The sequence below is a fragment of the Porphyromonas gingivicanis JCM 15907 genome (assembly GCF_000614585.1).
GTDB classification, from domain to species: domain Bacteria; phylum Bacteroidota; class Bacteroidia; order Bacteroidales; family Porphyromonadaceae; genus Porphyromonas; species Porphyromonas gingivicanis.
Map to the genome: position 1 here is coordinate 1 of NZ_BAKX01000003.1, position 115,343 is coordinate 115,343.

Sequence of the window (115,343 nt, forward strand, 5' to 3'; positions counted from 1 at the left end):
TTCTTCATGGGGCACCCTCAAAAGGGTGTCTCAACGTCTTAATAGTCTTACTGACTGTCTTTGTATAGATGCGCATCAATACTTTCTCTTTCTGTGCTATTTTGCAAAGTCTTAATAGTCTTACTGACTGTTTGGGCGAAGTTTTTAAGAGACATTCAGGGCTCTGGTTCTAACGTCTTAATAGTCTTACTGACTGTCTTTGTATAGATGCTAAAGATAAATATCTCGGAAGGTAAAACTTTTATCAGAGTCTTAATAGTCTTACTGACTGTCTTTGTATAGATGCTCTACAAAGACTCAATAAAATTGAATACCTTAACATTGGTCTTAATAGTCTTACTGACTGTCTTTGTATAGATGCAGTGTTTCGGCTTTGGCAGGTTTTGGAGGTGCTATCAAGTCTTAATAGTCTTACTGACTGTCTTTGTATAGATGCAGGACTGGAAAGACTGCGAAGGATCTTCCATTCCAGAAGTCTTAATAGTCTTACTGACTGTCTTTGTATAGATGCGTATAGAGTGCAACACAACGAGTATCAAACTCTAATTGTCTTAATAGTCTTACTGACTGTCTTTGTATAGATGCCCTTAAAGAAGGGAACAAAACGTATGACTACATTTCGTCTTAATAGTCTTACTGACTGTCTTTGTATAGATGCAATCTGATTACCAGTAACTTACGAATTTTCATTTTCGTAAGGGCTTTATAACAAGCCTCTTGCATATCTTCGAAAATGCCCCTCTAAAACTGTTCTTATATGTACATTATCCTCGCTTGGATAGGATGTATCTCTCTGGAAGACAAAGGTATATAATTGTTTTGAATTTTCGAAAATCTCTGTTGTAAAAAACAATAAATCGACATTTTCGAAAAACAGATAAAATGGCACTTGATAATCAGATAGTTATATTTCGAGAAAAGGCTGTTTTTTCGAAAATCGAACCATTGAAACTCTGATTAGTAACATTTTCGAAATTTGGGAAAATTAGGGTTTTTCGTAAGGACCTCATATATAAAGGAATAGAGATTTTTGATGAAATTATTTTTTTCGAAAATGCTTTTGCTCTTGAAGAGCGTTTAATCCTCTTTTTATTACGGGTTGATGGTTGGTGAAAGCTATAATGCTAACTCGCCTAACCATTAACCCTTTTGATGCAAACCATCTGTGCTTTCTTACAAAAGGTATAATGCAAAGAGAGAGACACCCTTTTCCATTGTCTCGTATCTTTTGGAGGGTGGGAAGATAAATAGTGTTGTTGAAGAAAAAGAGGGTATTGGTGATGCTTTGGGGCGTTGCACCCTCTAAGCCCAAATTGCTAAAAGTAGGGCAGAGGGCTATCGTCGATGTTTTTTGCTTTGTCCTTTCTGCTCTCTTGAATTTTGAGTACGAGGGGTGTGTTGCTCCTCTCTCTTTTTGAATTCTTGCGTAGGGCGTTTGAAGTCTCTGGTAGAGTGTTGGGACTCTTGTAGAGTTCGTTGGGCTTCTTTAGCAGATGGTTTTTTGCTCCCTCTCAAGGGGGAGGAGTGCGATGCACGAGTCGAAGAAGCAACTTTGTGTGTAGTGCCAAAAAGACTCTCAATAAGGTCGTAACGATTCATCTGCTTTAGAGAGCGGATTAGCTCGCCCCTTTCTTCGGGTTTGTACCAAAAGAAGTAGCGTTTTTGTCGTCTTTTTTCTTCGGGAGTAATGGCACAGTAAACTCGCTCCAAGGTGTAGGGGTGGTAGCCTGTATAGTAGATTTCAGTTGCCAGTGTCATCGGTGTGGGGGTAAAGTCTTGCACCTGTTCTAAATGAAAGTTTAGTCTCTTAGTGAGTACTGCCAGCTCCGCCATATCGGCTTCGTGGGAGTTAGGGTGCGAAGAGATAAAGTAGGGGATTAGTTGCTGCTTGAGTCCGTGCTTACGATTGATAGTTGTAAAGATATTGGTAAAGCGTTCGAAGAGAGCAAAAGGGGGTTTACGCATAATTTCGAGTACCCTGGGAGAGGTATGTTCGGGAGCTACTTTGAGACGTCCTGATGTGTGCGAAACAATGAGACTCTCCGTATAACGCTCTGCCTCTCTGCATAGTTGGGGATCTTTGTACTCCTCTAAAAGCAAATCGTAGCGTACACCACTGCTGATAAAGCTCTTTTTTATGCCTGCGATATTATCGATTTTTTCCAACAAATCGTTAATCGGCTTATGGTTGGCATTGAGGTTACGACAAACGTTGGGAAAGATGCAAGAGGGGCGTGTGCATCGGGCGCAGAGTTCTTTCTTGATGCCCTCCATACGATACATATTGGCAGAGGGGCCTCCGACGTCGCTTAGGTAACCTTTGAAATCTTCCATCGAGGCGATTTTTTTGACCTCTTGGAGTACCGAAGTTTCGCTACGCGAGGCGACAAATTTGCCTTGATGGGCAGAGATGGTACAGAAAGCACATCCACCGAAGCATCCTCGATGGAGATTGACGGAGTGCTTAATCATCTCGTAAGCGGTTATTACTTTGCCTTTATAACGAGGGTGAGGGAGGCGCGTATAAGGTAAGTCAAAAGAGGCATCAATCTCTCCTGTGGTCATCGGGGGAAAGGGGGGATTGACGATGATTACTCGGTTGCCACAGGGTTGCACTATACGCCGAGCGTGATACTTATTGCTCTCCTCTTCGATATGTCTAAAGTTCATCGCCTGCTTCTTCTTCTCCTTTAGGCATTCTTCATAGCTAAATAGCTGGAGGTCGCCCTCTTGAGGAACGTATTCTTCTTTAGGTATGGCATAGGTGGTCTGTGGTACATCTTTCATAGAGAGGAGCGATTCTCCTCTTTGTAGTGCTTGAATGATGTGGCGAAAAGGGAGTTCCCCCATACCATATATGACCAAATCTGCAGGACTAAGAATGGAAATACCCGGGAGTAGTTTGTCTTGCCAATAATCGTAGTGTACCAAACGTCGCAGGGAGGCTTCGATACCTCCAAGAAGGACAGGCACATCGGGGAAAAGCTCCTTGAGAATGCGACTATACACGATAGAAGGATATTCGGGACGCATATCGATGCGTTTGTCGGGAGTATAGGCATCTTCGCTTCTTAGTCGTCGTGCAGCGGTATATTTATTGACCATTGAGTCCATAGCCCCAGGCGATACGCCAAAGAACAGGCGAGGCTTCCCTAACTTCTTAAAGTCTCTCAGATCATCGCGCCAGTTGGGTTGAGGTACAATGGCTACTCGAAGCCCAAAAGACTCTAAATATCTGCCCACTACGGCAGCACCGAAAGAGGGGTGATCAACATAGGCATCTCCGCTAAAGAGAATAACATCTGCCTCTTCCCACCCTTTGGCTTCCATTTCCTTGCGAGAAGTGGGGAGAAAGTCGGTTATTGCCACGTCCCTTGCCATACGAAACAATCGGAGAAAAGAGCCGTGTCCAAAGAGGGAATAGATTGCGTGAAGATGCCGTAGAGCGTAGAGCCAGAACCAGACATGGAGGCATAGTCCGCACCCAGAGCATAGAGGTGTTCTTTTATTTCTTTCAGGCGTGGATGCTGGGCAAAAAGAGGCTCTTCAAAATCGTTTATGAAGAGTTTGCTCCATTCGGGAAGGGGCTTTTCGAGGAGGGTAGTTAGACTATTTCTTGCTTCGGGATGACACTTTATAGCACTATATGCCTCTTTGGTAGAGATGAAAATCGGTGGTTTTATAAGTAAAACAGTTGCCTTTTGGATAGACTTCGGGAGCGTAAGAGGAGTTAAACGCTCTCCGATGCCCTCGCCTAACATAGGCGTGTTGTAAATGAAAAAGGGACAGTCCGCTCCGATACGTTTGATGAGAGAGAGCATCGTCTCAGTAGATAAGCCCAGATGAAACATATCGTTCAAGGCTTTTAGCGTAAAGGAAGCATCAGAAGAGCCCCCACCCAGTCCAGCTCCAAAGGGAATCTTTTTGAGTAACTCTATCGAAACAGGAGGGAGGGCGTATCCTTCCTCACGAAGCAGTTGCAGGGTGCGTAGTACGGTATTTTCCTCTTTTTTGCCTTCAATAGGAATACCATTTTGTAACCACTCATCAGCCGTTTGTGATGGAGATAGGGGTATTATTTCGATTACATCGCACAGTCCAATGGGTAGAAAGATAGTCTCTAAGGCATGGTAACCGCTGGGAAGACGTTCAAGGATGCGCAACCCTAAATTGAGTTTAGCATTGGGGAAAATAACCATATTCTTATTCTATTGAGATGTTGGAGGGGGGTATAATGCTCTCTACGATGTGTTTTGCTGCTCTCTCTGAAGCGGGTTGCTCTCCTAATAAAGAGCGTAGTTGATGATAGCCTTCCATGATGGGATAGGGGGCGTCTAACACCTCTTGTAGTGCGAGGCGAAGGTTAAGAGGTGTAGCATCGGCAGCGAGTAACTCTTTGACTAAAGGTCGGTCTAAAATGAGATTGACCAAAGAAAAGTAACGTATCGGGAAGAGATGTTCAAAAGCCCAATTCATCCATCGAGCCCCACCAGCTCTGTAACAGACCACTTGAGGTGTGCCAATCAAGGCTGTCTCTAAGGTGGCTGTACCCGATGTTACCAAAGCGACCTTTGCACCTGCCAGAAGGGTATAGGTACTATTGAATAAAATTTCTATAGGATAATCGTTGGGGATAAAGGGGCGATAGTCTTCTGTAGTTAGTCCTGGTGCGCCTGCTATGATGGGATGTAGGTGAGGAAAAGAGGTGCGTAGCGTTTCGACCATTAGAGGTAGATTGCTCTTGAGTTCTTGACGTCGGCTTCCCGGTAAGATGGCTACCAAAGAGTCTTTTTTTTCGCTGGGTATAGAGGTGCATTGAGCTAAAAGCTGATTCTTAAAGACCTCTTCTCCATGCTTTGCATAATAGTTACCCACAGCATCTATACAGGGGTTGCCTATATAGAGCGAAGATATGTTGTGCTGTTTCAAAAAGTCTTCTTCAAAGGGAAGTATACAGAGAGTCTCGGCGCAAAACTTGCGCAATGTGCGCACTCGTCCCTTTTTCCAAGCCCATACTTTGGGGGGGATGTAGTAGACGAGGCGTGTTTGTGGTAAATGTCTATGTACGAAAGGGAGGATATAGCGAAAGTTAAAGCCTCCGAAGTCTACGGGGATAACTACATCGGGGGCAAAGTCAAGTAGTTTTTTTTGTACCAATTTTCCCTTTTGTTGTATAGAAAAGAAGTTTCGAACTACCTGCTCAAACCCCATGAAAGCAACATCTTTGTAATGTACTATGGGAGCGCATTGGGCAATCTCTGCCATCTTATCTCCTCCCATAAAAGCAAACGCAGCCTCTGTGTCTCGAAGCCTTATGGCTCTCATAAGATGGGCTGCGTGTAGGTCTCCCGAAGCCTCTCCAGCGATAAGAAAGTAACGCATAGGCTAAAGGATGAGGTTTATGCCTCGGTCGAAAGTAATTCGTCAAACGGATTCTTGCGTAGTTCTTCCAAAAAAGAACGGTCTGTCATGTCGATGCGAATGGGCGTTAGAGTGGCATATCCTGCCTCCAACAAATCCCAGTCTGTATTCGGTTCGTTGTTCGTTTTAACCTGCTTGCCAGAGAGCCAATATACTTTTTGACCTTTAGCATTTTCACTCTCCACAAATTCATTAACGAAACGCCCCACGGCTTGAGGACAAATCTCTATTCTTTTAGGTTGAGATTTGGGAAGATTAAGGCTTAGTAATGTATGTTGAGGAATAGGATTTTTGAGCATCCAGCGTGCTACTTTGGGGGTATATTCGGCTGCATAGCTCATTTCGGCATTTTCTCCATGGTCGTTTACCGATACGGCAAGGGCAGGAATACCTGCTATACAGCCCTCCATTGCAGCACCAATGGTACCCGAATAGATTACGCAAATACCATCGTTACGTCCATGATTGATACCCGAAACGATTAGGTCGGGCTTTTGGTCGGTATAGAGAATGTTTAGTGCCAGCTTTACACAATCGGCTGGTGTGCCCGTAGAGCGATACCAAGTGCACCCCTCCTCTTCTCTCATCTTAGTAAGTCTTAAAGGAATTTGCGAGGTTATTTGTGCCGAAGCTCCTGAGCGAGTCCATCGGGTGCTACCACTACAATCTCACCTAAAGGCTTTAAGGCATTGGTTAGAGCTGTAATCCCTGGGGCATGTACTCCATCGTCATTGGAGACAAGAATCTTAATTCTTTTGTCCATTAGAGTTTGTCTCTTAGTTTTCTGTTTCGGGGATAATCTTGTCTAAACGAATAAGAAAGCGAAGGGAAGAATAGGGCTGTATGTTACCCTCCTGCTTGCTACCATAAGCTAAGTACCAAGGGATTATGACTTCGGTATAGTCTCCCTCCACCATGTTTTGTAGTGCAACTTGTACTCCCACTATCGAAGAGCCTTCTTTGCCACGGTTGAGCGTGAGCCTTTGACTCTTCTCTTGGTCGAAATTGCCCTCAATAAAGGCTTTACTCCCTGCCAAAAGATAGCATTCATAGTGTACTAAAACTCTCGAAGTTTCGATGGGATGTTCCTTGCCTTTTCCTTTCTCAATCCACTTCATATAGATGTAGGGAAGCAAACCATCTGTCGATTGCTTGGAGAAGTCTTTATTATTAGCGTAACTATTGAAAGCATTTTCATTTTCTCTTCGCCACTCTTCGACGGCATCTATCTTCTTTTGGCAAGAAGAGAAAGATATACTCAGCAACAATGCCACACCTAAAAAGGTTGTGAGTGATAGACCCCAACTTTGGAGGCGGTTAAACTTATTTGTCATCAGCTATTTTTCTAAGCAGTGTACTCATATCTACTTTTGCCATTATCTCCTTGCGCAAGTCGGCAATGGCTACGCGATGTTGTTCCATAGTATCTCTGTCTCGGATAGTTACCGTGTTGTCTTCCATTGTTTGGTTATCTATGGTGATGCAATAGGGAGTGCCGATAGCATCCTGACGACGGTAACGTTTGCCGATAGAGTCCTTTTCATCGTATTGGCAAGTGAAGTCGAAACGGAGGTCTTGTACCACCTCTTTGGCTTTTTCGTCCAAGCCATCCTTGCGTACTAAAGGTAGTACTGCCAATTTTATCGGAGCCAGTGCCGCGGGCAGGCGGAGTACAGTTCGTGTCTCTCCATTGTCGGTTGGCTCTTCGCAGTAAGCCCCACACATAATAGAGAGAAAGAGACGGTCTACACCGATAGATGTCTCCACTACGTAGGGTACGTAACTTTCTTCTGTGGTAGCATCGAAGTAGCGAAGTTTCTTACCACTATATTCTTCGTGACGCTTGAGGTCGTAGTCGGTGCGGCTATGTATCCCCTCTACTTCCTTAAATCCGAAAGGCATTTCAAACTCTATGTCGGTAGCGGCATTGGCGTAGTGAGCCAATTTTTCGTGGTCATGGAAGCGGTATTTTGTATCGCCCATACCCAACGCTTTGTGGAATGCCATACGAGATTGTTTCCAGTATTCAAACCACTTCATCTCCTCGCCCGGAGCCACAAAGAACTGCATTTCCATCTGTTCGAACTCTCGCATGCGGAAGATGAACTGACGGGCAACGATTTCGTTGCGGAAGCTTTGCCGATTTGTGCAATACCGAAGGGGAGCTTCATGCGACCTGTTTTCTGCACATTGAGGTAGTTTACAAAAATACCCTGTGCTGTCTCTGGGCGTAGGTATATTTTAGAAGCCCCTTCTGCCGTAGACCCCATTTCTGTGGCAAACATGAGGTTGAACTGGCGAACTTCTGTCCAATTGGCTGTTCCGCTTATGGGGCAGACGATTTTCTTATCTATAATAATCTGACGTACTCCTTCCAAATCGCCTTCTGTTAAGGCTTTTGTGAATGCTTTTAGGGTAGATTGGTACTCTTCTTTATACCCCAACACTCGAGGGTTGGTCTCCTTATAAAGCTCTGCGTTGAAGGAGTCGCCAAAACGCTTAGCAGCTTTTGCTACCTCTTTCTCTATCTTATCTTCAATTTTTGCCAAGTAGTCTTCAATAAGCACATCGGCACGGTAACGTTTTTTTGAGTCCTTATTGTCGATAAGAGGGTCGTTAAAGGCGTCAACGTGTCCAGAAGCTTGCCAGATACGAGGGTGCATAAAGATGGCAGAGTCTATACCTACCACGTTGTCGTGTAGGAGGGTCATACTCTTCCACCATAGAGTCTTGATGTTGTTTTTGAGTTCTACGCCATACTGTCCGTAGTCGTAAACTGCCCCTAAACCATCGTATATCTCTGAAGAAGGAAATACAAAACCATACTCTTTACAGTGAGAGATGATTTTCTTAAACAAGTCTTCTTGTTGCGCCATATCGTAATAATACCAATCTTTTATCTCAATTAAATATATGTCTACACGAAACAAAGGTAAGCATTTCCTTTGTTAGAATTGAATAGAAAGGAGGTTATATTGGAGGGTTAAAGCATCGAAAAGGAGCAATTTCCCAGTCAAAGTGTCGGGTAAATCTAAGAGGGTTTTGATAACTTCAGTGGCCATAATGGAACTAATGATGCCTACTGCGGCCCCAACTACAGGTATCTCTCGCTTCTCTTGATGGAGGTCTTTTTGAGGGAAGAGTTGCCGATAACTGCCCGACCCTTTATAATGAAAGAGGGCAATCTGCCCACGCCACGAGTCCACCGCTCCGTAGAGATAGGGGAGCGAGAGTTGCTCTGCTACTTGATCCATTATATAACGGGTAGAAAGATTGTCGCAACCGTCCACAATAATATCATACCCTTGGGCAATTTGCACCGCATTCTCTTCCGTAAAGCGTTCGTCAAAAGAGCGGATAATGCAGTGGCTATTGAGCTTTTGCAACCGCTTTTGCGCCGTTAGGGATTTGCTTTGCCCCAAATCCTCCTCAGTGTAGAGTATCTGCCTTTGTAAGTTAGAGAGAGAGACTTTATCGAAATCGACAATCCCAATCTCGCCAATCCCCGAGGCTACCAAATAGTAAAGTAATGAAGAACCCAAGCCTCCAGCACCCACTACGAGCACTTTCTTGGAGCGAAGCCGTGCCTGCCCCGCCTCTCCTATCTCGGGGAGAAGTATTTGCCGAGCAAAACGCTCTTTTTCGCTTTCGTTCAAAGGGGTTGGCGTGTTCATCGTTTCTACTTATTCGTCTATCGGGGTGCGAAGTTGAGAGGGTATCTCTTTGGTCGAAACTACTCCCATCTCTTTCAGTTTCTCCAATCCTCCTATTAAATTACCTCTACCTGTCATTAGCTGTCCTTTGGCTTTGGCTATGCTTTCACTGGCGGAGTGGATTTTGCGCTCGGCGTCGAGGAGCGTTTCGCTATAAGAGCAAAACTTGTCGTAAAGGGAGGAGGCTTTGCGGATGATCTCTTCTACATTTTTTACTTGCCTATCTCTCTGCCACATATCTTGCGCCATCCTAAGCGCAGCGATGAGGTTAGAGCCATTGATGAGTATAACTCCCTTTTTGTAAGCATACTCCCATAGCGTTGGAGACTCTTGTAGGGCAAGGGTATAGGCAGGGTCGTTGGGGATGAAAAGCATAACGAAGTCGGGCGCCTCGGGTAGGAAGTGGTGATACTTTTTCTCCGATAGCTCCTCGATATGCTTACGCACACTCGCCAAGTGAGATTTGGCATACATAGCCCTCTCTTCGTCGGTCGTGGCTACAATGTAATTGCTGTATGCACTAAGGCTTACCTTGCTATCTATAATCATTACGCCCCCATTGGGATAGCGTACTAATACATCGGGGCGCAGTCCCCCTCGGTTGCCCTCGGCAGTTATGACATCGCCCTTTTCATCTCGGAGGGTTTCTTGTACAAAGTACTCACGATCTTTGGTCAAGCCACTATGTTTGAGGATATTTTCTAATATCATTTCGCCCCAATCTCCCTGCACTTTAGAGTCTCCTTTAAGAGCTTTGATCAATTCTGACGTCTCTTTGCTCATAGCCCCACTGCGCTCCATAAGGTCTTTAATAACGTTTTGGAGCGAAAAGCGTTCTCGGGCCTCTGCTTCGTATGTAGTCTGTACTTGCTCTCCAAAGCGTTTCAAATCTTCTCTCAGGGGCTTTAGGCTCTCTTCGTTTTTGCGGGAGAGCATTTCTCCTCGCTCTTCGAAGATTTTAGTTGCCAACTCTTTGAACTGACTTTGCAACTGTTCGGAGATAGAGATAGACTCTTGCTGTGCCGAACGTACCTGTTCCGAGAGGTGTTCGGCTCTTATTTGAAGTTCAGAGTAGGCTATTTGTGCCTTTTGATACTCCTGTTGCGCTTGGCTAAGTTCTGCCTCTTTTTGGGCTAATCGACTCTCGCGCTCCGCTAAGGTTTGGAGAAGATGCGTATGATTAGCTTCAAGAGAGAGTTTTTCCTTCTGCTTCTGATAGAGTTTGTACAGAAGGAAAGCTACGGCAACGATAAGAAGAAGTATGAGAGCAAGGGAGGCGTAGTACATGGGGCTTATCTCCTACAAGAGGCTAATATCTTTTCTACCACTTCAAAGTTCATATCCTGACGCTCGCCCAGTATAGTGCCTCTCTCCTCGAAGCGCTGTACTAACGTGCGTTCTATATCTTCTCCGATGCCCGCTTCAGAGAGTCGAGTGGTAAAACCTAACGAACGGAAAAACTCTTCGGTACAAACAATCGCCTTTTCGATGCGGCTCTCTTCGTCGCCCTCTGTTATGTTCCAGACCCGTTCTGCATATTGTAGCATCTTCTCTCTTTTGCCCAAAGTACCCATAATGCGGAGCGTACCGGGTAAAACGATGACCAAAGAGTGCGCATGGGCTATGCCTGTGAGAGCAGTAAGTTCGTGTCCAATCATGTGGGTAGACCAGTCTTCCACCACGCCCCTTCGGATAAAACCGTTCAAAGCATTCGTGGCGCACATCATAAACTCGGCACGAGAGTCGTAGTCGATGTTGTCAGTATCGAGCACCTTGGGAGCTATCTCTTTAATAGTAAGGAGCAAACCCTCTGCCCAGCGGTCCATAAGTAGACTTTGATTGGGCCATGTTAGATACTGCTCTATAACATGTACGAAGCTGTCTGCCAGTCCGCAAGCCAATTGATACTTAGGAAGCGTGTAGGTAACCTTGGGGTCTAAGATGGAGAATTTGGGAAATTGACCATGAAAGGGGAACTTCTCCTGCGTTGCCTGTGAAGAGATAACACTACCCGCATTCATCTCGGAGGCGGTAGCGGGCAGGGTTAAGATACACCCCAAGGGTACAAATGGTCCCTTAGCCACGCCCGAGAGAACGATGTCCCATGGGTCTTTATCGACCAAGATACCTGCCGATATGAGTTTACAAGCATCGATTACAGAACCTCCACCGATGGCTAAGACCCAATCGTTTTTGTCTCTGCGAGCTTGCTCTATAACGATTCGGATGGTTTCTACCGTAGGGTTCGACTCAATGCCCCAAAACTCACTATACTCATAGTCTTGGAGAGCGGCTACAACTTGGTCGTATACTCCATTTTTGCGTACGCTACCTCCACCGAAAACGAGTAACGGTTTGCTGTTTTGGGGTAATACTTTGGAGAGTTGAGCTATGCTGTTTTGTCCAAAAATAATCTGTGTGGGATTGACAAACTTGAAATTCTTCATAATGAATGACTATAATTAAATCGGATTTGATGTCCGTACAAAGTTACGTTTTTGCTCCTATTTCTAAAATATTTGGCGAGCCACTCTGAGCTCTTTATAGAAAGACAAGAGAAGAAGCCTTTTTGTTTAGAGGCGCAAGAACTTTCCTTCTCTTCCTGACACCTCGTACAACGCTCTTTTTTCTTTGACTGTCTGCTAAGAAACGTTTTTCATATTCATGTTGCGAGAGGATGCCTCTTCCTTTTTCCGAATGATGATTTACATAAAAAAGCACCCGAAACGATACTTTTCGTTTCAGGTGCAATACGCTATTTGTGTTGCAAACTCGCCTTTTAGTTGGCGGTGGATAACTCCTTATAGAACTATACCAAACACAAGTTGAGGAGTACCTATTGAATGACTAACAGCCCCTTTTTTGCTCTCTACTTTAATCATTCTGCCTTCTAAAGCATACCCCAAGCCAACATAGTACATCCCGATATAACGGCGTAGGTCTACGCTAAAATGAAGTCCCCAACCATGTTGAGCTTTATTGAAAGTGTCAAATGGTGCGGCAAGAGGGGTATCTTTTTTGTTCAAGTGACTATTGAAAAGGTAAGTATAACCTACAGAAAGAGTAGCATTGGCACCCCATTCTTTCCAAGAGTCAAGGCGTTTGTTTAGAGAAATAGAGGGACCCACAAATAATTGGTTAAATGCTCTTCCTCGGGGTGAAAGTAGGCTTTGCTCGCCCAAGTGCATCTCTTGGGTCGATACTTGCAATCCAACTTTCCAAAAGTCATTTAGCCATCCCTCTACTGTCATAGTGGCAATGGCAGTGTGGGGTGTGAATAAACTGTGTGGCATAGACATAGAGCCTACTCCTCCCCTTAGGTTTATGTCCAAACGAGGACTACTCTTTTTCTCTTGGGCTTGCATAGAAGAGGTTAGACCACAGAGGGCAATAAGAATTGCCAAGAATAAGACTTTCTTTTTCATCGTGATATGTATTTTATAAGTTTTTGTGCTTTTGTTGGAGTTCTTCTGGTTACAAAGGTAGTATATATGCAATATATAGTTGTGTTTATTCCTAAATTTTTATTTGGTTAATAAGAGTCTTGCAATGGTTTTTATGAGAGGGGGTAAGAAGAAGCCTTTTTGTTTAGAGGGGCAAGCATGGATCTTTTCTTAATTTACCGATAAAGCCACTTTCCAAAAGGTATAATGCTTACGACGGAAAGCAAGGAGGGTTTTGTGAGTTTACACGGATGGTTTTGAGAAAAAGGATTATAGCTAAGTGGCATAGCCTCCAAGAGCTTTTTGAATGACTACATAGCTTTTGACCAAAATTGTTGTCGCTTGATGGAGGGGAGATTGGCTTATTTGGGGGAGAATGTTGTTCTAAATGCATATTAGGCTCTATTTCTTTCTTGAATAGGGACTGATAAGAGCTTTTTTCTGAACGAAATTTATTGTCTGTATACCTATGGTTGGGTATTTAGCAGCCTGTTGATATGAAGTATCTTTGCATCTGATTTTAAGAAACTAAACTATTTAATCAAAATTCTATGAACAAGTTTATAATCACTTGTGCATTGCTCTTTGTCTCTATCTTTCAGATGGTAGCGGAGGGTAGCACTCCCCCTTACAAGAAGAAGCCTCTGCCTTCGGATGCCAACGTGGTAGGGCATGTTATTGATGCTCTTACAGGAGAGCATGTACCTGGTGTAACTATTCAAATCAAAGGCACTACTTTCGGCACCAGTACCGATGCTACGGGGCATTACTTTCTTCGTAACATAAAGCCTGGAGAGATCACCCTCGTAATGCGTGGAGTAGGCTACTTGAGCCAAGAACGTACCATAGTAATACAGCGCAACAAAGTTGTCGAAGTTAATTTTGAAGCGGAGCAAGATGTGGTAAGTATTGATGAAGTGGTGGTAAGTGCCAATCGACAAGCTACCTTGCGCCGTTTGGCTCCTACCATTGTAAATGTTGTTGACGAAGAGGTGTTTAGCCGTGTCAATGCTAATAACTTGGCTCAAGGTATCATCTTCCAGCCCGGTGTACGTGTAGAAAACGACTGCCAAAACTGTGGTTTTAACCAAGTGCGCATCAACGGACTTGATGGTCGTTATACGCAAATCCTTATCGACAGCCGTCCTATATTTAGCGCTTTGGCAGGTGTGTATGGTATAGAACAGATACCTACCAATATGATAGACCGTGTAGAGGTGGTACGTGGTGGTGGCTCTGCCCTCTTTGGTTCTTCTGCTATCGGAGGTGTGGTGAACATTATTACCAAAGAGCCTACGCGCAATAGTTTCAGCTTCGGAGAGTCTTTGACCTTTACAGGATTGACCGCTCCTGACAATAACTTGAACCTCAACGCTTCTATTGTAACAGACGACAATAGAGCAGGAGCGATGGTATTTGGTCAAGCTCGTTATCGCTCGGCATGGGATGCTAACGGCGATGGGTACAGTGAATTGGGAAAGTTGAACGGTCGTTCTATCGGTGCTCGTACCTTCTTGCGCACGTCGGACTACTCCAAATTGACCGCAGAGTTACATACTATTCAAGAGTATCGTCGTGGTGGAGACCATCTCGACTGGCCTGACCATGTAGCAGGCGTATCGGAGCGTGTAGACCATAGTATATATAGTGGTAATATGAAGTTTGACCTTTTCTCCTCGGATTACAAACATCATTTCTTGGCTTATGTTTCCGGTCAGCGTGTGAATCGTAATAGCTACTATGGCGGTATTGGTGAGCATCAAGATGATAAGGGCAATCGTTTGGGACAATTGGGGCATCCTATCCCTGGAGAACTATTTGGTATTAACTACGGCGTAACGAAGGGCTCTACCTATATGGGAGGTGTACAGTACTCTTACGATATGGATAAACTCTTCTTTATGCCTGCGCAATTGCTTTTGGGTACGGAGTATGTGTACGACCATCTCAATGATATTATGCCTATTCGTAACTGGTACACAGAAAAAGATGATAAGGGCAATCTCATACAGCTCTATCCCCCCGTTGATCAGCTCATTCATAACTTGAGTGTCTTGGGGCAGTTGGAGTGGAAGAACGATAGGTTTTCGCTCCTCTTAGGCGGTCGTTTGGATAGTAACAGTGCTGTTCGCAATAAGAATGGCAATGTAACACCTATCATAAGTCCTCGTGCTACTCTGCGCTACAATCCAACGAAAGATGTCAATTTCCGCTTCTCTTATGCCAAAGGTTTCCGTGCGCCTCAGGTGTTTGACGAAGACCTACACGTAGGTGTGGTTAATGGAGATGTACAACGTGTTACCAATGTGGCAGGGCTCAAACCTGAAACAAGCCACGCTTTCAACCTCAGTGCCGACCTTTATGGCAACTTCGGAGCGGTTAAAACGAACTTCCTTATTGAAGGTTTTTATAACCAACTGAAGGATGTATTTGTAACTGAAAAGGTAAATGTGGAGAACGGTATCACCAACTTTAATCGTATCAATGGTTCGGGAGCCAAAGTAATGGGGGTAAACCTTGAGGGTAAATTGGCATGGAATATATTCCAATTCCAAGCAGGTTTTACTCTTGCCAGCAATAAATACGATGCCGAAGAGGAGTGGGGAGAGATAGCTACGCTTGATGCTAATGGATTGCCTCAATTCGAGCTCGATGCAGAAGGAAAGGTAGAGACTGTTTCTACCAAAGGAAAGTCTACTCAAATCACTCGTACTCCATCGGCTTATGGATACTTTACTTTGGGCATCGAGCCTGTGAAAAACTTCAATATAGCTCTTACGGGAACTTATACAGGGTCTATGTATGCACCTCATGCGATTGTACTTGGCACAGAACAGAACGAATTTGCCAAGAGTCTCTCGGCAGAGCAAATAGAGGATGCTTTCAAGAAGGCAGGCTTTGACCCCACGACAACAGAGATTCCAGAGGTGCATGCAGATCGTTTGGTAAAAACGCCTTCGTTCTTCGACCTTGGATTTAAGTTCTCTTATGCTTTCAATATCTTCTCAACTGACTTGGAGGTATATGCAGGTATGAACAATGTATTCAATGCTATTCAGAAGGATTTCGATTTCGGTCCTGACCGAGATAGTGCCTACATATATGGTCCTACTCAGCCTCGCTCCGCTTACATGGGCTTGAAGTTCAATTTCTAAGATAATGTTCGATTAGGATAGTAGACTCCTAATAAAACATTGTGATACAATAAAAGGCGTGCTACCGAAGAGTTGCACGCCTTTTCTATTGAGAGGGCTTCGACTAATACTTTCTATTAGAGAATTTTTAGCGAGCAATTTGGAGGCGATGCACCTCGTTTGTGCCCGATACTTTAATAATATAATTGCCTACAGGAAGTGATGCCACCGATAGGGTAGCTACCTCTTCCGAGAGTATGCCTTGTGCTGCTACATCTCCCAAAAGAGTGTAGATGGTATAGCTCTTGCCCGAAGCTCCTGAGATGGTAAAAGACGTAGAAGCTACGGTCGGATAGATGTGTACGGCATTGACTGCAACATCAAGGATACTACTATCGTCAAAGCCTGCATAGGGAAGAGGTTTATCTCCTCTTGTATTGGCATCCAATACTTTCCAGCCCTTAGATTTCAGCTGATCTACCTGTGCTATGGTGCAGCGATTTTCTTCCTTACCAACAGAGAGGTCTACTACCATAAACTTTCCTGGAGTTGACTTGAGTAGAGATGCTACAATCTTACCCATTGCTTCTTTCTTGATGTTGTTGCTGTAGCAGAAGACTGTATGTAGTTGGGTTGAGTTGAAAATGATTTCTTTGAGTTGATTTTCTCCTCCTCTGAAATCTTCTAATTGTGTACAATGTTGTAAGTCAAGTTTTTTGAGCTTATTGTTGGCACAGTAAAGAACTTGGAGAGATGTGTTTTTAGAGAGGTCTAATTCTTCTATTTTGCACCTTGTTACGCCGAGTTTGAGAAGATTGGGATTCTTTGACAGGTCTAACTCCTTAATGGGAGTATCCGATATTGTCAATTCTTTGAGAGCTGGGTTATTAGAGACATCCAAAGTGCTTATACCCGTTTCATCCAATTGTAATGCAAAGAGGTTAGGGTGCTTGCTTACATCAATTTGGGTTAGAGCGGTGCTACCTACACAGTCCAACACTTGTAATTGGCTATTTTCGGTAGAGAGTTTCAGATTTTGAATGTCGTTTCTCTCCAAATACAGCTTTCTTAACTTAGGATTTTTAGATAGATCAATGCTTTTTATATTGTTGAACTTGAGCATTATTTGGTCTAATTCGGGGTTGTTGGATAGGTTGACATCCTCTAATATATTGTTGGGAGCCCAAAGAGTGGTTAAGTTCGGTAGAGCAGAGAGATCAAGTTTTGATAGGTTACATTCACCAGCTGCAAACTCATTGAGGGCAGGTACTCTGCTCAAGTCGAGGTCAAAATCTCTGTTCCCACTGATGTTTAGTGCCTCTAATTTGGATAGATCTCCCTCGGGAAGAGAGGAGAGGCTTGTTCCTCCAATGTCCAGTTTGGTTAGTCCTGTAATGCCTTTTAGGTCGAGTTTAGAGATTCTTCTATTCGAAGCAATGCGTAATTCCTTTAATTTATTCATGCCTAATAGATTGATCTCTTTGAGCTGATTCTCGTTCAAATTGATTGCCTCAAGAAGCATATTGCCCGATAAGTCTATAGCTCGTAGTTTGTTGTAGTGTAGCGCAAGTTTTATCAGACCTGGATTTCCTTTTAGGTCTGCCTTAACAATACCAGAGTTACCACAGAATAGAGTGTGTGCAGGTCCATAGATGGAGAGAGTATTGCCCATACGAGGCCCCGTGAAGCTACATAGTTCACTCTCGGGAATTGCGTTTTCATCACTCCAAGCTTCTTCGGGCTCTCTTGTTCCATTTCCATTTAGATCGACCCAAACTAATGGGCGGTCGGCCTCTTCTGCTCCAAGTGTTACCATCCAGAGAGGCATCTCCTCCTCTGATTCCAAAGTTATTTTTTGAGTGGTGGTTTGAGCTAAGGCTAAAGGGGTAGCTATCATACTTCCCCAAGCAATGGTTAGCCAAATACGTAGTGCTTTTTTCATAATCCTATTATTCTTGTTTATTAAAATATTAGCCTGTGTGGTTTTATAAAGTCTGTTCTTCTCTTTGATTATGGCAAATATATCAAAATAATTTATTTATAGAATCTCTTTTTATAGATATAATTATCCAAACAATGTTGTTTTGTTGGTTAAAAGAACTCAATAGGGCTCTTTTAGATTTGTTTTTGAAGCTTGGAAAATAGATTTAGAGATTGTTGTATAAGGTTCAAACCTAATATGACGAACTCCTAGCACGACTTTTCAGAATGATGTAATAAATGAGAAGAGTGTAAGGTGGATGCAAAGCAAATTTTCGGAATATGTCGAAGCGAGTAGTTTTTTCTTCCGAGATAGGTTTGTTCCCCAAAAGATGTATCTGTTTAGTCTTCCTCGACTTTGCTTAAAAAAGTATATTTGCTCTATCAAAATACCCTTTTAAGTAAACTTAATGAGTACAGAGATTCACACAAATGAGTTCCCTATAGAGGAAGAAAGTAACTCTCAAGAAACAGAACTTGGTTTCAACTCGCTACCGAATAGAGAAGGAGAAGAAGAGCTCACAGACACGCTCTCGAAAGAAATACAAGATGCCGATAGCCTCTCTACAAACGTAGAAGGGGGCGATAAAGATCGCATCCATTCTCTTACGAATATGTATCGCACATGGTTTCTTGACTATGCTTCGTATGTTATTCTTGAGCGAGCCGTACCTCATATAGACGATGGACTTAAACCTGTACAGCGACGCATACTGCACGCTATGCACCTCTTTGAGAATGGACATTTACATAAGGTCGCAAAGATTGTAGGGCAGACTATGGCGTTTCACCCTCATGGTGATGCTCCATTAATGATGCCTTGGTACAGTTAGGACAAAAGGGGTATATGGTAAACACTCAGGGAAACTGGGGTAATATATTGACAGGAGACGAAGCAGCTGCTGGTCGTTACATAGAAGCAAAGCTATCTCCTTTGGCTTTGGAGGTGCTTTTTGACTCCAAATTGACCGAATGGAAACGCTCGTATGATGGTACTGCTTTGGAGCCAGTTTCGCTCCCGTCTCGTTTTCCCCTTCTTTTGGCACAAGGAGCGGAAGGGATTGCAGTTGGGCTTTCTTCCAAAATTTATCCACACAATCCTAAAGAGCTGTTAGAGGCAGCCATATCCTACTTAAAAGGAGAAGACTTTGTTCTTTATCCAGATTTCCCAACGGGAGGGCTACTTGATGTAGAGCGTTACAATGATGGACACAGAGGGGGTAGTCTTAAAAGTCGAGCTAAAATTGAGCGCATAGGAGAACGTTTGTTGAGCATCTCTGAACTTCCCTATGGAAAAACTACCGCCACACTGATAGAATCTATCCTTAAAGCGAATGAAAAGGGTAAAATAAAGATTAAGCATATTGACGATATGACTGCGGCGACCGCTGATATACGCATCCAGCTGCCTGCAGGAGTATCGACCGATAAAACAATTGATGGATTATATGCTTTTACAGACTGTGAAGTATCTCTTTCGCCCAATGCTTGTGTAATCAAAGATGGTAAACCTCTTTTTTTGGGTGTGTCAGATATCCTTAAGCACAATGTAACTCGTACGCAACATCTTTTAGAAGAGCAACTCCGATATCGTTTAGGCGAACTTACCGATAGTCTTCTTTCAGCTTCGCTTGAGCGTATTTTTATTGAAAATCGCATTTATAAAGACCGAGAGTTCGAAGAAGCTGCCAATGAATCAGAAGCATTAACACACGTACAGCAACGCATTGAAAAGATCGAAGGTCTCTCTTTCGTTCGTCCTATTACTCAAGAAGACCTCAAACGACTGTTAGAAATTAAGATGGCACGCATACTACGATTTAACATCGCCAAGCATGAAGAGCTCATTGCAAAGCTCTCCAAAGAGGCGAATAAGGTGCGTAAAAATCTTGCAAACAGCACTCAATATACTATCGCCTATTACGAACATCTTCTGAAGGAGTATGGAGGCTCTTGGGAGCGTAAGACCACATTAAGTCGCTTTGGTACTATAGAGGCGGTAAAGGTTATAGAAACCACTGAGAAACTTTACATAGATAGAGAGGGTGGTTTTGTGGGAACAGGGCTTAAAAATGCAGAATACGTAGCTGAATGCTCTCCCATAGATGACATTCTTATAATCTATAAAAACGGGACCTACCTTATTACGAAAGTAGAAGACAAAAAGTTTATCGGAAAGGGAGAGGTGCTGTACATCAATCGCTTTCAACGTAATGATGTACGCACTATTTATAATCTCATCTACCGACAGGGGAAAAAGGGACCATATTTTATAAAACGATGTAGTATAACTGGCATTAATCGAGACAAAACCTACGATCTTACAGATGGCACGGACCACTCTAAAATTGTCTATTTCACAGCGAACTTTAATGGAGAGGCAGAGGTGGTACGCATTACCCTTAAACCTCAACCTCGTATGCGTGTATTGGTTTTTGAAAAAGATTTCAAAGAGGTCCCTATTAGAGGTAAAGGTACGCGTGGCAATCTGGTTACTCGTGCCGAGGTACAACGCATAGCCTTAAAGCAAAAGGGTGGATCTACTCTTGGAGGACGTAAGGTGTGGTTTGATCGAGATGTACTACGCCTTAACTACAATGAACAGGGCGATTATATTGGAGAGTTTGAGGCTAACGACCGTCTCTTAGTAATCCAAAAAGATGGCACTATCTACACCACAGACTTTAGCGAGAGCAACCACTTTGCAACTGACGTTGTACGTGTAGAGAAATACGATGCTCAAAAGATTTGGAGCGTGGTGTATAAGGATAAGCAACAAGGATTTTTCTATCTCAAAAGATTTTCGATGGAAGACTCAACGAAGCCTGTATTGATGCAGGGAGAGGAGAATGAGCTGGTTCTCTTCTCCGATACTTACTATGCTCGCTTTGGAGTGATTTTCGATGGACATGATGCCGATCGTCCCGAAGAAATAATCGAAGCTGCCGATTTTATAGGTCTAAAAAGTATTCGTGCCCGAGGCAAACGCCTTACAACACGCAAGGTAGCCTTTGTAGAAGAGCGAGAACCTCTTCGCTATCCTACACCTACTGTTGCGGTCGAGCCTATATATGAAGGTGAAAGTGAAGAAAATCGAGAAGATACGGATTTGCAAAAAGTGGAAACCTCAGAAACGCTGTTTGAAGATGACTTTCGTGCATAAACCTTAACTTGAACTAACTATGAAACTCCGTATCCTTCAATTCTATCTACTACTATTAGTGGGAGCTATTTGCACATCGTTATCTGCACAAAACACTCCTTCGAGTAGTTCGTACAGAGCTATATCTGTTGGTGTAGGAGGGGCCATTCTCTCCGACGAATACTTAACCCCTTTGCGATATGGAGGTAGTATATATGGGCTAAGGTGGGAGGAAGAAAAAGCATTAAAACTATCTCTCCCTATACTTTTACACTCAGATGCCTCTTTTGCTTATGCCACCGTTCTAAATCCTGCTTACACAGCAAAGATGGATTTTATCCGAGGAGAATTTCAAACAGAAGGTCTCTACTTATGGCAGCTTCCCTATGGTGTTAAATTCGCAACAGGTCCGGGAGTACGATTAACTATGGGGGGGAGACTTCACTCTCGCAATGGCAATAATCCTGCTACTCTTGATGCCAAGGCGGACTTGACGATAGGGACCACTATCGCCTATCGTCTTCCTTTCGAGACTTGGCCTATAGCTTTCCGTTGGAGAGTTACCTATGGGCTTATTGGACTATCCAATCATTTGGCTTATGGAGAGAGTTATTACGAACGGGAATTTATACGTAATGGAGTAGCCCGTTCTTTCCTTTTCACACACCCCTTCAATCAAAACTACTTTGCTACACGAATGACGATAGATATTCCTCTTTGGAATTTATGCACGCTACATGTGGGGTATCAGTGGTCGTATGATAAGAGTTCCCTCAAACGGCGCATTCGTTCTGCTGAGAGTCATATGGCATTCATTGGTTTCTCCTTGGAACAGTTAACTTTTAAGGGACGAAAAGCTATGCGCAACGAAACACACAGAACTCTACTTTTTGATACATTTCAGTAAAGAACCCATACTATGAAACATATTATATTCGGTCTACTGCTCCTGCTTGCTCTTATGAGTAGTTGTTCTACCCGAGGTGATTATGACCCTTCGCCACAAAGGAACTATGATGCCCTTTGGAAGATTTTAGATGAAGGGTATTGTTACTTTGATGAAAAACTCCCAAAAGACTCTACTTGGGCAGACATGTATCAGAAACATCTCCCGAAGATTTACGCTGGCATGACACAGGACTCGCTCTTTGATGTTATGTCGGAGCTTCTTGCTGAACTAAAAGATGGACATGTAAATCTCTTTGCCTCTTTTGATTTAAGTCGATATACCCAATGGCACAGTAATTACCCCAGCCACCTGAATACAAAAGTGAGAAGTCTCTATTTAGGAGATAAATATCGTATAGCTGGCGGATTGTATTACACGCCCCTACGATATCTTAATCATGAAAAAGATAGTATAGGTTATATCGTATATAATAGTTTCTCTTCGAGTATAACTCTCTCCAATGTTGCATCGGCATTCACTCGTCTTAAAGATTGCAAGGGATTGATAATAGACATTCGTAATAATGGAGGAGGACAGATTAATTACTCCTCGCTTTTAGCTGCCCACTTTGCTCCAAAGCGGATTCTAACGGGATACATGCGCCATAAAACAGGACCAGGACATCATGATTTCTCTACCCCATCGCCCGTCTATTTAGATACGTTAAAGCAGGGGGTAAAATGGTTTCGCCCTGTGGTGGTTTTGGTCAATCGAGGGGTTTATAGCGCTGCCAACGATTTCGCTGTGGTTACTAAAGAACTTCCCTACGTAACTCTTATGGGTGATAAAACAGGAGGAGGGGGAGGATTGCCCGCAAGCAGTGAGCTTCCGAATGGATGGGCAGTGCGTTACTCTTCTTCAATATTGACCGATGCCCGAGACCAAAGTATTGAGTTCGGGATTGAGCCACACTACTATATCTCTCTTAAAGAAGAAGATATAGCTCAAGGAAAAGATACCCTTATTGAAGAAGCTATTACCTACATTCACCGTAAAATTCAAAAAGCAAAGCGTACAGGATACTACGAGAAATGAAACTTTAATATGCTCTATTTTTCTCTCTACGGGCAGTAGCAAGGAGTGTTGTATGAGTTTCAAAAAGTTTGTTTTTAACGTACTTTTTATGAGATTGAGCAGAATGTTGCAGTTAATGCTGTAATCTGTCCCACAGATATTCTTCCTATTTTCAGAAAAAGTATTACCTTCGCAACCGAAATAACGCGGATGTGGTGTAATTGGTAGCCACGCTAGACTTAGGATCTAGTGCTGAGAGGCGTGAGGGTTCGAGTCCCTCCATCCGCACCACTGAGTGGTAGACACTCGGAACAGCCCTTTCTTTTCTAAAGAGAAGAGAGGGCTGTTTTTGTTAGCTCTATTTGAAAAGAGAGTTGTTCAAGGAGCCTGTTGAGAGCTATTTTAATACCACCAGACTTTTGGGCGTTATTACGCAATAGGTTTTATAAAAGGTAATTCCAAAGATAGTAGTCCTGAAAATCTGTAAACATATGAAAGAGTAGTCCAATAGCCATAGGACGCCACCACCAGCTCCACCCCCATTTTTTATAGGGCAATAACGTCATTATAAAGTAGATAGCAATAGCCCAATAGGAATGTAATGGGTGAAAATTGATACTACAACGATTGGGGTCAAACATAGGTACTGCAAAAAGGTGGTCTAAGTCTACCAACATCGTTGCCAACATTACTAAATAAACCCTCCAAACGTTCTTTTTAGAGTAAAGATAAGCTATTAGTAAAGGAGCTAAAAAATGTAAGCTATAATGTACTATTGTTTGGAGCGTCATCTGTTTTTACTATTTATTATTGCATTACAGTCGTCAAAGGTACTACTTCAAGGACTAAAAACTATTGTTCAAAACACCTGCCTTGCGCCTTAATAAACATTATGGAAGTGTTGCGAAAGCTCTTAGACACGAGTTCGCCACACACCATAAACTCTCCAAAACCATAAAAGTATAGGAGATCTACATTTACTAATCCTTAAAAGTACATCCATAGGGAAAATAGACTACCTTTGTCCCGCAGAGAATAAAGTCCTATCTAAACAAGGTAATCGAATTTATGAATAGTGGGCAATTAATCACTCCTCTGAAGAATTTCATCAGTCGCCGACTCGATTCTTCCGTGCTGCTTTTTATAGCGTCTTTAGCGGCCATCTTTATTGCTAATAGTCCTTTTAGTTCTTTATATCAATCCTTCATCGAATATCCTATATTCATCCAAATAGGGAATTTTGAGTTATTCAAACATGGGGAACATACGATGACGTTGCTAAGCTTTGCTAATGATGTCCTTATGGTACTCTTTTTCCTCCAAGTAGGTTTGGAGATTAAACAAGAAGGCTTGGTCGGAGAGTTGTCTTCGGCACGCAAGGCGATATTTCCCGTAGTAGGGGCAATGGGTGGAATGATTGTTCCCATCCTTGTTTTCTTTCTTTTTTGCTCTCATTCGCCCGAATCAAGAGGTATGGCTATTCCTATGGCAACAGATATAGCGTTTGCTCTGGCTGTCCTCTCTTCTTTAGGTTCTCGAGTGCCACCTGCTCTAAAAACTTTCTTAGCCACTTTGGCTGTAGCCGATGATATAGGTGGCATTATTGTAATTGCTCTGTTTTACAGCACGCATCTTAACTTAGTAATGCTCTTATGGGCTATCGGAGTCTTGGTAGTACTCTTTCTTTTGGGGCAACTCGGTATACGCAAATTATGGTTATACTATTTGAGTACTTTTGTGGTGTGGTATCTTTTCTTGCAGTCTGGTATTCATACAACTATTGCAGGCGTATTGGTCGCTTTTGTAGTTTCTGCTCGTCCTTCTATCCCTACTCAACGTATGGTACTTTTGATACGAGGGATGTTGGGGCTTTTTCCTGAAGAAGAGCAAAAAACGGCAGGACGAGCTATTCTTCTGCCTCATGAGCAAGTGGCTGTGGTCTACACTATGAGTCAAACAGTCCGCGGAGCCGTAAATCCCGTGCAACGTATGGAGTCTCAATTAGCCCCTATTGTAAACTTTATTGTCTTACCTCTATTTGCCTTTGTAAATGCTGGAGTTGCTTTCGGAAACATCTCTACTGAACAGCTACTGGATGTACCCTTAGCTATCTCAGCAGGGCTTTTCATCGGTAAACCTTTGGGTATCTTTACATTCTCCTACCTCTTTTTGAAGCTCACAAAAGGGATTATGCCGGTTGGAATGACTACAAAAAATCTTGCTGCACTCTCTGTATTAGGAGGGATTGGGTTTACTGTATCGCTTTTTGTAGCATCCCTTTCTTACGGGCAACCTCAGTATGCAACCCTCCTCAATGAGGCCAAGATTGGTATTTTCGTCGGGAGTATTGTATCGGGGCTTGTTGGCTTCTTTCTTCTTAAAAAGTTCTTACCTCAAAAGGGTAGAGCCTAATATTGCTACACACGTGCTTGTTTTGAAGCGTTAAATCGAAGCGAGGTTTTCTATATAGAGCTTATGCCTTCTTGTAAAGGTGTAGGCTCTTTTTGTATGCCACTTCTATATACTTATGCAGCTTAAATGTTTGAGTTTATAAGCATTGATACCAGCTAAACAAACCATCGTTGCAAACTGCCCCAACCATCTGTGCAAACTCTCGAAAGGATTAACCCTTTTTCTCATAAGTATCATAGGTAAAAAAGTTCTAACAGCTACAATTATTTTCCTTATATAGAAGTTCTGTATTCTTTGCATTACTATTGACTTTTGACTTAACTATGCTTCTATCTCTCTTCTTTTTCAATGTCTTATAGTTATAGAATCTGGAAATTCTTGCAAGAAGATTATTGTAATAGGCTTTTTTAGTTCACACAACAACACCTATTTGCCACTTATAAAGCATTCGCTGAAATCTTTTTCTTATATTTGTCCTGTAAATGTTTAGGATTTCTATGAAACAATATAATACGTCTTTCCATAAGCTCTTTTTCATAAGTACCTTGTTACTTACGCTCTCTATATCTCAAGCGCACTCTTCAGAGACAGATACAACTTTGCCCCTCTTATCAGCAATAGAGATGGAGTTTGCCTCGGGTACAGAATTTCTCCCCTCTAATGGAGTAGCTGTTACTCCCTCGGAGGTCATTATCTCTCTGCCGTTTGAAGAGCAGACTATTGTCATCTACGATATTACAGGTAGAGTTTGGTACAAAGGATTCTCTTCGGGAGAGAAGCAAATTTATATTAGTCGCTCTTCTTTACCCTCAGGACTTGTACTTATAGAGATAGTCAGTAAGGAGAAACAGAGACGCGTTATCAAAGTAAAATTATAGATATTCACTTACCACTCTAACATTGGGCAGTGCTCAGAGTAGAGTGTTTTTCTTTTTGTTTATATGGGAATCATAGCTCCGAACGTAAGCACTGAAACAGGAGTGCTGAAGGTCGTGGTGTTGGGCCTTCCTGATTCTTTAGGACCTCAACCTACCTTAGAAGAGACTTACGATGCAACAAGTTACCAATCTGTATTAAAGGGGATATACCCTTCTGACGAGAGCATAAAAAAAGAGATGGATGCCCTCCACTCTCTGCTTCTTAAGCATAATGTACGAGTGCTTCGTCCAGATCTTATACAAGATTACAATCAGATTTTTGCACGCGATGTTGCTTTTACCATAGAAGACAAGCTCTTCGTCTCGAATATGATTGAAGACCGTAAAAAGGAGACCGAAGCTTTTGCCCCTATATTTCATGCTGTACAATCGGATGCCATAGTTCATCTTCCAGAGGGGCTACACATCGAAGGAGGAGATGTTTTGCTCTATGGAGAGTATTTATTTATCGGCTCATGTCGAGAAGAAGACTTTGGGCGCTACAAAACTGCTCGAACCAACAAGGAGGCTATTGAATACTTTACTCGTCTCTTTCCAGACAAGAAAGTCATCCCTCTAAAGCTCAAGAAGCATGATCAAGACCCTACAAAATCTGTATTGCATCTCGATTGTGCTTTCCAGCCTATTTCTAAAGGCCGAGCGGTCGTTTATCCTAATGCCTTTGTAGACCCTCAAGAGTACCAAATTATAGAAGACATATTCGGCACGGAAAATCTCTTTAAGGTTACCGATCAAGAGGCTCGAGCTTTAACGACCAACTTTGTATCGTTAAACCCCGAAACGGTTATTACCGAAGAACGTTTCGAACGACTGAATTCTTTTCTTGCCAATGAATGGAAGATGCAAGTGGAACGGGTACCCTACCACGAGATTTCTAAAGAAGGAGGATTGCTTCGATGTTCGACCTGCCCTCTGTTGAGAGAATAAATGCCAAAAGAGAAGAAAGTATATACTTGTATTTCCTGTGGTGTTTCCTATGCTAAGTGGCAGGGGCAATGCTCTTCTTGTCACGAATGGAATACGCTACAAGAAGAAACTATTTATCCGACCTCTACACAACCCAAAAGTGCAGAGGTCGTTAGCCGCCTTATAGGAGAGACGGCACACCAACAGCCCAAACCTCTACGTACACTAACCGCAGAGGGAGAGGAAAGGTTAGATCTCTGTGATCATGAGTTCAATCGGGTCTTAGGCGGAGGTTTAGTGAAAGGCTCTTTTACCCTATTGGGAGGAGAGCCAGGCATTGGCAAATCGACCCTAATACTGCAAACAGTAATCCGTATCCCTAATATAAAAACGCTCTACGTTTCGGGAGAAGAAAGTGAGCATCAACTTAAAATGCGAGCAGATCGCCTCGGAGGGCGAGAGAGTGAGGTGCTTATTTATTGTGCGACTTCTTTAGAGGAGATTTTAGACAAAGCTAAGAGCCTTCAACCAGATCTTTTGGTCATAGACTCTATACAAACCACCTATACACAACTCTCGGATAGTTCGCCTGGAAGCCCTACTCAAATACGAGAGAGTGCCAACCTATTACTTCGCTATGCCAAGCTCAATCACACTGCTGTAATTGTCGTGGGGCATATCAATAAGGAGGGAAGTATTGCGGGTCCTAAGGTATTAGAACACACAGTTGATACCGTACTCCAGTTTGAGGGAGACAAGCACTTCCTATTTCGTATTCTTAGGAGTTCGAAAAATAGGTTTGGTAGCACTAACGAATTGGGTATTTATGAAATGAGAGGAGATGGACTCAAGATCATAGAAAATCCTTCGGAGCTTCTTATCTCTCCTAATATGGAAGGGCTTAGTGGTAGGTCGGTAGCGGTAGCTTTAGAGGGAGTTCGCCCCCTGCTCATAGAAACACAAGCCTTGGTAAGCACCGCTATATATGCCAATCCTCAACGGTCAGCGACAGGTTTTGACCTCCGACGGATGAATATGCTCTTGGCAGTTTTAGAAAAGCGAGCAGGTTTTAAACTTATCAAACAAGATGTTTTCTTAAATATCGCAGGAGGCATCCGCATTAACGACCCTGCCGTAGATCTATCTGTTTTGGTAGCTGTTCTCTCTTCTGTATTGGATAGAGCTATACCAAGTACCATGTGTTTTACGGGGGAGATAGGCTTATCGGGCGAGTTACGAGCTGTAAGTCGTATCGAACAACGTATAGCAGAGGCCGAGCGTATTGGCTTTACTGATATTGTTGTACCGGCAGGTAATGCTTCTGCTATAGAACTATCTCATTATCGCATTCGAGTACATTACTGTAACAATACGGAGGAGGCCCTCAGAGTAGTATTTCAACACTCTTGATGGAGTCGCTTTTCGCTCTTACTTAAGGGGTATTCGACATAAAAAGGAGTTTTTCTGTGGATAAAGTATGGAACTTATGGCACGGTTGTAACAAAAAGAGTGAGGGCTGTTTGCATTGCTATGTGTTTCGCCGAGATGCTGAGTTTGACATAGATTCCACCTTTATTCGCAAAACTCGATCTTTCGACCTCCCTATACGTCGTAATCGTAGAGGAGGCTACAAAATACCCTCAGGAACTTTGATGCTGACCTGTTTCTCTTCTGACTTTTTCATAGAAGAGGCAGATGCTTGGCGGATAGAAGCTTGGCAAATGATAAGGATGCGCCGAGATCTCCACTTCTTTATTATAACGAAACGTCCTGAACGCATCATTTCTTCACTTCCTTCCGATTGGGGTAGTGTAGGTTATGAAAATGTAACCATCTGTTGTACCATAGAAAATCAAATACGTAGCGATGAGCGATTACCTATTTTCCAGATACTTCCTCTTCCGCATAAAATGATCATCTGTGAACCCTTGCTTGAAAGTATAGACTTTCATGGGCAACTCTCTTCATGGTGCGAAAAAGTAATCGTTGGAGGAGAGTCGGGACCTCAAGCACGCCCCTGCCACTACGAATGGATACTTGCCATCCGAGAGCAGTGCCTACAAGCTCGTGTTCCCTTCTATTTTAAGCAAACGGGAGCGAACTTTCACAAGGAGGGTATTGCCTATCAGATAGCTCGCTCACTGCAGTTGCAACAAGCACAGAGAGCGGGCATTGACTATCTTCCATAGCATTCGAAGTAAAGAGCGTGAAGCCAACTCTCTCCAAAAGCCCAGTCTCAAGAGATTTCCTTGCCTTCTATTATGCGATAGAATTGCCATGTTCAGAAAAGATTAGTTCTCTTATTTAGACCTTTGGTTACATAGTATTTTTAACTACATTTGTAAGACAAAGTTCATCATTAATTGTATCAGACGTTATGAATGTTACTCTTATTTGGTTTATAGCGGGCTTAGTTCTTTTCCTGCTAGAACTCTTGACCCCAGGCTTTGTGCTTGCGTGCTTCGGGGTGGGCTGTGTATTGGCCTGCATACCCGCTTTCTTTGGAGGAGGCATTTTATTACAATCATTCTTTTTTGCTGGGGGGGCTATCCTCTCTCTCTTTTTATTGAGGCCTCTGCTGAATAAGTATAGTAAGAAAAAGCCTCAAGCTACAGGTGTCGAAGCCTTAACAGGACGTGTAGGACGTGTGGTGCGACCGATTGATGGTAACAAGAGACAAGGGCGAGTAGCGGTAGATGGGGATGAATGGTTAGCTCTCTCTTCAGATGCTAATACCTATATAGAGGAGGGGGCACGAGTTGAGATAGTGGGCCATGAAAGCATTGTCCTTATAGTGCGTCCTATGGTGGAATAACCGATTTTATCTGAATATTAAACGATTAAATAAAATATTTTTATGAGTCCAACATTGATTATCGTCGGGGTTATTGTGTTATTGGTAATCTTCTTTGTATCGCAAGGATTAACCATTGTACAGCAGTCGGAAACTATGATTATAGAGCGTTTAGGACGCTTTCATAAGATTCTAAACTCAGGCGTTAATATCATTATCCCATTTATTGACCGCCCCCGTGCTATGGTGTGGCGCTATACTTCTCAAAGTCCTAAGGGGACGCCAGTAGTGCGTTTTAGCTCTATCACCCACATTGATCTTCGTGAAACGGTGTATGACTTTGCTCGACAAAGCGTTATCACTAGAGACAATGTAGTTACAGAGATCAATGCCATTCTCTACTTTCAAATAGTAGACCCTATGCGTGCGATGTATGAAATTTCGAATCTTCCTGTAGCTATTGAGATGCTTACACAAACCAGTTTGCGTAATGTAATTGGAGAAATGGATTTGGATGAAACACTTACCAGCCGTGATACTATCAATAGTAAACTGCGTGACATCTTGGACGAGGCAACTAATAAGTGGGGGGTAAAGGTCAATCGAGTAGAACTCCAAGACATTAATCCACCACGAGATATTCGTGATGCTATGGAAAAGCAGATGCGTGCCGAACGTGATAAACGTGCTCAAATCCTTACTGCAGAAGGACAGAAAGAGGCCGTAATACGTGAGTCAGAAGGTATTATGCAGCAGTCTATTAACCATGCAGAAGGACAGAAAAAGGCGGAAATTCTTGCTGCCGAAGCAGAGTCTCAGGCTAAGATTCTTAGAGCAGAAGGAGAAGCAGAAGCTATTCGAAAGATTGCAGAGGCTGTGTCAGGTACAGGGGCAGAACCTACTCAATATCTCATTGCTATGCGTTATCTCGAAGTGATGACTCAAATGGGAGCGAACAAAAACGATAAAGTTATATTCCTTCCTTACGAAGCTACAGGTATACTATCGGCTTTGGGTGGTATTAAGGAAATTGCAGGAAAAGGAACTCTCAATACGATTCCTCCTTTCAAACCCAATCTGTAATCTCTGAATAGAGTTTTATGGAATATAATCAAGATAATTTGTTAGACGTTTCTATCGTTATACCTCTATACAACGAAGAGGAATCTCTTAAAGAATTGCATGACCGTCTTCGGACGGTTATGCTCCAAGAGGGGTTCTCCTACGAAATTATCTTTGTAGACGATGGGAGTACTGACCTCTCGTGGCAAGTAATTTGTTCTCTTAGAGAAAGCTATCCTGAGGTACGCGCGCTTCGTTTTGCGAGAAATTACGGCAAGTCCGCTGCCTTGCAGTGTGGTTTTAAGCGAACGAAAGGGAGATTAGTGTGTACGCTGGATGCAGATTTGCAGGATCAGCCTGAAGAGCTTCCCGAAATGTGTCGCATGATTAGAGAGGAGGGCTACCACTTGGTAAGTGGATGGAAACAGAAGCGTTTCGACCCCAAGTGGCGCAAGAATATCCCCTCTAAGTTGTTCAACGCAACGGCTCGCAAGGTCTCCGGTATCAAAAATCTACACGATTTTAACTGTGGGCTCAAAGTCTACCGACGTGAAGTTATCGATTCTATCGAACTCTACAACGATATGCATCGCTATATCCCATATTTAGCAAAAAATGCTGGATATGGGCGCATTGGAGAGAAAGTTGTGCAACATGCTCCTCGCAAGTATGGCTACACCAAGTTTGGTTGGAGCCGTTACTTCAATGGGTATTTAGATTTGCTAACCTTGTGGTTTTCGTCTCGTTTCGGACGTAAGCCTATGCACTTCTTCGGCTTTATTGGGAGTTTAGTTTTTCTTATAGGCTTTGTTGCGCTCGTGGTAGTATTGCTCTCCAAATTTATAGCTCTTACAAGAGGCATTCCTGCTTCTTTAGTAACAGACAGGGTCTACTTTTATATAGCCCTCACTGCTATGGTTATAGGTACTCAGCTTTTTTGTGCAGGTTTTATAGGAGAGCTTCTCTCACGCCAAGACAGTAATCGCAATGAGTACAATATCAGAGAAGAAATCTAAAACTCTTTATGAAACTTACTCGTTGGTTCTTTAGGACAGCTTGCTTTATCCTGTTAGTTGTTAGCAGTGTATCTTGCTCTTTTGAGAAACAGAATACTCAGAAGAGTTATTTTACTGAAATGGGAGAGATATTTCATACTCTATTTCATGTAAAATATGCCTCTAAAGAGGAGCAAAGTGATGCTATTAAACAAGCCTTGCTACAGCTGAATCACTCCGCTAATCCATTTGACTCTACTTCTCTTCTGTATGCGATAAATAATAATACATCGATGGAAGTCGATAGTATTTTTACTTATCTATTCAATGAGGCGAAGCGGTTGTCCGAACTGACCCACGGTACTTATGATGTTACTGTTGGTCCCTTGGTCAATATTTGGGGCTTTGGGTTTGAACCATCTCCCTATCCTCAAGGAGCAGTACCTAAGGAGGCTATTGATAGTGTTCTAAATTTTGTTGGTTTTCAGAAGATAGTCCTTCGAGACAATAAGATTTATAAGGAAGATCCCCGTCTCAAAATAGATTTCTCCTCTATAGCTAAAGGATTTGCTTCGGACTTGGTCGCTCAGGCTCTATACCAGCAGGGGGTAGAAGACTATTTAGTAGAGATTGGGGGCGAAATTGCTTTCTTCGGATCCAATCCACAAGGTAAGGAATGGACTGTAGCAATAAGGAAACCTGTCTTAGATAGTGTTGGTTTAGAGCATTACAACGATCTCGAAACCATCATCGCTTTGCCTTCTTCTAAAAAGAAAGGAGGCTTAGCCACTTCTGGTAACTATCACAATTACAAAACGCGTGAAGATGGTACCATCTACGCTCACACCATTGATCCCATCAGTGGCTATCCTGTACAGACAGATGTACTGAGTGCTACAATCATTGCCGAGAATTGTGCTTGGGCAGATGCCTTGGCTACAGCCTCAATGGCTATGGGGTCGAAGCGAGCCGTAGAACTTCTAAAAACACTTCCCAACGTAGACTATTTCTTCATCTTAGCTAACGATGCGAAAAAGGAAGAGGGAATTTATCACTTCATAGCAAGCCCAACTTTCAATTCTTATATTGTAGAGTAGGGTTTACCACTCTCGTGACAAAACCTTTCAAAGTAACTATCTGTTCTATTAGAAGAACTATTGATTTTATAATATTATAGAACTATGAAAATTGGAAAAGTAGTAAATCAAGCTATCAACAAACAGATTAACCTTGAGATGTGGTCTTCTAACCTGTATCTCTCCATGTCTATGTATCTACAGTACCAAGGGTATGCAGGTATGGCTAAGTGGCTGATGAGACAATCTAAGGAAGAAATGGACCACGCCTACGATATGATGGACTTCGTAAATCGTCGTGGTGGCTGTGTAACTATTCTCCCTTAGCAGAAGTGCCTACGGAGTTTGGATCTGTTGCAGATGTGTTTACTAAAGTATATGAGCATGAATGCTTAGTTACCTCTAAGATTGAAGAGATGGTAGGTATTGCTTCTCAAGAGCGAGATATGGCTTCTCAAGACTTCTTCTGGAAGTATATTCGCGAGCAAGTAGAGGAAGAAGATACCGCAAGTAGTATCATCGACCGCATCAAACTTTCAAGAGAGCAGAGCCTCATCTTCTTGGACGAAGAGTTGGCTAAAGTGTGAGATTCTTTAATTAGACTTAACCCATAAATCATAAGCGACACACTCTATGCGATTGTTTTTCACAGCATTTCATAGAGTGTGTTCTGTTTTTCGATGACCAACTCTCTCTCTGTATCTAATAAAACGCTTGCTCTAATTGTGGCAATGCCTAAAGAGGCTTCCCTCATAGAGTCTTTTCTTCAAGAGGTAGAAACTATTCAAGTAGCGGGACTAAAGGCTCTTGTCGGGCAACATAATGGTGTTAAGGTTGTTTTAGCTTTGTCGGGAATTGGTAAAGTAGCCGCCGCAGTAACGACAGCAGAGGTAATCCGTACCTATGCCCCTGACTACATCGTGAATATAGGAGTAAGCGGAGGTATTCACGAGTCTGTGGAACAGGGTGATATTATCATAGCCGAGCAAGTTTGTTATCATGATGTTTTTTGCGGAACAGAGGTTGCTTGGGGGCAAGTGCAGGGTTTCCCTCTGCATTTTCTCTCTGCCCAATCGTTACTTGAGGTATTTCAAAAGACCTCTCTTCTCTATCATCAAGGGTTGGTGGTTTGTGGCGATAGATTCTTAACTAATACAGAAGAATTTGAGTTTATCCGTACTACTTTTCCTCAAGCTTTATCCATAGATATGGAATCGGCAGCTATCGCGCAGACTTGTTACATATATCAAACTCCTTTTGCTATTATCCGTGCCATCAGCGATACCCCAGGGAGGGGCGATAGTTACCAACAATACTCCTGTTTTTGGGAAGATGAATCTTTGCAACGAAAGGTGTTTCAACCTATTTTACAATTACTAAACAGCATAACACAATAAACAGCTATACGTATGGACAAAATACCCAGCTTCGAATTAGATCATATTCGCCTCAAAAGAGGGATCTATGTTTCTCGTCAAGACCGTTGGGACGATGTAACAATCACTACTTTCGATATCCGCATGAAAGAGCCTAACAGAGAGCCTGTGTTAGGTGTTCCCGAGTTACACACCATAGAGCATTTGGCGGCAACCTATTTGCGTAATCATTCTGAGTGGAAAGATAAGGTGGTGTATTGGGGACCTATGGGATGTTTGACGGGCAACTATCTACTGCTTAAAGGAGACCTAACCTCCAAAGATATTCTTTCATTGATGCGAGAAACCTTCGAATTTGTTCGGGATTTCGAAGGAGTAATCCCAGGAACAGAGCCAAGAGACTGTGGAAATTGCCTACTGCACAACCTCCCTATGGCTCGCTACGAGGCAGAAAAGTATCTTCGAGAAGTACTCAATGTAGCCACGGAAGAGAATCTCGTTTATCCCAAGTAAGAAATTCTATAAGCTTCTAAAAGCCTGGTTTAATGGATTTTTTCCAAGGCATTTTTAGAATGCTCTATAATGCTTGTATAGGCGGTGGTATTAAGGTTACAATTTCAGCCGAAGAGAATAATTGTATTTTAGAAGGCCTTGAAACACCGTTCATAAGAGTAAAAATCCTTCAGTGGAACAATTCCACTGAAGGATTTTTACTTTAGTGCTTGAATGGTTTTCAACTGCAATTTCCCCTGCAAACAGTAAGGGTTGTTGCTATTCTTGATAGAGCTCGTTGAGGCGCTGTGCTACTGCTTGACCTAATTCGAACGCCTTCTTGAGGTCTGCCTCTTCGGGGGCGCCCATTTGTTCCAGAGGTTCACCTACAATCTCCCACTTCAACTCTTCCATGATAGGAACGATCTTGCGAACAGCTTGTCCTGCCCAAGTACAAGAGCCAAAAACGGCACAGATATGATCCTTAACTTCACGTAAACGAATCATATTGAGTATGTTCAGTATGGGCATATAAATTTCATTACTATAGGTAGGGCTACCCACAATAAAGGCACGATAGCGGAAGAGATCTCGAAGGATGTAAGAGGGGTTCGTGCGAGATACATCGTGGCATACCACGTTTTTGATGCCCGCAGCTCCCAAACCTCTTGCTATGGTATCTGCCATTACCGTTGTATTACCATACATGCTACCATAGAGTACCACAGCTCCCTTTTCAGTTGCATAGCGACTAAGTTGGTCGTAGATAGCATAGGCACGCTCGAAGCCGAAATTAGTCCAAATAGGACCATGAGTAGAGCACACTTTATCTATGGGGAGGTTGAGTTCTTGGAACTTCTGCAACGCCTTTTGTACAAAAGAGCCATACTTCCCGACAATGCAAGCGTAGTAGCGGTACATTTCTTCATAGAAGTGTTCAAGGTCAAGTTCGCTATCTATAATGTGACCATCCAATGTGCCAAAGGTTCCGAATGCATCGGCAGAGAATAGTACTTTGTCGGTCGAATCATAGGTAAACATAACCTCTGGCCAGTGTACCATAGGAGCCATCACGAAGGTAAGTTTGTGATGTCCTGTGTCTATGGTATCGCCCTCAGCTACGGTTACGAGATCAGTAGTAATATCGGGGTAGTAGCTTTTTAGCATAGAAAAAGTTTTCTTGTTACCCACTACTTGCATATTGGGGTAGCGACGTTTGAGCATACCGATAGAGCCACTATGGTCAGGCTCCATATGATTTACAATTAGGTAGTCGATAGGTTTGTCGCCTATGACGCGCTCTATTTGTCTGAAAAATTGCTCCGAATAGCAGATGACAACAGTATCAACTAATGTAATTTTTTCATCAACGATGAGGTAAGAGTTATAGCTCACTCCATAGGGAAGAGGCCATAAACTTTCGAAAAGATCTTTGGTACGGTCATTGACACCTACATAATAGATAGAGTCCGTAATACTTATTTGTGGAACCATTGTCTAAAGAATTACTATATTGTTTAATTACTTTTCTTGCGTGTTGTGGTGTATAAGTTGCTCCCTATACTTCTTGGGGTCGGCGTAGGGCACGTATTATTAGATAGAGTCCTGCTGCGATAAAGGGTATGCTTAGTAGCTGACCTTGGTTTAACCCTATGGCCTGTACCATATCTGTTTCCCAAGGTTCTTGAACTAATTTGACACTCTCAATGATGAGGCGTGCGATAAATGTGCCGAATAAAAAGAAGCCAACAATAAGACCTGGGCGATGGCGAGCAGCATCTTTTTTCCAATAGAGCCACATACAAACTCCAAATACAACGAGGTACGCTAACGCTTCATATATAGCTGTGGGATGGCATCCCAATGATGTATTCAGACTCAAATACTCGGGTGAACGCATAAATTGAAATCCCCAAGGGAGTGTAGTGGGTCTGCCAAATATTTCGCTATTCATAAGGTTACCAATACGTATCAGTGCCGCTACTAACCCAACGGTACTGCTAAACGGTCTAAAGTCCAAATCATGGGCTTATGGCTTACTTTGCGAGAGTAAATCCAAATAGCAATAATAATCCCCAAAGTGCCTCCATGGCTTGCCAAACCTCCTTCCCAAACTTTGAATATCTCTACAGGGTTGGCTAAATAGTAAAGAGGTTCATAGAAGAAACAATGTCCCAAGCGAGCACCGAGTACAGTACCGAGTACTACGTACCAAAATAACTTATCGTACCAGTTTTGCGGTAATTGCTCCTTTTTCCAAATACGAGCCACAATCCAAGGACCAAGGAAAAAGAGTCCGAGCCCAAATAAAAGCCCATACCAGCGCACCTCCCTACCGAGGAACGAGAATAGGGCAGGGTCTACATCCCATAGTATAGTATTTAGTATAGATGACATAATCTCTTATATTATACCTAACATAATTTCTTAATCCATTGTTCTCTCTCTCCAGGAAGCATGTCTATTGGCGCTATTTCGGGGAGTGTATAGGCACCAGAAGGCATTCGTAAAGCTGCTCTTGCGGCACATACCATAACTTGAGCAGTGAGAGCTGGATTGTTGATCTTCATATCGAACGAAAGAAGTTGATTGTGCGTAGCGCCCGAAACTCCCTTTCGGGTCATGTGTACGCCATGACCCATATCGATTAAGGTATCTACATCATCGACTATAAGCACATGCGTTTCATCATTTTTGAAGTAGTCGTCGCTCTTGATGCGTTGTATCACATCTGTGGCAGAGTAGCCTCTTGGAGTTCTACATATACCATACGGCGGTGGATACTGGTACCTATAGGTATGGTCATAGATAGAGCTTTTTTGACCCCATCAATAGCTTTTACAGCTACGGTATGCCCCATACTCATGCCAGGACCAAAGTCAGTATAGGTAATCCCTTTAGGTACAATAGCCTCCATCATAGTACGTACTATCGAATCAGTTCCTGGGTCCCATCCAGCAGCTATTATTGCAGTGGTATTATTTTGGCAGGCTACTTGACTTAGGGCGTTTCGTAAAGAGACAATATCGCCGTGTATGTCGAACGTATCCACTGTAGCAATACCACGAGACAAAGCTTCTTTTGCATATGACTCTACCGAGCGAGTTGGTACGGCGAGTAGTGCTACCTCTACATCTTCCAAGGCTTCGAGCTATCTACAACAGATATACCCGACAGCTCTTGAGGTTGTTTTTCATTGGGATAGCGACGCACAATGCCCACAAGTTCGAAGTCTTCGGCTTGGTTAATAGCTTCCAATGTATATTTACCGATGTTGCCGTATCCGACAATGGCTACTCTTATTTTTTTGTTCATAATGCAGTGCTTATATTTTTCTTTATGCGTATGGGCTTAAAAATTATGGATTAGTATCCAATTAGGTAAATGATACATTTTATTACTACTGAGCATTTTTCGTTAAAGCAATTGTTTGAGATGATTCTTTAGAAGTATGGTGCTTACGATAGGCAAGTGTAAAATGTCTTCTAAAACTCTCCTCTAACTGTTGTTTGACCAACTCCATAGATGTCGTGGACTTCATCTCTTGTTCCATAGATGTTACTCCCTTGTTGGTAAAGCCACAGGGGTTAATCCATGAAAAATAAGAGAGATCGGTAAATACGTTCAGAGCAAATCCATGCAGAGTGATGAAGCGAGAGGCGTGTACTCCAATTGCACAAATTTTTCTTGCTTTGGAAGTATTAGGTTCTATCCATACTCCTGTTGCTCCTTCCAAACGCTCGCCTACAATACCATTAAGGAGAAGCGTTTCGATAATGCATTGCTCCATAGTATAAATATATTGTTTGATGCCCATGCCAAATTGCTCAAGGTCAAAAATAGGGTAGCCTGTTATCTGTCCTGGACCATGGTAAGTGATGTCTCCCCCTCTATCTATACGATGTAGTTTTACTCCTCGTTGGGATAAGAGTGCTCCCGAAAGGAGCATGTTTTGCTCCTTGCCATGCTTGCCCAAAGTGAAAACAGGTTCATGCTCACAGAAGAGCAGATGATTGTCTGCAATAGTTTTGTTTTGTTTATGGAGGATAGCGGCTTCAAACAGGCTCTTTTGCAATTCATATGCCTTTGCATATTCGATATGTCCACAGTCTTTATAGGAGTAGGGCAGGTGTGAGTCTAAAGAATCAGAAGATTTTTTGCCTTGATATATATATTCCCCTTCTTTATTTGCTTTTAGATGCAACCCATCGAAAGAAGCCTTAATTCCTTCGGGTAAACGAAGGTTCATCTCTTCTGTGCAGGGAGCGTGGTGTGAAAGGTGAATGAGGTAGGTTTGTCGGACTCCCGATTGGATGGCCAATTCAACAGCCTCTTCGATGGTTTGATGTGTGGGGTGGGGTTTTGTATAGCGTAGCCCGTTGATGAAAAGAGTGTCTGCTCCCTTTATTTTTTCTGTCTCCTCGGGTGCGATGCTTTTGAGGTCTGTTATGAAAACAAAGTTCTCTACACGAAATCCCAATATGGGAAGTTTACCATGCCATAAACGTATGGGAGTAAAGGTAAGCCCCTCCACCTCAAAAGGAGCTTCGTCAATAGTGTGAAGAGTTAGCCGAGGAGTTCCTGGGTAAGGATGGGGACTGAAATAATAGTGTAGACGATGCCGAATAGAGGCTAACACTCTCTCCTCTCCATATATAGGTAAGTCCTTTAACCATGCTATGGTGCGTAAGTCATCCAATCCGCCTATGTGATCGTAATGCTCATGCGTTAAAATTATGGCATCCAAAGAGTCAATGCTTTCCCTAATAGCTTGCTCACGAAAATCAGGGCTACAATCAATGAGAATACGCTTGCCCTCTACAGTTTGTAGCAGAACAGAGGTTCTGCTCCTTTTGTCTTTTGGGTCTTTACTTAGGCAAGTAGAGCAATAGCAACCTACTTCTGGAACGCCAGTACTTGTACCCGACCCCAGTAAAGTAATAGAGTGCAGCTTATTCATAAATTGGCTATGAGGAAGATTGTTTTAAACAGATTGTGGAGGTAAATAAGGGTGTTTATCCGATATATCGTACTTCTGGGGTTAGGCGAATAGCAAATTTATCGTAAACTATATCTGATAACTCTTGAGCAAAATCAGCTATTTCTTTTCCATCGGCCTTCCCAAAATTGACGATGATGAGAGGTTGCTGGTTATAGGTCCCCACATTCCCTTTTTTGTATCCTTTTAGTCCAGCTTGGTCTAACAACCATGCTGCAGAAAGCTTTATCCCCTTCTCTGCTGGGTAATAAGGAATATTGGGATATTCTTTGGAAAGTCGCTGATATATCTCAAAAGGTACTACTGGATTCATAAAATAACTTCCCGCATTGGGGAGTTCATGAGGGTTGGGAAGTTTTGATTGTCTAATCTTGATAACAGCCTCTCGGACTTGTTGTGGAGTAGGCTCTCTGTTCGAAAAGTAGGCTTCCAGAGCTTGATAGGACAAGTTTACTTGATTACTTTTGGAGAGCGTAAAGAGTACATGAGTAATGACATGGTTTTTATACATTTCTTCCTTAAAGATACTGTATCGATAGCCATATTGACAATCTGCTTTGGCAATCAGAGTTTGTTCTCCTGTTTTGAGGTCGAATGTTTCGACGCAATCAATAAACTCCTCAATCTCTGCACCGTAGGCACCGATGTTTTGTACAGCCGCAGCTCCAACCGTACCAGGTATCCATGAAAGGTTTTCAATGCCATTGTAGCCGTGTGCCAAAGCCCATACCACAAAGTCGTCCCACACTATGCCAGAGCCTACTCTAAGAGAGACGCTCTCCGATGTTTCATTAAGAACCTCAATGCCATTTATCTGAGAGGAGAGAATAGCCCCTCGATAGTCTTCTAAAAAAAGTAGGTTACTACCCTGACCTATGGGGAGGAATGGCAGACTTTGGAAATACTCATCTTGGGACAAACGTTTTAAGTCCTCCAAAGAGGAATACTCGACCCACCAATCAGCCACAACACTTATTTGAAAAGTATTGTGGCTGACCAAGGATTCCTTTTCTCGGATGTTCATTTAGCGAGTCATCTCTAAGAGCCAAGCATCTTGGAATTGGGGCGCAAACTGCTGTTTGATTCTTTCTCTGCTTGTTACGGCTTCGTCACGAGTAGGGAAACTAGCCACAATAACGCGAATCATACCATGCTCATTTTCTGCCAAGACGGGTTTAAATCCAGCATTTTCCATGCGCTCTTTGAGGGATTGAGCATTGGTTTTGTTTTGGAAGCTACCGATTACAACGCTATATTTCTTCAAGCGATTGACATCTTCTCCATCGACAGCACTAAGTCGCTCTCTGCGAAGAGATACAGAAGATTGTATAGGTTTTGAAACGATAACGTTAGCATCTGTTGCTTCAGGTGCCTGATTTGAGTCCTGATTTTGAGCGATTTCTCTTTGTTTAGCCTGTTCGTAGACTTGACGATAAGTACTTTGTTTAGGTTTACAAGAACCCAATAGGGCGATAACTGCCAACGATGAAATTAAAAATACTGACTTTTTCATGTTTTGAGTACTTCTTTGGATGTTATTTATACTTTCATTCTATTTCTCGCAAAGGTAGTTAGTTTTTGTCAAGTATGTGACAGACCTTTGGAGTATTTTGAGGATTCAGAATATTGATAAAAGCTCTTTCAAATCTTTGATAATATGTAGAGGCTCAGCTTTGCTCTGTTGAGGAAGAGGATTTTCTTTTGGATTGAACCAAATGGAAGGAATAGAGGCATTGTGAGCACCTTCTATATCGGCTTCCCAGCTGTCTCCAATCATGATTGATTCGCTTCCACGAGAATTGGTAACTGAAAAGGCGTATTGAAAAATCCCTCTGTGAGGTTTGTTGCACCCTGCATCTTCACTCAATATAATACGGTCTATATATGGAGCAAGACCACTTCGATTGATTTTTGCTGATTGTACTTCTCTAAAACCATTGGAGAGAATGTAAATACGATAGTAACGGTGTAAATAGGAGAGTACCTCAATACCTCCAGGCACTAAAGCTGTCTTGGTAGTTGTACCTGTCAGAAAGTCGTTGTTGAATGAGAGTATGGCATTATCATCCCACTCTTTTATGCCTGAGAAAAGTTTTCGGAAACGCTCCGTTTTCAGCTGATGCTTGTTGATACGTCCTTGTCTATACTCCTCCCAAAGTCCTTCATTGATGCTCCAATAACGTTGCCAAAAGGTCTCGTAGTCGGAGATGTATTCAGACCAATTGTGTTTTTTATACACTTCGTACATACTCTCTTGGCTATTTTGGTAGGTAGCCCAGAGAGTGTCATCCAAATCTATAAAGAGGTTTTTTATCATAATCTACGGAAAAGACGAGAAAGGTGTACGAACAGCCTTCCTCGTCTTTGTGAATATTTGCTCAAAGAGCCAAGTTAAGCATGAAAGGTATTAGTAAATACGTACCACTAATACTTTAGAAAGGCTCCAGAACTCTTGTTGGTTAGTAATTTCAAGGGTTAGTTGCTTGTCCGCTCCTGGTACCAATTCGTAGCTACTGGAGGGGTGGTTGGTGAGCAACTCTGCCTTCTTGGCATAGAGAGGTAGACGACTGAGTCGACGAAGATCTATCTGAGTGAAATAGTCTTTGGTGTAAGACTCGGTGGCAATTTTACCATCTACTAAGATTTTCATCTCTTTTAAATCGTTCTTAGTACCTACACAATAGCGTACAGTATTAAGGGCTACCTCTTGAGAGCCAATCTTCTCTTCTTGTTGCTTCTTCGAGGCCTCTAAGTTGCTAACATTATCACTAAGCTCGCCTACCATAGCATCCAAATTTTCGATTACTACGTTCTTGTGTTGTAACTCTTCGGTCAAACGTTGTATCTCTTTGGTTTTTGACTCAAGTTGCTTTTGTAGAGCCGAGATTGTTTTCTGGAACACACTACCTTTCTGCCCTAAGTCCTTGATTTTTTTGTTTAGGAGGTCTATCTCTTCTCTGTTGGCTTTGAGTTTTTCGCTAATCATACGCATATTGTCTTCTATGCGTCTTTGATGACTCTCTCCAATTTCTCCACTAATAGGGCCTGTATTGATAATACCCTCCATAGCATTGATGTCTTGGAAGTTGCTGAGAATACCGCCAATAATTTGGTCCATCTCTTCGATTTGAGCTTGTAAGGAACTATTCACGGCGGCTATAGAATCTGCTCTCTGATCGGCCTGCTTGCCTCCTTTACAAGAAGTAAGATAGCCAGCGGATGCGATTGTACAAGTAAGTACCGTTGTCAATAAAATCTTTTTCATTCCTTCTCTGTTTTAAATGTTTTCTATTTTCAGTTTTACTCTTGAGAGTATTTTTTCTCCTCCTTGTGTACTTTCTTTTGGGGAGTTCTCCCAGCAAAAAGCAGTACGAACTCTCCACGAGGGGTAGTCTCGGTAAAGTGGTCGATAAGCTCTTTGAGGGTCCCCCTTACGTATTGTTGATGGAGTTTGGAAATCTCCCGACAGGCTACTGCTCTCCGTTCTTCACCCATAAACTCGACAAAGGCTTGTAATGTTTTGAGAACTCTGTAGGGCGATTCATATATAATGATAGTACGCTCCTCCTGTGCCAATAACTCCATTTTAGTTTTTCTCCCCTTTTTTTGAGGTAAAAAGCCCTCAAAAACGAAAGACTCAGTAGAAAGACCCGAGGCTACCAAGGCTGGAACAAAGGCCGTTGCTCCAGGCAAACACTCTATCTCTATATTGTGCTTTATGCAGGAGCTTATTAAGCAAAATCCAGGGTCGCTAATGCCTGGGGTACCGGCATCCGATATGAGAGCAACATTTAGTCCTTGTGCTATGCGCTCTACGAGTTTGTCGGATGCCTTGAACTCGTTGAACTTATGGTGGCTCTCCAAGGGTTTATGGATGTCATAGTGCTTGAGTAGTACGAGAGAGGTGCGTGTATCTTCTGCCAAAATAAGGTCGGCAGAGCGGAGTGTTTCGAGCCCTCTCAATGTTATGTCTCCCAAATTCCCTACGGGAGTAGGCACTATTGTTAGTTTTCCAGCACTCATAAAGCCTTGTAGTAGCGTAGTCATTCTTGTAAGAATATGCGTTCCAACAACTATCTGGCGCAAACTTACAAAAAAACATCGGGTGTATTATTCTTTCGGTGTGTGTAAATTTCTCTTTTAACGCCTTTTGGACCTGCGTTTTTTACCTTTTCTTTTGTTCTTTTTTGCTTTGTTCTTGGATGGAATGAGTAGCTTTTGACCTACTTTTAGTGTTTGATTTTGTTCCCTAATACCATTGGCTCTCATCAAACTCTTTACTGAAACTCCATTTCTCTGGGCTATTAAAGATAGGGTTTCGCCCTGTTGGACGGTGTGATAGCGAAGGGGAGAGATGTCGTTGCCTATTGTCTCTTTTTCTCCCATCTCTGCATTCCGTACGCTCAGAGAGTCGATGGTTTCTTTACCTCCAGAAGCCAATAGTAACGCTTTCTTTTGCGCCTCTTGGCTGAGGCTGTCTAAGCGACGGTCCAATCTTCCTATTGCAGGGAGAGGAAGATATACTGTACAAGGAGCGATATGCCCTGGAATAGAATTTTTCTTGAACTGAGGGTTGAGTAGCATGAATAGATCATGGCTCACTTCTGCTGCTTTAGCAATAGTATAGGTGCTGTATGAGTGATGCAGGTGTATGGTGTCTGTTGCCAAAGGAAGACTCTTTTCGGCTGGGCAAAGATGATGGTCTACGTGGTAGTGCATAGCATAAAAAGCCCCGATGAATAGCGGTACATAGCTCCGAGTTTCTTTGGGTAAATAAGGAAATACTGACCAAAAATCGGTGCGCCCTCCCGAGCGATAGACAGCGCGGTTAAGCGTTCCCATACCACAATTGTAGGCAGCTATCGCCATAAACCAATCGTTGTAGATGCGATGAAGATCGCGTAGATGACGAGCTGCGGCATCGGTGCTACTGATGAGGTCTAAGCGTTCATCAATCAAAGAGTTGATGGTTAGTCCGTATGCCTTGGCTGTGGGAAGCATAAACTGCCATAGTCCCGAAGCTCCAACGGGCGATACAGCCGTAGGATCCATAGCGGACTCTATAATAATAAGGTATTTTAGCTCAAGGGGTAAGCCATACTTATCCAAGATGGTTTCAATCTTCGGAAAATAGTAATCTCCCAAACTTAACATAGCAGGGATGAGTGCTCTACGACGGGTTAGGAATATATCTATACCCTCCGAACCAATGAGTTGTAGGGGATCTCCATTGTCGTGGGCAGGCGCATAAGGCGATCGCGGAAGACCATTTCTGAGGGGGTGGGGTCTTTGGAAGTTCCTTTACTGCAGGGCATTCCTTCCTCTTCGTTGGTGGCATAGCCTTTATGCCACTTGCGTAGGAGAGTGGTAGCATCGGCATCTAAGCTGTGGGGAGTAACAATCTCCGTAGTACGTATTTGGGTCTCCTTTTTTGTTTGAGTCCATCCTATATCTGCTCCGAGAGAAGAGAAAAGTAGCCACAGAGAGGCAAGTATGAGAAGACGAAAGCGCATAGAGCGGTAGTTAGAAGTTTAAGCGACAAGAAATAGCGGGAAGAAACTCCGCCTTTTCTGGAGAGAAAGATGTTGTAGAGGGGGCTACTACCAACGAAAGGTTGGGACTTACTTCAAAGTCGAAGAGTTCGGCATCTACATAAGCATCTATAAAGGAGAGAAGATATACTGCCGCCGAAACGATGATACTTAAATCTCTATTACGACGATAGAGTTCGCTTCCCTTCTTGAGTCGGTTTTGTATATTGCCATCTCCAACGTAGTCTTTCGGGTCTGCTCCTTGAGGGACAAATCCTTTCCAAGAATCCTTTTCTAAGGGATTAGGATTCATAAAGTCCACATAGGCAGTATGATACTCGTTGTAGAGACGGCCGTTCCAAGTAATGGCATAGAGGCACGCTGTGGCAGCTCCTAAAACGATAGGTATTTTCCAATATTTACGGTTGTAGAGCTGTCCGCCTCCTGGTATGATGGCACATATAAGGGCGGTGGTAGAGTTGGGTTTCCAAGCCTCAGATGTTCCTATCCAATTCTTCGCAGTGGGGTACTCGGGCAGTAGGTTCGAAGAGGGAGGCGTAAGCTCCGTAGTGAACCCTTCAGCTGTTGTTGCGAGAGAGTCTGAGTTTATCCTATTTTCTTGGGCATAACCCGCCCCACTACCAGCTATAAAAAGTAGTAAGAGTGTACAGACACAAAGTATATAGTGTGATGAAAAAGATCTACTCCTATTTTTTCTCATCTATTGCAATGGGGTAAAAAATTAATGACGCTCTTCAAGTAATTGAAGGATGCGAGCCAAATCTTCCTCTCCCTCAAAATGGATGGTAAGTTTACCCTTGCCCGATTGGTTGCTAACTAACTGTACTTTGGTGGAAAAGGCCTTGCTTAACTGGTCGCAAAGAAGCGAGAAGTCGGGTTGTTCTTGTCGATTGTTCTTGCTCTTATCTCTTTTCTCTTCAAGTCGAGCCAAGCGTTTTACCTGATGCTCTACTTCTCGTACACTCATCTTTTGAGTGATGATTTGGGCATAGAGGGCTAACTGTTTTTCGGGAGCCGAAAGCGAGAGCAGAGCTCTGGCATGCCCCATATCAATTTTCTTTTCGGTGAGTCCAAGCTGGATTTCCGCAGGTAGACGCAGTAGTCGTAGGTAGTTGCTTATGGTAGCTCTATTTTTTCCAACTCTTTCGGCAAGTTCTTCCTGTTTCATTTGTGTAGCCTCTAATAAACGATGGTAGGCAAGGGCTATTTCGATTGCATTGAGGTCTTCTCGCTGTATGTTTTCTATGAGAGCCATTTCCATCATAGACTCGTCGTCTGCCGTTTTTACATAGGCAGGTATAGTGCTTAGTCCAGCCATTTTGCATGCACGCCAGCGACGCTCCCCCGATATAATCATATAGTCATCGTGAGCTATTTGACGTACTGTAATGGGTTGTACCAAACCGATATTACGTATAGAGGTTGCCAGCTCTGACAGACTATCGTCGTCGAAAAGGCGTCGAGGCTGTTCTGGATTGGGACGAATACAATCAATTAGAATTTCATTTATCGAAGAGGAGCCTGCTGCATCATCGAGCATGGCACTAAGACCTCTTCCTAAAGGGCTATTTCCTTTTTTCATAGTAATAATTATTTCGTTTTCCCCATTTTTTCTTGCCTTGTGGCGATAGTCTTATTGAGGTTATGGCGGATGAGTTCTTTGGCTAACTCTAAGTGATTAATCGCTCCTTTACTCTCTATATCATATAAGATAACGGGCATACCATGGCTTGGGGCTTCGCTGAGCTTGACATTGCGTGTAATTACGGTTTCAAATACAAGTTCCCCAAAGTGTTGCTTCATCTCATTGTAAATCTGATTAGCAAGGCGCAAGCGACTATCGTACATCGTCATTAGAAATCCTTCTATTGCCAGTTGTGGGTTTAGCTTGCTTTTTATAATGCGTATCGTTGAGAGCAGTTTGCTAATCCCTTCGAGGGCAAAGTATTCACACTGTACGGGTATGATTACAGAGTCGGCAGCTACAAGGGAGTTTACTGTTATTAGTCCCAAAGAAGGAGAGCAATCAATTAATATATAGTCGTATTTGTCAGCAAGGGGACGTATTACACGGCGCATAACCGACTCTCGTTGGTCAAATTGCAACATCTCAACCTCTGCCCCTACAAGGTCTACGTGCGAAGGAAGTAAATCAAGCGTTTCTATCGACGTAGGTAGAATAATTTCTGAGGGGTTTTCTCCCATCACCAAGCACTCATAGATGGTCTTATGTGTTTCTTTCGACAGCGCTCCTAAACCAGAAGTTGCATTGGCTTGAGGGTCGGCATCTATGACTAATACCCTTTGTTCTAAGGTCGCCAAAGAGGCTGCCAAATTGATGGTAGTAGTAGTTTTTCCCACCCCTCCTTTTTGATTTGCTAAAGCTATGATTTTACCCATAATCCTGTAATCAATTCGTTGTCAAAGCTAATCATTTTAGAAGAGATATTCACTTAGATGTTGATAACTCGTGCTGGAGGTTAGAAGGAAAAGATAAGATTATATTGGATCTAAAAGTCCCTTTTTAGTTTCTGCAAGACTCTGATAATTGGACCTTTAATACAGAAATTACGAGAGAGTTCTTAACTAATTCCTTTCAAGGGGTACGTTGTTAAGTTTTCAAGTAACGAAGGGTAGTTGGAAAAAGGTATATGCCTTTCGATTAAAACCTATAATGCTTGGACTGAAAACCTATAATGCTTTTTTTGCAAACCATTATACCTCGTGAAGGCAAGGGTGTTGAGATTTTCTTTCTAAAACTCTTACCATAATTTGAAAAAGTGGCTTGCAACGAATTTTTGCAAGACTTGGCAGGATAGTATTGTTGTACAGTTTGGGGTAGGGAAGAAGAAGGGAGAAGCGCACAAGGATATGCCCCAACCTAAACTTCAATAATAACACAATCAGTGTGGAAGAATGTAATAGCTTTTTTGAAGAGTTATTGTAAATACCTCTTGCTGCGTTGTTAATTGCTATTTGAAACTCTGTTATGCGCTTCTATATGCTACTTGTTTTGAGGGGTGGAGATAGAAGAAAGGAGAAACTTTTTCGGTGCTAATATCCTTTGTATTTAGTTCATTTATACTATCTTTGCCTCTCGTGGAGGGACCCATAACTAAGACCTCTTTTATGTTGGGATTACTACTTTAATATCAAACAAATAACGATGAGAAAACTTTTTCTTAGTGTTTTCCTGCTCTTTTGGGGAACAATGATGCTCACGGCTGGTCCTGTGAGCCCTAAAGAGGCTCGTGCTATTGCCGAGCGCTTCTTTTCGAATAGTGCACTTAGAAGTGGTGGAACTATTGAACTCACTTATACTCACGCTCCTCAAGGTGCTTTGAGAAATGGCTCCGAGGTACAGCCCTACTATTATATTTTTAATAGAGGAACTGATGAAGGTTTTGCTATTGTGGCTGGCGATGATAGAATGCACGAGCTATTGGCCTATTCGGATAAAGGGCATTTCGATATGAGCAAGGCACCAGAGCATTTGCTTTGGTGGCTGGGGCAGTACGATATTCAAATCAATGCTTTGCTACAAGCACCTTGGAGTATAGAGACAAATGCTCGTTCTACGACTTCTACTACTACCTTTAGAAGTAGTAAGTCTCCTCTCTTAGAAGGAGAGCAAATTTTATGGGATCAGGATTATCCTTTCAATAGCAAGTGTCCAAAAGACCCTGTCACTGGTTCAAGAACTTACACAGGTTGCGTGGCTACAGCCATAGGGCAAGTGATGCGTTATCACAAATGGCCCGATGCAGGAGTGGGTAGTCATTCCTACATAGATGAAACTTACAAAGACCAAGGTAAGGCGGTAGAACGCTCTGCCACTTTTGGTAACCCTTATAATTGGGACAATATACCAGCTAATCCTTCTGCAGGTATTCCTTCTGCTCAAGTTCAAGAGTTAGGTCAGTTTTTGTCAGACGTAGGTATTGCTGTGAATATGCAGTACTCTTCTCAAGGAAGTGCTTCTTGGGAGGCTCACGTGGTACGTGCACTCAAGGAGAACTTTAAGTATAGGAAAGATCTAAAATTAGCTTTCAGAGTTCAGTATGAGTTGCCCAAATGGAAAGAACTTATCCAAAAAGAGTTAGACCAGAACAGACCTGTATTTTATTGTGGCGCAGGTACTGGCGGGGGTCATGCCTTTGTCTGTGATGGTTACAATGCCGATGGTAAGTTCCACTTTAACTGGGGGTGGAGCGGTAATGCTAATGGTTACTATGAGCTCACTGCTCTTAAACCCGGAGCAGCTGGCATTGGAGCTGGTTCTTTGGGTGATTACTCTTTGAGTCAATCTATTATTCTTAATGTAATGCCCGATAAGGGAAATGGCAATGTTACTGGAGAAGATTTTGGCCCTAACATTTCTCTTCGTGCCAAAGTAGATGCCAACAATAAGTTGAATATAAAGGCTACTCTTATGCACCAAGGAGTGGATGGAGCTAAAATATACTTCCGTCCTACGCTCTATAAGGGAACAGAAGTTGTTAAGACTGGAAATCTTTTCTTGATAGACAAAATGGTTCTTCAAGAACTCTACCAGATGAATTCAACCGTTGACCTAAATGGTCTTGCCGACGGAGAGTATGTACTCTACATAGAACATTCTTATGAAGAGAATGGAACCTATAGGAAAGTAGAAGAGGTACTGAATGAACCCAGTAGAGCAAGAATAAGTATAGCGCAAGGTAAAGCTACCGTAGAGGGCTATAATGTATGGTTTACTCCTCTCAGTGTAAAGGATGTAGAAATTAAGGGAGATGAGGTAAAAGCTTTTGCTCGCAACACCATAACTCTTACGCTTGAGAATAAGGGCGATTATGAGTTCTATGCCCCTATTCGTCTTTATGCTTATGATCGAGATCTTATGCCTTCTCCCGAGTTTTTGGTACACACGCCATTGTCTCAAGTAGGTAATGAAACTCTCATTATGATACCTAAGGGAGGAGAGTTGAAAGTCCAATTCTCTGGTGTGGTTGGAGTTAAAGAGGGTGGTAAAGTTGCTTTCTGCTTGCAAACACCTGATTTGGATCCAGAAGACCCCTCTACTGATTTTGGGTACTATCAAAGACGTTTGGGCAATTCTCGTGTGCGTCTCATTGAGAGAGACTTTATTGCGAAAGCTCCTACTACTCTTATGAGTCCTGGAATTACAGCTGTTGAGGTTGATAGCAAAGAAGTTGTAAATATTTACACCAAAACAGGCTTGAATGCGCAGGGTCCAAAGTTTAAGATTACGAACTTTGGTCGTAAGCATACTACCTCTACTCATGGAAATATTTGTGGCGTTGTTTATGCCAAGCATCCACCTACGGGGATATACTTTGTTGCCGAAATCTCCAGTAACTCTTTTAAGGGAGTGGTTGATCATGGGCAGACCATAGAATACTCTCCTACCTTTACGGGTAGCCCCATGATTGCTCCTTTCTTGGGTTATGAGGGGGTTATGGTAATTGCTTGTATGCAAAGATTTGGTAATGGTGGTTTGACGCTCGGACAGGCTACTTTTGGAAGCATAGAAGTACCCATTCGTTTTGTGAAAGATACTGCAAGCGATCGCATAGTACCAGTACTTATCAATAGTGTATTCCCTAATCCTGCATCTTCAGAGTGTACTGTTAGCAATGAGAGCGAGATAGCTTCTGTTGATTTGTTTACACTAACAGGAGTAAAAGTTCGTACTTTTGAGGGTAATGGTGCTAATACATTGCTTATCAATGTTTCGGATATTGAAAATGGAACTTATTTGATGGGGGTACGTTCTACAGATGGTACGCTTCAAAGTCATCGCCTTATCATACAGCATTAAAAGAGCTTGAAAAGAAAACTCTTGAAGAGTTTAATCTAAAGAGAAAGCCTGTATCTCATTTTGAGGTACAGGCTTTTTTGATATTGTTTTTGATTGTTGTTGGGGGGCGCAAATATCTATATCAACGAAGCTGTGGCGAAAGCTTGAACAATACTGCAATCGCTATGAGGCAAGTTCAGATTAAGAGGGGGCTTGCACAATCACAAGGAGAGTATAAACATTCGTATACAGTAGCGATAACCTTTTTGTATCACAACTACTCTGGAATATAATTATAATAGTAGAGGGGCTACCTCATTGCGCAGAATACTAAGAAGTTCCTCTAAGGTAGTGGCTTGAAGCATACGTATGCGGAGAGGGCGAAAGTTGGGGATACCTTTGAAAATAGGAGTAGCTGCTAAGTGTCGGCGCGAGTGGAGTATTCCTCTGCGCTCGTCTAATTTGTTTATGTTGTTCTGTATCATAGTGATAAGAGTTTCTAAATGGTCATGTGCTGCTTTAGGAGGGAGGGGCTCTTTATGATCCAAATAGTATCGCATCTCCTCAAATATCCAAGGTTTACCAATAGAGGCTCTTCCGACCATAACAGCATCTACACCATAACGATCGAAAGCCTGGTAGGCTTCTTCCGGAGTGGTTATGTCTCCATTACCTATAATAGGGATGGTAATGCGAGGATTATTTTTTACTTTGGCGATATACTCCCATTGGGCATGACCTGTGTACATATCACTACGGGTGCGTCCGTGGATAGTAAGACCTGCAATACCGCAATCTTGAAGAGCTTCAGCGAGTTCTTCTATCACAATGCTTTGATGGTCCCACCCCAAACGTGTTTTCACTGTGACGGGTATCGAAGAGGCTTTTACTACGGCGCGCGTTATTTCTAACATTAGAGGGATATCTTTTAGCATTCCACTGCCTGCACCTTTGCCAGCAACTCTTTTGACGGGACAGCCGAAATTTAAGTCTAAAAGTTCGGGACCCGTGGCTGAAACAATCTTTGCTGCCTCTGCCATACTCGCTACATCTCGACCATATATTTGTATCACACTGGGACGTTCTTCGGGGTGTATGAATAGTTTATTCAAAGCCCCCTTTACAGAGCGAATTAAAGCATCGGCACTAATAAATTCACTATATACCATAGAGGCTCCAAACCCTCTACAAAGAAGGCGAAAAGCACTATCACTCACATCTTCCATAGGAGCAAGCAGGAGAGGCTTCTCTCCTAAATCAACCCCAGCTATCTTCATATCTTTTTTTTCTACAATTCGATTAAAACTCAGTTGCAAAAGTAAGATAATAGGACCAAGAATATGCCATGTAAGTACTTCCTGACTGATGTAATATTTACGAAATCTGTTGTGTAGAGAATTTTTATTATAAGGGTCTGTAAAGCCTTTGTCTGAATAGTTGAAATATGCCTACTTTGGAAAGTTGGAAGAACTCCTATTTAGCATCTTAAAAGAAGAAGTAACCTATGTTGAAAAGCATAAGTATTTGAGCAATATTGCTTACTTTTGTGTGATATATAAAAATACTGTTATTAGAAGAAAAATGATGACTGCTAACGAGATACGTACTGCTTTTTTGGACTTTTTTGCCTCCAAGCAGCACCACATAGTTCCCTCTGCACCGATGGTGGTCAAGGGAGATCCCACTCTCATGTTTACCAATGCTGGTATGAACCAGTTTAAGGATATTATCTTGGGTAATGCGGAAGCTAAATATAAGAGAGTAGCCGATGCGCAAAAGTGTCTCCGTGTAAGCGGAAAGCATAATGACCTTGAAGAGGTGGGGCACGATACTTACCACCATACAATGTTTGAGATGCTAGGCAACTGGTCTTTTGGAGATTATTTTAAAGAAGAGGCTATTACTTGGGCATGGGAATTCTTACATGAAAAGTTAGGTATTCCTGCTGACCGACTCTATGCAACGGTTTTTGAAGGAGCTTCTGACGATGGCTTAGAAAGAGACCAGGAGGCAGCCTCCATTTGGGAGCGTTATTTACCTCAAGAACGCATCTTGAATGGTAATAAAAAGGATAACTTCTGGGAAATGGGAGACACTGGTCCTTGTGGTCCTTGTAGTGAAATACATATTGACCTTCGCTCAGATGAAGAGCGGGCTGAGGTGTCAGGGAGAGATTTGATCAATAGAGACCATCCTCAAGTGGTAGAGATTTGGAACTTGGTATTTATGCAGTACAATCGCTTAGCCAATGGCTCTCTCTCCTCTTTGCCCCATAAAGTGATTGACACAGGCATGGGGTTTGAGCGTCTCTGTATGGCTATGCAGGGCAAGCGTTCTAACTATGATACTGATGTCTTCCAGCCTATCATACAAGCTATAGCTAACCTCTCAGGCATCCCCTATGGTGCTAACGAGAAGAGCGATGTGGCAATGCGTGTTATTGCCGACCACGTGCGCACCATTGCCTTTGCTATAACTGATGGACAGCTCCCCTCTAATGCCAAGCTGGTATGTGATTCGCCGTATATTGCGCCGTGCTGTACGTTATGGATATACGTTCCTGGGGCGTAAAGAAGCCTTTATGTATGCTCTGCTCCCTGTACTTATTTCTTCTATGGGGAGTGCTTATCCCGAGCTTAAGGCACAACAGGAACTTATCGCCAAGGTAATGAAAGAGGAGGAAGATAGTTTCCTTCGCACTTTGGAATCTGGGATAAAACTTTTGGATAAAAAGATAGAAGAGTTAGGGAGCAAGGGTATCCTTTCAGGTCATGATGCTTTTGTTCTTTATGATACATTTGGCTTCCCACTCGATCTCACGGAACTCATCCTTCGAGAGCATGGGATGCAGTTAGACCAAGTAGGCTTCGATGAAGAGATGGCACAACAGAAAGCCCGTGCTCGCAATGCTGCCCAGCTCGAAACGGAAGACTGGATGGTACTTCACGAAGGGGAGTCAATCTTCGTTGGGTATGACCAGACCGATGTAGAGTGCCGTGTGTTGCGTTATCGCAAGGTAAAGCAGAAGAACAAAGACTTTTATCAAGTAGTACTTTCGCACTCTCCTTTCTATGCCGAAATGGGAGGACAAGTAGGCGATAGTGGCTATCTGATGGCAGAAGATGAAACTCGCTATCTCATCAGAGATACCAAACGAGAGAACAATCTGCCCGTACATTTGATGGATAAACTTCCAGAAGATTTGTCGCAAACATTTCATGCCTATATCGATACCGACCGTCGTCGTATGGCAGAGGCTAATCATACAGCTACACACTTATTACACAAAGCCTTGCGAGACGTGTTGGGCGAGCATGTAGAGCAGAAAGGGTCTTTTGTGAGTCCCGAGGTGCTTCGATTCGACTTTGCCCACTATAACAAACTTACTTCCGAAGAGATTCGTCGTGTAGAAGAGATTGTATCTTCCAAAATCCGTCAGAATATCACCCGTAAGGAGTACCGCAACGTACCCATCGAAGAGGCCAAGAAAATGGGAGCCATGGCTCTCTTTGGCGAAAAATATGGAGAGGAAGTACGTGTGCTCCAATATGATGATTCTATCGAATTATGTGGAGGAACCCATTTACCCGCCACGGGAATGATTGGTACTTTTCGTATCGTTTCGGAGTCTTCTATTGCAGCAGGTATCCGTCGTATAGAGGCTTTGACGGGTAGTAATGCAGACCGCTATCTGTACGAAAAGGAGGATACTTTGGCAGAGATAAAAGCTCTCTTTAATAATAACCCTAAGGTGGTGAATAGCATCCGTAAACTTATCGAAGAGGAGACCCAGCTGCGCTCTGAGATAGACTTGTTGGTACGCAAGCAGATGGCTCAGAAAAAGGCGGCTATCCTAACGCAACATGACTATATTGGTTCTATCCGCTTCCTTTATTTAGAGGGAGAGTATCGTGCCGATGCAGTGAAAGATATTGCCTTCCAATTGAGAGGCGAATTGGAAGAACCTTTCATCTTCCTTGCTGCTACCCAAGAGGGAGAGAAGTGTTTGCTCTCAATCGCTCTATCCGATGCGGCAGTTGCTTTGGGGGCAAATGCGTCTAATTTGGTACGTTCGGCTTCGTCCTTTATAAAAGGAGGAGGGGGAGGTCAGCCTCACTTTGCTACGGCAGGAGGAAAAGATATAAGCGGTCTTCCCAAAGCGGTAGAGTATATCAAACAAGAGATTCAATCTTTATAAAAGAACTATTATGAACTCCCAAATAGCTGTTCGCGAGGGAGCATTGAATCAAGAAGCCCTTATGACTTTACAGTCTGAGGGCTTCGATCGTATGTTACTCTTAGAAGATGCCGATATGGCTCTCGCGTCAGAACCATTATTGACTCCGCTTTACCAGATTATTTCTTCTGAAGATAGATTACGTATAAAAGCTGGAGAGGAACATAAGGCTTTTGCCTCTCTAACGCAAATACTGGACTGGTTGCTGGAGCGTAGAGCTACGCGCTACACCATACTTTTGATCGCAGGCGGAGGAGCATTGCTTGATATGGGAGGTTTTGCTGCTGCGATCTATAAAAGGGGTATTCCTACAGTTTATATCCCTACTACGCTTTTGGCAATGGTTGATGCCTCTATTGGAGGAAAAACGGCAATCGATTATAAGGGAGTGAAAAACCTAATCGGTGCTTTTTCCCTACCGCATAGGGTGATTGTAGATCCTCTTTTCTTGAGAACCCTTGATAGTAGAGAGCTAATAGCAGGATATTGGGAGCTGGTAAAGCATGCCCTTCTTTCTGGGAAGGAGGCTTGGTACGCAATCCTTTCCTTTGACCCCATCAATCGAACTGCACCATGGAGTGATATAATCCAAACGAGTATAGAGACTAAGCAGGTCTATGTCTCCACCGATTTATATGATCTTGGAGTGCGTCAATACCTAAATTTAGGCCACACAATAGGTCATGCTTTAGAGGCTTATTCTCATAAAGTCGCAACCCCGAACCGACCTCCCTTACGGCATGGAGAAGCGGTGCTTATTGGACTTATATGTGAGCTTTATATAGCGCATGCTCGTACCTCTTTTCCTATCGAACCTGTACGTCAACTTATTTCTTTAGCTAAAGAGTTACAATCGCCTTACCTTTTTTCATGTAAGGAGTATGGAACACTTATCGAATATATGTATGCCGATAAGAAGAATAAGGGTGGTAAAGTTACTATCATCGCTCTGGAAGAGCTGGGTAAACCGCTCAGAATAGAGATTAGTGAAGAAGAAATCAAAGAATCTTTCGATTTTTATCGAGAAATATTTGGTCAGTAAACTATTTACTACTAAATTTGCAGTCGCAATTCGGGATGTAGCTCAGTCCGGTTAGAGTACGCGTCTGGGGGGCGTGTGGTCGCTAGTTCGAATCTAGTCATCCCGACTTTTTAGAGTAGGTGTAGTGTGTTAAGATGCTATACCTACTTTTTTATTTTCTCGTTTCTGTTTATTTTGCAGGCTGTGCACCCTTGTAGACTCTCGTAAAAGAGTTACTTCTTTTTCAATCTCTATTATACTTCAAAGGAAAGATATTATTCGTAGACTCTTGAAAGGTGTTTTATTCTCTTTTTTTACTCTCTTTGAGGGTAAACTCTTTCTTTATGAACTATCGTACAAATCTTGAATACATGATGATAAAGTATAACTCTAAAAGAGTTAGTTTGATAGGCTTTTTGGGGAAAAAGGTCTTACAAAAGGCTTCTTGTTATGACCTTCTGTAAGACCTTACTGTCTGTGCTCGATACTAAAAAGAAACGTTAGAGGAGATTAGAGGCTACCTCGCTTAATTCACTACGTTCTCCTTTGATGAGGTTTACGTGAGCAAATAGTTTTTGCCCTTTCATCTTGTCTATCATGTAGCCAGTCCGTTGCTCTCCGCATCGAGGTAAGGAGAGTCAATCTGCTCTACGTCTCCCGTAAAGATAATTTTCGTACCCTCTCCTGCACGAGTAATAATGGTTTTTACCTCGTGAGGGGTAAGGTTTTGCGCCTCGTCAACAATTACCAAGACTTCCGAAAGACTTCTTCCACGGATATATGCTAAGGCTTCGATTACTAAGCGTTCGTCTCTCTGGAGCTCTTCCAATTTGCGCTCTTCACTTCCGCCTCGTCTTTGTAAACTTTTGATGAAACTAAGATTGTCGAAAAGAGGTTGCATATAGGGGGTAATCTTCTGCTTTTCATCGCCGGGTAAGAACCCTAAATCTTTGTTGGCAAGTGCAACGATAGGGCGTGCCATAAGGATTTGTCGATAGTTTTCGGACAAACTAAGAGAAGCGGCAAGAGCCAATAGTGTTTTTCCCGTACCTGCTTTTCCCGTAATACCGATTAGTTTAATGTCGGGGTCGGTAATAACATCGAAAGCAAATGCTTGTTCCGAGTTACGAGGGGTAATGCCCGAAAGTGTTTGTTTGTTTACTTTGACAATCTTTTCAGAGAAAGGATTGTAGCGCACCATAACACTATTGCGCTCACTCTTTAGAATGAAGCACTCATTGGGTTCTAATTCTTGGTGGAAAGATAGTTCTTCTACATCTATTCCATGAGGTTCGGAGTAAATTCGGTCTATTAAATCGCCATCGACACCCTCAAACTCTTCGTGTGCTTTGTCGAAAAGTTTAGAGGTAGAGACTTTATCGTTGATATAGTCTTCGGCACGCAGTCCGAGAGCTTTGGCTTTCATTCTGAGGTTTACATCTTTCGTAACCAAAATGACAGGCTCTGACGGTAGCTCATCTTTTAGCGAGAGAGCTACTGAAAGAATTTTATGATCGGCAATCCGTTCTGAGAAGGCTTGGCAAACTAAAGGATGTGATAAACCATCTATTTTGATGAAGAGTCGTCCCATATCATCTCCCAAAGAGATACCTTCGGTAAATATCTCTTGTTTACCGTATTCGTCCAATCGGCGAACAAAGGAGCGAGCATTGTAGTTGATTTGTTCACCACCTTTTTTGAATTGGTCAATTTCTTCGAGTACGGTTATGGGGATGTAGATGTCATTTTCTTCAAACTTGTCGATGCATTCATAGTCGTGCAATAAAACGTTAGTGTCCAAGACAAAGTTTTTCTTGACACTCCCTTTTTTCTTTTTGTCCATAGCTAATTGGATTTATTATTTGAGTTTTATTTTTTTTGGTGTAGATTCTTTGTTGAGATTTTATTGTTCCCGAAGAGGAATGCTCCCCTGTTCTAACTTGTGTAGCCACCAAGCAAAAGATAATCCGTTTATAGTGGTGGGTCGCCAAGAGGTACTCTTCTTTACTTCTTCGAGCAAGGTTCCGCCCATTAGATGACGAAAGCCCAAGTCATCGTGTCGGGGAAAGTATCTTTTGCGTTGGGAGAGTTGGTACAGTAGAAACGAACGTAATAGTTGTTTGAAACGGAAACGAGGCGAACGAGATAGAGCGTATTCTGACGCATCGTCTGGGAAAGCTATCGAATGCCTTCGGAAGTAGTCGTCCGAGAGTGATTCATAAATCCTTTTTCCTACCCGAAACTCGGGATTGAGGTAGGCGGTATAGTCTATAAGATCTCTATCTAAAAAAGGCATCCATACGGCGGAGCCATGATAAGACCATGCTCGAGCGGAGTTAATAATGTATTTAGAGGAAAGCTCCAAAGTACGAAAGGCTTCCAATCTCTCTTGGGCAGAGAGTTCTTTGGGGTAGTGAGCCAGTATTTCTTTATGTATTTCCACCATCTGAGATACTTCAGCTTTAGATAAAGCCCTGTTGCCCCCCTCATAAAAGGTAAGAAAATAGGCGTTGATATCATTGTACTGCTCACTTTCTATCCATCGTTGATGTATTTTTAAACCACATAGCGTATCGCCATTGTGTCCCGGAAGTACATAGGTTGAGTGCCTTCGAACCACTTGGAAGCCTCTCGTGAAGAGGTGTATTCGGCAAAGAAATAGCCCGAGGAGAGGCCACTCAGGTGTCTAAAGAAGCGAAGTACCTCTTCATCTTCTGTATAGCCTTTGCGCGTGTAGTGCGGTGGTAGTGTGGAGACGAACCTATGCTCAAAACCTAAACGTCGGGCTATCTCTTGAGCTTTCTTTATAGTGGCGGTACGAGGGGTATGCCCATAGGTGAGGGTAATAGGAGTGGGGAGGTTCCGCTCTTTCAAGGCTACGGCTATAAGACGTGAGTCTCTGCCGTCCGAGAGAGGTAGCACAATGGGTGCAGAGTCTATAACTCTTGCCATTCTGTCAAAGGCACATTCTAAACGCTCTTCGAACCCTTTTTTAGCCTCTTCGAAAGAGAGTTCCGCCACGGCATAGCGTTGGCGAGGTATTTGTGCGTAGGGGATTAGTGTTACCTCTTTAGTGTCATCTACATACAGGGCACATCCCGAGGGAATGCGTTTGATTTCGGAGTGTAACGTATGCTCTTCGGGAGTAAAGCCCCACTGAGAGAAGAAAAGTCGAGTGCTCTCCTCCACTTGTAGATGTTCTTCTCCCTCTCTTAAAAGGTCAAAGCCATTGTCGCTGATGTATAGTTCATCCCCATAAACCCGATAGTAAAGAGGAAGGGTAGAGCGGTGGTCTACTGCCATGTATATATAATGCTTCCCTTCGATGGTAGGCACTATCTGACAAGTACACCAGGAGCCATTGAGGGCATCTATTCGTTGAAGAAAATCTTCCAGACTCTTGATAGAGAGGAAGTACTTATTTAGTTCGGCTTCTTTTAGTAGACGATCTTGAGCATCAAAGGCAATTCCGAGAGAGAAAGATTTGTTACGCTCTTTATTTTTGAATATTACGTTCATAAAGTATTACCAATCGAAATAAATAAAGCAAATACCCTACCTGCGTCAGAGCGGTGCAGCCGAAGAAGAATAGGGTAAACTCTTCAAAGTCGAAGATTTGAAACCCAACGAGGATAATGGTCGTATAGAGTAGCAAGAGGATAATTTGACTCCACATATTGCTCCGTTGAAAACCTAAAATATCGGGTATTACATTCAAAATTGAGGAGAGGAAGTTGGGAAGTAACATAGGTAGCATACAGCGGATAATATGCGCCGAAGTAAGCCATTTATGCCCTACAAAAAAGAGGACAAGGTAATCCATACTCCAAGCCAGAAGTAGAGCTAAAGGAATACCTACTCCGAAAGTAAGTAACGTTAATCGTCGAACAAGTGGGGCAATGGGCACTTGCTGTTGCACCTTTTCACTCATTTGTTGAAAGTAAACACGCCCGATGTTTTCAGAGATAAGATTGAGAGGTCTACGTGCCAGCATAGTGGCCATAGTGAGAAACCCTACCTCTGCCACTCCAAACCGCCAAGGTAGAAAGAGTACCAGCACTACCCCCAAAAGAGTATTGACTAATGATTGGGGTAGAGAGTAGCAAGGGAAATTCCTATATTTAATACCCAAAGAGAGAGATTCCGACAGAGAAGAGAAGCCCTTATGGTAAATCTTTTTAATAAAGGGAGTATAGGGGGGCAGGGCAAGAAAGGTCGCTCCAATGGAAGAGAAAATAAGCCCCCCTACCGAAGGGTGAAAGCTACCCCAAATAACTTTCAAAAGATTGTTCCCAACACCATTTATAGACTGAGAGAGAGAGAGCCGATTGAAGCTCTTTTCTCGAAGAGCCACAGAGGCAACAAGAGCATAGAAAGAGGTTGTCAGTACAAAGAGCGGTAGCAGTAGCACATAGCTACCTAAGGCTTGATGAGGAAATAGAAGATAGATACCTCCTGCTACCGACAAAGTAAAAAGGGAGAATAGAATCGTAAGGCGTATGCCTAAGAGGTAGAGACCAAATGCCTCTTGATTTGATGGAGCGATGACTATTGCTTGTTCGTAGCGACCTGTGGCAATTATGGCAAGCACTCCTCCCCAGCTAAGAAACGTACCCAAAACACCCATCATTTCCTCATTATACTGTCTACCCACAATCATAAGTAGTAGCAAGGCTACTGCTTGCCCAAGTACACTTGAGGCTATCAGCTTTAAGGCATTGTAGGCTATGATGTTCCGAGGCTTCATACTTTGAGGTATAGAGTAGGGTAAAGAGATAATTATTTCTACTCTATCAAAGGTAATAAAAAGATTTTTGCTTTATTAAAGTTCGTTGTAATGTCTTGATAGAGTCTCTTGCAAGGGCTTCTTTTTTAGCTGTTTTGAGGAGCAAAGTGTGCCATCGTAGTTTGCTCTATATTGTAGCGTTCTATTGTTTGCTTGCTCGGCTTTTGATGGAGGGGCTTTACCCCTTTCTCCATTTTCTATTATAGGAGTCTGAGAAAAGGGTTATACCTTTTGCTCGAAACCATCCGAGCAAACTCTCAAAACCTACATACCTTTTGAACGTTTGTACGGATGCTTTTGATAGCCTTTTATAGTGCAGGTTTCATCAGGTCGTAGTCCCATTGCAGAAAAGGTAAAATGGTAGAGAGAGAAGCGAGTCAGGGCAGGATATTTAGTTTTTGGTATATATAGAAACTTGTACATATCGAAAATAATGCTACTTTTGCACCTTGTCGTAATAGAGTGTGGTATAAATTATTATAAATAAATACAATATAGCATTATGTATTGGACACTTGAATTAGCTTCTTCTTTGGACGATGCACCATGGCCAGCATCAAAAAATGAGCTTATAGACTATGCTCAACGTTCGGGAGCTCCGTTGGAAGTAATTGAGATACTCGAAGAGATGGAAGATGATGGCGAGGTTTATGAGTCTATCGAGGAGATTTGGTTGGACTACCCTCGTAATGAAGATTTCTTCTTTGACGAAGAGGAGTATTAAAAGGTCGCTTCCGATTTTATCTTTTTAAGAAAGAGCCTTGGGTTTTTCTTCCTATATAAATAGGAGTGGGCCTGAGGCTTTTCTGTTTAGAGGTGTCTGTTGTGCTCTTTACATAGGGTAGGTCGCCTCTTTTTGTGTACTTTTGATACTCAAAAGAGATAAAACCTTTCCTCCCCCTCGCCTCTATGCTTAGCGGTCGAGGGTAAAAAGCAAAGAGGAGAGTTGTAGAAGCTGGGGTAGGATGCTTAATTGTTATGGATATTATATTAGTAGGCTACGGACGAATGGGTAAGGCTATCGAAAGATTAGCTTTGCAGAGAGGGCATATTGTTGTGGAGCGATACGATGCTCCTACAAGCAATGTTTTTCGAGATACCCACCACTTTGAGCGAGGAGATGTTTGTATAGAGTTTTCGGTACCCCAAGCTGCCGAGATTAACTGTTCGCACTGTTTGGATATTGATATGCCCGTTGTTTCGGGTACTACAGGATGGTTAGAGGGTGTACGCACCTTGCAAGAGCGAGCCAATAGAGAGGGTAAGTCCTTCTTCTATGCCAGCAATTTTAGCTTGGGGGTGAATGTTCTGTTTGAACTCAATCGTCGTTTGGCTAAAATTATGGGAGAGCAAACGGATTATATACCCTTTATAAAAGAGACACATCACATACACAAACTCGATGCTCCAAGTGGTACAGCACTCACCTTAGCAGAGAGCATTGTGAGCAACTCTAATCGTTTTTACTACGAGGGGCTCTCCAACTCTTTGGAAGGAGAGCGTTTGGAAATAGAATCGGTCCGAGAGGGCGAAGTGCCAGGTATTCACGAAGTCGTTTGGCGTTCTTCGGTAGACAAGATAAGCCTCTGTCATGAAGCCTTTAGCCGTAATGGGTTTGCTTTAGGGGCTATATTGGCGGCAGAGTATGCCCTTACGCATAAGGGAGCCTTGACGATGGAACAAATGCTCGGATTTTAGTAATGAAAAGAAGTAATACAAATTTAGATATGGCTACAAAGGATAATAAAAACCAACAAGAAAACACGTCTTCTAAACCTTCCAAACTCAGGTATGGTATAGGAATTATAGTGGTTATTGTCTTTATCATCTTTGCTATTTGGGCAGGTTGGGGATGGTTTTTCTTCCTTCCTCTCATCGTTGATTACTATTTTACTCGTAAGATTAATTGGTCTTGGTTTAGATCTTTGAAGAATCCTTTCTTGCGAGAGATTTTTTCTTGGTTAGATGCCGTTCTTTTTGCCGTAATAGGGGTAACGATTTTGAATATCTATTTATTTCAAAACTTCGCGATCCCTTCCTCCTCTTTAGAGAAGACGCTTTATGTGGGGGATTATCTCTACGTTAATAAGCTAAGCTACGGGCCTCGTATGCCTATAACTCCTATTGCTATTCCCCTTACTCATAACACATTTTTAGGAGGAAAGAGTTATTTGGATAAACCATCGCAGAAGTATCGTCGTTTGAAAGGTTTAGGACAAGTAGAGCGTAATGACTTGGTCGTTTTCAACTTTCCCGCAGGAGATACAGTAACTGAAAAGGTTGTAAACCCCGATTATTACACGCTCAAGGCTCTGTATGGACGGGAGAGAGTTTGGCAGATAAGGCAACTTTTGAAGGTATTTTACAGACCTGTGGATAGAAGAGATCATTATGTAAAGCGTTGTGTTGGCTTGCCGGGAGAGACATTGGAGCTTAGAAACAATGATTTGTATATCAATGGAGCTAAACAAAAGGCTCCGAAGTTTGTACAGTTCAACTACTATGTACAGACCGCACCACAGGGATTGAGCGAGAGAGATTTTGAAGTGTTAGGTATTAGTAAAGATGACCAACAGCTATTAGGGCATCCTCAATCTATGGAAGAGGTCAATTTCCTAACTGCTAAGGGATTTGATGTACAGCTTAACGAGGGAAAAAGTCTCTTTTACTTGTTGCCTCTCACACAAGAGATGAAGCAGAAGTTAGAGTCTGACCCCAAGGTGTTGAATATCCTTATCGAGACTTCCGAGCCCGGATTAATGTATCCCGTTGAGTATGAAAACGGCTGGACACGTGACAATTATGGCCCTATTCTTATCCCTAAAAAAGGTTTGACTATAACCCTTACACCAGAAAATGTATATCTATACGAGCGTTGCATTACGGCTTTTGAGGGGCATACGCTTGTGGTAACTTCAGAGGGGACTTATACCATAGATGGCACACCTCAAACAGAATACACCTTTGCTATGGACTATTACTTTATGATGGGGGACAATAGACACAACTCTGCTGATAGTCGCTACTGGGGCTTTGTACCAGAAGATCATATTGTGGGTAAGCCAGCTTTCCTTTGGTTATCTTTGGACAAGGATAAGGGACTCTTCAACGGCAAGATTCGTTGGAAACGAATGATGCGAACGGTTCATGATTGGTAACAGTTCCTCTCGAAACACTAAGCTACGTCTTATAGCAGTACCATTACTTCTTTGTATAGTAGTGGTGCTGCTACGTCTTTTTGTGTTATTTGTCTACCAGATGCCTCAAAGAGAGTTGTCGGAGTCTTGGTGGCAAAGAGTATCTTTTATGCAAAAGGTGGGTACTCCACAGAGAGGAGCACGAGCCTTGGTTGATATTTCTTCGAGTACAGCCTCTTTTTCGATACCTTGCTATATAGTGGGTGTTCCGAAGGATACTATTAGAGTACATCAGGGTAGGCTCTATGTAAATCGAAGAGCCCTTCCCTTCTTTAGGGTAGATACTACTCTTTCTTTGTACTATACTCTACGAGATAAGGAGTATTGCTCCGTAACCTATCTTACTGAGCCTAACGACAATTTACATCTGATGTTTTCGATACAACGCAGGCAGATAATTGGTTTTTCAAATCCTCACTAAAGAGCTTTCTTTACCCTGCCCTCATCGCTTATGATTTTATCTACGGCTTACGCCCCTCCGATACAATATTTCTGTAAACTAATAGCTTCTCCCGTTTTCTTGGAAGCACACGACCATTTTATCAAGCAAACCTATCGCAATCGCTGTAGGGTACTTGCCAGCAATGGGGTTTCTGAATTGACTATTCCTGTGCAGCAGGGAGCTTCGGAGCGATGTCCTATTAAAGAGGTGCGTATATCCGATCATGATAATTGGCGTACTCGGCACTGGCAAACTTTGCAGAGTTGCTATGGACTCTCTCCCTACTTTGAGTACTATGCCGATGATATTCTTCCTTTTTACGAACGGCGGTATAATTTCCTTTTTGACTTTAATTACGAGCTTATGCACTGTATAGCTCGTCTGATGCATCTCTCCATAGAGGTTATCCTAACGTCGGAGTACGAAAAAGAGTACCCTAACGACTTTCGTAACGCTATACGTCCCAAACGAGAGATAAAGGACCCCGCTTTCTTTCCCGTAAACTATTATCAGACATTGGCTTCGGGCGGAGCATTTTTCCCAAATTTGAGCATTTTCGATTTGCTCTTTAACAAGGGACCTGAGTATATTTATTTTAAAAAGAAGCATAAGCACTTCTGATATTAGATTGGAAAATATTTAATTAGGATTTCGAGCAAACTTTTCTTCGTTTCACACTTAACCCTATAAAAATCGAAAGGTTAGAGTTTTTCTCTTACTTGTTAATTCTGTTTCTTTTCACGATTTTAGTTGTTTGTATATATTTGTTTTGTAGTTAGTTAGCTTGTTTTACTTACCTGTTCATAACTAAAAGACTCTAAGTGATTGAGTATAAAACGAATTATAACAATATGCTACCTCCTTTCTATTAATCCTATTTGGAAACACCATATTATTGCTTTAGTTTTGCAGGTGAAAGAAGAACGATTGGGGTACTCTATCTGCTCTTTCTGAGCCCCTTGTTTTCGTTCTAAAAAACTTAAAAATCGACAGCAACGGACGGATGGAACAGAATAACGTTATAGAAGTATGGGATGCTTGTCTAAAACGTTTTGAGGCTTTGATAGAACCAAAAGCATTTGGCACATGGTTCTTACCTATTAAACCTCTTCGTTTGGATGGTGCCTCTCTTACGGTACAGGTGCCGAGTGCTTTCTTCTGTGAGTACATAGAGGCTAAGTTCATGGCAGAGATACGCCTTGTCTTGCCAGAGGTTTTGGGCAAGGAGGCGAAGTTGCACTATCAGGCTGTGGTTGATAGTTCTTCTTCCAATACTTCATCTGGTTCTATTTCCTCAACTTCTTCCTTAAAAGGAGAGTTCTCTAAGAGTGAGGCTATTCTTGAGAAAGAGCAAAAGGTCGTGTCCAATACGTGGCAAACGCACCTCATTCCTCAGCTGTTTTTTGATAAATTTTGTCAAGGAGAATCGAATCAAGTGCCTGTTGCATTGGCTCAAACCATCTGTGAATCTCCAGGTAATCCTTCGATGAACCCTTTCTTTTTGTACGGTCCTCCGGGAGTGGGTAAAACGCACTTAATGAATGCTATTGGTTGGACTATTGCTCAAAAATATCCAGAAAAGCGTGTACTCTACATTAGTACATCTCAATTTTTAGATCAGTTTGCCGCTGCCAGTAGAAACCACAAAGTGGGAGATTTTATGCGCTATTATCAGCAGGTAGACGTGCTCTTAATAGATGATATACAGGGGCTTGCTGGCAAAGAAAAGACACAAGATGCCTTTTTTGATATATTCAATCACTTGTTTAATCTGCAAAAACAGATTGTGATGACATGTGACAAAGCTCCAAGTTTCCTTTCGGGTATGCACGAGAGATTAGTTTCTCGCATCAAAGGTTCTCTTTCTACCGAAATATCTCGTCCAGATCCACAATTGAGGCGTAAGATACTGGAGTACAAAATGGATATAGAGGGAGTCTCTCTCTCGAAAGAGGTGCTTGACTTTGTGGTAAAGCACGTAGATGGCAATGTGCGAGAGTTGCATGGAGTATTAACTTCTTTGGTCTTCAATGCTGCCGTAACAGGTAGAGAGATTTCTTTGCCCTATGCACAGGAGATAGTGCGCCAAACGGTACGTATAGAAGATAGAGAGGTCAATATAGAACGTATCCAAAAGATAGTTTGCGACCTACTACATGTCAATTTACAGGATTTGCAGAGCAAGAGTAGACGGCAAGATATAGTCCAAGCACGCCACCTTGTTATGTTTCTTTCTAAAAAGTACACAACGGATTCGCTATCGGCTATTGGAGAAACCTTAGGAGGGCGTAGTCATGCAACGGTATTGCACGGTTGCCAGACGGTAAGTAATACCATTTCTATCAACCCTCAGTTTGCAAGTACGGTAGCCAATATTGAGTCGCAGTTACGGGTGTAGTTGCTTGCTTTTTCTAATCATTGAGTAGAAATAGGTTATATAGAGAGGGGAATGACCATTATACCTTTTTGGAAAAACCATTAACCCTTTAGAGCAAAACCCTTATACCTTTTGGTTGTTACCCTTATACCTTTTGCCGTGTGGCAATATCCTCTTCTAAAGAAGCGAAGGAGTTCTTGTTTTTTGAATCATAGTTCCCATAACTATAAAGTATTATGACACCATTTGTACACTTACATGTTCACTCTCAGTATTCAATACTGGATGGTTTAGCTTCGGTCAAATCTTTGGTTAAAAAAGCCAAGAAAGATGGGATGAAAGGGCTTGCTCTAACCGACCATGGTGTTATGTTTGGGATTAAGTCCTTTTCGGATATTGTAAGAGATGAAAATGCCTCCGCCAATAAGAGCATTAAGGAAAACAGAAAACGACTCCAAGAGTTGAGTCAAAAAGATAGTTTGACCGATGAAGAAGTTGCGCTCAAAGAGGAGTGCGAAAAGAGCATAAAAGAGGCAGAGGCTACGCTGTTCAAACCTATTTACGGATGCGAAGTCTATTGTGCACGGCGTAGTCGGCACGATAAGGACAAGAATATGCCCGATCCTTATAACCCCAATCGCTCTATTGATAGAAGTGGTTGGCATTTAATTTTATTGGCAAAAAATAAGACGGGCTATCAGAATCTTATAAAGATGGTTTCTTTAGGGTTCTCGGAAGGTGAGTACTACAAACCTCGTATCGATAAAGAGCTACTTGAAAAGTATCACGAGGGGGTTATTGCCTTGAGTGCATGTTTAGGGGGAGAGATACCTCAGCATATTATGGCAGGTCGTTTGGATGTGGCAGAAGAAACAGCTCTTTGGTTCAAGAAGGTGTTTGGAGATGATTTCTACCTCGAGATACAATTACACCGCACAGACAATCCGCAGGCCAATAGGGAGACTTACCTCAGACAGCTTGAGGTTAATGAAAAGATATACGATTTGTCGGAGCGCTTAGGGATAAAGGTTGTGGCGACGAATGACGTTCATTTTACCAATGAAGAGGATGCCATAACGCACGACCGATTGCTCTGTGTCTCTACGGGGAGGAGTGTAAACGATACCTCTCGTATGCGTTACTCTCAACAAGAGTGGCTAAAGACACAAGAGGAAATGAACGAAATCTTTGCGGATCGCCCCGAGGTACTATCCAATTCTTTAGAGGTTTTGGACAAAGTGGAGTATTACTCCATCGAAAACGACCCATTGATGCCCGATTTCCCTATACCAGAGGGGTTTAAGGATAGCAATGAGTATCTAAGGTATTTAACTTATGAGGGGGCTAAAGAGCGATATGGAGATCCCGTTCCCGAGTCTATAAAGGAGCGTATAGACTTTGAACTAAAGACTATTGAGTGGATGCAATATCCCGGTTACTTCCTTATCGTGCAAGACTTCATTCGTGCTGCTCGCGAGCAAGGAGTGTGGGTAGGTCCCGGTCGAGGTTCGGCAGCGGGTTCTGCCGTAGCTTACTGTCTCAAGATAACTAACTTGGACCCTCTGAAATATGGATTGCTTTTTGAGCGCTTCCTTAACCCCGACCGACAGTCATTGCCCGATATTGATATTGACTTCGATGATGAGGGGAGAGCCAAAGTATTGCAATGGGTAACAGAAAAGTACGGAGAAAATAGTGTGGCGCACATTATCACTTTTGGAGAAATGGCTGCCAAAAGTGCTATCAAAGATAATGTCCGTATCGAAGAGCTATTGCCTAAAGACGGTGATTATATATCGAACTTCATTCCCACCCGTATCAATGCAGCTGACTTGGATCGTTTGAAAAAAGATCCAGCCTTGGAAGAAGATTTCCAGAAGAATAAAAAGAAAATTACCATAGCAAAAGCAATTGCCCTCTCTCCTCAGCTTAAAACAATCGCCCACGGACCTGACGAAAAGTTGAGGCGTGTGCTGAAGTATGCCCAGCAGATGGAGGGTACTATACGAAACTCAGGAGTACATGCGTGTGGTATTATTATCGGTAAGAGTGAGATTAGTGATGTCGTTCCCACCATTATAACCGAAGATAGTAAGACTAAAGAAAAGATACTTGTAACCCAATATGAAGGAGGACTGATTGAGTCTACGGGGCTTATTAAGATGGATTTCTTGGGGCTTAAAACGCTCTCCATAATGGCAGAGTGCTGTGCCCTTATAAAGAAACGCTACGGTATAGATATAGATGTAGACAAAATACCTCTTGATGACCCCGAGGTATACGAACTCTTTAGTGCGGGCAAAACGATAGGTCTCTTCCAATTCGAATCTCCTGGTATGCAGAAGTATCTTCGTGAACTTAAGCCCGACCGTTTCGAGTTTCTTATTGCCATGAATGCACTCTATCGACCTGGTCCGATGGATTATATTCCCACCTTTATTGCTCGCAGACATGGTAGAGAGGCTATTTCATACGACTTACCCGTAACGCAAGAGATCTTGCAGGAGACTTACGGCGTTACAGTATATCAAGAGCAGGTGATGCAACTATCACGATTATTGGCAGACTTTACTCGTGGAGAGAGTGATAACTTGCGCAAAGCAATGGGGAAAAAGAAGATTGAGCAGATGGAAGTGCTCAAAAGTAAATTCCTCGCAGGGGGTAAGAAAAATGGTTATGCAGAGGAAGTCTTGCTTAAAATATGGGCAGACTGGGAAAAGTTTGCCGAATATGCTTTTAATAAGAGTCACTCTGCGGCTTATAGTCTTATCGCCTATCAAACAGGGTACTTTAAGGCGCATTATGCTCCCGAGTTCTTAGCTGCTTGTTTGAGCTGTAACTTGAGTAATGCCACTGAACTTTCCAAGATATTGGAAGAGTGTAAGGCGATGAATATAGAGGTACTCTCGCCCGACATTAACGAGTCGGAACAGAAGTTTTCGGTAAATAGTAAGGGCAATATCCGCTTTGGTTTGAGTGCTATCAAAGGGATTTCGGAAAGCATAGTACTATCTATTATACGGGAACGGGAGGAACATGGTGCTTACAAGGATATATTTGACTTTGTAAAGAGGATGGCAGATAAGTCGCTTAACCGCAGTGCTATTACTACGTTTGCTCTTTCGGGAGGGTTGGATAGTATGAATCTTTCCAGAGAAACCTATTTTGCCCCCTCGGTAGAAAATCCACAAGAAGATTTCATAGCAGCCCTTTTGCGCTATGGAAACTATGAAAAGAGTGAGAGTGAGGCACGTACGGGTAACCTCTTTGGAGAGGTTGAAGAGATGCAAATTCCTCATCCGACTCCTCCTGAAACCGAGCCTTGGACCGATATAGAGCGTCTCTCAAAGGAGGCGGAATTGGTAGGTTTTTATTTGAGCGCTACTCCTTTAGACCCTTACACGCTGATCCTTGATAAGTATTGCAATACGAAGATGGCAGATTTTCAGGAACTCCCCGATTTACAGGGGCGTAACCTCGTCTTCGGAGGTATGCTTACTTCTTATTTTGAGGGGGTAAGTAAGAAGAATAGACCTTATGCCAAATTGACCTTAGAGGACTTCTCAGGCCAGTATTCCTTTTTTATATCCGATCAGATATATAGTGAGAACAAGGGATTGCTTTCGAAAGGAGCTATGCTACTCTGCAAAGGTTCGGTAGAGCCAAGACAGTACAGACCAGAGGAGTTGGAGCTATCTATAAAGAAAATCTCCCTTTTGGACAACATTAAGGATACGCTTATCAAGAGGATGATTGTAACCATAGAGGAGACACAGATAAGTGCCGATTTTGTTGAGCGACTGGTAGAGGTTGTTTTGGGAGGAGAGGAGAGTGCCGAAACTACCAAAGAAAAAAACTCAAAAGGTGGATGCGAACTTGTAATACGTGTAATAGGTCGTCAAGGACGTTATTCTGCTAATCTTATCCCTCAGTATCTCAAACTGCGCAATGGAGATGCCGTTGGCAAACTCTTAAACGAGTATTGCATCGAATATCGAGTAGAATAGGTATATTTGTAGGGCAAATTAGAAATCAATATAAACGAACAAATAGTATTTACAACTATGGCAATGGAAATTACAGACAGCAACTACGCTGCGTTATTGGCAGAAGGTAAGCCAATGATTCTTGACTTTTGGGCTACTTGGTGTGGTCCTTGTCAGCTTATCGGTCCTATGATTGAAGAGTTGGCAGAAGAGTTTAACGGACAAATCATCATCGGTAAGGTAGATGTAGATAGTAATACTGACCTCCCAGGACAGTTCGGCATCCGTAACATCCCTACTCTTATCTTCATCAAAAATGGTGAAATCCAGAAGAAACTCGTAGGTGCACAGCAAAAGTCAGTTCTCGTAGAAGAGGCCAAGAAATTGCTTGCCTAATCTCTCGGTAGAGATAGATAAAGAAGAAAAGGCTACGCAGGAGGAAAACTCTTGGCGTAGCCTTTTCTTTGCTGTCGGTATTGTATATCCTCCTGTGGGGGAGGATCAACTCCTTTTTATTGGATATTTAGCGGTTGCTTTCGAGCATCGTAACGAGCCTCTACAACATTCCAGTCGATTATATTCCACACTTTTTGGAGGTGCTCTCCTCTTTTGTTTTCATAGTCGAGATAGTAGGCATGCTCCCAGACATCAATCCCTAATAGTGGGATTAACCCTTGAGTAACGGGGTTTCCAGCATTGGGTTCTTTGACTATTTCGAGAGCACCTGCTTTATTGCAAGCCAGCCAAGCCCAGCCTGAACCGAAGAGGGAAAGAGCTTCTCTCTCAAACTCTTTTTGAAACCTTTCGAAACTGCCATAGGTGTGTTGAATGGCTTCTGCCAATTTCCCCTTAGGTTTGCCCCCTCCATTAGGACTAAATTGGAGGAAGTAGAGGATGTGATTGAGGTTTTGCCCTGCGTTGTTGAAGATATTTCCACTGGACTCTTTGACAATGCTTACAAGGTCTTTGTGAGCATAAGGAGTTCCCTTGATGAGTTTGTTCAGATTGTTTACATAGCCTTGTAGGTGCTTGCCGTGATGAAGCTCTACAGTTCGTTGGCTAATGACAGGTTCGAGAGCGTTGGTAGCATAGGGAAGTTGTATCAGTGTGAATTTTTCATCCGTTGTTTTTGTGCTGTTCCCCTGCATAGAGATAGAAGTGCTTTCGTTGCTTTGTAGGGTAGAGGTAGATTTTTGGGCATATACAGATTGTACCAAAAGAGTGCACAATGCCATTAGCACGATTAGTTTGTTCATTTTCTTTTAGGTATTTATTTATTACTCTTCTCTATAACAACTGCTTGCGCTAAAAGGTTTATCAGATAGGGAATATAGAAAGGTTCTCTTATTAGCGTCCGAACTTGTGAAAGAGATGTTGTCAGAAGATTATTAAAGGGAGGGTAAATGGTTTCAAAAGGGAATATAGCGTTTTTCGAAAATCCTATTAGGGTACTGTTTTTTCTTTAACTGTTAATAAAACTTGCACATGCCATATCATTTACTTACCTTTGTGGTAAGAAGAAGAGATCTTTCACACTTTGTGACTTAGTGACTAAAATAAGAGCCACATTTGTCTAATTGGGAAACTCATCAATTATATTGTGTTTACCGAAATGTTGCTATGACTAATGGCGGGCTACCTTAGAGTAGATTACAAAGGTTATGGTACGTTCAAATCCTGTTAGTAGGAGTTTTCACAATTCACAATGTGGCTTTTATTTGAGTTCTCTTCTCTTTCTTTTCCTTTATTCCTTGTATATTTTTCCCCTGCTGTGCGCTCTCACTTGTTTTTTAGTGTAGAGTTTTCTTTTATGTACACTCTTTACCATTCTACGAACGGGCACTCATCTCGCTTCGTAGGGCTGAGCTGGCATTTTCTTACGGTAGACTTTCGTTTATGCTATCTGTCAATAAAAAAGCATACCCTCGGAAGAGAGTATGCTTTCTATTATAGTGAAACATTTTTCTGCTTGATTTGATTAGCTCAGTCCATCAATTTGTCCATTAACAATATCCATATTAACGGCTTGAGGCACTTTAGGAAGCCCAGGCATACGCATAATATCACCCATAATGATAACGAGCATTTCAGCACCACGGTTGATTACGATGTCTGCCACCTTGAGTTCAAAACCCTCCACAGCTCCGTAAGCCTTGGCATCTGAAGAGAAGGAGTATTGCGTTTTAGCAATACATATTGGGAAGTGCTCTAAGCCCAATTCTTGTATTTTCTTTATTGCCTTAGTGGCTTTGCTACTGTAGGTTACATTGGAGGCTTTATAGATATTACGAGCTATTTGCTCTACTTTCTCTTCGAGAGATTGATTCAAATCGTATGCGAAGTGGAGTTCTTGGGAAGGTTTCTTCTCAATAGTGTCTACTATCAATTGAGCCAATTCGGTAGCCCCTTCTCCACCCACAGCAAAAGCATTGTTTACGGCAAAGCCAACAGATAGATTGTTGGCACAGTGTTGACGTACCAATTCGATTTCCTCGTCCGTGTCGGTTGCAAATTTGTTGAAGCATACGACTACTTCTTGTCCGAACTTTCGTAGGTTTTCCACATGGCGATTCAAGTTTTTCAGTCCCTCTAAAAGCCCCTCTTTGTTAGGCTCTTTTATTTCCTTTTCATTAACTCCTCCGTGCATTTTAAGTCCTGCAAGCGTGGCAACGAGTACGGTGAGTTTAGGGGCTACTCCTGCTTTTCGGCACTTGATGTCATAGAATTTTTCAGCACCCAAGTCGGCACCAAACCCAGCCTCCGTAATTACATATTCGCCGTAAGACATTGCCATTTTGGTTGCTAATATCGAGTTACATCCGTGGGCGATATTTGCAAAAGGTCCTCCATGTATAAAGGCAGGGGTATGTTCTGTGGTTTGCACCAAGTTGGGTTTGATGGCTTCTTTGAGCAAAATCATAATGGCGCCCGCCACTCCCAAATCTTTTACGGTAAACGGAGTGCCATCTTTTCTGTAACCCAAGAGGATATTTTCTAAACGATAGCGAAGATCTTCAAAGTCTGTTGCCAAACAAAGGATAGCCATAATCTCCGAAGCAGGTGTGATGTCGAAGCCCGTTTGGCGAGGGATACCATCTGCGGAAGTACCCAGTCCCGTAATAACGTTGCGCAAAGAGCGGTCGTTCACATCCAAAACACGCTTCCAAAGTACTTCGGAAAGTCCCTCGCAAGTATTTCTATTTTGGTAGATATAGTTCTCCAAAAGGGCGGTAATCATATTGTGGGCGGAGGTAATAGCGTGGAAGTCTCCTGTGAAGTGGAGGTTGATTTGCTCCATAGGAAGTACTTGTGCGTATCCCCCTCCAGCAGCTCCCCCTTTCATGCCAAAGCAAGGTCCTAAAGAGGGTTCGCGTAGGGCTACAATAGCCTTTTTGCCAATCTTATTAAGCCCTAAAGAGAGACCAATAGAAACTGTCGTTTTACCCACTCCGCTCTTTGTTGGCGTGATAGCGGTAACCAAGATGAGGTTGCTCTTTTCAATTTTCTCGGGGCGCAGAGCGTCGAGATTAACCTTGGCGATGTAGTGTCCGTAGGGTTCTGTATGTTGGGATGAAATGCCTATTGAGTCTGCAATTTGCTGAATAGGTTTCAGCTCTATCTCTCGGGCTATTTGAATATCTGGCTTCATAAGCGATAATACTTTAATATTGATACTTCTTGTGACAGGCTACTGCCACTATCTCTTCCACAAATATAATCTCTATCTCTTTGAAAATATCTATGACTATATACACTTTATGAATAATGGAGATAGCAAGATGCCTTATTAGGGTTGTTGCCTATTATCGCACTCGCTTTGTTAATTGTCGACACTTAGGTTGGGTTATCTACTTGTTGAGCTTCGCTCTCTTTTGCTCTCAATACCCTTTAAGAGATAGTTACTTCATTATAGTACGTAAATCTGCTTTGTTCTAACCTTGCGTAACCCTTGTGATTATGGCATTTCTTAATGTGAAGGAGAGTACTTTTTTTCAGAAAGAGTATTAGGTAAGGATAGGCTTGTGGTTTTTCTTCAAATCATTCTTGCTTAGTATCAAAAAGGTATAATCCTTACAAGAGTTTGTACATACCCTTTGGAGTGCAACCTATAATGGTTAGCTCTGAAAGCATTATACCTTTCAATACTTATTGTATAGCTTCTCTTTTTACCCCCTTACAATAGCTTTTTAGGAGTGAGGGAACACTCTCTACGAAACTTAGATATAGAGCTATCCCTTTTAAGGAGAGGAGAAGAAAAAAGGGTAGCATTTCTAATGAAACACTACCCCTGTATGGGAATGAAAGGATAAATAATAGACTTATTTCAACGAGTTAAAAGCCTCAGATATAGAGGTGGCAATTGCTTGCATCTCCTCTTTTGAAAGAGCTGGGGTTAGTGTATATCCTAAGCACATATCTTTCTCCTCATTGATGGGGATAAGATGTATGTGAGCATGAGGTACTTCTAAACCTACCACAGCTACGCCTACCCGTTGGCAAGGGATAACCTCTTTAATGGCTTTTGCTACTTTTTTTGCAAAGAGAGTAAGTCCCGAAAGGGTATTGTCTTCGAGGTCAAAAAGATAATCAACCTCCTCTTTGGGTACAACCAAGGTATGTCCTTTTGAGGTAGGGTTTATGTCCAAAAAGGCATAAAAAAGGTTGTCTTCTGCCACTTTGTAGGAGGGAATCTCCCCCTTGATAATACGACTAAATATAGAAGCCATAGGTTTATCTCCTTAGAATAAAGCTACTCTTATAGTGAAATTTCGAGAATTTCCAGTCTCAAAAGACCAATGGGGATCTGTATTTCGGCAATTTCTCCTACTCGTTTTCCCATAAGTCCGCGTGCAATAGGAGCGGTGATAGAGAGTTTTTTCTCCTTAAAGTTTGCATCTGCTTCGGGTACAATTGAGTAGGTAACTTCGGTATTGTCGTCCAAATTACGCACGCGTACCTTAGTAAGGATTTGTACTTTGCTGGAGTCAATCATAGACTCATCGATGATACGTGCATTGGCAGCTTTGGTTTTGAGTTGAGAGATTTTTGCCTCAAGCATACCTTGAGCTTCTCGAGCAGCATCGTATTCTGCATTTTCCGAGAGGTCTCCCTTGTCGCGAGCTTCTGCTATTTGTTGAGCTATTGCAGGGCGTTCCTCTTTTTCAAGGCGACTTATCTCTGCCATTAGTTGGTCGAACCCTTCTTGGGTCATGTAACTATATTCCATATAATTGTGTTTTTTCTTTTTTCAAAAACAGGAGTGCAAGAGGCTTTTGCTTATCCATCCTTTGCACAAAAAGAACAGTCTACCCCCTTTTTACATACTATCAAACGGAGGGTACTGTTCTCTCTTTTCCGCCGCAAAGGTAGTCAAAATGTAGCAATCTGTATTACTTTTAGTGTTTAACGGTGTGTATATTCTTTACATTTCTTGTCTCTTCCTGTCCGTTATTTGTATTATGTGCGCTTTTTTCTATTAAAAATAGGGTTCTTTATCCTATTGAGGTCGGTTTACTGCGGGAATATCGATTTTATTTACTTATTTTGTAGTCAAGAAGCGAGATAGCTGTCGAATTATTCGATGACGGCAGGGCTTATTTCCTTTTGAGAAGATATGGAACAGACGAACAAAACATCTAACGAAGAAGTTCTTGCTACTAAGAACGAACTAACTGAGGGTGCTATGGAGCAAACCCCAGCATTTAAGAGCTATACTCCCGAGGAGATAGAGGCTATGACTTGCCCTGAGATTGTTGATGCCATTGTGCTGATGTCTCAGCAGGATGTATTACCTCCCCGTCGAGAGGTCGATGCTTTGAAACGTGCTTTTGAGAAGAAAAAAGCTGAATATGCAGATGCCACCGATGAAGCTAATGTAGCCCTCCTTGAGCAGGCAGAGATACAAGAGAGTCGTCTCAAAGATCTTTTGCAAACTTATAAGGAGCGTTACAAGCAACAATTGGAGGAGGTGCAAAAGGAGCAGGAGAACAACTTTGAGAAAAAGATGGCTCTCATAGCTACGCTTCGTGAGATTGTAGAGAGCAATGCAGACTTTCAAACCATTCGTACTCGTTACCATGAATTGATGGAGTCTTGGCGTAGTATTGGTCAAGTACCCGAGAGTAAGTACTCCAATATGCAACAGGAATTTACTCTTTGGACGGAGCGTTTCTATGATCTGAAGCAAATCAATGATGAGTTCCGTTCATATGATTTTAAGAAAAATCTGCAAGCCAAAAAAGATCTCATAGAGCGTGCCAAGGAGCTTTGTAATTGTACCGATGTGGTAGAGGCTTCGAAGGAATTGCAGGAGTTACACCGTTTGTGGAAAGAGACAGGACCCGTTGAAAAGGAGCTTCGAGAGGAGATTTGGCAGGAGTTTAACGAGTTTTCTCGCACTATTCATAAGAAGCGTCAAGAGTTTTTCGATAATCGCTTAGCACAAGAAGAGGCTAATTTAGAGGCTAAAAAGGCTCTTTGTGAGCGTGTAGAATCTTTAGATATCGAAAAGCTGAAGACTATGCGAGCTTGGCAAGAAGCAACAGAAAAAGTCCTTGCTGTCCAAGCCGAGTGGAAAACAATTGGTATAGCTCCTAAGAGCGATAACGCTTCTATTTACGCTCGTTTCCGTGCTGCTTGTGATTTCTTCTTCGAAACGAAGGCTTCTTTTTTCAAGCAAACAAGAGAGGAATACAGCGAAAATATCGAGGCTAAGAAGCAGATTGTCGCTGAAGCCGAAGCCTTGGCAACCAGTCAAGAGTGGAATAAAACAGCTGATAGACTTAAAGCCCTGCAAGCCGAATGGAAGAAGATAGGACCTACACCTAAGAAGGTAGGCGACGAGCTTTGGGCTAAGCTACGCACAGCATGCGATACTTTCTTTGAAGCAAAGAAGAACCAAACTTCGAGTCGTTCCGAAGAGCAACATAAAAACTTGGAACTCAAACGTGAGATAATTGCAAAGATTGAGAAACTTACTGAAGAAGGTGAGGAGGGAAATCCACAAGAACAACGTGAACGTCTCAATGCTTTAACTGCCGAGTTTAACGAAGCTGGACATGTCCCCTTTAAGGAAAAAGAAAAGATTTACAAGGCTTTCCATAAGGCCGTGGATAAGGTCTACGAAAAGTTGCAAATATCTCGTAACCAACAACACATAGAGCACTTTAGCGAAAGTATAGAGTCGCTTGTACAGAGCGGTGATGTGCGCAAGCTAAAGGAGCAGTTGGAACACCTCTATCGTATAAGAGAAAGAATAGAAAAGGAGATGCAAACTACCTCTTCGAGTATAGAGCTTTTCTCCAGTACGTCTAAGTGGGGCGATAGTATGATTAAGGAGATTGAACATAAGAAGCAACGCTTAGATAGGGATTTTGCAGTTATAAAAGAGAAGATAGCCCTGCTGAGAGAAAAAATTAAGGAGGCACAAAACTAAGGAGAGTTCCCTTACTCGGATATTTAAAGGAAAGTCTATCGAGACCATCGATAGAGTAGCCTTTTGAAAAGAAATAGAGGGGATAGTCTCTTCCTAAATATTTGAAAAGATCTTTGGAAGTGGAGTTACAATCATTTCCAAAGATTTTTTCTTTGTCGAACTTATATGAATAACATGGTTAGAAAGCTACTATGCCGTTTTTCTTGGGGTCTATTTTATAGCATTAAGGTATGAAACAAGAGAGTGTAAAAGAGGTAAAACCCCGTCTTTTATTGACAGGGGCAACAGGCTTTATTGGGAACTATTTGCTTAGAGAGGCACTCCGACAGGGATATGAGGTGTGGTGTGCCGTTCGTAAAGAAACCAATCGTTCTGCCTATAAAGATTACCCTATCCATCTATTAGAGTTTGATTTCTCATCTGTAGAGTCAATGAAGCGTACTTTGGCAGTTGTACCCAGAGAAGTGGATACACCTCCTTTTCATTACGTAATACATAATGCAGGGGTAACCAAGGCTACAAACATCGAGCTGTTTAGGATAGCTAATGCCGAGCAAACCCGTAACTTTTTAGAGGCTCTTAGTGCCTTCCCTCATCCGCTTAGGTTTCTCTTAATGAGTAGTATGGGTAGCTATGGGCTGAACCAGACCTCTCTCCCTATGAGTGCTTCTATGCCTCAAAAGCCTCATACAGAGTATGGAAAAAGTAAACTTTTGGCGGAGCAATATACGCTTTCGAGTGGCATATCGGCAACTATTGTTCAGCTACAGGCGTGTATGGATATGGGGATAAAGACTATTGGATTACAGTCAATACAATGCGTAAGGGATGGAGTTTCTTGGCTGGCTGTACGCCTCAAAAACTTTCTTACGTTTATGTGAAAGATTTGGTTGATGCAGTTTTCTTTCTCATTACCCATCCCAAGTCTGTGGGAGGGCGTTATATTGTGTCGGATGGTAAAGGGTATTCAGATGATGAGTTTACCAAAATTTGTTGTCATCTACTGAAGAGAAAGATTCATATCCTTCGAGTTCCTCTTCCTCTCATTTATGTAGCCTGCCTTATAGGAGAGTTATATGGCAAAATAACATCTCAGCCTATAGCCCTAAATAGAGATAAGTATCCGATTATAAAACAGCGTAATTGGCTGTGTGATATAACCCCATTAAAGGCTTTAGGCTTTTCGCCCAAATACGATTTACAAGCAGGTTTGGAAGATACTTTCCGAGAAGCGGGATGGTTGGATTAGAGCTTTTTGATGTTGCAAATAAAAAAGGAGACTACTCAAAGGTCTCCTTTTTTTGTTCCCTGGGAAAGTAGTTGTGAAAGTCTTTAGTCAGATTCTTAAATCATTATAGCTCCTCATCATCCTCGTCCACTTCTGCCTCTTCGTCTTTGTCGGAGGGGGCGAGTGAGAGCATATCGAGATACTCGCTCCATTCGGGGTCTATTTCATTGTCAAACTCTAAAGGGAGCAGAGGTAAATCCTCCAAGGCTTCGTTCAAACGCTCGAAGAAGACTTTGTCGGTTCGTGCATAGAAAACCCAATACTTGATGCCACCTCCAAGGTGATTGCCAGTGAGGATGGCAAGTTTGTCTTTTTCCATCTTAGGGCGTAGGAGCTCTTCGATTTGTCCGATGAGTCGTTCTGCTTCACGGTTAGGCATTCCTTTCCCGTCCGAGGAGTAGGTAGTCGTATTTCTATGCGGTGTTTGAATTTACCCGATTGAACAAATTGTTCGATGTCAATTCGCCCATTGATGATTACCATAGCATCATTGGCATCACTACCTATCGTGGTAAACCATTTATCTGTAAGTACCATATATTTTCGTTTTACTCTTTTGTTGTTAGTCTTATTGTCTTTGTTGTTCTCTCTTCAGTTTTTTGGAGTGTTGTAGCAACTGTAGAGAGTTTAGGAGGTTTTGTGCTATTGAGTAGGAAGCCATAGCTACGCTGGATAGAGGATCGAGGTACATTTGCGCCATCCAAATAGCTAAACTTGAATTCTTTTGTCCTAAGCTCTGTCCTAAGGTTATACTTTCTCCCAAAAACTTTTTGCTAATCCATTTCCCTAAGGCAAATTGTATTAAACAGGCTATGATACCCACTCCTCCGAGAAGAAACATTGTGGGGATTGCTTGGGAGGTTTGAGCTTGCATATAGTCTACCGTTTTGGCTATAATTATAGCAAGTGCAGCAACCCAAATCCAAAAAGATAGGGCAGAGAAAGAGAGTATTTGATCTCTAAACTTAGGAGCTTTAGCTCGAAGAAGTTGGGCAAAGAGTAGAGGTGTTATGACCAAAGGAAAGACGTGGACAAATATTGTGGAGGCTGAGTTCCAAAAGGAGATATCTCCCTCACCTACAATGGCAAAAAGAAGAGGGGCTATGAAAGCTATACCAACACTGGTAATAAGCACATAAGTAGTACCCACAGCAATACTCCCCCCAAGAATACCGATAATGACTGGAGAAGCAGAAGCCGCAGGACAAATAAAGCAGTTAAAAGCTCCTTGGGCTACGCTTAACGGCATAAAGTTTCTGAGTAAATAGTAGCTCCCCATAGAGAGAATTATCTGCACAAGAGCTAAGAGAAAATGAACGGGAGCAGGTTTTAACTCTCGAATGCGTAGTTTGAGAAAGGTAAAAAAGAGCATTAAAAAGATGAGATAGGGTACTGTTGGTGCTAAAAGGCCAATCCAACGATAGAAAAATACCCCGACAACTATGGCAATGGGTAGACTATAATCCTTTAGTCTACGCATAAAATTAGGAGGTGCAAAATATCTTTTGTTGAACATTGTACGAAGAGGAGATATAATTGCAATAGGTCTATGAGAGAAGAGGTAGGAAAAAGTCGATCTTAATCGAAGAGTTTATGAAGAGCATCTAACCTTTCTACCGATGCTTGGGCTAAGTGTGGAGCTTTTTCTCCCCATAAATGCCACGCTTTTTTACGAATAGTTTCGTAATCTTTTTTCTCTCCTAAGCGGGTTTTTGAAAAGAAGCAATCGGCATAACAGATTAGTTTTTCTTCCAAAGATAAAGGAAGGTAGCTCCGATCATTGGGAAGGCATAGTTTGGATAGGAGTATTTCTTCGGGAGTAATACCTGAGCCTGTGTGACGTTCGCATATTAGAGCGTGTCGTTCTAATCCCTCTCTGCGAAGTAGAATTGCTCCCAAGTAACCATGTCTGTGATACGGTTCTCTTCCGAAGCAGGATATTTCGGGAGCATGGGTCAGGTAGATGCCGATGTCGTGTAGCATAGCTCCTTCGTAGAGAAAGGGGGTGTCGATAGAAAGTTCGGGATGCTTTTCAGCTATTGAAAGAGCTAAATCTGCCACACTCAAACTATGCTCCATGAGGATATGATGAACTCGACTGCCTGGAGTGTAGTAACGCTTGATAATCTTGTACACATCCATACTTTACGTAGATTATAGGGTAGGAAAGCGATGAAAGGATAAGTCAAAAAGAAGTTCTATTCTTTATCGAAAGAATAAACAGATAAATGAAACAGAACTAATCTATATCAAAAAAGAAGTGGCATCCTCCCCTCTTATGGAAAGAAGAATGCCACTTAAAAACTTTAGTGCTTTGCTATCTTAGCATACACCTTGTGCAACCATAGCCTTTGCAACCTTCATGAAGCCTGCAATGTTAGCACCCTTAACATAGTTGATGTAATCGCCTTCGCGACCATACTCAACGCATTGGTCATGGATGTCTTGCATGATTTGGTGCAACCACTTGTCTACTTCTTCGTTGCTCCAAGAGAGGTGAGCTGCATTTTGGGTCATTTCAAGACCAGAGCAAGATACCCCACCAGCATTAACAGCCTTACCAGGAGCGAAGTTTACTTTCTTTTCTACGAAGTATTCGCTTGCTTCTGCTGTACATCCCATGTTAGAAGTTTCTGCTACCAATGTAACACCATTAGCAACGAGCATCTTAGCATCTTCTTCGTTCATTTCGTTTTGGATAGCACATGGAAGAGCAAAGTCTACCTTTTGTTCCCAAGGCTTCTTGCCAGCGAAGAACTTAGCGTTAGGATACTTCTTTACATAGTCTGCTACTACGTCGTTACCACTTGAGCGAAGTTCGAGCATAGTTTGGAACTTTTCAGGAGTGTTGATACCATCTGGGTCATAAACGTAACCATCAGGACCAGAGATAGTAACAACTTTGATACCAAGCTCAGTAGCCTTGCGAGCTACACCCCAAGATACATTACCGAATCCTGAGATAGCCATAGTCTTGCCCTTATACTCGATGCCAAGTTGCTTACACATATTTTGTACAAAGTATACAGCACCGTAACCAGTAGATTCTGGACGAAGACGAGAACCTCCGAATTCAAATCCTTTACCTGTGAATGTTCCTGTATGTTCACGAGCAAGTTTTTTGTACATACCGAACATGTAGCCTACTTCACGACCACCTACGCCGATATCCCCAGCAGGAACGTCTGTATCTGGTCCGATATTACGCCAAAGTTCTTGTACGAAGCTTTGGCAGAAACGCATGATTTCTGCATCTGTGCGACCCTTAGGAGAGAAGTCAGAACCTCCCTTACCACCACCCATAGGAAGGGTTGTAAGAGCGTTTTTAAAGGTTTGCTCGAAACCGAGGAACTTCAAAACAGAGAGGTTTACAGTGTGGTGGAAGCGGATACCACCTTTGTAGGGACCAATAGCGTTGTTGAACTGTACACGATAACCAATATTTACATGTACTTTACCTTGATCATCTGTCCAAGGCACACGGAATGTAAATACACGGTCTGGCTCTACGATACGCTCGATGATACCATGCTTCTCAAACTCTGGATGTTGGTTGTAAACATCTTCGATAGAGAGAAGAACTTCTTTTACTGCTTGGAGAAATTCGCTTTCACCTGGGTGCTTGGCCTCCAATTGGGCCATAATTTCATTTGTCTTCATAAAAGAATTTAAAATAATAATGAAGTATTTCGAGTGCAAAGGTAGGAGATATTATTACATTGGGCAAACTCTTAGACGCTTTTTCTCACTTCTTTTTTTCTCTCTTTTCCTAAGAGGGTTTTATTCCCCTTCTTATCCTCTTTTTATGGGGACTGGATAGCTCTGTTTAAGAGGTAAAGAAGACTGCTTTAGAGGAGGATGCAAAAAACTCTCTCTTATCCGAAGAAGATAGGAGAGAGCTTTTACTCCAACTCAACATCGCACGAGAAGTTGTAGTGCCTTGACTCTCTCCTCACGATGCTGGTGATGCACTATTTATTGAGAGTCCTTGGCTTTTTGGTCGCAATGACATTGCCAAGCCCAAGCCGAGCGAAGAGTTTCTTCGGTAGAAATGGTTGCATGCCAGTTCAATTCTTCATTAGCCTTGTGAGCATCTGCCATACCGCTTCGATGTCTCCCTCTCTACGGTCGGCATAGCGGTGAGGAACTTTTACGCCTGTTGCCTTTTCAAAAGCGTTGATTAGCTCTAAAACACTGAGCCCTTTGCCTGTGCCGATATTAAATATATCGAGCTGTGGAATGGAGGACTCTGAAAGGAGCATCCTATTTAGGGCTGCTATGTGAGCTTGTGCTAAGTCTACCACGTTGATGTAATCTCGTATGCAACTGCCATCGGGTGTGTTGTAGTCTGTCCCGAAAACCTGCAACTCTTTGCGGATACCTGCGGCTGTCTGAGTGAGGAAAGGAACTAAGTTTTGAGGTACTCCATTGGGAGCTTCGCCGATGAGAGCCGAAGGATGCGCTCCGATAGGATTGAAGTAGCGCAGTAGGGTGGCTCGGTAAGAGGCTCCTGCGTTTATGGTGTCACGAATGATTTCCTCATTGATTTGCTTGGTATTACCATAGGGAGAAGTGGCAGGTAAAATAGGGGCACTCTCATCTACGGGCAAATGCTCGGGCTGTCCATACACTGTGCAGGAAGAAGAGAAGACTAAAGCCTTTGTGCCGAAACGCTCCATACACTCCATTAGGGTGATGAGAGACATTATATTGTTGCGGTAGTAAAGAAGAGGCTTTTGTACCGATTCGCCCACCGCCTTACTCGCAGCAAAGTGAATAACGGCATCGATACTATTTTCTGTAAAAACGGTCTCCATAGCCTTCTTATCGTTGCAGTCTATGGCATAAAAGCGAGGTCTTTTGCCACAAATCTGTTTGATAGCATCGAGTACTTCCTCTTTAGAGTTACTTAGGTTGTCTACCACTACCACCTCGTAGCCTGCTTCGTAGAGGGCTACTATGGTGTGAGAGCCGATATAACCTGTTCCTCCAGTTACAAGAACTTTCTTATTCATGATTAGTTTTTATATAGTGTATGGTTAATGTCTTCAATATAGTCGAGTATCTCTTCTCCTCCCCTTTTAGTGTTGAGGAGGTGTAGAAAAAAGGTGGCAGTTCTTCCCAACTCTCTAATAACTTCGCCTTATAGCGTTCGATAGACTCCTGTAATTTGAGCCCTGAAAGTTTGTCTGTCTTTGTCATAACAATAGAGAATGGTACGCCCCACTCTCCGATCTGTTGGATAAACTCCAAGTCAATAGCTTGAGGCTCTAAACGGCTATCTACCAAAACAAAAAGGTTGGTAAGTTGCTCACGAGAGGTTATATATTGCTCTATCATAGAGCGAAAGGCATTTCTCTGCTCTTTGTTGCGCTGCGCAAATCCATAACCGGGAAGATCTACCAAGTACCAAGTGTTGTTAATGATAAAGTGATTGATGAGTTGTGTCTTTCCCGGTTTAGCCGAGGTCATAGCCAATTTGGAAAACCCCGTAAGCATATTGATAAGTGAGGATTTGCCCACATTGGAGCGTCCTATAAAGGCATATTCAGGCAGATTACCCTCTGGGCATTGATTGCACCGCGCACTACTTTTAACAAATGTGGCAGTTTTTATTACCATGGTGAAGTCTTTTTATAAAGTGCAAATATACATTCTTAATTTTAGAGCGAGTTACATAACAGGGCGCACACTCTCTCTGAAACCTTATTGTCCCTTTATAGAGTGAGAGCAAAGGGCTTCGTCCAGCAGTACTATGGCGGTCATAGCGTGTACTACGGTTACCCCTCGTATCGCTACGCAGGGGTCGTGCCTTCCCTTACCTTTTAGAACACTTTTTTCTCCGTTTATTGTTATGCTTTCTTGTTCTTTGCCAATGGTAGGTGTAGGCTTAAAGATCACTCTAAAAGAGATGGTTTCTCCCGTAGATATTCCTCCTTGTATACCTCCCGAATGGTTGCTTTTGAAAACTATATTCCCCTCATCGTCTATGCTCATGGAGTCGTTAGCTTGACTCCCTCTCATTCGAGCTAAGGCAAATCCATCTCCGAATTCAATTCCTTTGGTAGCATTGATGGAAAGCATCGCATATGCTAATCGAGCGTGGAGTTTGTCGTATAGAGGAGACCCCCACCCAGCAGGAACACCTTTTATATGGCACTGCACGATGCCACCAATACTATCGCCTTGGGTAGCAGTTTTGAGTAAATATTGAGAGAAACGTTCGTTTGCCTCGGGGTGAGGACAACGGGTGGGATAGGTGTATGCCTCTTCGAGGGAGAGTTGTGATAGCTCTTCTGGCGTTAGACTTTCTTCTCCGAGAGTAATTATATGAGGGTAAATTTCGATGCCATACTTTTGACGTAATATTTGTTGCGCAATAGCCCCTGCTACACATCGCACAGCGGTCTCTCTTGCCGAGGCGCGTCCACCGCCTGCTTGAGGAGGTAAACCATATTTGCAGTGATAGGTGTAGTCGGCGTGAGAGGGGCGATACACATCTGAAAAAGGTTGGTAGTCTTGACTACGTACATCTTCGTTGTTGATGACGAAGCCTATAGGGTGTCCCATAGTAGTACCATCGGGCAGAAGTCCCGATAGAAAATGCACGATATCAGCCTCTTTACGAGGTGATACCAAAGAGGAGGTTCCCGGGCGACGATATTGCATAAATCGCTTTATTGCCTCTATATCAATCCGTATTCCCGAAGGACACCCATCTAAAATACCTCCAATTGCAACACCATGCGATTCGCCAAAGGTGGTGAGTCTGAATATTCTGCCAAAAGAGTTCATTTACAATTAACCATTAAGAGATTATTCCTTTCGATACCATTACTTGATGCTTCGCTCTCTTTGTCGTTATTGATAGTTAGTTGCACTTTCGTACTCGAGGGCATTTTTACAGCCCCAACCTTACGTTTAGTCAGAGTTTTTGGAGCAATGTTATTTAGCGTCCACCTAAAGGGGAGAGCTATCTCTCAAATAATGAATTGAAGAGTTTCGTAGAAAGATTAGGTGCTTTTTGAGGAGGATTGGTTACTCTCTTTGAAAGCCAATCTTTCAATCAATAAGGGGTCCTTATCCCTTTGCTACGAAACCTTTAGTTCTTTTGTCTCTGACCTATATACCTTTTTGTTAAAACCATTAATGCTTTTTCGAGAAACCTATATGCCTTTTGCGATGCTTATGTAACGGTCTCACAAATCCTTTCCAAAGGTAAAAAATAAACCCTTAGAGCGATACAATTCAACTCTAAGGGTTCCCTTTTATCTTCTGTTGCTTTTTAGCCGATTAGTGGCAGCTACAACCACCTTGAGAAGAGCAGCATCCGCCTGATACCTCTTCGCCACTATGACATCCGCACGAAGCATCTCCTCCATCATGGCAACCACATCCGCATCCTTCTTGAGGGTTCATCATGGCCTCTATTCTCTTACGATCTTCCTCCGTAGCAGGACGTTCTTGTAAAATCTCTCCAACGAAATGAAGTGTCATACCCGCCATTGGGTGGTTGAAGTCCATTACAACCTTGTCCGAAGTTATTTCGTGTACAAGCCCTTCTACACGTTGTCCGTCTGCTGTCATCATAGGCAACATATTACCTTCGATAACATTTTCGCTGTCGAACTCTCCCTCCTCGTTGCAGAATACCTGACGATCCAAAGAGAGTACCAAATCGTCTCTTCTCTCTCCGTAGGCAATGTCAGGAGTTAGTTCAAAGTCAAACTTATCTCCCATAGAGAGTCCATTTAATTTTTCTTCGAAGGCAGGAATCATCATGCCTATACCGTGCATATATTGCATGGGACTCTCTTTGGTAGCTTGCTCTACCATATTGCGTTCATTGCCGATACCAGCGTATAAATCGTAGCTGCATTCAACGAAATGCTCTTTATTGATACTCATATTTTTTACTATCCTTATATATACTTAAATGTGTAACTAAACTCGTTTCCTATAATCGGAAAACGGAGCAAAGATATAACTTATCTTCGTTTTGGCTCATTGCCTTTAGGCTTTTTTCTCTGTTGAGACTCGCTTTTAGTCGTTGGATTGTCTTGTTTTTTTCGCATCAAACTGCGCCCAAACTTACGTTGAGTATGTTCCAAAAGCAATACTTTTTCGGGCGAGATATGCTGGCAAAGTCGTGTGTAGTACTCTTCTACGAGTTTGCTCTCTGCTATCTTCCACTCTGTACGTTGTTTGAGGTGGAGTAGTACCTCCTCTTGGGTTACCTCTTTTTTGTCTCTAAGTTGTAATGCTTGAGTCTTATATTCCTTCCAAAGGGCTATTCGTTTGGTGTCAAGCTCATTGAGTAGGGTGCTTACTACTTCGCACTCTTCATCAGAGAGACCCAATTCTGTGCACACATACGCATTGCGTTGAGCAAGGCAACGAGGAGGGGTTTGAGCCCGTAGTACGAGACTTATACTTGATAGTAAAAGAAGGGTGAATATAGTACGTTTCATAAGGGGTTGATAGTTGTTTTTAGTGGGAATATAGAGAGGTTTCTAACCAGTTGTTTTCAAAGTCTTCCGCATACTCGCTGGTTAGAAATTCGTAGTAATCTTGCTCACTTATGGGTTCAGAAGATAATTCCTTAGCCATCATCTCTTCTTTTTGCTGTGTTCTTTGCTCCATTATGGACTCACGAGTGTAGTTAAAGAGACGAAATATGCCGATAGTAAGCAGAAAAGCTGCTGCCAAACCGAGATAGGGACGTAAACGTACCCATAGAGTAGTGGAAGAGATAGATTCTCCTGCAGAGACAGAGCTCAGCGCATCTTCCTTCTCAATAGTTGCCATAACACGTTGGCTTATCTCCTCGAAGTAGTTGTCAGGTGTTGTATAGTGCTTTTTGCTTTCTGCCGCAGAGCGTAGAAGTTTTTCTTCTAAATCCATAGGATGCTTCAAAATAAACTGAAAATAGTATTTTAGTATATAGGACAGAGAAGGGGTGAGTTCGTTTAATGATGCTCCTCTATATATTTCTTTATCTTGTTCACAGCATGGTGATAAGAGGCTTTGAGAGACCCTTCACTTATACCTGTAAGTTCCACAATATCGGCATAGGTTAGCTCTTCATAGTAACGGAGAAGAAAAACCTGTTTTTGTTTAGGTGGTAACGTATTGATGGCATTTTGTAGCAACACCTCTGCAGCATCTCCATCGAAATAAGGGTCAGAAGCTACATTCTCTACGAGGTAACGATTGTCATCGTCTATTTCTATAGAGAGCTCTTTGACCCGTTTTTGCTTATTGATGTAATTGAGAGATTCGTTTATAGCAATGCGATAGAGCCATGTATATATCTTGGCATCGGCTCTGAACTTATCGATAGATTTCCACGCCTTGAGAAATGTTTCCTGAACAATCTCATCAGCCATATTGTGGCTCAGTACCATACGTCTTACTTGCCAATACAGAGAGGCAGAGTAGGTAGATACCAATTCCGAGAAAGCCTCCTTTTTTGTATTAGGGTTCTGTATCCGATCAAAGAAATCGGCATCGAATAGCTGGGGAGTTACACTTTTATTCATACAATAACGTTACAAAAATAGGTTTTAGATGTTGGATGTCAAAATGAGACCACGATACACTCTCGGAAAAAGTTTTTTATAGACTTATTTTACCCTCTTTCTTCGAGCCATGCCAGTAGCTTGATTCTCTATACCTTTATAATATAAGAGTAAAGAGTATCTTTGTGGGGCTTTTAGCACAGATTAGAGGAACAGCCGTACCAGTTCCTAATAACTAAGAGATTTTACTATACGATAATAAAGATGAAACATGGTTTTGTAAAAGTGGCTGCAGCGGTGCCTTATGTGCATGTGGCAGACTGCTATTATAATATTGAACGCATCAGCGAAATGGTGCATCAGGCAGATGCTCAGGGGGTAGAGATTGTTACTTTTCCAGAACTCTCTATAACGGGGTACACTTGTGGCGATCTTTTCCTGCAACCTTTTCTATTGGAAGAGGCTAATGTAGCACTCTGCAAATTGGCAGAAGATACTGCCGATACGGAAACTCTTATTATTGTTGGGATGCCAGTTCGTGTCGAAGAGAAACTTTTTAATAGTGCTGTCGTACTCCAAAAGGGGCGTATATTAGGAGCTATTCCCAAGACTTATCTTCCTAATTATAGGGAGTTTCAAGAGAAACGTTGGTTCTCGCCAAGTGATGTGCTCCAATACAAAACCGTGTATATAGGCGATCACGAGGTTCCCATTGGACACAACATCCTATTCCGTTCAGGAAAGGTCGGTATAGGTATTGAAATTTGCGAAGATATGTGGACGCCCTACACACCCGGTACACGTCTTAGCTTGTATGGGGCACATATCATCTTCAACCTCTCTGCAAGCAATGAAAATGCAGGTAAACATAACTATCTACGATCTATCATTAGTGGACTTTCTTCGCAAGGCTTGTGTGGATATGTTTATACTTCCAGTGGCTATGGAGAGAGTTCTACCGACCTCGTTTATACAGGTAAGGCTTTCATTTCGGAGATAGGTAAGGTTGTCAAGGAGATGAAGCGCTTTGAGTATAAGGAGCGTATGATAATTAGTGATATAGATGTTTCTCATATTCAGACAGAACGATTGCTTAATAGTAGCTTTAAGGCAGCAGTTTCTCATTTTACTCAAGAGACTATCACGGAAATTCCTTTTTCGCTTCGCTCCGATGAAGCATCGGCTCCCGTAGATCGTCCCATAGAGCGTAATCCATTTATGCCTGATGGGGTTAATCCCGATGAGCGATGCGAAGAAATGTTTGAGATACAAGTGTGCGGTTTGATACAACGTTTGCGCCACATGAAAGCCCAGCACGCTGTGATTGGTATTTCGGGAGGGCTGGATTCTACATTGGCTCTCTTGGTTACAGCCACTGCTTTTGATATACTACAGATCCCTCGAGAGAACATCGTTGCGGTTACTATGCCGGGGATGGGGACCTCTTCGAGAACTCTTCACAATGCTCGCACGCTGATGGAGGAGCTAAGGGTTACGCAGAAAGAAATAGATATTACGGAGAGTTGCTTGCTACACTTTAAGAAGATAGAGCATAATCCTGAGGTACATGATACAACCTTTGAAAATGTTCAGGCGCGTCTGCGCACACAATTGCTAATGGATATGGCAAATCAGAAGAATGCCCCTGTTATTGGTACGGGAGACCTTTCTGAAATAGCCCTGGGCTGGTGTACCTACAATGGAGATCATATGTCTATGTATTCGGTCAATGCCACTGTTCCCAAAACGTCTGTGGCTCTTATTACCGCTTGGTACGCACGCTTTAGAAGTACATCCGAACAACTTTCTAAGACTTTATTGGATATTGTCGATACACCTATAAGTCCAGAGTTGTTACCTTCTACCGATGGAGAAATGGCGCAAAAGACACAAGATATTGTAGGTCCCTATGAACTGCATGACTTCTTTATCTATCATTTCCTCTTCAAAAAGTGTGAACCCAGTAAAATATTCTATTTGGCTCGTGAAGCATTCCATGGAAGTTATTCGGCTTCTGTTATAAAGAAGTATATGCTCCTCTTCTTCCGTCGCTTTTTTAGTCAGCAGTTCAAGAGAAACTGTATGCCCGATGGCCCTAAGGTGGGGTGTGTGAGCCTCTCTCCTCGTGGTGAATGGCGTATGCCGAGTGATGCCGTTAGCACTATGTGGATTAGAGAAATCGAAAACTTGTCTGAGGAGTAAGGGTTAAAAAGGTATTTACTTGCTTTGTCTCAAAACATTGACTACCTTTGTAGACGATAGAGGTAATTAAGGAGCTTTGAGTTTTGACTTGGAGAGTTTTTACCTCTTTTCTATTAAATGGTTGACTATATAAACAAGATAAAATAAAAGGTAATTTCAGCAATGAAAAAGCACAATTTCAATGCGGGACCCTGTGTCCTCCCAAAAGTTGCGATAGATGCAGCTATCGAAGCAATCCGTGATTTCGACAACACAGGAATCGGTATTCTCGAAATTTCTCACCGTACTCCCGGTTGGGAACGTATCATGAAGGAAACTGCTGACCTTTGGCGCGAATTGCTCAACATTCCTGATAACTATGAGGTAATGTTCTTGGGTGGAGGTGCCAGTACACAGTTCTTCACAGTTCCAGCTAACCTTATGGGCAAGAAGGCTGCATTTTTGCAAACAGGTGTTTGGGCTAAAAAGGCAGCTAAAGAGGCTAAGTTGTATGGAGAAGTGGAGATTGTTGCTTCTTCTGAAGACAAGAACTACTCTTACGTTCCCAAGGGTTATACCATCCCTAAAGATGCAGACTATTTCCATATTACAACTAACAATACTATCTACGGTACAGAAATTCACGAAGATATTGATAGCCCTGTAACATTGGTAGCAGACATGTCTTCAGACATTATGAGCCGTCCTGTAGACGTTAAGAAGTATGGCTTGATTTACGGTGGTGCTCAAAAGAACGTAGGGCCAGCAGGGGTAACTTTCGTAATTGTTCGTAAAGATTTGATTGGAACAAGCGGAAGAGAAATTCCTACAATGGTGAATTATAACACTCACTGTGGTGGTGAAGAGCGTGACAAGTCAATGTTCAACACTCCTCCTGTATTCTCTATCTTCGTGATGCACGAAACCTTGAAGTGGGTTAAATCTATCGGTGGTCTTGAAGCTATGTACAAGCTCAATAAGGAGAAGGCAGAGTTGCTCTACAACGAAATCGATCGTAACAAGATGTTCAAGGGAACAGCTGCTAAGGAAGACCGTTCTTTGATGAATGTTTGCTTCGTGATGAACGAAGAATACAAAGACAAAGAAGCTGAATTCTTTAAGTTTGCTTCCGAGCGTGGTATGGTAGGTATTAAGGGACACCGCTCTGTAGGTGGATTCCGTGCAAGTATCTACAATGCTTGTCCTCTTGAGAGCGTTAAAGCCCTCGTTGAGACAATGAAGGAATTCGAAAGCATGCACGCATAAATTCATTCTAACAAATAACACTTGCTCTATAACCTAAAGTCTTAAAGATGGGGTTATAGAGCACTCTTAAAATATCGAGTAAGAAAATTATGACTAAAGTTCTTATTGCAACTGAAAAACCCTTTGCTGCTGCCGCAGTACAGGGTATCAAGGGAATCTTCGATGCAGAAGGTTTTGAGACCGTTCTTCTTGAAAAATATACAGAGAAGAGTCAGCTTTTAGAGGCTGTTGCCAATGTTGATGCTATTATCATTCGTAGTGATATCATCGATAAGGAGGTTTTTGATGCTGCTAAAAACCTAAAGATTGTAGTTCGCGCAGGTGCAGGTTTCGATAATGTAGATCTTGCAGAAGCAACAGCTCACAATGTGTGTGTGATGAACACTCCAGGACAAAATGCCAATGCCGTTGCAGAGCTTGTGATAGGACTTTTGGTGTTCAATGCTCGTAACCGCTTTAACGGAAAGTCAGGGAGCGAATTGATGGGCAAGAAGATTGGTATCTTGGCTTATGGTAATGTGGGTCGCAATGTAGGTCGTATTGCTAAAGGCTTTGGTATGGATGTTTACGCCTATGATGCTTTCATCCCTGCAGAGGCTATTAAAGAGTCAGGTGCAACACCAGTAGCATCTGTTGCAGAGCTTTTTGCCAACTGTGACGTTGTTTCTCTTCACGCCCCAGCTACAGATGAAACGAAGAAGTCGATTAACTATGAGCTCTTGATGAAGATGCCTAAAAATGCAGTGGTTATCAATTCGGCTCGCAAAGAGATTATTGATGAGGAAGGTATTCTTAAGGCATTGACAGAACGTACAGACCTCGTTTACATAACTGATATTATGCCTGGCAATCATGAAGCTATGCTTGCTTTAGGAGATCGTTATTTCTCTACTCCTAAAAAGATGGGAGCGCAAACAGCAGAAGCAAATAATAATGCTGGACTTGCTGCTGCCAATCAGATTGTAGGTTTTATCAAGAGAGGTGAAGAACGTTTTAGAGTAAATAAATAAGTAAATGTTTGAACAAAGGCTGGACATTGTAGATAGAATTGTATTCTACTTTGTCCAGCTTTTTAATTTATAATCATATGGCAAGAATTAAACCATTTAAGGGGTTACGCCCTCCCGTAAATCTCGTAGAGAAAGTTTCTTCTCGTCCTTACGATGTATTGAGCAGTGAAGAGGCGAGAGAAGAGGCTAAGGGTAACGAGATGTCTCTATACCGAATCATTAAGCCTGAAATAGATTTTCCTATAGGTACCGATGAGCATGATGAATGTGTATATGAAAAGGCGGTAGAAAACTTCCAACTCTTCCAGAAGAATGGGTGGCTCGTAGAAGATGAGAAGGAAAACTACTATGTATATGCTCAAACAATGAATGGCAAGACTCAGTACGGTCTTGTAGTTGGAGCTTGGGTAGATGATTATCTCAATGGAGTAATCAAAAAGCATGAGCTAACTCGTAGAGATAAAGAAGAGGACCGCATGAAACATGTTCGTGTAAATAACGCTAACTTGGAGCCTGTTTTCTTCGCTTATCCCGAAAACCAAGAGTTAGACTCTATCGTTGCAAAGTATACTGCTAATGAGCCAGTGTACGATTTTGTGGCAGATATTGATGGTTTTGGTCATACTTTCTGGATTATAGACAAAGAGGAAGATATTAAGCGCATTACTGAAATATTTGCTACGTTCGAAGCTCTTTATATTGCCGATGGTCATCACCGTTCAGCAGCTGCTGCTCTTGTTGGGGCAGAGAAGGCTAAGAATAATCCTAACCATAAAGGCGACGAAGAGTATAATTACTTTATGGCTGTTTGCTTCCCAGCTAATCAGCTTACTATTATTGATTATAACCGTGTGGTTAAGGATCTTAATGGCTTGAGTGATGAAGAGTTCTTGTCAAAGTTGGAAAAGAACTTTACAGTAGAGCTTAAGGGTACAGAAATCTATCATCCCAGCAACCTCCACAACTTCTCTCTCTATTTGGGTGGTAAGTGGTATTCATTAACCGCTAAGCCTGGTACTTATGACGACAACGACCCCATCGGTGTATTGGATGTAACTATTTCTTCTAACTTAATCCTTGATGAAATCCTTGGCATTAAGGATCTTCGTTCGGACAAGCGCATTGACTTTGTTGGTGGTATCCGTGGATTAGGCGAATTAAAGAAACGTGTAGATAGTGGGGAGATGAAAGTTGCTTTGGCTCTCTATCCTGTTACAATGAAACAAATTATGGATATTGCCGATACTGGCAACATTATGCCTCCAAAGACTACATGGTTTGAACCTAAATTGCGCTCAGGTATTGTAGTACACAAGTTGGACTAATTGGAGCTTGATAAATGTTTCAAAAAGGTGCTTATAGTTTTATAGGCACCTTTTTTGTGTTAGTTGTGGAATGATGGGGGATGAGAATTTGATAATAAGAAAGAAAACATTGGTGCTTGATAAAAGTTTTTGAGGTTAGAAAAAAGCCTTGCTGAGTCGGTAAGAGGCTTGTTCTCAAAAATTTTTAGGACATTATCTTTTAGGACAATAAACAGCTAACAAGTTTACTTTTGAGAAACAAGGACTCCAATAAAAAAGAAAAGAGAGTCAAGAAGGATGTAGCATTCTCTCAAATGTTGACGACAATAAAGTACTATACAACACTCTTAAAAAGAGCTTAGGGGGAGTTGTTCTTTTGATAGAATTCTTTGAAAAAATAGTTCTGTAATTTTTTATGGAGCTGTTTAGGAATTTCCGGCACCCGAGTTTTTTGTTTTGAATAGACTTTTTCGTACCTTTGAAGCTGAGTTGAGAGAGATAGCGTTCTCTTTTTAACTTGTTTTCTATCTAAGTTGTTTGGCAACAGTGTTGGTGTTATATTATATGGGGCTGACATGGCTTTGACAGCGTGACGAAGGGTAGGTAAGCATGTAGTGAGTTGTTGCTCTCTCACTTTAATCTCAAGCATCGAATTTTTTAGTTGGCGAAAATAATTACGCTCTCGCTGCCTAACCGAAGTATAGTAAGTTAGCTTGCTTAATCTGATCCGATAGGCTCGGACGAGACGTTGCCCAAGACTCTTGCTCCGAAGTTCCTTGAGTAAGGCAACGCACGTATATCGGGGTTCAGCACCACTCTTTCCATGAGGTGGTTGTCTGATTTAGATCATGGAATAAGGGTATCTCTTTGGTTGCCTTTCCCGTAGGAGTACCACGAAAATTGTAAGCAAGGCTAAACATGTAGAAAGCATATTCATTCCGCGTTTGGACGAGGGTTCAATCCCCTCCAGCTCCACAATCTCTCTCTTTCTTTGGGAGATAATTCTAATCGGTATACGAATTTGTACATAAAGATGCTTCAAGACAATGAGTTTTTGAAGCATCTTTTTTTATGTTCTAAGTTGGTTTCTTTAGAGATTACCCTCCATTTCTATTTTCTGAAAACCTTTTTATCTCTCTTTTGCTACTTTTTGAGATTATTGCAGAGGCATTATTTGTCGGTCGACTGTATCGTAATGCGAGGAGTTCCTCCTGTGTGGGCACTATATTCAGGTGCATAGGCACTTTGTAGAGTAGCAATTCCTGCCGTGTAAGATCCCGAGCGGACTACGACTTGCTCGTACTGCAAAAAGTGTTCTCCTCTCGATATGTGCTGGAGGTAGAAACGTGTTTCGGAGTCTCTAATCTCACGGTAGTAGTCGATAGATTTATTCCATTTATAACCGCTGGTCTGTTCGACAGGTTCACAACCTCCGATACGTGTGTCGATGAGAGCAATGAAATCAAAATCTCTATCGCACTTGATATGTAGTTGGGTAATAATCCTATCGCCTACAGAGAGAGGAGTTTCTGCTGTTATGGGGATGAGCTTTTCTTCTCCCGCCTCTTGGTGACGAACGAAAAGAAGACGATTTACCGAGAGAGAGGGTAAATCATGGGGAGCGACCTCTTCAAAATCTTGATAGAAGGAGGCATGTACACCACCCCAAAGTTGCTTGTCTCTTGCGCTCTGTTCTACCTTCACTGGGAGGGAGAGGTCTAAAGATTCTAAAGGTCGAGTTATTTGTACCTCTTCTCCCTTTTGCAAGAGAGTACCTCCAGTTCTTAGTGGGAGTGTGATAGAAATGGTATCAAGGGAGTAATTTGCCTTATCTTTTTCTTCGTTTGAAAAGAGGCTTTCAATAGCCCATATCGAAGCAAGAGGGGAGTCCCAAAGAGTAGTACGCTTTTGATTTACTATCCAGTGTTTCATAGCATTGATAGTGCTTTCCCGACCTCCTATGAGGTTAAAGAGCTCCATTGTGATAAGTTGCATACGCATAGAAGGGCTATACCAATGATACCTATTGTTTAGTCCTGCAAAAAAAGCTCCTTTCTCGTTGTTTGGGCTTAGATGACTTTCTAAAGAGCGAGCCATTTTTTCTGCCTCTCTGTGTGCTCCTGCATGGTAAAGAGCCATAGCAGAGGATGGCAATAAGCTAAGGGGGATGCGCTGAGCCTCCTTTTTCAATAGTGTAAGGGCATAGGAATAGAAGTCTTTTTCTTTCGAATCTTCTATTTCCTTGGTTGCTCTAAAACGATGATGTAAGTAGAGGTATTCTATAGCTGGGTAGAGCATAGCCTTGTTAGAATCTGCTTTTTTTATTTCAGTATCATATCTTTTTAGCAAATCTTGCACATACCCTTTCCAAGCCTTGGATAGCATCTTTTGTACAACTTCTCTCTCTTGTGTATTGGTTAGGTTAGGAGTTATGCGTCCTAACATTTCGATGATAATCGGTGTCAGATAGGGTGATTCGCTCATTCCCTTGTACCAGATCCAGTGACCGCTATCTTGTTGCATCTTCTGGAGGTCGGAGAGAAGAGTTAATAATGTTTGGGAGGGAGTCTCTGTCCATCGGAGTAGTGCACGAGTATGTTCTTCTTCTGCTTGAGCAAAAGACTTCCAAGGCGTTTCTTCCAGTGGCTGTTGTTGAGGTAAATTGGTAGTAGATAGGCGACCTGCTTCTTTTCCATATCGAAGTTGCATTTCTTTCCATTTCATCCAATTTTTAATAGCTGGCTTTTGAAGTAGTCTTTTGAGTGTTGATTGGCTATAAATAGAGGCTAACAAATCAACTGAATTGACAGACGATTGCATCGAAAGATATGGGAGTGCAAGTAGAGTCAATAATTCGGCGTTACTTACTACATTAACAGTTAGGAAAGCCCCTTGGGGTTCTGTATTTTTAGGGAACAACTCTTTTAGCGAATAAAGATGAGTGCGCTCTCCTTTATTGACGATAGGGAACGCCTGTTGTATATTTTTACCTGCGGGGAGTTGAGAAAGAAGGTGTTGTTCACCATCGGAGAAAGCTCCTGCTTGGGCAACAATGCGTATCCCTACTATTGGATAATTAGAGGTAGGGTAGTAGGCAAATTTGAATGCCTCTTGTCTGTTGGCATTTAGTATAAGGCTCTGTTCGGTGCAATATAAAACCGAGTCGGTAGAGGGTTCGAAAACTTCAAAAACGACACGTGTCTCTAATGACTCTTCAGTAAGATTGCGGATAACGCCTTGTATATGTGTTTCGTCTCCGATGCGAACGAATCTGGGCATCATAGGCTCTACGCTGAACTTCTTGTATGCCTCAATATAGCGGTCGTGGTTGGTGTAGTTTAGGTATGGGTCGTAACTAAAAATACATAAACGCCAGCGAGTGATACTTTGGGGCAAAGTAGCGCACCAAGTAAGTTTACCTTCTGTATCGGTTTGTAGATTGGGGTAGAAAAAGGCGGTTTCTGCAAAGTTGTGTCGTATAGCATTGACACTTTTCTTAGCTTGATTTTCGTCGAAAGTATCGCTGTCGATGCTCTCCACAGCGTTTTCGATCTCTGCCCAAGAGGTATCTTTTCTTCCTTTTTGTCTTAATGCAGATTTGCTTCTGCCAGTTCTTGTACTTTCTAATGCAATAGGCATAGGTTGGGGATAGAGATTGCCCGTATAGAGTAGGGAGCGCACCGTAGCCGTGGAGAAATAGAGGGGTTGCACGAGGGTATATTCAGGTAATGTGTAAGGAGCTATGTAGTCAAGGGCACTATCATACATCCAAACCATACTCTGAGCGTGGGCAAAAGGCTTTTGGTTAGGATACGATAGTTGTACGCTCCATTGCTCTTGACTGCCTGCTATAACCCTATCTCTGAAGCTGTGCCACGTTAGTGTCGGATTTTGAGCTTTTTCTTCTCTTTGGAATGAAATCCTTTTTTCTAATAGCACTCCATCTTTTACGGTGTAGAGTAGCACGTTTATCTTTTGCACCTCATATTCTGGGGCGAGAGGCTTAGAAGGGAGGGAGATGTGTAGTCGTTGTAGGGTGTTACGCCCCATCAAGGGAAGTTGCTTTAGCTCCTCTGTACCTCCTTCGTGGGAGACGAGGTAAAAAATGGGTTGCTTATCGCTTTGCGAAGCGATGTATAGTTCGGGTAATTTTTGATCCGTGAACGAAAGTCGAGGTGCAAAAGCCCAAAGGTCTTTTCCGAGAGTTAGTTTTTTATCTCGAAGGGAGAAGATAACAATCTCCTCTGGAGTACTTTCTATTACTTTTCCCGAGGGTAATGTGTAGGAGAATGAGAGGTAATACTTTCCCGAGGGTAACGAGAGCCAAGAATCGGGTAGGGCATGCTTTTCATAACACGATAGCTCCCCTCTGTAGGCAATAACTCCTTGATCTGGAGAGTCTTTTCTTAGTTGATATTGTACAACTCCCTTTAGAGTTTCTCCTTCGTGATTGGATACTTTAAGTTGGAGTGTTTCTCGCTCTGCCTTTCCTTGCTCTTTAACCCAAGTCGTGCTACCGATATACTCTAAATAAACCTCTTGGTCGCCTATGGTTAAGAACTTCTGTTCTGTTTGACTTTCGCCCGAGGGGGCTATTACTGTAACTTCACAAATGTAAGTATGGTATTGAAAGGGTTTTTCGAGCTTGCTTTCTTCTTCGCTCTCTGTAGAATAAAGGCTTAAATCTTCGAGGGGAAGGGAGATAGCGAAAGAACCATCTGAGGCTTCGATGGCAAACTTACCCTCGTTAAGTAGCTCTCTTTCGGAATGGTTGTAGTCGATGTACCTTGCCCCCCAAAGAAACTTTTGTCCCAATAGTTTATAGCGTACTTCTGCCCCCTTCAGAGGTTGTCCTGATAGAGTCTGACTGGTGCCTTTTAGCATTACAGTATCTCCTACCGAGTAGCTACCTTCCAAAGGGAGTAGAGTAACTTCAAAAGAGGGGCGTTTGTACTCCTCTACTTGTAGGTAATAATTCTCTAAGAATTTGCCTTGGAGTGTGTTTATTGAAAGTCGGTAAGTCCCTCTTTGACCTATGGAGGGTAGAGTCAGAGAGCCTTGTGCCATTCCTATACTATCGGTAGATAGCTTTTGGCGAATAAGCTCTTCTCCAGAAGGTGTTAATAGGATAAGTTGAAGCTCTTGATGGGGGAGTACTTGAGCCTCCTTTCGTTGATACCCTACTTGGTAGGCTATTATGACGAATTGAACCTTTTGTCCTGGTCGATATAACCCTCTATCGGTTATAATCTCTGCTTTTTGTACACGTTTGCCGAACTCTAAGCGAGGTTGCCCACCATACAAGTAGGTATTGATTTTGAGTAGAGGTTGGGGCATGCCACTCTCTTTTTGAATAGCTTTAATCTCTTGGCTTAGGGGCAGACATCCCAGTTTATCGGGGCTAACTTTTTTTAATAGCGTATAGGGGGCTTTTTCTTTGTACTCCTCTTTGTGCCACAGTTTGTAGGGCGATGTTATAGGGTTACCGCTCCAGCCCTCTAAGAGTTGTAGCATCTTTTGGTTAGAGGCAAGTTCTATTTCTACGGGTAGGTAGTCCACTACTTGTAGGTCAAAGGTTTGCACTGCTTCGGAGTCTTTTAGTTCATTGGTCGAGAGTCTTATCCGATAGTCTCCCACGGGGAGATTTTTCAGAGATATAGTGTCTAAAGATAGAGTATAGGGCTCTTGTTTAGAAGGTTTTACGAGTAGGGTAGTATACTGTTTTTCGAAAGTTTGTAACTCTTTTTCATTTTCATTGTAGTGGCATTGCAGTAGAGTTAAAGTGTACTCTTTAATCTGATAGCTTTGGATATACAAATGAATTTCTCTGCCTACAAGCAGAGTTGAGTTGGATAGGTCTGCTTGGCTGTAGGGTTGCTTTAAGGTGATGGCCAGTTGTTGCAACTGCTTGCTGGGGTTAGATGCGTGATAGGCATTGTACTCTTCGATGAGCGCGATAGCTCGCGCGGGTTGCCCTTCTGAAGCGAAGTACTCCACGGTTTTTACGACCAAAGGGTATGCCCATTTTTCTTTGTAGATAGTAAAAATAGACTCAGCTAATTGCTTCTCTGCTTTATGAATGGGGGCAGTACCTACATGGTACTGAATGGAGCTATTGAGCCATTCAATCAATCTTTTTTCTTGTGGGTAGTGAGAAGTTAAGAGGTCAATTTCTTGTTGTATAAATCGTGCCCACTCTAAACGCTCTTTTCGCTTTAGGTTGCGAGCAATACCACTCCAATTTACTTTGTCTAAAGCGAGATACCAGTAGGGGGTACCCTGCTGAAGCAACTCTTGGAGCGATTGGCTCGAGGTGCTATACCTTTGAAGAAGAGCCTTTTGTCCCTGTTGTTCTTTTACTTTTGTGAGTAGGAGGAATAGGTTTTTTATCTTTTGACTTACGAAAGCCTTGTAGTCTGAAGAACTCCAATACTGAGGTTGAAAGGGATGAACTTCTACCGTGAAAATCTCTTGAGGCGATAGGTAGAGTTGAGAGTAGTGATGTAGTTGAAAAAGAAGCCAAATTATCTGTGCAGATGGTTCAAAAGAGGAGATCGCTTGGTTAGTGCGATGCATATCTTCGTAGAAAAGAGTCAGAGGGTCGCCCCAATCTTTCTGTTTGAGAGCCTCCTTTTTCCCCTCCAAAAGTTGGCAGATAAAGTCCACGTTTTGGAGGTTGATAGCGAGGGGAAGGGTGGCATCAACTATAGCAATTACTTCGCTTGGGAGACGCTCTTCTTGTGCTTTTTGTAATTCTTGCATCTTCTGCTCCAACACTTGTGAATGTTGAGCCAATAAGGGTATAGAGCTAAGTACCATTACAAGCAGTGTGAGGGGATAAATTATCGAACGGAAAGATTTCATAGGCATCTGATGGATAGGCAAATGTTTCTATTCTAATAGAGATTACTTATCTGATGTTCGAAAGATACAAAAAGGATATGAGTAATAGCCGTCTGAGAGAGAGGAACGAGTTGGCTAAAACCTATCTTTCGTCTCCTCTTGGTAGATTTCTTCAAAGGATTTGAAAGACGGTTTCAAAAGGGTTAATGGTTACACTCGAAAGGACTAATCCTTTTGAGAGTTTGTACAGATGTTTAGGGTTACAAGGGTTAATGGTTACATCATCTCTCTATATCGTTTTTTGAGAACTCCGATAAAGCCCTTTTTACCTCCTGTTTGAGGTCTCGATAAATGGGAGTACCTTTGTAGGTAAGATGAAAAAGTATCGGTTGCTATCGTTTCTCTTGTGGGTCTCCCTATGGAGTTCCATTACTTGTTCCCTTTGGGGGCAGGGTTATCCTCGTATAATAGAACCCTCTCGCAGGGCGCAGGCGGAGAGAGAGGTGGAAGAGCTCCTGTCTCGGATGACGCTTGAAGAGCAGGTAGGGCAACTCATTATCCCCGTGATTTACCCCTCCTCTTCCGAAACTGCCATTCAGAGGGCTAAGGCGGAACTTAAAGCCTCTTATGCAGGAGGTATTCTCTATCAAAAGGGAGAGGCTTACGACCAATGGGTAATGAATCGAGCCCTTCAAAGGGAGATGCGCATACCTCTGTTGATAACTGCTGATGCCGAGTGGGGATTGGCAATGCGCCTCTCTAATACAATACGTTATCCTCGTAATATGGCACTTGCAACGTGACAGAAGAAAGCTTACTGTATGCTTTTGGAGTTAGTATGGCACAGCAATGCAAGGTGATAGGAGTTCACGCTAATTTTGCGCCTGTATTGGATATAAACAACAACCCTCGCAATCCCGTTATTGGCACACGTAGTTTTGGCGAAGATAAAACGACTGTAATTCGTTATGGGTTGGCATATTCGGAGGGTTTGGAGCATGGAGGTGTGCTCTCTGTAGCTAAGCACTTCCCAGGGCATGGTAATACTTCGGTCGACTCGCACCATGCTCTCCCCACGATCATCGGCAAGAAGAAAGACTTAGAAGAACTCGAATTGGCTCCCTTTACCTCCTACTTTAATCGTGGATTCGGAGGGGTTATGGTAGGGCATCTCAATGTGCCTTCGATGGACAAATCGGGTACTCCAGCTTCAATGAGCAAAAAGATTACGACCACACTGCTGCAGGAAAAAATGGGATTTAAGGGACTTATTTTTACCGATGGTATGCAGATGAAAGGAATGCAACAGAAGGGGATGCATCCTATTAGTGTACGTGCTTTCCTTGCGGGCAATGATTTCCTCTTGGGACCTATCAATGCTGCAACCACCCACAAAGAATTGCTCCAAGCAGTGCAGACTGGGGTAATAGATAAAAAGGAAGTTGAAAATCGGTGTCGTAAAATACTTCTCTACAAATGGTATTTGATGGGAGGCTCTCTGAAACCTCTTGATGTGCCTACTTGGACGCAAGAGGAGTTTTATACCCAGCTCAATACTCCAGAGGCTCGCACCTTGGCGAACGAACTTTGGTGGCAGTCCATCAAAATAGTACGTGGCGAAAATGTTCTCCTTCCCTTGAGTAGGAAAAGTAAACGCTCCTACGGTGTGGTAGATATTTATGCTTCTGCACAAGCTCCTAAAGAGTTTGGAAAAACGTTACGAAAGATAGGAGTGCCTATAACTAAACAGCTACAGCTATCTGCTAAGGCTACTCTTCCAGACCAAAATAAGAATTTAGACGAGTTGGCAAAATGCGATGTAGTTTTTGTAAATTGTTTTGTAGGTAAAGGCTCTCCTCATAGTGCTTTTATAGCCCAAATAGCGGAGCGTACACAGGTGGTTTTTACCCTCTTTACTTCGCCTTATGCCCTGTCTCATTGGCAGTCTACTCTCTCTCAAATCCAAGGTGTAGCTTGTGCTTATGAGGCTAATGAAGAGGCACAGAGAGCCGTCGTGGGGCGTTACTTCAATATAGATCCTAACGATGTAGAGATAGTACAAACTCCTCCCAAGGAAGTGAGAAAGGGGGCTACGACATCCCCAGTATCTCAAGGCGATAGTCGAGTAGTCTCTACTACGGAAATCTCTACTCGAAATTTTGCCTCTTTGGAGCGCATCGTACAGCAATCCATAAGAGAGCGAGTATTTCCTGGGTGCCAAATCGTAGTGCTCCACAAAGGGAAGAGCGTGTATAACAATGCTTTTGGTACTACGGAGGGTACGCTCTCTTCTACTTCGGTAGGTAAGAATACGATTTACGATGTGGCGTCAATTACTAAAGCCTGACCACTACTCCCATAGTGATGCAGTTGGTTGCACAGGGAGTATTGAAGCTCTCGGATCGAGTGGATAAATATATCCCCGAAGTGAAGAATACACCTGTTGCTCGTATTACTCTTAAAGAGCTTTTGCTTCATCAATCTGGGCTTATTCCTACCATTAACTTTTATGTTGATTTACTTAACCCCTCTTCCTACGAAGGCTTTCCTCTATTCTCTTATCGAAGTAAATCGGGTTGGAAGCAGATAGCTCGCAATACGTGGGTAAATCCTGCTATACAGTACGATGAAAGTAAGGTGGCAGAGGAGAAAAGCCGAGAGTTCTCCATTCCTTTCGGTAATCATCTTTATTTGCGTAACTCGTTTAAGGAAGAGATGTTGGAAAAGATTGCTATGACTCCCCTCAAATCGAGAAATACATACCGATATAGTGATGTCGGTTTTATTCTCGTTGGAGTAATGGCGGAGCGTGCCACAGGTAAATCATTAGAGCAGTTAGCACAAGAGCTGCTATACGAACCTATGGAACTACACTCTTTGGGTTATTTACCATTGAAAAGGTTTTCAGAGTTAGAGATAGCTCCTACCCAAGAACAATGCTTTCTAAGAGGTAAAGTGTGGGGTACTGTAGATGATGAGACAGCTGCTTGCCGAGGTGGAGTAGCAGGCAATGCAGGTCTTTTTGCCACAGCTACAGAATTGGCGGAGGTAGCTCAAATGATTTTGGACAATGGCTCTTATCACCAACAGCAGATAATACCTTCTTCTGTGGTGCGTCAGTTTCGCTCTACAAGAGGTGTAGGAGGCAGGCGTTCGCTTGGCTTCGAGATAGGACGTCCAGGAGTGAATATACCTGAGGTTGCCTCTCTGCAAACCTTTGGGCATAGTGGTTTTACGGGATGTGTTGTCTGGATAGATCCTTCCAATGAGTTGGTCTTTGTATTCCTTTCTAACCGTACTTATCCAACTCGACTCAACAATAAATTAATTTCTCAAAAAACGCGCCTCACACTGCTCGAAAGCACCTATGAGGCTCTGGGCATAATTAGTTAAATCACATTATTATGATACATGTAAATAGCGAAGAGCACTGCGTAGAAAACAATCGCTCCTTACTAAACTTTAGCTCTACCGTATGGTATGGAGGCGACAATCAGTTGCTTACAGAGCACTTAATCCAACTGCTTCCTGAAAGCATTCAGCACTATCCCGAACCCGATGGTGCTACTTTGCGTAAGATGATTGCTCGTCGTCACGAGCTTTCGGAGCAGAACATTGTTATAACCAACGGACCGACTTCGGCTTTTTACCTTATAGCTCAAGCCTTTGCTGGCAAAAAGGTGTTGATACCTGTGCCAAGTTTTAGCGATTATGAAGATGCTATGCGTCGCTACAATTTCGATATACGCTTGGTGTCTAACTTGACTCCAATAGAGGAGTGGCCTTTGGACGAAGTTGATTTTTGTTTCCTTTGTACGCCCAACAATCCTGATGGGCGTATTATGTCTCACTCGGAGTTGATTCGCTTAGTGAGCAAGCATCCTAACGTAAACTTTATCATAGACCAAGCATATGCCAACTATACCACTACCAATCTCTTAAAGCCTGGGGCTTCTAAGCAGTACTCCAATATTATTACTGTGTGGAGTTTTAGTCATACCTATAGTATCCCCGGTTTGAGAATAGGCTATATTGTGGCGAATAAGAGTATCACCGAAGAGCTTTCAAAGTATATTATCCCTTGGTCTGTCAATACGTTGGCTATCGAGGCTGCGAAGTATATTCTTATTCATCCTGCTCAATTTACGCTCCCTATTAGAAAGTGCAGAGGGCTACACAAGAGCTTATCTCTAAGCTGAGGGTCTTTGATGATTTGGAAGTTATCCCCAGCGAGACAACTTTTTTCTTAGTACGCTTAAAGACGGGCACAGCAGCTCAGTTGAGAGACTATTTGCTTACAAACCATAATATATTGGTGCGAGATGCCAGTAACTTCCATGGTTTGAACGAATCCTACATCCGCATAACAGCCCGAGACGAAGAGACTAATAACATACTGGTCAAAGCCATTGAGCAGTGGATTGCCGAGAGCAAATAAATCTTCTTGCACTACCTGTTTTTGAGTGAGTTTATTGCTTCGCCTCTTAAAAAGGAGAGAGAAAGGCAGACTATTCAAAGTCTTTGTGTCGGAGAGAGCGTTGTTTGTACTCCAAAGAGTTGGTTTTTGAAAATAAACCTCAGTTGACTAATATATAGGAGACCGTATTTCGGTCTCTTGTTGTTTTTGATTATGGCTATAAAAGTCTACCGATATAAGTCCCACACTTCGTCTGGAGAACTCCTGCGAGCTATTGTTGATTTTGTCTATCCACGCTACTGCGCAGGGTGTGCTAAGCGACTTTCTCTTAACGAGTATGGAGTTTGTCCCTCTTGTTTCCTTACTTTTCCTCGTTTTGTTGAGTTGACGGATAAGGCTTGGGAGCGTTTGCAGGGTACGACTTATCCTATACAAGGATTTTTGGGTGGCTATCGCTTTGAGAAACTCAATAGAGTGCAAGCTATGATACACAATGTAAAGTATCATAGACATGCCGAGGCGGCAGTTGCAGTAGGTAGAAGTTTAGCGTTAGAATTGGGTATTTGTAAGGAAGATTTTGACCTTATCATTCCTGTACCTATTACTCGTCAAAGGGAAGCAAAAAGAGGGTATAATCAAAGTTCTCTTTTTGCTCAAGGTATAAGTATGGCTACGCAAATTCCTGTTGCAGAGCATGGACTAAAACGTAGTAAGGATAGTGAAAGTCAAACAACTCGCTCTCGTAAAGAGCGTCTACAAGCGATGAAAAATACTTTTCAGCTGGGAGTAGACAGTATAGAGAAGGGGAGTCGTATATTGCTCTTGGACGATGTCTTAACTACAGGGGCTACTTTAGTTGCCGCAGCAGATGCCTTAACAGAAGCCTATCCACAGAAAATAGTCCTTATGGCTGTTGCCGTGGATGTTTGAAAAATGATAGAACTACTGAAAAGTTTTGGAGAGATAGAAACACAAAAGAGAGAGAGGAGGTAGTAGCACTTCTTCTTGGTACCATCGCATGGGCTTCGAAGCTCTTAAAAGAACTTTTTGCAAGACTTTGCAGAATACTGTAATCGCAACGATTACCGAGAATAGTGGGGCTGTGGGTACTTGCTCTGCCCAGATGAATAACTGTACTTTAGGCTTTAGAAAGCATTGATACATTGAAAGAAAGGGGAATACTCAAAAGTAGAGGAGCGTCTGAATGTTCATAAAAATGTCGCAAGAGCGCTACTATGCAATAGCCTTATCTTACACACTGCTTACTTGGAGTGTAAGCAAAAAAGAGGTCGCCTACCGAATCGGTAGACGACCCTTTTTGTATAAAAAATACTTTGCTAAAATTACTTGATGCCTAAGCGAGTTTTTACTTTGGCTGTAATATCCATAGCATCTTTACCCACGTAGAGCAACATAGCAGACTCCACTACATAGGTACAACCTACTTCGTCGCCTACTTTCTTGATTGCTTCCATAACTTTTTGTTGGATAGGAGCAATAAGCGTTTCTTGTTGCTTTTGGATGTCCTGTTGCATTACTTGGACAGACTGTTGAATGCGGTTTTGCATATCAGAGAGTTCTTGTTGTCTGCTCTTACGGATAGCTTCAGAGAGCTTTTCTTGTTCTTTAGCAAAGGCTTCCAATTTCTTATTGTACTCTGTTTGCATAGTTTGTACCTCTTCGGTGTACTTAGCATCCAGCTCTTGCAAACGTTTCTGAGCAGCGGCACTTTCGGGAAGAGCCATCATAATCTCCTGAGAATTCACATGAGCAATCTTGTGCTGCGCCAATAGCACCATTGGCAAAAGAGCCACAATAAGGCTGATAATAAGTTTCTTCATTTTGTCAATCAATATTTAATCTAATGTTCTTGTTCGTTTTACTTTTTTGAGTATCCCATTTTTTTAAGCACTTGGTCGCTAATGTCAATACCAGGGTTGGCATAGATGATACCGAAGTGCCTCGGTCTAAAACGAGTTGGAAGCTATTTGCTTTTGAAATCTCCTTAATGGCTTCCCAAATCTCGTCTTGGATGGGTTTCATCATCTCGGTGCGTTTTTTGTAGAGTTCGCCTTCGGGACCAAAATACTTGGTCTGCAAGGCTGCGGCTTCTTGCTCCTTTTTTACGATTTGCTCTTCAGACTCTTTCTTTTGTTTGGCAGAAAGAAAAACTAAATCACTCTGATATTTTTTGTAGAGTGTTTCTGCCTCTGTCTGTAGTTTCTGTACCTCTTGTTGCCACTTCTTAGAGATTGTTTCTAACTGCTCATTCATCATTTCATAGTTAGGAATGTTTTTCAAAATGTATTCCATATCTACGAGAGCATATTTTTGAGCAAAGGAAATCATTCCACAAGAGAGGAAAATGATAAGTGAAATAAGGATTCGTTTCATTGTTAGTTTACTATTAAAGGGTAAAACTTCTGTGTTCTTTTAGTAAGACGAGCTAAACCTCTTAGGGTTGCATACTGGTTGTTAAAATTCTTGTCCCAATATAAAGTGTACGTTACTTCCTCCACGAGTATTTGAGCCGTCAGGTCTGTCAAATCCATATCCCCAATCAAGCCCCAAGAGTCCAATCATCGGTAAAGTAATACGCACCCCGACACCTGCTGAACGTTTCAAGTTAAACGGATTTATATCAGCGATATTGCTCCAAGCATTTCCTGCTTCGAGGAAGGCAAGAGCCCATACGTTAGTTTGTCCTTGAAAGAGGATGGGTACTCGAAGTTCGGTAGCTAAGCGAACGAAAGCAGTAGCATAATCGTAGTTACTTCCTGCAATACTACCATTGCGGTAGCCTCGTAGACCGATAGATTCGTTCATATAGCCTCCTACATAGCTACTCATACCATCTCCTCCCATGTAGTAAGTGCCAAAAGGAGAACGTTTATAAGGATTGTAAGAACCTAAGATACCGATGTCGAAGCGGTTCATCAAAACGGGAGTGTATTGCACTATCTGCGGATTTGCCAAAGGAGTGAATACCTTACCCGAAAATCTCCATTTGTGATACTCTACAAAACGATAACGATCGGCAGAAGGTAGACGAGGGTTAGAGTAGTCTATTTTATCAAAAAGGGAGTAGGGGGGAGTGGCCGAAACGGAGAGGGAAAACTCTGATCCTCTTCTCGTGTAAATTGGATTATCAATAGATGAGCGAGAGAAGGTTACTTGGAGGTTGAGGTCATTGGCAGAGCCATCATGAAAGCCTTCAAAGGTATCGTATACCCAGTCTCTTAATAAGTAGTAATTGTAGTTGAGCGATGTGGTAAAGCGGAACCAGTTGTCGGGCCAATTCAAACGTTTTCCGTAGGTAATCGACCCACCTAAAATTTGTAGCGACTGGTTGGGATTGTAGGCTTTCTCTAATAGAGTGCCTTCGCCATATCCTCCTCCATAGCCTCCATATCCGCCGTAACCGTATCCTCCATAGCCATATCCTCCATAATTGCCATAACCATAGGGATTGTAACCTATAGCTCCTATCTGATTGTTGTAGAATTTAGTGTCCAAGGCTGTTTGGCGAGAGTAGAACAAACGAGTGCTAAAGAAGTTCGGGCGCTTACCTCCAAACCAAGGGTCCATAAATTGGATGCTATACTGCTGATAGTAGCGACCGTTTGTGGTGGCACTTACAGCCAAGGTTTGTCCATCTCCTTGCGGTATAAATCCCTTATACATACTGGGATGGAAGAGGTTATAGATAGAGAAGTTGGTAAACTGAATACCAACACTTGCTATAAGTCCTGCTTGACTCCAACCGAAACTAAGCTCAAACTTATCGCTTCGTTTTGCTTCCAGATTATACTCAATATCCACTGTCCCATCTTGTGGGTTAGGAACAGGTTTAGGGATAGATTTTTCAGGGTCAAACTGATTCAATTGATTTAAGGACATCCAAGAAGTCATCAAATCTTCCTTGCTGAAGAGTTTGCCTGGTTTAGTAAAAAGCTCTCGGCGAATAACGTTGTCATAGACTAAATCATTACCTTTTATGAGCACCTTATTGATGGTAGCTTGAGGACCTTCTACTACACGGAGATCAAGCATTACAGAGTCTGCTGTAACATTGGTCTCTATGGGGTCGATGTGTGCAAAGATGTATCCATTGTTGTAGTAAAGGTTGGAAACAGCATCTTCGTCAGAGAGAAGGCGACTTTCCAACTTCTTTTGGTTGTAAAGTTCTCCTGCTTTGACACCCAATACTGCCATTAAGTAATCGGAAGAGTATTTTGTATTGCCGACAAATCGGAGGTCTTTTATGTAGTATTTCTTGCCCTCATCTATTTGGATGCGTATCTTTACTCGCTTGTCATTGCCCGAAACAGGAGTTACTTCTTCCGAAACGATTTCAGCATCTCTGTAACCCGCTTCGTGGTAACGAGCTACGAGTTTTTCCAAATCGGCTTTGTATTCGGTTTCGATATACTTTTTGGGGCTAAATATCTCTACAATGCTCGACCAAAATCTACCTTTTGATAGGTTGAACACTTCATTGGTCTGTTTCATAGCTGCTCTAAGAGCATTGTCCGATAGTGCCTTATTGCCTACGAACTCGATATTGTCGACCTTTATTTTGTTTTTCTTGTCAATATTGACGGTAACTAATACATAACCTTGTCGGGACAAATCGGTTTGCTGCTGTACCTCAACAGCCATATTGCTATACCCTTGTTCTTCAAAGTACTTTTTTATGATTTGTTTAGTGCGGTCTACGATGTTAGGGGTTAATTGCATTTCGGCACGAAGCCCTGTGCGTTGCTCCAATTCCTTGCGTTCAGATTGTTTTACCCCTACGTAGTTAATAGAAGATATTTTAGGGCGTTGCTTAAGACGAATTTCTACCCAAATGTCGCTTCCTTGCTCTTTGGCGATTACTACCTGGGCATTGTCGAAATATCCATTGCGCATAAAACGACGCACCGCATCGCTGAAAGCAATACCGGGAATCTCTACTACATCTCCTACATTAAGTCCAGAGAGACTGATAAGTACAGAGGAAGCATAGCCTTCGCCTCCAAGAATCTTGATGTCGGCAATGCGACGACTCACAGGGCGTAAGTAGTCAACTTGAAAAGGGGCAGAAGGTTTTTGCAGGGTGCTATCTTGCTGGGCTTTTACCGCAGGAGAAGCTATTGCTATAACCCCAGATAAAAAGAGTATTTTGAAAAGACTATTTTTCTTCATAAAGTATATCTTTAGAGGCAATCTAACTCCTCTTTTAGGTCATTGTTATCTTTGGCATCAATCCTTCCAAATCGTCTGTGACGTAAGGCATAACTATCTAATGCCTCTTGTAAATCGCAAGCATCGAAGTCTGGCCATAGTGTTTCCGTAAAAAAAAGCTCAGTGTAAGCCAACTGGTAAAGTAGAAAATTGCTTATTCTCAGCTCTCCTCCCGTCCGTATCAATAGGTCTGGATCGGGGATATCTTTTGTCGAGAGATAGGGTTCTATGGCGTTGGCATTGCTTAGCAAGGTAGATGTTTTCACTTTGCCACTCTCGATCTCTTGCACTGCACTATGTAGTGCGTGGTTAATCTCCCAGCGAGCAGAGTAACTGAGTCCTACTATTAGGGTCAAAATATCATTGTTTGCTGTTTTGCTTACCGCATCCAATAGCTTACGACGAGTACTCTCGGGCAGACGCATAATATCTCCGATGGGAAAGATGCGCACCCCTTGAGCTGACAATTCTTCTGCATAAGTATCTAAACTTTCTGCCATCAAAATCATCAAAGCCTCTACTTCTTCGCTGGGTCTCTGCCAGTTTTCAGAGCTAAAAGCATAAACAGAAAGATATTTTACACCCTGCTTGATAGCTTCGGCTACTGTCCTATGAAGTGCCTCCACACCAGCAAAGTGTCCTTTGGAACGGCTCATGCCTTGCCGTACAGCCCAACGACCATTACCATCCATTATAATAGCAACGTGACGAGGTCCTAACTGTGTATCTACTTGCTTACTTGTCATTATTGCATCGGGTAGCTTGTTTCTGAAACTCGTAAGAAATACCTAGCATCAATCGCACCATACCATCTCCCCCTTTCAATAGAGACGAATTGACGTGGTAAGGGTTGCGGAGAATTTTTGAGGAGGTAGAAGAAGTATCTAATCTATCGGAGAAAAAGTGCGTTCCTTCGACATAGGCAAAAAAGTTCAGCCGATTTCTTAGTTTATACTTTATACCTAAAGCTAAATTTACTCCAGGGTGAAGTAAGGCTTGGGAGTGCTGTACACTAAATCCTAACGTAGCTCCAGCCGCAATGTAGGGGGTAAGGCGACGAGTTTGTAGAAAAGGGAACTTGTCACTATACGGATAGAAGTTATACTCCGAACGTAACACGATACCCACTCCATGGAGTGTGAATGAGGCCTGACTTCCGTTGGGAAAATGGTTACCTCTAAATCTTTTGGAGTTCCCATTTAGTTGGAAATAGTTCATGTATCCTGAAAAAGCAAGTCTCAAATTATGATTGTAACGGAAAATACCTTCTAAACTTGCTCCCATAGCTTTGAACGGATTGCTGGGGTTGGCATCTCCCAAATAGGCAGTTGCTCCACCCGAAACTCCGACTTCATAACGATACTCTTGCGCTTTCATTTGTATGGAATAGCACAAGACTCCGATAAGTAGAATAGAACTATACCGAAAGAGCGTCATTCGTAGCTTTGTAATAGGTTCCGTTTTGATTTATCCTATTCGGTGTAAATACGAGGTGTTCCTTTCCAAATATCTACAGGAATGCTCCCATCTTGTAGCATGCCGCCTAAAAGATAGAGAGTGTGAGGAGTGGCAAAATAGCCTATTAAATGTTTAGATCGAATTCCAAATGGAGTAGGAGGAAGCATTAAAGTTCCATTGCCCTCAGTCCAAGCTACCCCTTTGTCGTCAGAGAAGAAAACTTTCATTTGTGGGTTAGCCTCTGTAAAATGGGCGGGAAAGAGGCAATACATCCGTCCTATTGTTTCATCGTATAGAAGAACAGGCTCATGAACACTTACTCCCAAATTACTCCCTTCTGGAGAGGGAAGGCGTAGCCAGTCTTTTCCAGAGGTGGAGGTCCATGTTTGAGCTTTTTGAGAGGTGCCGTTTTTGAGGTGAGAACCCACAAGTACAAGCATTGGGTGCTGTGCTACTTTCATAGATATGGATGTGAAATTTTCTATGGGGAAGTCCTCTGGAACAAGTTCTCCTGATACAACGGACGAACCTTCCAATGTCCCAAAATGGAGTTTGTTGGTTGAGCCATTGCGAAGTATAAGGGCAATGGTTGACTTCTTCTCTCCTGGTTCTACGAAGGAGCCTAAAATAGACACAACACTTGATCCGATGTTCGCAGAAGCCCACTCCGTAAAGTCTGTCGATGACAGATAGAAATCGTCGTTTTCAGTGAGTAAACAAGCTACTCCAAAAGGAGTTATAGTTACATCCTTTACGCTTCCCTCAAGTCCTGTTGTATTGATAAGTGTCCATTGACTGGGATTGCTCTTAGAACTCGCATATACAACTGTTTTGTTCGCCGTGTTGCCCACGAAGAGTAAGAGTTTATCTTGATGCTCTTTCAAAAGGAGCTTTTTCACGTTTGTAAGGTTAGGAATTTGTGCTCCACTAACAACTTGCCAATTGAATGTTTGAGGGTCGTACGAGTAGGTTCTAATATCTAACTTGTACTCTTTATTCATATTCTTGGCAGAATTGGAGAGTTGAATGCTAACTCCCTGCTTCCAATTCACAAAAGAAAGAGAGTCATTGCTACCAGAGGTCTCTTGTTTCCCTCCGATGATGAATTTTACCTGTGCATCGCTATGGCGAGCTAACACTACTTTTACTGAGTCTAATGCCAAGTCCTTAGGCAGGAGATGTGCATTGTAAATAATTCCTTCACGGTGATCTATTGAGAAGAACGTGTTTTTTAGATTAGGATTGTCTTTGTCTTCAATACGTAAGGAGGTTATCTGTACCGATTCTAAATCAGGATTCTTTATTTCCTTGGGAGATATACATCCTCCTAAAAGAAGCGTTCCTAAGAAAAGACTGCAAAAAGCAATCTTGGTTACTATTTTATAGTGTAAACTCATACTGCTTACCATCTTAATTATCTACAAAGATAAGATTTATCACTGATTAGAAAATTATAGCCCTAAATTTCTATTCCAACCCGTGTTGCATCTTCCCAGAAGAGAGGGTAACTCTTGCTTACAACGCTGGCATCGTCGAAATGGAGGTTATAGCCTTTTAGCAAAGCTATAGACCAAGCCATGGGTAAACGATGGTCTTGTAAAGTACATACAGAGATATTCTCCTCGGAGGAGTTTTTTTTACCTCTCCACATTATAGAACTTGAAGTCTCTTCTACTATGAAGCCCAATGATTGGGCAACATCGGAGAGTGCGGAGAGGCGATCCGATTCTTTCAAACGTACCCCTCCTATTTGATTGAAAAAGAAAGATTGTCCTTGCATAAGGACTGTTACAAATAGGGCGGGGAACAGATCAGGATAGTCTTTGAGGATAGGTTGGTAGAGTAGAGGGGTGGAGGCGGAGACTCTTTTTAGTAGTATCCCTCCGTTTTCTATATAGTGTGTTTGTACTCCTAAAGGAAGCATTAGATCAGCCACTTTCTTATCACCTTGAGTATCGAATTTAGTTAGATGTGGAATAAATAGCCTCGTTTCAAGGGGAAGTATGGCTGTCCATCCATAGATATAAGAGGCTGCACTCCAGTCCCCTTCTATTTTTTCTCCCATATTCATTAAAGCCTCTCGGTTATAGGGTTTGTTTTGGATAAGAACCCCTTCTTTATTCAGAGTGAATAGTGCTCCAGCTCGA

The 115,343-nt window shown here is 42.5% G+C and carries 87 protein-coding genes, 2 tRNA genes, 1 other RNA gene, 11 pseudogenes and 1 CRISPR repeat array (1 of these 102 running past the window's edge); of the genes and pseudogenes, 45 read left to right on the forward strand and 56 right to left on the reverse strand.

Annotated features, from left to right (window positions below):
* Window positions 1-174: 174 nt before the first annotated feature.
* Window positions 175-658: a CRISPR direct-repeat array (repeat unit 37 nt; unit sequence GTCTTAATAGTCTTACTGACTGTCTTTGTATAGATGC).
* 677 nt (window positions 659-1,335) lie between these two features.
* The 11 genes and pseudogenes from JCM15907_RS03730 to JCM15907_RS03775 form a co-directional block, all read right to left on the reverse strand.
* On the reverse strand, window positions 1,336-3,381 hold the full coding sequence (locus JCM15907_RS03730; RefSeq protein ID WP_025842768.1) for a YgiQ family radical SAM protein: 2,046 nt from the start codon (window positions 3,379-3,381) through the stop codon (window positions 1,336-1,338).
* Window positions 3,360-4,199 (reverse strand): 4-(cytidine 5'-diphospho)-2-C-methyl-D-erythritol kinase, encoded by an 840-nt coding sequence (ispE, locus tag JCM15907_RS03735; protein WP_025842769.1) that lies wholly within the window; start codon window positions 4,197-4,199, stop codon window positions 3,360-3,362. Before ispE ends, JCM15907_RS03730 begins: the two co-directional genes overlap by 22 nt.
* A 4-nt stretch (window positions 4,200-4,203) precedes the next feature.
* Complete coding sequence (locus JCM15907_RS03740) at window positions 4,204-5,382, reverse strand: lipid-A-disaccharide synthase (RefSeq protein ID WP_025842770.1); 1,179 nt, start codon at window positions 5,380-5,382, stop codon at window positions 4,204-4,206.
* 17 nt (window positions 5,383-5,399) lie between these two features.
* Window positions 5,400-6,184, reverse strand: a pseudogene (surE, locus tag JCM15907_RS10595) (5'/3'-nucleotidase SurE).
* Window positions 6,185-6,197: 13 nt separating this feature from the next.
* Window positions 6,198-6,755, reverse strand: a complete 558-nt coding sequence (locus tag JCM15907_RS03750; RefSeq protein WP_025842771.1) for an FKBP-type peptidyl-prolyl cis-trans isomerase — start codon at window positions 6,753-6,755, stop codon at window positions 6,198-6,200.
* Window positions 6,745-7,659: a glycine--tRNA ligase gene (locus tag JCM15907_RS13325; RefSeq protein WP_242396810.1), complete on the reverse strand. Its 915-nt coding sequence runs from the start codon at window positions 7,657-7,659 to the stop codon at window positions 6,745-6,747. The genes JCM15907_RS03750 and JCM15907_RS13325 overlap by 11 nt, the downstream gene beginning before the upstream one ends.
* Before the next feature lie 107 nt (window positions 7,660-7,766).
* Window positions 7,767-8,297, reverse strand: a pseudogene (locus JCM15907_RS14040) (glycine--tRNA ligase); the annotation flags it as partial.
* Between the two features lie 72 nt (window positions 8,298-8,369).
* Window positions 8,370-9,095: a HesA/MoeB/ThiF family protein gene (locus tag JCM15907_RS03760; protein ID WP_025842772.1), complete on the reverse strand. Its 726-nt coding sequence runs from the start codon at window positions 9,093-9,095 to the stop codon at window positions 8,370-8,372.
* 9 nt (window positions 9,096-9,104) lie between these two features.
* Entirely contained in the window at window positions 9,105-10,421 is a 1,317-nt protein-coding gene (locus JCM15907_RS03765) for a DNA recombination protein RmuC (protein ID WP_025842773.1), read from the reverse strand.
* Between the two features lie 5 nt (window positions 10,422-10,426).
* Window positions 10,427-11,581 carry an iron-containing alcohol dehydrogenase gene (locus JCM15907_RS03770; protein ID WP_025842774.1) on the reverse strand — a complete coding sequence of 385 codons (1,155 nt, stop codon included), beginning with the start codon at window positions 11,579-11,581 and terminating at the stop codon, window positions 10,427-10,429.
* 354 nt (window positions 11,582-11,935) lie between these two features.
* Window positions 11,936-12,559: a hypothetical protein gene (locus tag JCM15907_RS03775; RefSeq protein ID WP_025842775.1), complete on the reverse strand. Its 624-nt coding sequence runs from the start codon at window positions 12,557-12,559 to the stop codon at window positions 11,936-11,938.
* Window positions 12,560-13,179: 620 nt separating this feature from the next.
* Between JCM15907_RS03775 and JCM15907_RS03780 the strand changes: the two genes are divergently transcribed.
* Window positions 13,180-15,732 (forward strand): TonB-dependent receptor, encoded by a 2,553-nt coding sequence (locus JCM15907_RS03780; protein WP_242396812.1) that lies wholly within the window; start codon window positions 13,180-13,182, stop codon window positions 15,730-15,732.
* A gap of 127 nt (window positions 15,733-15,859) precedes the next feature.
* Here the strand turns inward: JCM15907_RS03780 and JCM15907_RS03785 are convergent, their stop codons facing one another.
* Window positions 15,860-17,653, reverse strand: coding sequence for a hypothetical protein (locus tag JCM15907_RS03785; protein WP_025842777.1), 1,794 nt, complete (start codon window positions 17,651-17,653; stop codon window positions 15,860-15,862).
* Between the two features lie 448 nt (window positions 17,654-18,101).
* Here JCM15907_RS03785 and JCM15907_RS10605 point away from each other — a divergent pair.
* The 4 genes and pseudogenes from JCM15907_RS10605 (at window position 18,102) to JCM15907_RS03805 (ending at window position 23,087) form a co-directional block, all read left to right on the forward strand.
* Window positions 18,102-20,854 (forward strand): annotated as a pseudogene (locus tag JCM15907_RS10605) (DNA gyrase/topoisomerase IV subunit A).
* A gap of 19 nt (window positions 20,855-20,873) precedes the next feature.
* On the forward strand, window positions 20,874-21,740 hold the full coding sequence (locus tag JCM15907_RS03795; protein ID WP_025842778.1) for a DUF3316 domain-containing protein: 867 nt from the start codon (window positions 20,874-20,876) through the stop codon (window positions 21,738-21,740).
* 12 nt (window positions 21,741-21,752) lie between these two features.
* Window positions 21,753-22,817 (forward strand): S41 family peptidase, encoded by a 1,065-nt coding sequence (locus tag JCM15907_RS03800; RefSeq protein WP_025842779.1) that lies wholly within the window; start codon window positions 21,753-21,755, stop codon window positions 22,815-22,817.
* Between the two features lie 185 nt (window positions 22,818-23,002).
* Window positions 23,003-23,087 (forward strand) — tRNA-Leu (locus tag JCM15907_RS03805).
* A gap of 152 nt (window positions 23,088-23,239) precedes the next feature.
* Here the strand turns inward: JCM15907_RS03805 and JCM15907_RS03810 are convergent.
* Window positions 23,240-23,587 carry a DUF6122 family protein gene (locus JCM15907_RS03810; RefSeq protein WP_025842780.1) on the reverse strand — a complete coding sequence of 116 codons (348 nt, stop codon included), beginning with the start codon at window positions 23,585-23,587 and terminating at the stop codon, window positions 23,240-23,242.
* A 277-nt stretch (window positions 23,588-23,864) separates the two neighbouring features.
* Here JCM15907_RS03810 and nhaA point away from each other — a divergent pair, with 277 nt between their 5' ends.
* From nhaA to JCM15907_RS03870, 13 genes are all read left to right on the forward strand, one after another.
* The gene (nhaA, locus tag JCM15907_RS03815) at window positions 23,865-25,208 is read left to right on the forward strand and encodes a Na+/H+ antiporter NhaA (RefSeq protein ID WP_025842781.1); all 1,344 of its coding nucleotides are present in this window, start codon (window positions 23,865-23,867) and stop codon (window positions 25,206-25,208) included.
* Window positions 25,209-25,705: 497 nt separating this feature from the next.
* Window positions 25,706-26,086, forward strand: coding sequence for a T9SS type A sorting domain-containing protein (locus JCM15907_RS03820; protein ID WP_025842782.1), 381 nt, complete (start codon window positions 25,706-25,708; stop codon window positions 26,084-26,086).
* 63 nt (window positions 26,087-26,149) lie between these two features.
* Window positions 26,150-27,073: a dimethylarginine dimethylaminohydrolase family protein gene (locus tag JCM15907_RS03825; RefSeq protein ID WP_025842783.1), complete on the forward strand. Its 924-nt coding sequence runs from the start codon at window positions 26,150-26,152 to the stop codon at window positions 27,071-27,073.
* A complete protein-coding gene (gene radA, locus JCM15907_RS03830) occupies window positions 27,074-28,462 on the forward strand; it encodes a DNA repair protein RadA (RefSeq protein WP_025842784.1) in 1,389 nt (462 codons plus the stop codon). It begins immediately after the preceding gene.
* A 56-nt stretch (window positions 28,463-28,518) separates the two neighbouring features.
* Window positions 28,519-29,241 carry a DUF5131 family protein gene (locus JCM15907_RS03835; RefSeq protein ID WP_025842785.1) on the forward strand — a complete coding sequence of 241 codons (723 nt, stop codon included), beginning with the start codon at window positions 28,519-28,521 and terminating at the stop codon, window positions 29,239-29,241.
* Window positions 29,242-29,429: 188 nt separating this feature from the next.
* Window positions 29,430-29,867, forward strand: a complete 438-nt coding sequence (locus JCM15907_RS03840; protein ID WP_025842786.1) for an NfeD family protein — start codon at window positions 29,430-29,432, stop codon at window positions 29,865-29,867.
* Between the two features lie 42 nt (window positions 29,868-29,909).
* Window positions 29,910-30,929 (forward strand): SPFH domain-containing protein, encoded by a 1,020-nt coding sequence (locus JCM15907_RS03845; RefSeq protein WP_025842787.1) that lies wholly within the window; start codon window positions 29,910-29,912, stop codon window positions 30,927-30,929.
* Window positions 30,930-30,946: 17 nt separating this feature from the next.
* Entirely contained in the window at window positions 30,947-31,924 is a 978-nt protein-coding gene (locus tag JCM15907_RS03850) for a glycosyltransferase family 2 protein (protein ID WP_036885470.1), read from the forward strand.
* Between the two features lie 119 nt (window positions 31,925-32,043).
* Window positions 32,044-33,000: an FAD:protein FMN transferase gene (locus JCM15907_RS03855; protein WP_159099908.1), complete on the forward strand. Its 957-nt coding sequence runs from the start codon at window positions 32,044-32,046 to the stop codon at window positions 32,998-33,000.
* Window positions 33,001-33,084: 84 nt separating this feature from the next.
* Window positions 33,085-33,306 (forward strand): ferritin-like domain-containing protein, encoded by a 222-nt coding sequence (locus tag JCM15907_RS13955; RefSeq protein ID WP_370664407.1) that lies wholly within the window; start codon window positions 33,085-33,087, stop codon window positions 33,304-33,306.
* Window positions 33,307-33,311: 5 nt separating this feature from the next.
* Window positions 33,312-33,566, forward strand: a complete 255-nt coding sequence (locus JCM15907_RS13960; RefSeq protein ID WP_370664408.1) for a ferritin-like domain-containing protein — start codon at window positions 33,312-33,314, stop codon at window positions 33,564-33,566.
* 78 nt (window positions 33,567-33,644) lie between these two features.
* Window positions 33,645-34,376: a 5'-methylthioadenosine/adenosylhomocysteine nucleosidase gene (locus JCM15907_RS03865; RefSeq protein ID WP_242396793.1), complete on the forward strand. Its 732-nt coding sequence runs from the start codon at window positions 33,645-33,647 to the stop codon at window positions 34,374-34,376.
* Between the two features lie 12 nt (window positions 34,377-34,388).
* Window positions 34,389-34,868 (forward strand): S-ribosylhomocysteine lyase, encoded by a 480-nt coding sequence (locus tag JCM15907_RS03870; RefSeq protein WP_025842791.1) that lies wholly within the window; start codon window positions 34,389-34,391, stop codon window positions 34,866-34,868.
* Window positions 34,869-35,126: 258 nt separating this feature from the next.
* Here JCM15907_RS03870 and JCM15907_RS03880 read toward each other — a convergent pair whose 3' ends face one another.
* The 15 genes and pseudogenes from JCM15907_RS03880 to JCM15907_RS03940 all read right to left on the reverse strand — a co-directional run bounded on the left by JCM15907_RS03880 (window position 35,127) and on the right by JCM15907_RS03940 (window position 47,798).
* On the reverse strand, window positions 35,127-36,341 hold the full coding sequence (locus JCM15907_RS03880; RefSeq protein ID WP_025842792.1) for an FprA family A-type flavoprotein: 1,215 nt from the start codon (window positions 36,339-36,341) through the stop codon (window positions 35,127-35,129).
* A gap of 64 nt (window positions 36,342-36,405) precedes the next feature.
* Window positions 36,406-37,244: pseudogene (lgt, locus tag JCM15907_RS10615) on the reverse strand (prolipoprotein diacylglyceryl transferase).
* Window positions 37,245-37,261: 17 nt separating this feature from the next.
* A pseudogene (locus JCM15907_RS10620) lies at window positions 37,262-38,162 on the reverse strand (diaminopimelate dehydrogenase).
* A gap of 85 nt (window positions 38,163-38,247) precedes the next feature.
* Entirely contained in the window at window positions 38,248-38,976 is a 729-nt protein-coding gene (gene lipB, locus JCM15907_RS13965; protein WP_370664410.1) for a lipoyl(octanoyl) transferase LipB, read from the reverse strand.
* A 150-nt stretch (window positions 38,977-39,126) separates the two neighbouring features.
* Window positions 39,127-39,807 (reverse strand): annotated as a pseudogene (locus JCM15907_RS13970) (MBL fold metallo-hydrolase); the annotation flags it as partial.
* A gap of 55 nt (window positions 39,808-39,862) precedes the next feature.
* Window positions 39,863-40,870: a UDP-N-acetylmuramate dehydrogenase gene (gene murB, locus JCM15907_RS03900; protein ID WP_025842794.1), complete on the reverse strand. Its 1,008-nt coding sequence runs from the start codon at window positions 40,868-40,870 to the stop codon at window positions 39,863-39,865.
* The gene (locus JCM15907_RS03905) at window positions 40,871-41,359 is read right to left on the reverse strand and encodes an SPOR domain-containing protein (protein WP_025842795.1); all 489 of its coding nucleotides are present in this window, start codon (window positions 41,357-41,359) and stop codon (window positions 40,871-40,873) included.
* 105 nt (window positions 41,360-41,464) lie between these two features.
* Window positions 41,465-42,163 carry a YjjG family noncanonical pyrimidine nucleotidase gene (locus JCM15907_RS03910; protein WP_025842796.1) on the reverse strand — a complete coding sequence of 233 codons (699 nt, stop codon included), beginning with the start codon at window positions 42,161-42,163 and terminating at the stop codon, window positions 41,465-41,467.
* A 90-nt stretch (window positions 42,164-42,253) separates the two neighbouring features.
* Complete coding sequence (locus tag JCM15907_RS03915) at window positions 42,254-43,111, reverse strand: Cbp1 family collagen-binding glycoprotein adhesin (protein ID WP_025842797.1); 858 nt, start codon at window positions 43,109-43,111, stop codon at window positions 42,254-42,256.
* A gap of 35 nt (window positions 43,112-43,146) precedes the next feature.
* Entirely contained in the window at window positions 43,147-43,869 is a 723-nt protein-coding gene (gene rsmI, locus JCM15907_RS03920) for a 16S rRNA (cytidine(1402)-2'-O)-methyltransferase (protein WP_025842798.1), read from the reverse strand.
* A gap of 117 nt (window positions 43,870-43,986) precedes the next feature.
* Entirely contained in the window at window positions 43,987-45,000 is a 1,014-nt protein-coding gene (locus JCM15907_RS10625) for a lytic transglycosylase domain-containing protein (protein WP_051522369.1), read from the reverse strand.
* A gap of 38 nt (window positions 45,001-45,038) precedes the next feature.
* Window positions 45,039-45,359: a hypothetical protein gene (locus JCM15907_RS12150; RefSeq protein WP_051522370.1), complete on the reverse strand. Its 321-nt coding sequence runs from the start codon at window positions 45,357-45,359 to the stop codon at window positions 45,039-45,041.
* 10 nt (window positions 45,360-45,369) lie between these two features.
* Window positions 45,370-46,098 (reverse strand): DUF5683 domain-containing protein, encoded by a 729-nt coding sequence (locus JCM15907_RS03930; protein WP_025842799.1) that lies wholly within the window; start codon window positions 46,096-46,098, stop codon window positions 45,370-45,372.
* A 21-nt stretch (window positions 46,099-46,119) separates the two neighbouring features.
* Entirely contained in the window at window positions 46,120-46,980 is an 861-nt protein-coding gene (locus tag JCM15907_RS03935) for a ParB/RepB/Spo0J family partition protein (RefSeq protein WP_036884619.1), read from the reverse strand.
* An 8-nt stretch (window positions 46,981-46,988) separates the two neighbouring features.
* Window positions 46,989-47,798, reverse strand: a complete 810-nt coding sequence (locus tag JCM15907_RS03940; protein ID WP_025842801.1) for a ParA family protein — start codon at window positions 47,796-47,798, stop codon at window positions 46,989-46,991.
* A gap of 372 nt (window positions 47,799-48,170) precedes the next feature.
* Between JCM15907_RS03940 and JCM15907_RS13600 the strand changes: the two genes are divergently transcribed.
* Both JCM15907_RS13600 and JCM15907_RS12155 read left to right on the forward strand, forming a co-directional pair.
* On the forward strand, window positions 48,171-48,293 hold the full coding sequence (locus JCM15907_RS13600) for a hypothetical protein (protein WP_277906907.1): 123 nt from the start codon (window positions 48,171-48,173) through the stop codon (window positions 48,291-48,293).
* A 271-nt stretch (window positions 48,294-48,564) separates the two neighbouring features.
* Window positions 48,565-51,219, forward strand: a complete 2,655-nt coding sequence (locus tag JCM15907_RS12155; RefSeq protein WP_025842802.1) for a C10 family peptidase — start codon at window positions 48,565-48,567, stop codon at window positions 51,217-51,219.
* 272 nt (window positions 51,220-51,491) lie between these two features.
* Here JCM15907_RS12155 and dusB read toward each other — a convergent pair whose 3' ends face one another.
* Window positions 51,492-52,475, reverse strand: coding sequence for a tRNA dihydrouridine synthase DusB (gene dusB, locus JCM15907_RS03955; protein WP_025842803.1), 984 nt, complete (start codon window positions 52,473-52,475; stop codon window positions 51,492-51,494).
* Window positions 52,476-52,779: 304 nt separating this feature from the next.
* Between dusB and alaS the strand changes: the two are divergent.
* The 3 genes and pseudogenes from alaS (at window position 52,780) to JCM15907_RS03970 (ending at window position 56,583) form a co-directional block, all read left to right on the forward strand.
* A pseudogene (gene alaS / locus JCM15907_RS10635) lies at window positions 52,780-55,396 on the forward strand (alanine--tRNA ligase).
* A gap of 10 nt (window positions 55,397-55,406) precedes the next feature.
* Entirely contained in the window at window positions 55,407-56,477 is a 1,071-nt protein-coding gene (gene aroB, locus JCM15907_RS03965) for a 3-dehydroquinate synthase (RefSeq protein ID WP_025842804.1), read from the forward strand.
* Window positions 56,478-56,508: 31 nt separating this feature from the next.
* Window positions 56,509-56,583 (forward strand) — tRNA-Pro (locus JCM15907_RS03970).
* Window positions 56,584-56,956: 373 nt separating this feature from the next.
* Here the strand turns inward: JCM15907_RS03970 and JCM15907_RS10640 are convergent.
* The 4 genes and pseudogenes from JCM15907_RS10640 to JCM15907_RS03995 all read right to left on the reverse strand — a co-directional run bounded on the left by JCM15907_RS10640 (window position 56,957) and on the right by JCM15907_RS03995 (window position 61,203).
* Window positions 56,957-58,299: pseudogene (locus tag JCM15907_RS10640) on the reverse strand (PhoH family protein).
* Between the two features lie 60 nt (window positions 58,300-58,359).
* On the reverse strand, window positions 58,360-59,076 hold the full coding sequence (locus JCM15907_RS03985) for an asparagine synthase-related protein (protein WP_148297456.1): 717 nt from the start codon (window positions 59,074-59,076) through the stop codon (window positions 58,360-58,362).
* Window positions 59,013-59,975 carry an asparagine synthetase B family protein gene (locus JCM15907_RS03990; RefSeq protein WP_025842806.1) on the reverse strand — a complete coding sequence of 321 codons (963 nt, stop codon included), beginning with the start codon at window positions 59,973-59,975 and terminating at the stop codon, window positions 59,013-59,015. Before JCM15907_RS03990 ends, JCM15907_RS03985 begins: the two co-directional genes overlap by 64 nt.
* Window positions 59,953-61,203, reverse strand: coding sequence for a lipopolysaccharide biosynthesis protein (locus tag JCM15907_RS03995; RefSeq protein WP_025842807.1), 1,251 nt, complete (start codon window positions 61,201-61,203; stop codon window positions 59,953-59,955). The genes JCM15907_RS03990 and JCM15907_RS03995 overlap by 23 nt, the downstream gene beginning before the upstream one ends.
* A 541-nt stretch (window positions 61,204-61,744) precedes the next feature.
* Here JCM15907_RS03995 and JCM15907_RS04005 point away from each other — a divergent pair.
* The 8 genes from JCM15907_RS04005 (at window position 61,745) to trxA (ending at window position 71,640) form a co-directional block, all read left to right on the forward strand.
* Window positions 61,745-61,966, forward strand: coding sequence for a DUF2795 domain-containing protein (locus tag JCM15907_RS04005; RefSeq protein WP_025842808.1), 222 nt, complete (start codon window positions 61,745-61,747; stop codon window positions 61,964-61,966).
* Between the two features lie 254 nt (window positions 61,967-62,220).
* A complete protein-coding gene (gene dapB, locus JCM15907_RS04010) occupies window positions 62,221-62,940 on the forward strand; it encodes a 4-hydroxy-tetrahydrodipicolinate reductase (RefSeq protein WP_025842809.1) in 720 nt (239 codons plus the stop codon).
* Window positions 62,941-62,969: 29 nt separating this feature from the next.
* Window positions 62,970-64,400, forward strand: a complete 1,431-nt coding sequence (gene lepB, locus JCM15907_RS04015; RefSeq protein WP_025842810.1) for a signal peptidase I — start codon at window positions 62,970-62,972, stop codon at window positions 64,398-64,400.
* Window positions 64,390-64,860 (forward strand): S26 family signal peptidase, encoded by a 471-nt coding sequence (locus tag JCM15907_RS04020; RefSeq protein WP_025842811.1) that lies wholly within the window; start codon window positions 64,390-64,392, stop codon window positions 64,858-64,860. The genes lepB and JCM15907_RS04020 overlap by 11 nt, the downstream gene beginning before the upstream one ends.
* A gap of 30 nt (window positions 64,861-64,890) precedes the next feature.
* Window positions 64,891-65,502, forward strand: coding sequence for a WbqC family protein (locus JCM15907_RS04025; RefSeq protein ID WP_025842812.1), 612 nt, complete (start codon window positions 64,891-64,893; stop codon window positions 65,500-65,502).
* A 382-nt stretch (window positions 65,503-65,884) separates the two neighbouring features.
* A complete protein-coding gene (gene dnaA / locus JCM15907_RS04030) occupies window positions 65,885-67,279 on the forward strand; it encodes a chromosomal replication initiator protein DnaA (protein ID WP_025842813.1) in 1,395 nt (464 codons plus the stop codon).
* Window positions 67,280-67,494: 215 nt separating this feature from the next.
* The gene (dnaE, locus tag JCM15907_RS04035; protein ID WP_025842814.1) at window positions 67,495-71,265 is read left to right on the forward strand and encodes a DNA polymerase III subunit alpha; all 3,771 of its coding nucleotides are present in this window, start codon (window positions 67,495-67,497) and stop codon (window positions 71,263-71,265) included.
* 57 nt (window positions 71,266-71,322) lie between these two features.
* Window positions 71,323-71,640 carry a thioredoxin gene (trxA, locus tag JCM15907_RS04040; protein ID WP_025842815.1) on the forward strand — a complete coding sequence of 106 codons (318 nt, stop codon included), beginning with the start codon at window positions 71,323-71,325 and terminating at the stop codon, window positions 71,638-71,640.
* A 116-nt stretch (window positions 71,641-71,756) separates the two neighbouring features.
* Here trxA and JCM15907_RS04045 read toward each other — a convergent pair whose 3' ends face one another.
* The 4 genes from JCM15907_RS04045 to greA form a co-directional block, all read right to left on the reverse strand.
* A complete protein-coding gene (locus tag JCM15907_RS04045; RefSeq protein ID WP_051522400.1) occupies window positions 71,757-72,392 on the reverse strand; it encodes a superoxide dismutase in 636 nt (211 codons plus the stop codon).
* A gap of 830 nt (window positions 72,393-73,222) precedes the next feature.
* Window positions 73,223-74,893 carry a formate--tetrahydrofolate ligase gene (locus JCM15907_RS04055; RefSeq protein WP_025842818.1) on the reverse strand — a complete coding sequence of 557 codons (1,671 nt, stop codon included), beginning with the start codon at window positions 74,891-74,893 and terminating at the stop codon, window positions 73,223-73,225.
* Between the two features lie 670 nt (window positions 74,894-75,563).
* Window positions 75,564-75,971 carry an HIT family protein gene (locus JCM15907_RS04065; RefSeq protein ID WP_025842819.1) on the reverse strand — a complete coding sequence of 136 codons (408 nt, stop codon included), beginning with the start codon at window positions 75,969-75,971 and terminating at the stop codon, window positions 75,564-75,566.
* A gap of 29 nt (window positions 75,972-76,000) precedes the next feature.
* Entirely contained in the window at window positions 76,001-76,471 is a 471-nt protein-coding gene (greA, locus tag JCM15907_RS04070; RefSeq protein ID WP_025842820.1) for a transcription elongation factor GreA, read from the reverse strand.
* Window positions 76,472-76,858: 387 nt separating this feature from the next.
* On the opposite strand from greA, the gene JCM15907_RS04080 reads away from it, so the two are divergent.
* From JCM15907_RS04080 to JCM15907_RS12165, 3 genes are all read left to right on the forward strand, one after another.
* Window positions 76,859-78,679 (forward strand): DUF349 domain-containing protein, encoded by a 1,821-nt coding sequence (locus JCM15907_RS04080; RefSeq protein ID WP_025842821.1) that lies wholly within the window; start codon window positions 76,859-76,861, stop codon window positions 78,677-78,679.
* A gap of 230 nt (window positions 78,680-78,909) precedes the next feature.
* Window positions 78,910-79,560 (forward strand): NAD-dependent epimerase/dehydratase family protein, encoded by a 651-nt coding sequence (locus tag JCM15907_RS12160; protein WP_051522371.1) that lies wholly within the window; start codon window positions 78,910-78,912, stop codon window positions 79,558-79,560.
* Complete coding sequence (locus JCM15907_RS12165; protein WP_051522372.1) at window positions 79,557-79,928, forward strand: NAD-dependent epimerase/dehydratase family protein; 372 nt, start codon at window positions 79,557-79,559, stop codon at window positions 79,926-79,928. Before JCM15907_RS12160 ends, JCM15907_RS12165 begins: the two co-directional genes overlap by 4 nt.
* Before the next feature lie 103 nt (window positions 79,929-80,031).
* On the opposite strand, the gene JCM15907_RS10650 is transcribed toward JCM15907_RS12165, so the two are convergent.
* From JCM15907_RS10650 to JCM15907_RS04155, 11 genes and pseudogenes are all read right to left on the reverse strand, one after another.
* A complete protein-coding gene (locus tag JCM15907_RS10650) occupies window positions 80,032-80,346 on the reverse strand; it encodes a DUF695 domain-containing protein (RefSeq protein WP_242396796.1) in 315 nt (104 codons plus the stop codon).
* A 189-nt stretch (window positions 80,347-80,535) separates the two neighbouring features.
* The gene (locus JCM15907_RS04095) at window positions 80,536-81,447 is read right to left on the reverse strand and encodes a bile acid:sodium symporter family protein (protein ID WP_025842822.1); all 912 of its coding nucleotides are present in this window, start codon (window positions 81,445-81,447) and stop codon (window positions 80,536-80,538) included.
* Window positions 81,448-81,545: 98 nt separating this feature from the next.
* Window positions 81,546-82,109, reverse strand: coding sequence for an HD domain-containing protein (locus JCM15907_RS04100; protein WP_025842823.1), 564 nt, complete (start codon window positions 82,107-82,109; stop codon window positions 81,546-81,548).
* Window positions 82,110-82,289: 180 nt separating this feature from the next.
* Window positions 82,290-83,627 carry an NADP-specific glutamate dehydrogenase gene (gdhA, locus tag JCM15907_RS04105; RefSeq protein WP_025842824.1) on the reverse strand — a complete coding sequence of 446 codons (1,338 nt, stop codon included), beginning with the start codon at window positions 83,625-83,627 and terminating at the stop codon, window positions 82,290-82,292.
* 315 nt (window positions 83,628-83,942) lie between these two features.
* Window positions 83,943-84,982 (reverse strand): annotated as a pseudogene (gene galE, locus JCM15907_RS10655) (UDP-glucose 4-epimerase GalE).
* Between the two features lie 2 nt (window positions 84,983-84,984).
* Window positions 84,985-85,589 (reverse strand): annotated as a pseudogene (gene yihA / locus JCM15907_RS10660) (ribosome biogenesis GTP-binding protein YihA/YsxC).
* Between the two features lie 84 nt (window positions 85,590-85,673).
* Window positions 85,674-86,762 (reverse strand): chorismate synthase, encoded by a 1,089-nt coding sequence (gene aroC, locus JCM15907_RS04130; protein ID WP_025842825.1) that lies wholly within the window; start codon window positions 86,760-86,762, stop codon window positions 85,674-85,676.
* Between the two features lie 498 nt (window positions 86,763-87,260).
* Window positions 87,261-87,875 carry an FKBP-type peptidyl-prolyl cis-trans isomerase gene (locus JCM15907_RS04140; RefSeq protein ID WP_025842826.1) on the reverse strand — a complete coding sequence of 205 codons (615 nt, stop codon included), beginning with the start codon at window positions 87,873-87,875 and terminating at the stop codon, window positions 87,261-87,263.
* 80 nt (window positions 87,876-87,955) lie between these two features.
* Window positions 87,956-88,438: a hypothetical protein gene (locus JCM15907_RS04145; protein ID WP_025842827.1), complete on the reverse strand. Its 483-nt coding sequence runs from the start codon at window positions 88,436-88,438 to the stop codon at window positions 87,956-87,958.
* A 19-nt stretch (window positions 88,439-88,457) separates the two neighbouring features.
* Window positions 88,458-88,871 (reverse strand): hypothetical protein, encoded by a 414-nt coding sequence (locus JCM15907_RS04150; protein WP_025842828.1) that lies wholly within the window; start codon window positions 88,869-88,871, stop codon window positions 88,458-88,460.
* A gap of 65 nt (window positions 88,872-88,936) precedes the next feature.
* Entirely contained in the window at window positions 88,937-89,509 is a 573-nt protein-coding gene (locus JCM15907_RS04155) for an RNA polymerase sigma factor (protein WP_025842829.1), read from the reverse strand.
* A gap of 243 nt (window positions 89,510-89,752) precedes the next feature.
* Between JCM15907_RS04155 and JCM15907_RS04160 the strand changes: the two genes are divergently transcribed.
* From JCM15907_RS04160 to ssrA, 5 genes are all read left to right on the forward strand, one after another.
* Window positions 89,753-91,690, forward strand: coding sequence for an NAD(+) synthase (locus JCM15907_RS04160; protein WP_025842830.1), 1,938 nt, complete (start codon window positions 89,753-89,755; stop codon window positions 91,688-91,690).
* 162 nt (window positions 91,691-91,852) lie between these two features.
* A complete protein-coding gene (serC, locus tag JCM15907_RS04165) occupies window positions 91,853-92,935 on the forward strand; it encodes a 3-phosphoserine/phosphohydroxythreonine transaminase (RefSeq protein ID WP_025842831.1) in 1,083 nt (360 codons plus the stop codon).
* 89 nt (window positions 92,936-93,024) lie between these two features.
* Window positions 93,025-93,945 (forward strand): NAD(P)-dependent oxidoreductase, encoded by a 921-nt coding sequence (locus JCM15907_RS04170; protein WP_025842832.1) that lies wholly within the window; start codon window positions 93,025-93,027, stop codon window positions 93,943-93,945.
* A gap of 77 nt (window positions 93,946-94,022) precedes the next feature.
* On the forward strand, window positions 94,023-95,270 hold the full coding sequence (locus JCM15907_RS04175) for a DUF1015 domain-containing protein (RefSeq protein ID WP_025842833.1): 1,248 nt from the start codon (window positions 94,023-94,025) through the stop codon (window positions 95,268-95,270).
* A 545-nt stretch (window positions 95,271-95,815) separates the two neighbouring features.
* Window positions 95,816-96,227, forward strand: a transfer-messenger RNA (tmRNA) gene (ssrA, locus tag JCM15907_RS12590).
* A 192-nt stretch (window positions 96,228-96,419) separates the two neighbouring features.
* On the opposite strand, the gene JCM15907_RS04195 is transcribed toward ssrA, so the two are convergent.
* Window positions 96,420-102,113, reverse strand: a complete 5,694-nt coding sequence (locus tag JCM15907_RS04195; protein ID WP_159099909.1) for an alpha-2-macroglobulin family protein — start codon at window positions 102,111-102,113, stop codon at window positions 96,420-96,422.
* 353 nt (window positions 102,114-102,466) lie between these two features.
* Here JCM15907_RS04195 and JCM15907_RS13605 point away from each other — a divergent pair, with 353 nt between their 5' ends.
* The 6 genes from JCM15907_RS13605 to JCM15907_RS04210 all read left to right on the forward strand — a co-directional run bounded on the left by JCM15907_RS13605 (window position 102,467) and on the right by JCM15907_RS04210 (window position 107,439).
* A complete protein-coding gene (locus tag JCM15907_RS13605; RefSeq protein WP_051522373.1) occupies window positions 102,467-102,895 on the forward strand; it encodes a glycoside hydrolase family 3 N-terminal domain-containing protein in 429 nt (142 codons plus the stop codon).
* Window positions 102,892-104,439: a glycoside hydrolase family 3 protein gene (locus JCM15907_RS13610; RefSeq protein WP_051522374.1), complete on the forward strand. Its 1,548-nt coding sequence runs from the start codon at window positions 102,892-102,894 to the stop codon at window positions 104,437-104,439. The genes JCM15907_RS13605 and JCM15907_RS13610 overlap by 4 nt, the downstream gene beginning before the upstream one ends.
* Before the next feature lie 11 nt (window positions 104,440-104,450).
* A complete protein-coding gene (locus JCM15907_RS13615) occupies window positions 104,451-105,485 on the forward strand; it encodes a serine hydrolase domain-containing protein (RefSeq protein WP_304621619.1) in 1,035 nt (344 codons plus the stop codon).
* 11 nt (window positions 105,486-105,496) lie between these two features.
* Window positions 105,497-106,291 carry an aminotransferase class I/II-fold pyridoxal phosphate-dependent enzyme gene (locus JCM15907_RS13620; protein ID WP_277906915.1) on the forward strand — a complete coding sequence of 265 codons (795 nt, stop codon included), beginning with the start codon at window positions 105,497-105,499 and terminating at the stop codon, window positions 106,289-106,291.
* Window positions 106,255-106,530, forward strand: coding sequence for an aminotransferase class I/II-fold pyridoxal phosphate-dependent enzyme (locus JCM15907_RS13625; RefSeq protein ID WP_277906916.1), 276 nt, complete (start codon window positions 106,255-106,257; stop codon window positions 106,528-106,530). The genes JCM15907_RS13620 and JCM15907_RS13625 overlap by 37 nt, the downstream gene beginning before the upstream one ends.
* A 192-nt stretch (window positions 106,531-106,722) precedes the next feature.
* Complete coding sequence (locus JCM15907_RS04210) at window positions 106,723-107,439, forward strand: ComF family protein (protein ID WP_025842837.1); 717 nt, start codon at window positions 106,723-106,725, stop codon at window positions 107,437-107,439.
* A gap of 413 nt (window positions 107,440-107,852) precedes the next feature.
* Here JCM15907_RS04210 and JCM15907_RS04225 read toward each other — a convergent pair whose 3' ends face one another.
* The 7 genes and pseudogenes from JCM15907_RS04225 to JCM15907_RS04255 all read right to left on the reverse strand — a co-directional run.
* A complete protein-coding gene (locus JCM15907_RS04225; RefSeq protein WP_025842838.1) occupies window positions 107,853-108,350 on the reverse strand; it encodes an OmpH/Skp family outer membrane protein in 498 nt (165 codons plus the stop codon).
* A gap of 38 nt (window positions 108,351-108,388) precedes the next feature.
* A pseudogene (locus tag JCM15907_RS10675) lies at window positions 108,389-108,903 on the reverse strand (OmpH/Skp family outer membrane protein).
* An 81-nt stretch (window positions 108,904-108,984) separates the two neighbouring features.
* On the reverse strand, window positions 108,985-111,699 hold the full coding sequence (locus JCM15907_RS04235; protein ID WP_025842839.1) for a BamA/OMP85 family outer membrane protein: 2,715 nt from the start codon (window positions 111,697-111,699) through the stop codon (window positions 108,985-108,987).
* Between the two features lie 11 nt (window positions 111,700-111,710).
* Complete coding sequence (uppS, locus tag JCM15907_RS04240; protein WP_025842840.1) at window positions 111,711-112,484, reverse strand: polyprenyl diphosphate synthase; 774 nt, start codon at window positions 112,482-112,484, stop codon at window positions 111,711-111,713.
* The gene (locus tag JCM15907_RS04245) at window positions 112,474-113,175 is read right to left on the reverse strand and encodes a DUF6089 family protein (RefSeq protein WP_025842841.1); all 702 of its coding nucleotides are present in this window, start codon (window positions 113,173-113,175) and stop codon (window positions 112,474-112,476) included. Before JCM15907_RS04245 ends, uppS begins: the two co-directional genes overlap by 11 nt.
* A gap of 35 nt (window positions 113,176-113,210) precedes the next feature.
* Entirely contained in the window at window positions 113,211-114,593 is a 1,383-nt protein-coding gene (locus JCM15907_RS04250) for a DUF6242 domain-containing protein (protein ID WP_036885492.1), read from the reverse strand.
* Between the two features lie 62 nt (window positions 114,594-114,655).
* Window positions 114,656-115,343: the 3' portion of a carboxyvinyltransferase gene (locus JCM15907_RS04255; protein ID WP_025842843.1), read on the reverse strand. Its footprint extends 605 nt past the window's final position; 688 of the gene's 1,293 nt are visible here — the last part of the coding sequence; its start codon lies beyond the right edge, outside the window; the stop codon is at window positions 114,656-114,658.

Coding starts and splice junctions, on each gene's coding strand:
- aroB (WP_025842804.1), top strand. CDS start 55,407: ATGAACTCCCAAATAGCTGTTCGCGAGGGAGCATTGAATCAAGAAGCC.
- dusB (WP_025842803.1), bottom strand. CDS start 52,475: ATGAAGATAGCTGGGGTTGATTTAGGAGAGAAGCCTCTCCTGCTTGCT.
- JCM15907_RS03915 (WP_025842797.1), bottom strand. CDS start 43,111: ATGAAAAAGATTTTATTGACAACGGTACTTACTTGTACAATCGCATCC.
- JCM15907_RS04195 (WP_159099909.1), bottom strand. CDS start 102,113: ATGAAATCTTTCCGTTCGATAATTTATCCCCTCACACTGCTTGTAATG.
- JCM15907_RS03870 (WP_025842791.1), top strand. CDS start 34,389: ATGGACAAAATACCCAGCTTCGAATTAGATCATATTCGCCTCAAAAGA.
- JCM15907_RS04175 (WP_025842833.1), top strand. CDS start 94,023: ATGGCAAGAATTAAACCATTTAAGGGGTTACGCCCTCCCGTAAATCTC.
- JCM15907_RS03770 (WP_025842774.1), bottom strand. CDS start 11,581: ATGAAGAATTTCAAGTTTGTCAATCCCACACAGATTATTTTTGGACAA.
- JCM15907_RS03880 (WP_025842792.1), bottom strand. CDS start 36,341: ATGGTTCCACAAATAAGTATTACGGACTCTATCTATTATGTAGGTGTC.
- dnaE (WP_025842814.1), top strand. CDS start 67,495: ATGACACCATTTGTACACTTACATGTTCACTCTCAGTATTCAATACTG.
- dnaA (WP_025842813.1), top strand. CDS start 65,885: ATGGAACAGAATAACGTTATAGAAGTATGGGATGCTTGTCTAAAACGT.
- JCM15907_RS04170 (WP_025842832.1), top strand. CDS start 93,025: ATGACTAAAGTTCTTATTGCAACTGAAAAACCCTTTGCTGCTGCCGCA.
- JCM15907_RS03750 (WP_025842771.1), bottom strand. CDS start 6,755: ATGACAAATAAGTTTAACCGCCTCCAAAGTTGGGGTCTATCACTCACA.
- nhaA (WP_025842781.1), top strand. CDS start 23,865: ATGAATAGTGGGCAATTAATCACTCCTCTGAAGAATTTCATCAGTCGC.
- JCM15907_RS03740 (WP_025842770.1), bottom strand. CDS start 5,382: ATGCGTTACTTTCTTATCGCTGGAGAGGCTTCGGGAGACCTACACGCA.
- JCM15907_RS13955 (WP_370664407.1), top strand. CDS start 33,085: ATGAAAATTGGAAAAGTAGTAAATCAAGCTATCAACAAACAGATTAAC.
- JCM15907_RS04020 (WP_025842811.1), top strand. CDS start 64,390: ATGATTGGTAACAGTTCCTCTCGAAACACTAAGCTACGTCTTATAGCA.
- JCM15907_RS04145 (WP_025842827.1), bottom strand. CDS start 88,438: ATGAAACGTACTATATTCACCCTTCTTTTACTATCAAGTATAAGTCTC.
- rsmI (WP_025842798.1), bottom strand. CDS start 43,869: ATGAGTGCTGGAAAACTAACAATAGTGCCTACTCCCGTAGGGAATTTG.
- JCM15907_RS03850 (WP_036885470.1), top strand. CDS start 30,947: ATGGAATATAATCAAGATAATTTGTTAGACGTTTCTATCGTTATACCT.
- JCM15907_RS03765 (WP_025842773.1), bottom strand. CDS start 10,421: ATGTACTACGCCTCCCTTGCTCTCATACTTCTTCTTATCGTTGCCGTA.
- JCM15907_RS13620 (WP_277906915.1), top strand. CDS start 105,497: ATGATACATGTAAATAGCGAAGAGCACTGCGTAGAAAACAATCGCTCC.
- JCM15907_RS04065 (WP_025842819.1), bottom strand. CDS start 75,971: ATGGCTTCTATATTTAGTCGTATTATCAAGGGGGAGATTCCCTCCTAC.
- JCM15907_RS04095 (WP_025842822.1), bottom strand. CDS start 81,447: ATGCGTAGACTAAAGGATTATAGTCTACCCATTGCCATAGTTGTCGGG.
- uppS (WP_025842840.1), bottom strand. CDS start 112,484: ATGACAAGTAAGCAAGTAGATACACAGTTAGGACCTCGTCACGTTGCT.
- JCM15907_RS12155 (WP_025842802.1), top strand. CDS start 48,565: ATGAGAAAACTTTTTCTTAGTGTTTTCCTGCTCTTTTGGGGAACAATG.
- JCM15907_RS03730 (WP_025842768.1), bottom strand. CDS start 3,381: ATGGCAAGGGACGTGGCAATAACCGACTTTCTCCCCACTTCTCGCAAG.
- murB (WP_025842794.1), bottom strand. CDS start 40,870: ATGAACATCCGAGAAAAGGAATCCTTGGTCAGCCACAATACTTTTCAA.
- JCM15907_RS03820 (WP_025842782.1), top strand. CDS start 25,706: ATGAAACAATATAATACGTCTTTCCATAAGCTCTTTTTCATAAGTACC.
- JCM15907_RS03795 (WP_025842778.1), top strand. CDS start 20,874: ATGAAACTCCGTATCCTTCAATTCTATCTACTACTATTAGTGGGAGCT.
- ispE (WP_025842769.1), bottom strand. CDS start 4,199: ATGGTTATTTTCCCCAATGCTAAACTCAATTTAGGGTTGCGCATCCTT.
- JCM15907_RS04250 (WP_036885492.1), bottom strand. CDS start 114,593: ATGAGTTTACACTATAAAATAGTAACCAAGATTGCTTTTTGCAGTCTT.
- JCM15907_RS03810 (WP_025842780.1), bottom strand. CDS start 23,587: ATGACGCTCCAAACAATAGTACATTATAGCTTACATTTTTTAGCTCCT.
- JCM15907_RS04055 (WP_025842818.1), bottom strand. CDS start 74,893: ATGAAGCCAGATATTCAAATAGCCCGAGAGATAGAGCTGAAACCTATT.
- JCM15907_RS03845 (WP_025842787.1), top strand. CDS start 29,910: ATGAGTCCAACATTGATTATCGTCGGGGTTATTGTGTTATTGGTAATC.
- JCM15907_RS03905 (WP_025842795.1), bottom strand. CDS start 41,359: ATGAAAAAGTCAGTATTTTTAATTTCATCGTTGGCAGTTATCGCCCTA.
- JCM15907_RS04140 (WP_025842826.1), bottom strand. CDS start 87,875: ATGAGTATCAATAAAGAGCATTTCGTTGAATGCAGCTACGATTTATAC.
- JCM15907_RS04025 (WP_025842812.1), top strand. CDS start 64,891: ATGATTTTATCTACGGCTTACGCCCCTCCGATACAATATTTCTGTAAA.
- JCM15907_RS04100 (WP_025842823.1), bottom strand. CDS start 82,109: ATGGATGTGTACAAGATTATCAAGCGTTACTACACTCCAGGCAGTCGA.
- greA (WP_025842820.1), bottom strand. CDS start 76,471: ATGGAATATAGTTACATGACCCAAGAAGGGTTCGACCAACTAATGGCA.
- JCM15907_RS10625 (WP_051522369.1), bottom strand. CDS start 45,000: ATGTTAAGTTTGGGAGATTACTATTTTCCGAAGATTGAAACCATCTTG.
- JCM15907_RS03990 (WP_025842806.1), bottom strand. CDS start 59,975: ATGAACGTAATATTCAAAAATAAAGAGCGTAACAAATCTTTCTCTCTC.
- radA (WP_025842784.1), top strand. CDS start 27,074: ATGCCAAAAGAGAAGAAAGTATATACTTGTATTTCCTGTGGTGTTTCC.
- aroC (WP_025842825.1), bottom strand. CDS start 86,762: ATGAACTCTTTTGGCAGAATATTCAGACTCACCACCTTTGGCGAATCG.
- JCM15907_RS12160 (WP_051522371.1), top strand. CDS start 78,910: ATGAAACAAGAGAGTGTAAAAGAGGTAAAACCCCGTCTTTTATTGACA.
- JCM15907_RS04150 (WP_025842828.1), bottom strand. CDS start 88,871: ATGGATTTAGAAGAAAAACTTCTACGCTCTGCGGCAGAAAGCAAAAAG.
- JCM15907_RS04210 (WP_025842837.1), top strand. CDS start 106,723: ATGGCTATAAAAGTCTACCGATATAAGTCCCACACTTCGTCTGGAGAA.
- JCM15907_RS03935 (WP_036884619.1), bottom strand. CDS start 46,980: ATGAAAAAAGGAAATAGCCCTTTAGGAAGAGGTCTTAGTGCCATGCTC.
- JCM15907_RS04045 (WP_051522400.1), bottom strand. CDS start 72,392: ATGCAGGGGAACAGCACAAAAACAACGGATGAAAAATTCACACTGATA.
- JCM15907_RS03760 (WP_025842772.1), bottom strand. CDS start 9,095: ATGAACACGCCAACCCCTTTGAACGAAAGCGAAAAAGAGCGTTTTGCT.
- JCM15907_RS03995 (WP_025842807.1), bottom strand. CDS start 61,203: ATGAAGCCTCGGAACATCATAGCCTACAATGCCTTAAAGCTGATAGCC.
- JCM15907_RS04160 (WP_025842830.1), top strand. CDS start 89,753: ATGAAACATGGTTTTGTAAAAGTGGCTGCAGCGGTGCCTTATGTGCAT.
- JCM15907_RS04235 (WP_025842839.1), bottom strand. CDS start 111,699: ATGAAGAAAAATAGTCTTTTCAAAATACTCTTTTTATCTGGGGTTATA.
- JCM15907_RS10650 (WP_242396796.1), bottom strand. CDS start 80,346: ATGCCTAACCGTGAAGCAGAACGACTCATCGGACAAATCGAAGAGCTC.
- JCM15907_RS03775 (WP_025842775.1), bottom strand. CDS start 12,559: ATGAAAAAGAAAGTCTTATTCTTGGCAATTCTTATTGCCCTCTGTGGT.
- serC (WP_025842831.1), top strand. CDS start 91,853: ATGAAAAAGCACAATTTCAATGCGGGACCCTGTGTCCTCCCAAAAGTT.
- JCM15907_RS03930 (WP_025842799.1), bottom strand. CDS start 46,098: ATGAGAAAAAATAGGAGTAGATCTTTTTCATCACACTATATACTTTGT.
- JCM15907_RS04225 (WP_025842838.1), bottom strand. CDS start 108,350: ATGAAGAAACTTATTATCAGCCTTATTGTGGCTCTTTTGCCAATGGTG.
- JCM15907_RS03780 (WP_242396812.1), top strand. CDS start 13,180: ATGGTAGCGGAGGGTAGCACTCCCCCTTACAAGAAGAAGCCTCTGCCT.
- JCM15907_RS03800 (WP_025842779.1), top strand. CDS start 21,753: ATGAAACATATTATATTCGGTCTACTGCTCCTGCTTGCTCTTATGAGT.
- JCM15907_RS04005 (WP_025842808.1), top strand. CDS start 61,745: ATGTATTGGACACTTGAATTAGCTTCTTCTTTGGACGATGCACCATGG.
- JCM15907_RS04080 (WP_025842821.1), top strand. CDS start 76,859: ATGGAACAGACGAACAAAACATCTAACGAAGAAGTTCTTGCTACTAAG.
- JCM15907_RS03940 (WP_025842801.1), bottom strand. CDS start 47,798: ATGGGTAAAATCATAGCTTTAGCAAATCAAAAAGGAGGGGTGGGAAAA.
- JCM15907_RS03825 (WP_025842783.1), top strand. CDS start 26,150: ATGGGAATCATAGCTCCGAACGTAAGCACTGAAACAGGAGTGCTGAAG.
- JCM15907_RS12150 (WP_051522370.1), bottom strand. CDS start 45,359: ATGCGCTTTCGTCTTCTCATACTTGCCTCTCTGTGGCTACTTTTCTCT.
- trxA (WP_025842815.1), top strand. CDS start 71,323: ATGGCAATGGAAATTACAGACAGCAACTACGCTGCGTTATTGGCAGAA.
- gdhA (WP_025842824.1), bottom strand. CDS start 83,627: ATGAAGACAAATGAAATTATGGCCCAATTGGAGGCCAAGCACCCAGGT.
- JCM15907_RS13605 (WP_051522373.1), top strand. CDS start 102,467: ATGAAAAAGTATCGGTTGCTATCGTTTCTCTTGTGGGTCTCCCTATGG.
- JCM15907_RS03855 (WP_159099908.1), top strand. CDS start 32,044: ATGGGAGAGATATTTCATACTCTATTTCATGTAAAATATGCCTCTAAA.
- JCM15907_RS04155 (WP_025842829.1), bottom strand. CDS start 89,509: ATGAATAAAAGTGTAACTCCCCAGCTATTCGATGCCGATTTCTTTGAT.
- dapB (WP_025842809.1), top strand. CDS start 62,221: ATGGATATTATATTAGTAGGCTACGGACGAATGGGTAAGGCTATCGAA.
- lepB (WP_025842810.1), top strand. CDS start 62,970: ATGGCTACAAAGGATAATAAAAACCAACAAGAAAACACGTCTTCTAAA.
- JCM15907_RS04245 (WP_025842841.1), bottom strand. CDS start 113,175: ATGACGCTCTTTCGGTATAGTTCTATTCTACTTATCGGAGTCTTGTGC.
- JCM15907_RS03910 (WP_025842796.1), bottom strand. CDS start 42,163: ATGATAAAAAACCTCTTTATAGATTTGGATGACACTCTCTGGGCTACC.
- JCM15907_RS03840 (WP_025842786.1), top strand. CDS start 29,430: ATGAATGTTACTCTTATTTGGTTTATAGCGGGCTTAGTTCTTTTCCTG.
- JCM15907_RS03785 (WP_025842777.1), bottom strand. CDS start 17,653: ATGAAAAAAGCACTACGTATTTGGCTAACCATTGCTTGGGGAAGTATG.